General features: G+C 40.8%; 123 protein-coding genes, 1 tRNA gene, 1 other RNA gene and 1 pseudogene (1 of these 126 cut by a window edge). 92 read left to right on the forward strand and 34 right to left on the reverse strand.

Annotation, left to right across the window (positions count from 1 at the left end; genetic code table 11):
* Positions 1-245 precede the first annotated feature (245 nt).
* The 4 genes from M3191_RS10495 to M3191_RS10510 all read left to right on the forward strand — a co-directional run bounded on the left by M3191_RS10495 (position 246) and on the right by M3191_RS10510 (position 5706).
* Complete coding sequence (locus tag M3191_RS10495; protein ID WP_251700331.1) at positions 246-1919, forward strand: methylmalonyl-CoA mutase family protein; 1674 nt, start codon at positions 246-248, stop codon at positions 1917-1919.
* Positions 1916-4069, forward strand: coding sequence for a methylmalonyl-CoA mutase (scpA, locus tag M3191_RS10500; RefSeq protein ID WP_251700332.1), 2154 nt, complete (start codon positions 1916-1918; stop codon positions 4067-4069). Before M3191_RS10495 ends, scpA begins: the two co-directional genes overlap by 4 nt.
* A 32-nt stretch (positions 4070-4101) precedes the next feature.
* Positions 4102-5151 carry a methylmalonyl Co-A mutase-associated GTPase MeaB gene (meaB, locus tag M3191_RS10505; protein ID WP_251700521.1) on the forward strand — a complete coding sequence of 350 codons (1050 nt, stop codon included), beginning with the start codon at positions 4102-4104 and terminating at the stop codon, positions 5149-5151.
* A gap of 114 nt (positions 5152-5265) precedes the next feature.
* Complete coding sequence (locus M3191_RS10510) at positions 5266-5706, forward strand: BrxA/BrxB family bacilliredoxin (protein ID WP_251624480.1); 441 nt, start codon at positions 5266-5268, stop codon at positions 5704-5706.
* Between the two features lie 33 nt (positions 5707-5739).
* Here the strand turns inward: M3191_RS10510 and prli42 are convergent, their stop codons facing one another.
* Positions 5740-5835 (reverse strand): stressosome-associated protein Prli42, encoded by a 96-nt coding sequence (prli42, locus tag M3191_RS10515; protein WP_251700333.1) that lies wholly within the window; start codon positions 5833-5835, stop codon positions 5740-5742.
* Positions 5836-5948: 113 nt separating this feature from the next.
* On the opposite strand from prli42, the gene mce reads away from it, so the two are divergent.
* Genes mce through rnz form a run of 6 tightly spaced genes read left to right on the forward strand, consistent with a single transcriptional unit; the run spans position 5949 to position 11733 of the window.
* Positions 5949-6368: a methylmalonyl-CoA epimerase gene (gene mce, locus M3191_RS10520; RefSeq protein WP_251700334.1), complete on the forward strand. Its 420-nt coding sequence runs from the start codon at positions 5949-5951 to the stop codon at positions 6366-6368.
* The gene (locus M3191_RS10525; RefSeq protein ID WP_251700335.1) at positions 6355-7902 is read left to right on the forward strand and encodes an acyl-CoA carboxylase subunit beta; all 1548 of its coding nucleotides are present in this window, start codon (positions 6355-6357) and stop codon (positions 7900-7902) included. Before mce ends, M3191_RS10525 begins: the two co-directional genes overlap by 14 nt.
* Before the next feature lie 30 nt (positions 7903-7932).
* Entirely contained in the window at positions 7933-9060 is a 1128-nt protein-coding gene (locus M3191_RS10530) for a M20/M25/M40 family metallo-hydrolase (RefSeq protein ID WP_251700336.1), read from the forward strand.
* Between the two features lie 3 nt (positions 9061-9063).
* Positions 9064-9534, forward strand: a complete 471-nt coding sequence (locus M3191_RS10535) for a chemotaxis protein CheW (protein WP_251700337.1) — start codon at positions 9064-9066, stop codon at positions 9532-9534.
* 60 nt (positions 9535-9594) lie between these two features.
* Positions 9595-10785 carry a DNA polymerase IV gene (locus M3191_RS10540; protein WP_251700338.1) on the forward strand — a complete coding sequence of 397 codons (1191 nt, stop codon included), beginning with the start codon at positions 9595-9597 and terminating at the stop codon, positions 10783-10785.
* 9 nt (positions 10786-10794) lie between these two features.
* The gene (rnz, locus tag M3191_RS10545; protein ID WP_251700339.1) at positions 10795-11733 is read left to right on the forward strand and encodes a ribonuclease Z; all 939 of its coding nucleotides are present in this window, start codon (positions 10795-10797) and stop codon (positions 11731-11733) included.
* 43 nt (positions 11734-11776) lie between these two features.
* On the opposite strand, the gene namA is transcribed toward rnz, so the two are convergent.
* The 4 genes from namA to M3191_RS10565 all read right to left on the reverse strand — a co-directional run bounded on the left by namA (position 11777) and on the right by M3191_RS10565 (position 16220).
* Entirely contained in the window at positions 11777-12796 is a 1020-nt protein-coding gene (namA, locus tag M3191_RS10550; protein ID WP_285853309.1) for an NADPH dehydrogenase NamA, read from the reverse strand.
* A gap of 22 nt (positions 12797-12818) precedes the next feature.
* Positions 12819-13631 carry a pyrroline-5-carboxylate reductase gene (gene proC / locus M3191_RS10555; protein ID WP_251700340.1) on the reverse strand — a complete coding sequence of 271 codons (813 nt, stop codon included), beginning with the start codon at positions 13629-13631 and terminating at the stop codon, positions 12819-12821.
* 312 nt (positions 13632-13943) lie between these two features.
* The gene (locus M3191_RS10560) at positions 13944-15062 is read right to left on the reverse strand and encodes a hydrogenase maturation nickel metallochaperone HypA (RefSeq protein ID WP_251700341.1); all 1119 of its coding nucleotides are present in this window, start codon (positions 15060-15062) and stop codon (positions 13944-13946) included.
* A gap of 18 nt (positions 15063-15080) precedes the next feature.
* The gene (locus M3191_RS10565) at positions 15081-16220 is read right to left on the reverse strand and encodes an SPFH domain-containing protein (RefSeq protein WP_251700342.1); all 1140 of its coding nucleotides are present in this window, start codon (positions 16218-16220) and stop codon (positions 15081-15083) included.
* Positions 16221-16394: 174 nt separating this feature from the next.
* Here M3191_RS10565 and M3191_RS10570 point away from each other — a divergent pair, with 174 nt between their 5' ends.
* Together M3191_RS10570 and M3191_RS10575 are read left to right on the forward strand one after the other, a co-directional pair.
* Positions 16395-17339, forward strand: coding sequence for an MBL fold metallo-hydrolase (locus M3191_RS10570; RefSeq protein ID WP_251700343.1), 945 nt, complete (start codon positions 16395-16397; stop codon positions 17337-17339).
* Positions 17326-18084: an SDR family NAD(P)-dependent oxidoreductase gene (locus M3191_RS10575; protein WP_251700344.1), complete on the forward strand. Its 759-nt coding sequence runs from the start codon at positions 17326-17328 to the stop codon at positions 18082-18084. The genes M3191_RS10570 and M3191_RS10575 overlap by 14 nt, the downstream gene beginning before the upstream one ends.
* Positions 18085-18553: 469 nt before the next feature.
* On the opposite strand, the gene M3191_RS10580 is transcribed toward M3191_RS10575, so the two are convergent.
* Positions 18554-18832: an alpha/beta-type small acid-soluble spore protein gene (locus M3191_RS10580; protein ID WP_251700345.1), complete on the reverse strand. Its 279-nt coding sequence runs from the start codon at positions 18830-18832 to the stop codon at positions 18554-18556.
* A gap of 160 nt (positions 18833-18992) precedes the next feature.
* On the opposite strand from M3191_RS10580, the gene hprK reads away from it, so the two are divergent.
* Entirely contained in the window at positions 18993-19910 is a 918-nt protein-coding gene (gene hprK / locus M3191_RS10585) for an HPr(Ser) kinase/phosphatase (RefSeq protein ID WP_251700346.1), read from the forward strand.
* Positions 19911-19932: 22 nt separating this feature from the next.
* Positions 19933-20763 (forward strand): DUF2785 domain-containing protein, encoded by an 831-nt coding sequence (locus tag M3191_RS10590; RefSeq protein ID WP_251700347.1) that lies wholly within the window; start codon positions 19933-19935, stop codon positions 20761-20763.
* Positions 20764-20853: 90 nt separating this feature from the next.
* Here M3191_RS10590 and M3191_RS10595 read toward each other — a convergent pair whose 3' ends face one another.
* The gene (locus M3191_RS10595; protein WP_251700348.1) at positions 20854-21291 is read right to left on the reverse strand and encodes an OsmC family protein; all 438 of its coding nucleotides are present in this window, start codon (positions 21289-21291) and stop codon (positions 20854-20856) included.
* Between the two features lie 109 nt (positions 21292-21400).
* On the opposite strand from M3191_RS10595, the gene M3191_RS10600 reads away from it, so the two are divergent.
* On the forward strand, positions 21401-22192 hold the full coding sequence (locus M3191_RS10600) for a GNAT family N-acetyltransferase (protein WP_435368152.1): 792 nt from the start codon (positions 21401-21403) through the stop codon (positions 22190-22192).
* 34 nt (positions 22193-22226) lie between these two features.
* Here M3191_RS10600 and M3191_RS10605 read toward each other — a convergent pair whose 3' ends face one another.
* A complete protein-coding gene (locus M3191_RS10605; protein WP_251700350.1) occupies positions 22227-23441 on the reverse strand; it encodes an MFS transporter in 1215 nt (404 codons plus the stop codon).
* A gap of 216 nt (positions 23442-23657) precedes the next feature.
* Here M3191_RS10605 and M3191_RS10610 point away from each other — a divergent pair, with 216 nt between their 5' ends.
* Both M3191_RS10610 and M3191_RS10615 read left to right on the forward strand, forming a co-directional pair.
* Positions 23658-23846, forward strand: coding sequence for a hypothetical protein (locus M3191_RS10610; RefSeq protein ID WP_251700351.1), 189 nt, complete (start codon positions 23658-23660; stop codon positions 23844-23846).
* A gap of 102 nt (positions 23847-23948) precedes the next feature.
* A complete protein-coding gene (locus M3191_RS10615; protein WP_251694481.1) occupies positions 23949-24818 on the forward strand; it encodes a YitT family protein in 870 nt (289 codons plus the stop codon).
* Between the two features lie 35 nt (positions 24819-24853).
* On the opposite strand, the gene M3191_RS10620 is transcribed toward M3191_RS10615, so the two are convergent.
* The gene (locus M3191_RS10620) at positions 24854-25837 is read right to left on the reverse strand and encodes an LCP family protein (protein WP_353056521.1); all 984 of its coding nucleotides are present in this window, start codon (positions 25835-25837) and stop codon (positions 24854-24856) included.
* 304 nt (positions 25838-26141) lie between these two features.
* Here M3191_RS10620 and M3191_RS10625 point away from each other — a divergent pair, with 304 nt between their 5' ends.
* Both M3191_RS10625 and M3191_RS10630 read left to right on the forward strand, forming a co-directional pair.
* The gene (locus M3191_RS10625) at positions 26142-26750 is read left to right on the forward strand and encodes a protein kinase family protein (protein WP_251700353.1); all 609 of its coding nucleotides are present in this window, start codon (positions 26142-26144) and stop codon (positions 26748-26750) included.
* A 213-nt stretch (positions 26751-26963) separates the two neighbouring features.
* Positions 26964-27713 (forward strand): VanW family protein, encoded by a 750-nt coding sequence (locus tag M3191_RS10630; RefSeq protein WP_251700354.1) that lies wholly within the window; start codon positions 26964-26966, stop codon positions 27711-27713.
* 55 nt (positions 27714-27768) lie between these two features.
* Here M3191_RS10630 and M3191_RS10635 read toward each other — a convergent pair whose 3' ends face one another.
* The 3 genes from M3191_RS10635 to M3191_RS10645 form a co-directional block, all read right to left on the reverse strand.
* Complete coding sequence (locus tag M3191_RS10635; protein ID WP_251700355.1) at positions 27769-28059, reverse strand: DUF2653 family protein; 291 nt, start codon at positions 28057-28059, stop codon at positions 27769-27771.
* Positions 28047-28484: a hypothetical protein gene (locus tag M3191_RS10640; protein WP_251700356.1), complete on the reverse strand. Its 438-nt coding sequence runs from the start codon at positions 28482-28484 to the stop codon at positions 28047-28049. Before M3191_RS10640 ends, M3191_RS10635 begins: the two co-directional genes overlap by 13 nt.
* 136 nt (positions 28485-28620) lie before the next feature.
* A complete protein-coding gene (locus tag M3191_RS10645) occupies positions 28621-28776 on the reverse strand; it encodes a DUF1540 domain-containing protein (protein ID WP_251694486.1) in 156 nt (51 codons plus the stop codon).
* A 103-nt stretch (positions 28777-28879) separates the two neighbouring features.
* Between M3191_RS10645 and M3191_RS10650 the strand changes: the two genes are divergently transcribed.
* Positions 28880-30187, forward strand: a complete 1308-nt coding sequence (locus M3191_RS10650) for an alkaline phosphatase family protein (protein ID WP_251700357.1) — start codon at positions 28880-28882, stop codon at positions 30185-30187.
* A gap of 21 nt (positions 30188-30208) precedes the next feature.
* On the opposite strand, the gene M3191_RS10655 is transcribed toward M3191_RS10650, so the two are convergent.
* The gene (locus tag M3191_RS10655; RefSeq protein WP_251700358.1) at positions 30209-31039 is read right to left on the reverse strand and encodes a S1C family serine protease; all 831 of its coding nucleotides are present in this window, start codon (positions 31037-31039) and stop codon (positions 30209-30211) included.
* 127 nt (positions 31040-31166) lie between these two features.
* Between M3191_RS10655 and M3191_RS10660 the strand changes: the two genes are divergently transcribed.
* On the forward strand, positions 31167-31469 hold the full coding sequence (locus M3191_RS10660; RefSeq protein WP_251700359.1) for a YunC family protein: 303 nt from the start codon (positions 31167-31169) through the stop codon (positions 31467-31469).
* A 48-nt stretch (positions 31470-31517) separates the two neighbouring features.
* Here M3191_RS10660 and M3191_RS10665 read toward each other — a convergent pair whose 3' ends face one another.
* Positions 31518-31712 (reverse strand): hypothetical protein, encoded by a 195-nt coding sequence (locus M3191_RS10665; RefSeq protein ID WP_251700360.1) that lies wholly within the window; start codon positions 31710-31712, stop codon positions 31518-31520.
* A 151-nt stretch (positions 31713-31863) separates the two neighbouring features.
* A non-coding RNA gene (gene ssrS / locus M3191_RS10670) (6S RNA) lies at positions 31864-32057 on the reverse strand.
* Between the two features lie 137 nt (positions 32058-32194).
* Here ssrS and cax point away from each other — a divergent pair.
* The 3 genes from cax to M3191_RS10685 are packed head-to-tail and all read left to right on the forward strand — an operon-like array spanning position 32195 to position 34291.
* Entirely contained in the window at positions 32195-33247 is a 1053-nt protein-coding gene (cax, locus tag M3191_RS10675; RefSeq protein ID WP_251700361.1) for a calcium/proton exchanger, read from the forward strand.
* Positions 33248-33302: 55 nt separating this feature from the next.
* A complete protein-coding gene (locus tag M3191_RS10680; RefSeq protein WP_251700362.1) occupies positions 33303-33746 on the forward strand; it encodes a DUF948 domain-containing protein in 444 nt (147 codons plus the stop codon).
* Positions 33743-34291, forward strand: coding sequence for a DUF948 domain-containing protein (locus M3191_RS10685; protein WP_251700363.1), 549 nt, complete (start codon positions 33743-33745; stop codon positions 34289-34291). The genes M3191_RS10680 and M3191_RS10685 overlap by 4 nt, the downstream gene beginning before the upstream one ends.
* 367 nt (positions 34292-34658) lie before the next feature.
* On the opposite strand, the pseudogene M3191_RS10690 reads toward M3191_RS10685, so the two are convergent.
* Positions 34659-35375: pseudogene (locus tag M3191_RS10690) on the reverse strand (transposase); the annotation flags it as partial.
* A 39-nt stretch (positions 35376-35414) separates the two neighbouring features.
* Between M3191_RS10690 and M3191_RS10695 the strand changes: the two are divergent.
* Positions 35415-35576: a hypothetical protein gene (locus tag M3191_RS10695; RefSeq protein WP_251700364.1), complete on the forward strand. Its 162-nt coding sequence runs from the start codon at positions 35415-35417 to the stop codon at positions 35574-35576.
* Between the two features lie 83 nt (positions 35577-35659).
* Here the strand turns inward: M3191_RS10695 and M3191_RS10700 are convergent, their stop codons facing one another.
* The 3 genes from M3191_RS10700 to M3191_RS18695 are packed head-to-tail and all read right to left on the reverse strand — an operon-like array spanning position 35660 to position 37031.
* Positions 35660-36097 carry a DUF948 domain-containing protein gene (locus M3191_RS10700; RefSeq protein ID WP_251700365.1) on the reverse strand — a complete coding sequence of 146 codons (438 nt, stop codon included), beginning with the start codon at positions 36095-36097 and terminating at the stop codon, positions 35660-35662.
* Positions 36098-36124: 27 nt separating this feature from the next.
* A complete protein-coding gene (locus M3191_RS10705; protein WP_251700366.1) occupies positions 36125-36637 on the reverse strand; it encodes a DUF948 domain-containing protein in 513 nt (170 codons plus the stop codon).
* A gap of 49 nt (positions 36638-36686) precedes the next feature.
* Positions 36687-37031 carry a DUF3899 domain-containing protein gene (locus M3191_RS18695; RefSeq protein ID WP_353056522.1) on the reverse strand — a complete coding sequence of 115 codons (345 nt, stop codon included), beginning with the start codon at positions 37029-37031 and terminating at the stop codon, positions 36687-36689.
* A 258-nt stretch (positions 37032-37289) separates the two neighbouring features.
* Here M3191_RS18695 and M3191_RS10710 point away from each other — a divergent pair, with 258 nt between their 5' ends.
* From M3191_RS10710 to M3191_RS10730, 5 genes are all read left to right on the forward strand, one after another.
* A complete protein-coding gene (locus tag M3191_RS10710; protein WP_251700367.1) occupies positions 37290-39011 on the forward strand; it encodes a peptide ABC transporter substrate-binding protein in 1722 nt (573 codons plus the stop codon).
* 167 nt (positions 39012-39178) lie between these two features.
* On the forward strand, positions 39179-40111 hold the full coding sequence (gene opp3b, locus M3191_RS10715) for an oligopeptide ABC transporter permease (RefSeq protein WP_353056523.1): 933 nt from the start codon (positions 39179-39181) through the stop codon (positions 40109-40111).
* On the forward strand, positions 40111-41133 hold the full coding sequence (opp3C, locus tag M3191_RS10720; protein WP_251700368.1) for an oligopeptide ABC transporter permease: 1023 nt from the start codon (positions 40111-40113) through the stop codon (positions 41131-41133). Before opp3b ends, opp3C begins: the two co-directional genes overlap by 1 nt.
* A gap of 16 nt (positions 41134-41149) precedes the next feature.
* Positions 41150-42214, forward strand: coding sequence for an ABC transporter ATP-binding protein (locus tag M3191_RS10725; RefSeq protein WP_251700369.1), 1065 nt, complete (start codon positions 41150-41152; stop codon positions 42212-42214).
* Entirely contained in the window at positions 42214-43146 is a 933-nt protein-coding gene (locus tag M3191_RS10730; RefSeq protein ID WP_251700370.1) for an ABC transporter ATP-binding protein, read from the forward strand. Before M3191_RS10725 ends, M3191_RS10730 begins: the two co-directional genes overlap by 1 nt.
* A 64-nt stretch (positions 43147-43210) precedes the next feature.
* Here the strand turns inward: M3191_RS10730 and M3191_RS10735 are convergent, their stop codons facing one another.
* From M3191_RS10735 to M3191_RS10745, 3 genes are all read right to left on the reverse strand, one after another.
* The gene (locus tag M3191_RS10735) at positions 43211-44506 is read right to left on the reverse strand and encodes an L-lactate MFS transporter (RefSeq protein ID WP_251700371.1); all 1296 of its coding nucleotides are present in this window, start codon (positions 44504-44506) and stop codon (positions 43211-43213) included.
* A 209-nt stretch (positions 44507-44715) separates the two neighbouring features.
* Positions 44716-45504 (reverse strand): formate dehydrogenase accessory sulfurtransferase FdhD, encoded by a 789-nt coding sequence (fdhD, locus tag M3191_RS10740; protein ID WP_251700372.1) that lies wholly within the window; start codon positions 45502-45504, stop codon positions 44716-44718.
* Between the two features lie 13 nt (positions 45505-45517).
* Positions 45518-45865: a DUF2294 domain-containing protein gene (locus M3191_RS10745; RefSeq protein ID WP_251700373.1), complete on the reverse strand. Its 348-nt coding sequence runs from the start codon at positions 45863-45865 to the stop codon at positions 45518-45520.
* A 260-nt stretch (positions 45866-46125) separates the two neighbouring features.
* Between M3191_RS10745 and fdhF the strand changes: the two genes are divergently transcribed.
* The 3 genes from fdhF to M3191_RS10760 all read left to right on the forward strand — a co-directional run bounded on the left by fdhF (position 46126) and on the right by M3191_RS10760 (position 50281).
* Positions 46126-49062 carry a formate dehydrogenase subunit alpha gene (gene fdhF / locus M3191_RS10750; protein ID WP_251700374.1) on the forward strand — a complete coding sequence of 979 codons (2937 nt, stop codon included), beginning with the start codon at positions 46126-46128 and terminating at the stop codon, positions 49060-49062.
* A 5-nt stretch (positions 49063-49067) separates the two neighbouring features.
* Entirely contained in the window at positions 49068-49547 is a 480-nt protein-coding gene (locus M3191_RS10755) for a DUF1641 domain-containing protein (RefSeq protein ID WP_251700375.1), read from the forward strand.
* Between the two features lie 95 nt (positions 49548-49642).
* Positions 49643-50281, forward strand: coding sequence for a Yip1 family protein (locus M3191_RS10760; protein WP_251700376.1), 639 nt, complete (start codon positions 49643-49645; stop codon positions 50279-50281).
* Between the two features lie 49 nt (positions 50282-50330).
* Here M3191_RS10760 and M3191_RS10765 read toward each other — a convergent pair whose 3' ends face one another.
* Together M3191_RS10765 and M3191_RS10770 are read right to left on the reverse strand one after the other, a co-directional pair.
* Positions 50331-50510 carry a hypothetical protein gene (locus M3191_RS10765; RefSeq protein WP_251700377.1) on the reverse strand — a complete coding sequence of 60 codons (180 nt, stop codon included), beginning with the start codon at positions 50508-50510 and terminating at the stop codon, positions 50331-50333.
* A gap of 101 nt (positions 50511-50611) precedes the next feature.
* Positions 50612-51460, reverse strand: a complete 849-nt coding sequence (locus tag M3191_RS10770) for an MBL fold metallo-hydrolase (protein WP_251700378.1) — start codon at positions 51458-51460, stop codon at positions 50612-50614.
* Between the two features lie 149 nt (positions 51461-51609).
* On the opposite strand from M3191_RS10770, the gene M3191_RS10775 reads away from it, so the two are divergent.
* Positions 51610-51682: transfer RNA gene (locus M3191_RS10775), tRNA-Arg, on the forward strand.
* Between the two features lie 137 nt (positions 51683-51819).
* Here M3191_RS10775 and M3191_RS10780 read toward each other — a convergent pair.
* The 3 genes from M3191_RS10780 to M3191_RS10790 form a co-directional block, all read right to left on the reverse strand.
* Entirely contained in the window at positions 51820-52938 is a 1119-nt protein-coding gene (locus tag M3191_RS10780; protein WP_251700379.1) for a tyrosine-type recombinase/integrase, read from the reverse strand.
* Between the two features lie 21 nt (positions 52939-52959).
* Positions 52960-53460 (reverse strand): ImmA/IrrE family metallo-endopeptidase, encoded by a 501-nt coding sequence (locus tag M3191_RS10785; protein ID WP_251700380.1) that lies wholly within the window; start codon positions 53458-53460, stop codon positions 52960-52962.
* A gap of 112 nt (positions 53461-53572) precedes the next feature.
* Positions 53573-53932 (reverse strand): helix-turn-helix domain-containing protein, encoded by a 360-nt coding sequence (locus tag M3191_RS10790; protein WP_251700381.1) that lies wholly within the window; start codon positions 53930-53932, stop codon positions 53573-53575.
* 318 nt (positions 53933-54250) lie between these two features.
* On the opposite strand from M3191_RS10790, the gene M3191_RS10795 reads away from it, so the two are divergent.
* The 45 genes from M3191_RS10795 to M3191_RS11010 all read left to right on the forward strand — a co-directional run bounded on the left by M3191_RS10795 (position 54251) and on the right by M3191_RS11010 (position 94728).
* Positions 54251-54571 carry a DUF771 domain-containing protein gene (locus M3191_RS10795; protein ID WP_251700382.1) on the forward strand — a complete coding sequence of 107 codons (321 nt, stop codon included), beginning with the start codon at positions 54251-54253 and terminating at the stop codon, positions 54569-54571.
* A 48-nt stretch (positions 54572-54619) separates the two neighbouring features.
* A complete protein-coding gene (locus tag M3191_RS10800) occupies positions 54620-55549 on the forward strand; it encodes a transcription termination/antitermination NusG family protein (protein ID WP_251700383.1) in 930 nt (309 codons plus the stop codon).
* Entirely contained in the window at positions 55546-57759 is a 2214-nt protein-coding gene (recD2, locus tag M3191_RS10805; RefSeq protein WP_251700384.1) for an SF1B family DNA helicase RecD2, read from the forward strand. Before M3191_RS10800 ends, recD2 begins: the two co-directional genes overlap by 4 nt.
* A 4-nt stretch (positions 57760-57763) precedes the next feature.
* A complete protein-coding gene (locus tag M3191_RS10810) occupies positions 57764-58423 on the forward strand; it encodes a helix-turn-helix domain-containing protein (protein ID WP_251700385.1) in 660 nt (219 codons plus the stop codon).
* Between the two features lie 499 nt (positions 58424-58922).
* Positions 58923-59096, forward strand: a complete 174-nt coding sequence (locus M3191_RS10815; protein WP_251700386.1) for a DUF6366 family protein — start codon at positions 58923-58925, stop codon at positions 59094-59096.
* A gap of 117 nt (positions 59097-59213) precedes the next feature.
* The gene (locus M3191_RS10820) at positions 59214-59630 is read left to right on the forward strand and encodes a metal ABC transporter substrate-binding protein (RefSeq protein ID WP_251700387.1); all 417 of its coding nucleotides are present in this window, start codon (positions 59214-59216) and stop codon (positions 59628-59630) included.
* A 177-nt stretch (positions 59631-59807) separates the two neighbouring features.
* The gene (locus tag M3191_RS10825) at positions 59808-60287 is read left to right on the forward strand and encodes a hypothetical protein (RefSeq protein WP_251700388.1); all 480 of its coding nucleotides are present in this window, start codon (positions 59808-59810) and stop codon (positions 60285-60287) included.
* Positions 60288-60393: 106 nt separating this feature from the next.
* Positions 60394-60855, forward strand: coding sequence for a hypothetical protein (locus M3191_RS10830; protein ID WP_251700389.1), 462 nt, complete (start codon positions 60394-60396; stop codon positions 60853-60855).
* A gap of 369 nt (positions 60856-61224) precedes the next feature.
* On the forward strand, positions 61225-61857 hold the full coding sequence (locus tag M3191_RS10835; RefSeq protein ID WP_239431834.1) for a DJ-1/PfpI family protein: 633 nt from the start codon (positions 61225-61227) through the stop codon (positions 61855-61857).
* 311 nt (positions 61858-62168) lie between these two features.
* On the forward strand, positions 62169-63083 hold the full coding sequence (locus tag M3191_RS10840; protein WP_251700390.1) for an alpha/beta fold hydrolase: 915 nt from the start codon (positions 62169-62171) through the stop codon (positions 63081-63083).
* Positions 63084-63350: 267 nt separating this feature from the next.
* Positions 63351-63812, forward strand: coding sequence for a metal-dependent hydrolase (locus M3191_RS10845; protein WP_251700391.1), 462 nt, complete (start codon positions 63351-63353; stop codon positions 63810-63812).
* Positions 63813-63824: 12 nt separating this feature from the next.
* Positions 63825-64889, forward strand: a complete 1065-nt coding sequence (locus M3191_RS10850; RefSeq protein WP_251700392.1) for a ParM/StbA family protein — start codon at positions 63825-63827, stop codon at positions 64887-64889.
* 1 nt (position 64890) lies between these two features.
* The gene (locus M3191_RS10855; RefSeq protein WP_251700393.1) at positions 64891-65259 is read left to right on the forward strand and encodes a hypothetical protein; all 369 of its coding nucleotides are present in this window, start codon (positions 64891-64893) and stop codon (positions 65257-65259) included.
* 47 nt (positions 65260-65306) lie between these two features.
* Positions 65307-65672 (forward strand): hypothetical protein, encoded by a 366-nt coding sequence (locus tag M3191_RS10860; protein ID WP_251700394.1) that lies wholly within the window; start codon positions 65307-65309, stop codon positions 65670-65672.
* Positions 65669-65869, forward strand: a complete 201-nt coding sequence (locus M3191_RS10865) for a hypothetical protein (RefSeq protein WP_251700395.1) — start codon at positions 65669-65671, stop codon at positions 65867-65869. The genes M3191_RS10860 and M3191_RS10865 overlap by 4 nt, the downstream gene beginning before the upstream one ends.
* Positions 65787-66104 carry a DUF5348 domain-containing protein gene (locus M3191_RS18700; protein ID WP_353056524.1) on the forward strand — a complete coding sequence of 106 codons (318 nt, stop codon included), beginning with the start codon at positions 65787-65789 and terminating at the stop codon, positions 66102-66104. Before M3191_RS10865 ends, M3191_RS18700 begins: the two co-directional genes overlap by 83 nt.
* A gap of 28 nt (positions 66105-66132) precedes the next feature.
* A complete protein-coding gene (locus tag M3191_RS10870; protein WP_251700396.1) occupies positions 66133-66813 on the forward strand; it encodes a hypothetical protein in 681 nt (226 codons plus the stop codon).
* Between the two features lie 29 nt (positions 66814-66842).
* Positions 66843-67064 carry a hypothetical protein gene (locus M3191_RS10875; RefSeq protein WP_251700397.1) on the forward strand — a complete coding sequence of 74 codons (222 nt, stop codon included), beginning with the start codon at positions 66843-66845 and terminating at the stop codon, positions 67062-67064.
* Between the two features lie 39 nt (positions 67065-67103).
* Positions 67104-68249, forward strand: coding sequence for a conjugal transfer protein (locus M3191_RS10880; RefSeq protein ID WP_251700398.1), 1146 nt, complete (start codon positions 67104-67106; stop codon positions 68247-68249).
* A gap of 68 nt (positions 68250-68317) precedes the next feature.
* Complete coding sequence (locus tag M3191_RS10885) at positions 68318-68539, forward strand: hypothetical protein (protein WP_251695176.1); 222 nt, start codon at positions 68318-68320, stop codon at positions 68537-68539.
* A 101-nt stretch (positions 68540-68640) separates the two neighbouring features.
* Entirely contained in the window at positions 68641-69177 is a 537-nt protein-coding gene (locus M3191_RS10890; RefSeq protein ID WP_251700399.1) for a TcpE family conjugal transfer membrane protein, read from the forward strand.
* 90 nt (positions 69178-69267) lie between these two features.
* Positions 69268-71856, forward strand: coding sequence for an ATP-binding protein (locus M3191_RS10895; RefSeq protein ID WP_251700400.1), 2589 nt, complete (start codon positions 69268-69270; stop codon positions 71854-71856).
* Between the two features lie 32 nt (positions 71857-71888).
* Positions 71889-72422: a hypothetical protein gene (locus M3191_RS10900; protein ID WP_251700401.1), complete on the forward strand. Its 534-nt coding sequence runs from the start codon at positions 71889-71891 to the stop codon at positions 72420-72422.
* Between the two features lie 116 nt (positions 72423-72538).
* Entirely contained in the window at positions 72539-74992 is a 2454-nt protein-coding gene (locus tag M3191_RS10905) for a CD3337/EF1877 family mobilome membrane protein (RefSeq protein WP_435368153.1), read from the forward strand.
* Between the two features lie 47 nt (positions 74993-75039).
* Positions 75040-75765 (forward strand): hypothetical protein, encoded by a 726-nt coding sequence (locus M3191_RS10910; protein ID WP_251700403.1) that lies wholly within the window; start codon positions 75040-75042, stop codon positions 75763-75765.
* Between the two features lie 15 nt (positions 75766-75780).
* Complete coding sequence (locus M3191_RS10915) at positions 75781-76809, forward strand: peptidoglycan DD-metalloendopeptidase family protein (RefSeq protein ID WP_251700404.1); 1029 nt, start codon at positions 75781-75783, stop codon at positions 76807-76809.
* Between the two features lie 267 nt (positions 76810-77076).
* Entirely contained in the window at positions 77077-77778 is a 702-nt protein-coding gene (locus tag M3191_RS10920) for a hypothetical protein (RefSeq protein ID WP_251700405.1), read from the forward strand.
* Positions 77779-78048: 270 nt separating this feature from the next.
* Positions 78049-79116 (forward strand): replication-relaxation family protein, encoded by a 1068-nt coding sequence (locus M3191_RS10925; RefSeq protein ID WP_251700406.1) that lies wholly within the window; start codon positions 78049-78051, stop codon positions 79114-79116.
* A gap of 55 nt (positions 79117-79171) precedes the next feature.
* The gene (locus M3191_RS10930; RefSeq protein ID WP_251700407.1) at positions 79172-79378 is read left to right on the forward strand and encodes a hypothetical protein; all 207 of its coding nucleotides are present in this window, start codon (positions 79172-79174) and stop codon (positions 79376-79378) included.
* Between the two features lie 5 nt (positions 79379-79383).
* Complete coding sequence (locus M3191_RS10935) at positions 79384-79878, forward strand: hypothetical protein (RefSeq protein WP_251700408.1); 495 nt, start codon at positions 79384-79386, stop codon at positions 79876-79878.
* Between the two features lie 175 nt (positions 79879-80053).
* Positions 80054-80677, forward strand: coding sequence for a DJ-1/PfpI family protein (locus tag M3191_RS10940; protein WP_251700409.1), 624 nt, complete (start codon positions 80054-80056; stop codon positions 80675-80677).
* A gap of 162 nt (positions 80678-80839) precedes the next feature.
* Entirely contained in the window at positions 80840-81238 is a 399-nt protein-coding gene (merR, locus tag M3191_RS10945) for an Hg(II)-responsive transcriptional regulator (RefSeq protein WP_251700410.1), read from the forward strand.
* Between the two features lie 40 nt (positions 81239-81278).
* Positions 81279-82925: a mercury(II) reductase gene (merA, locus tag M3191_RS10950; RefSeq protein ID WP_251700411.1), complete on the forward strand. Its 1647-nt coding sequence runs from the start codon at positions 81279-81281 to the stop codon at positions 82923-82925.
* A gap of 49 nt (positions 82926-82974) precedes the next feature.
* Entirely contained in the window at positions 82975-83445 is a 471-nt protein-coding gene (locus M3191_RS10955; RefSeq protein WP_251700412.1) for an NUDIX domain-containing protein, read from the forward strand.
* Between the two features lie 422 nt (positions 83446-83867).
* The gene (locus tag M3191_RS10960; protein WP_251700413.1) at positions 83868-84512 is read left to right on the forward strand and encodes a YdhK family protein; all 645 of its coding nucleotides are present in this window, start codon (positions 83868-83870) and stop codon (positions 84510-84512) included.
* Positions 84513-84788: 276 nt separating this feature from the next.
* Positions 84789-85202, forward strand: coding sequence for a hypothetical protein (locus M3191_RS10965; RefSeq protein ID WP_251700414.1), 414 nt, complete (start codon positions 84789-84791; stop codon positions 85200-85202).
* A 21-nt stretch (positions 85203-85223) separates the two neighbouring features.
* Positions 85224-86894 carry a type IV secretory system conjugative DNA transfer family protein gene (locus M3191_RS10970; RefSeq protein ID WP_251700415.1) on the forward strand — a complete coding sequence of 557 codons (1671 nt, stop codon included), beginning with the start codon at positions 85224-85226 and terminating at the stop codon, positions 86892-86894.
* 55 nt (positions 86895-86949) lie between these two features.
* Entirely contained in the window at positions 86950-87771 is an 822-nt protein-coding gene (locus M3191_RS10975; RefSeq protein ID WP_251700416.1) for a S1 RNA-binding domain-containing protein, read from the forward strand.
* 65 nt (positions 87772-87836) lie between these two features.
* Positions 87837-88547: a hypothetical protein gene (locus tag M3191_RS10980; RefSeq protein WP_251700417.1), complete on the forward strand. Its 711-nt coding sequence runs from the start codon at positions 87837-87839 to the stop codon at positions 88545-88547.
* Positions 88548-88793: 246 nt separating this feature from the next.
* A complete protein-coding gene (locus M3191_RS10985; protein ID WP_251700418.1) occupies positions 88794-89297 on the forward strand; it encodes a hypothetical protein in 504 nt (167 codons plus the stop codon).
* An 806-nt stretch (positions 89298-90103) separates the two neighbouring features.
* Complete coding sequence (locus tag M3191_RS10990; RefSeq protein WP_251700419.1) at positions 90104-90760, forward strand: GIY-YIG nuclease family protein; 657 nt, start codon at positions 90104-90106, stop codon at positions 90758-90760.
* Between the two features lie 563 nt (positions 90761-91323).
* Positions 91324-92613 carry a RecT family recombinase gene (locus M3191_RS10995; protein ID WP_251700420.1) on the forward strand — a complete coding sequence of 430 codons (1290 nt, stop codon included), beginning with the start codon at positions 91324-91326 and terminating at the stop codon, positions 92611-92613.
* Positions 92614-92615: 2 nt separating this feature from the next.
* Entirely contained in the window at positions 92616-93383 is a 768-nt protein-coding gene (locus tag M3191_RS11000) for a hypothetical protein (RefSeq protein ID WP_251700421.1), read from the forward strand.
* A 72-nt stretch (positions 93384-93455) separates the two neighbouring features.
* Positions 93456-93950 (forward strand): single-stranded DNA-binding protein, encoded by a 495-nt coding sequence (locus M3191_RS11005; RefSeq protein ID WP_251700422.1) that lies wholly within the window; start codon positions 93456-93458, stop codon positions 93948-93950.
* A gap of 73 nt (positions 93951-94023) precedes the next feature.
* Complete coding sequence (locus M3191_RS11010) at positions 94024-94728, forward strand: PD-(D/E)XK nuclease family protein (RefSeq protein WP_251700423.1); 705 nt, start codon at positions 94024-94026, stop codon at positions 94726-94728.
* Between the two features lie 692 nt (positions 94729-95420).
* Here M3191_RS11010 and M3191_RS11015 read toward each other — a convergent pair.
* Both M3191_RS11015 and M3191_RS11020 read right to left on the reverse strand, forming a co-directional pair.
* Complete coding sequence (locus M3191_RS11015; RefSeq protein WP_251700424.1) at positions 95421-96050, reverse strand: hypothetical protein; 630 nt, start codon at positions 96048-96050, stop codon at positions 95421-95423.
* A gap of 1 nt (position 96051) precedes the next feature.
* Entirely contained in the window at positions 96052-96759 is a 708-nt protein-coding gene (locus M3191_RS11020) for a DUF3800 domain-containing protein (RefSeq protein WP_251700425.1), read from the reverse strand.
* Between the two features lie 373 nt (positions 96760-97132).
* Between M3191_RS11020 and M3191_RS11025 the strand changes: the two genes are divergently transcribed.
* On the forward strand, positions 97133-97477 hold the full coding sequence (locus tag M3191_RS11025; protein ID WP_251700426.1) for a YolD-like family protein: 345 nt from the start codon (positions 97133-97135) through the stop codon (positions 97475-97477).
* A 25-nt stretch (positions 97478-97502) separates the two neighbouring features.
* Here M3191_RS11025 and M3191_RS11030 read toward each other — a convergent pair whose 3' ends face one another.
* A complete protein-coding gene (locus M3191_RS11030) occupies positions 97503-98012 on the reverse strand; it encodes a hypothetical protein (protein ID WP_251700427.1) in 510 nt (169 codons plus the stop codon).
* A gap of 152 nt (positions 98013-98164) precedes the next feature.
* Between M3191_RS11030 and M3191_RS11035 the strand changes: the two genes are divergently transcribed.
* From M3191_RS11035 to radC, 5 genes are all read left to right on the forward strand, one after another.
* Positions 98165-99217 carry an MBL fold metallo-hydrolase gene (locus M3191_RS11035; protein WP_251700428.1) on the forward strand — a complete coding sequence of 351 codons (1053 nt, stop codon included), beginning with the start codon at positions 98165-98167 and terminating at the stop codon, positions 99215-99217.
* Positions 99214-99456: a DUF3006 domain-containing protein gene (locus tag M3191_RS11040; RefSeq protein ID WP_251700429.1), complete on the forward strand. Its 243-nt coding sequence runs from the start codon at positions 99214-99216 to the stop codon at positions 99454-99456. Before M3191_RS11035 ends, M3191_RS11040 begins: the two co-directional genes overlap by 4 nt.
* A 347-nt stretch (positions 99457-99803) precedes the next feature.
* Entirely contained in the window at positions 99804-100052 is a 249-nt protein-coding gene (locus M3191_RS11045; protein WP_251700430.1) for a hypothetical protein, read from the forward strand.
* A 14-nt stretch (positions 100053-100066) separates the two neighbouring features.
* Positions 100067-100429, forward strand: a complete 363-nt coding sequence (locus M3191_RS11050; RefSeq protein ID WP_251700431.1) for a hypothetical protein — start codon at positions 100067-100069, stop codon at positions 100427-100429.
* Positions 100430-100547: 118 nt separating this feature from the next.
* Positions 100548-101210 (forward strand): RadC family protein, encoded by a 663-nt coding sequence (gene radC, locus M3191_RS11055; RefSeq protein WP_251700432.1) that lies wholly within the window; start codon positions 100548-100550, stop codon positions 101208-101210.
* A gap of 91 nt (positions 101211-101301) precedes the next feature.
* Here the strand turns inward: radC and M3191_RS11060 are convergent, their stop codons facing one another.
* Positions 101302-103911: a DEAD/DEAH box helicase family protein gene (locus tag M3191_RS11060; RefSeq protein ID WP_251700433.1), complete on the reverse strand. Its 2610-nt coding sequence runs from the start codon at positions 103909-103911 to the stop codon at positions 101302-101304.
* Positions 103912-104273: 362 nt separating this feature from the next.
* Here M3191_RS11060 and M3191_RS11065 point away from each other — a divergent pair, with 362 nt between their 5' ends.
* The 5 genes from M3191_RS11065 to M3191_RS11085 all read left to right on the forward strand — a co-directional run bounded on the left by M3191_RS11065 (position 104274) and on the right by M3191_RS11085 (position 109628).
* The gene (locus tag M3191_RS11065) at positions 104274-105164 is read left to right on the forward strand and encodes a tyrosine-type recombinase/integrase (protein ID WP_251700434.1); all 891 of its coding nucleotides are present in this window, start codon (positions 104274-104276) and stop codon (positions 105162-105164) included.
* Positions 105165-105277: 113 nt separating this feature from the next.
* Positions 105278-106387 carry an SEC-C domain-containing protein gene (locus tag M3191_RS11070; RefSeq protein WP_251700435.1) on the forward strand — a complete coding sequence of 370 codons (1110 nt, stop codon included), beginning with the start codon at positions 105278-105280 and terminating at the stop codon, positions 106385-106387.
* Between the two features lie 729 nt (positions 106388-107116).
* Positions 107117-107338: a hypothetical protein gene (locus M3191_RS11075; RefSeq protein WP_251700436.1), complete on the forward strand. Its 222-nt coding sequence runs from the start codon at positions 107117-107119 to the stop codon at positions 107336-107338.
* A gap of 321 nt (positions 107339-107659) precedes the next feature.
* Positions 107660-108172: an RNA polymerase sigma factor gene (locus M3191_RS11080; protein ID WP_251700437.1), complete on the forward strand. Its 513-nt coding sequence runs from the start codon at positions 107660-107662 to the stop codon at positions 108170-108172.
* A gap of 1 nt (position 108173) precedes the next feature.
* Positions 108174-109628 (forward strand): hypothetical protein, encoded by a 1455-nt coding sequence (locus tag M3191_RS11085; protein WP_251700438.1) that lies wholly within the window; start codon positions 108174-108176, stop codon positions 109626-109628.
* 370 nt (positions 109629-109998) lie between these two features.
* On the opposite strand, the gene M3191_RS11090 is transcribed toward M3191_RS11085, so the two are convergent.
* Both M3191_RS11090 and M3191_RS11095 read right to left on the reverse strand, forming a co-directional pair.
* Positions 109999-111216 carry an MFS transporter gene (locus M3191_RS11090; RefSeq protein WP_251700439.1) on the reverse strand — a complete coding sequence of 406 codons (1218 nt, stop codon included), beginning with the start codon at positions 111214-111216 and terminating at the stop codon, positions 109999-110001.
* Positions 111213-112256, reverse strand: coding sequence for an ArsR/SmtB family transcription factor (locus M3191_RS11095; protein ID WP_251700440.1), 1044 nt, complete (start codon positions 112254-112256; stop codon positions 111213-111215). The genes M3191_RS11090 and M3191_RS11095 overlap by 4 nt, the downstream gene beginning before the upstream one ends.
* 569 nt (positions 112257-112825) lie before the next feature.
* Here M3191_RS11095 and M3191_RS11100 point away from each other — a divergent pair.
* Positions 112826-113377: a hypothetical protein gene (locus M3191_RS11100; protein ID WP_251700441.1), complete on the forward strand. Its 552-nt coding sequence runs from the start codon at positions 112826-112828 to the stop codon at positions 113375-113377.
* Positions 113378-113865: 488 nt separating this feature from the next.
* Here M3191_RS11100 and resA read toward each other — a convergent pair whose 3' ends face one another.
* Entirely contained in the window at positions 113866-114402 is a 537-nt protein-coding gene (gene resA / locus M3191_RS11105) for a thiol-disulfide oxidoreductase ResA (protein ID WP_251700442.1), read from the reverse strand.
* Between the two features lie 209 nt (positions 114403-114611).
* Here resA and M3191_RS11110 point away from each other — a divergent pair, with 209 nt between their 5' ends.
* Positions 114612-115343: the 5' portion of a sensor histidine kinase gene (locus M3191_RS11110; RefSeq protein ID WP_251700443.1), read on the forward strand. 630 nt of this gene lie beyond the right edge of the window; the window shows 732 of its 1362 coding nt (coding positions 1-732); it begins with the start codon at positions 114612-114614; its stop codon lies off the right edge, out of view.

The raw sequence follows: 115343 nt of genomic DNA on the forward strand, positions 1-115343 counted from the left end.
GTGCAAATCAACATTATTCATAATGAAATCTAAAGGGGGGGCGTGCAAATTATATTACCCCAACATTTGCCGTAGAAAATTTCATTTTTCATTTCTTCTACTACTCCAGTAACTCTTTTGCGCTTTCAAACAACTGGCTAGTCAGGTAAACTATAAGTAGTTGAAGAATATTCAGATGCACTTTACATAATTTAGGGATGGCCTGAAAGCCCACTACTATGCTCAATATGAGAGGAGCAACCTAGATGACAATTGACAATATGAAAAAAACGAACTTTGAAAAAGCGGATTTGAAACAGTGGAAAGAACTTGCTGTCGACTCCCTGAAAGGGAAACCGTATGAAAAATTGAAGACATCAACATTGGAGGGCATTGAGCTTGAACCTCTCTATGTTGAAAGACCTGCCATCGATAACTCATCAATCGTCCGATCCATGAAACGAAATGCCGGTTGGATCATTGCACAGCAAACGATTGCTTACAGCGGTGATGAATTCCTGGAACAATTGAACGAATCAATCGAAAAAGGGAATGAAGCTATCGTATATGATGGGACTCATCAGCTTAACTGGAATGATGATCAGCTAGTACAATTGTCTTCATTTATAGCTCAATATCCAGTATTTCTTTTCAATGTCTGTAATGATGACACGATTTTAAGGGCATTTGATTTTGTCCATCATGAAGTGCGCGAGAAAGTAACCGGAATTATTCAAGTGGACGATTGGATCATGCCTGTCGGTTATACAAATATCCGGACTGCAGGGGCAGACCTATGGAACGCTCACCATCAAGGCGCCGATGCGGTCACTGAGTTGGCAATCGCATTGGCTGAAGCTTCTCGAATCGCAGCAGGCTCGGAAAGCTTTCATTCTTTTGCAGACAACTTCTTCGTCCGTTTTGCGATTGACACTCATTTTTTCATGGAAATTGCCAAACTTCGTGCTTTTCGAGTGCTATGGAAAGCGTTCGCACAAGCTTATGATGTTGATGAACCACCATTCATACCGATATTTGCAGTAACATCTCTGCGTTCTTTTTCAAAGCTCGATCCGTATGTCAATCTTCTTCGGGGGGGCAATGAAACATTCGCCGCTGTTTTGGGCGGGGCTGATATGATTCAAGCGCATCCGCATAATATATTGACCGGGCCCAATGCCAGCTCCATCCGACATAGCCGAAATATGCAACTCGTTCTAAAAGAAGAAACACATGTAGCAAAAGTTTCTGATCCCGCTGGCGGTTCTTATTTTATTGAACAACTGACAGAAGAGCTCGTAGAAAAGTCATGGAAACTGTTTCTGGAAATCGAAAGTAAAGGCGGTATAGATAAATTCCTTGAAGGCGGCCAATTACAGGAAAACTTATTAAAACTTCAAAGAGAGACTGCCGTAGGTAAACGAGCACTTATCGGCACGAATGTGTACGCTGAGCTTACGAAGACAAATTTTGATGATTGGAGTGGCTTATATCCGGTAGCCCGTTTGGCAGAGCCGTTTGAAAAACTCCGTCAATCATTTAGTGACAATCAACCAAAAACAATACTACTGACCTTCGGCGAACTGAAAGACTTTAAGCCTCGAGCGGACTTCGTAACTAGTTTCTTGGCTTCCGGCGGAATAGAGAGCAGTTGGAGTCCTGCATTCAAAAGTATTGAACAGGCAATCCAATGGTTGGATAGCGAAAAACCCGAATATGTAATTGTCTGCGGTAATGATGAAATTGTATCAGCCGGAATGGAAAGTCTCCTTGAAAAGCTGCCAACGGAAATCATGCTGGATGCGGCGGGGAAAATCGACGAAAAAACATTGAACAAATGGAAGCAACTCGGACTCAACGGCTTGATTTTCAACGGCCAGAACAAGCTAGAGAAATTGCAGGACATACTGACTTCGTGGCAAGGAGGGACCCGGAAATGAAAAAACCTGACTTCGATAAAGTTGATATTAGCAAACTGAAAACAGCTGTAGATCCTAGTGCAGACGATACGCCTTTTCTTACGAACGAAGGTATTTCGATCAAGTCAAGCTACACAACTAAAGATGTGGAAGGCATTTCTCATTTGGATGACATGCCGGGCATCGCCCCGAATACGAGAGGGCCATACCCGACCATGTATGTCGCACGACCATGGACTGTGCGCCAATATGCCGGTTTCTCCACGGCCGAAGAGAGTAATGCATTTTATAGAAGGAACTTGGCGATGGGACAAAAAGGCTTATCGGTAGCTTTCGACTTGGCAACTCACCGTGGATATGATTCAGATCATCCCCGGGTGACAGGGGATGTCGGAAAAGCGGGAGTGGCAATCGATTCTGTAGAAGATATGAAAATCCTTTTTGACGGGATTCCGCTTGACCAGATGTCCGTCTCCATGACAATGAATGGTGCCGTTTTGCCGATCATGGCTTTTTACATCGTTGCGGCGGAGGAGCAGGGCGTATCTCCGGAAAAGCTTGCAGGTACAATTCAAAACGATATATTGAAAGAATATATGGTGAGGAACACTTACATCTTCCCTCCAGAAATGTCGATGCGTATTATCGCTGATATTTTTGAATACACTTCCAAAAACATGCCGAAATTCAACTCGATTTCGATATCGGGATACCATATGCAAGAGGCGGGGGCAACGGCGGATATCGAGCTTGCCTATACATTGGCGGATGGGCTTGAGTACGTTCGTACCGGTTTGAAAGCGGGAATAGACATCGATTCATTCGCACCGCGTCTATCTTTCTTTTGGGCGATCGGTATGAACTACTTCATGGAAATCGCGAAAATGCGGGCGGCACGGAAAATCTGGGCGCAGATGATGCAATCTTTCAATCCGTCCAATCCTAAATCCCTTGCATTGAGGACACATTCCCAGACGTCAGGGTGGAGTTTGACTGAGCAGGATCCTTTTAATAATGTCACTCGCACATTAGTGGAAGCGAATGCTGCGGCAATGGGACATACACAGTCCTTGCATACGAATGCACTCGACGAAGCGATAGCACTGCCAACAGATTTCTCTGCACGGATAGCACGAAACACTCAATTGTTCCTTCAAGAGGAAACGAATATGACGAAGACAATCGATCCTTGGGGCGGTTCCTATTATGTAGAAAGGCTGACCGCTGACTTGATGGAAAAAGCATGGGAGCTCATCGAGGAAATCGAAGACTTGGGCGGAATGGCAAAGGCGATTGAGACCGGTTTGCCAAAGATGAAAATCGAGGAAGCAGCTGCCAAACGTCAAGCGAAAATCGACTCCCGCACGGAAACGATTGTCGGTGTGAATAAATACCGGCTTGAAAAGGAAGAGGCTATCGATATATTGGAGATCGACAACTCCGTCGTACGACAAAAACAAATCGCTCGCATTCATCAGATGAAAGAATTGCGCGATGAAGCCAACGTCACCGCCTCCTTGGAAGCACTGACGGAGGCAGCGCGCGATGGAAACGGAAATCTACTGGCACTATCGGTGACTGCGGCTCGTGCAAGAGCGACAATCGGAGAAATATCCGATGCAATCGAGAAAGTGTCCGGTAGACACAAAGCGGTTATCCGATCTGTAAGCGGCGTCTATAGCTCGAATTTCTCAAATGTAGATGAAATCCACGAAGTGAAGGCGATGGCTGACGAGTTTTTGGAAAATGAAGGCCGGCGTCCACGCATCCTCATTGCGAAAATGGGACAGGACGGCCATGACCGCGGGGCGAAAGTGATAGCTTCGTCATTTGCCGACTTAGGGTTTGACGTCGATATCGGTCCTTTATTCCAAACTCCGGAAGAGACTGCATTGCAGGCGGCGGAAAATGACGTCCATGTGATTGGGGTCAGTTCGCTTGCTGCTGGGCATAAGACGCTAGTTCCAGAGCTGCGCAATGAGCTAGCGAAAATCGGAAGGGAAGACATCCTGATCGTTGTCGGGGGAGTCATTCCCGCACAAGACTATGATTTCCTGCGGGAAAACGGTGCAACGGCCATTTTCGGTCCGGGAACGGTCATACCTGTTGCGGCGCAAAAAGTGATTGAGGACATCTATCGTGCGCTCGGTTACGAGGAAGTGATGGATTGAGCAAGAAGGAACATTTCCAGAATGACAGTGCAATGCATGTAATGAACGGCATTGAGTCGCGGCATGATGGCATGGTGGCGCATAAGCGCAAACGATTTGTGAGAAAAGAAAAGAATATTGACATCAATGGATTGTATGAAGAAATCAGCAAAGGCTCAAGACTGCACTTATCAAAGGCGATCACCCTTCTGGAAAGCCAGGCGGAACCGGATCAGAAGGCAGGGCAGGAATTATTAAAGAGATTGCTGCCGAATACAGGAAACAGCATTCGGATCGGTGTCACTGGAGTGCCCGGTGCGGGAAAGAGTACATTTATAGAAACGTTTGGACTTCAATTGGCTGAAGCCGGACATAAGGTCGCTGTGCTTGCCATCGATCCGAGTTCGACAGTGACAGGCGGGAGCATTTTAGGCGATAAGACTAGAATGGAGGCACTCGCAAAACATCCGAACGCCTTCATCCGTCCTTCGCCGTCTTCCGGAACTCTCGGAGGCGTGCATAAAAAGACGCGTGAAACGATGCTGCTTTGCGAAGCTGCAGGATATGACATCATTCTCATTGAAACGGTCGGCGTCGGCCAAAGTGAAACCGTTGTTAGGGGAATGGTCGATTTCTTCATGTTGCTCGTTTTGACAGGTGCAGGTGATGAGCTTCAAGGCATGAAAAAAGGGATCATGGAATTAGCTGATTGTATGATCGTCCACAAAGCTGATGGAGATAACGTAAAACTCGCTAGTAAGACGGTAAGGGAGTACCGCCAACTTCTCCATTTCCTCCAGCCGGCAACCCTAGGATGGACGACGACTGCATTGCCTGTGTCATCGCTGGAACGCACCGGCTTTAAAACAGTGTGGGAAACAATTAAAACGTTCCAGGTCGAAATGAAGGCAAGCGGAGTCTGGAGAGAAAGAAGGCAGTCCCAGACGAAAGATTGGTTCCATTCAATGATAAGGGATCGATTGATCGATAGTTTCTTTTCGCAGCAAGGGAAAAAAGAGTTGGTTACCGAACTCGAAAAACAGCTGCTTACAGGTGAAATGACAGTTGCAAGTGCGGTTGATAAGATACTTCCCATGAAGTGACTTCAATGCAAGCATGTTCGGCAAGACATCCGACTATGTTTTTAAGTCCGGTTTTTTGCAAGTGTACCAGCCAACTGCTATGATGAAAATATATTTTGAAAGGGGCCGATCCGAATGACTATGGATTTCAACTTTTATATGGAAGATATTACGAAGCAAGCACGGTCTGAAATGGAAGCAAGCGGGTATGAGCAACTGACAACTCCCGAGGAAGTGGAAGCGGCATTCAAACGACCAGGAACGACGCTCGTCATGGTGAACTCCGTTTGTGGATGTGCAGGCGGAATTGCGCGACCTGCTGCAGCACATGCTGTTCATTACGATAAACGGCCGGATCACCTAGTTACTGTTTTTGCGGGTCAAGATAAGGAAGCGACTGCATATGCACGCATGATTTTCGGTGAAGACCATCTTCCTTCATCCCCATCTTTTGCTTTATTGAAAGACGGGAAGGTTGTTGCAGAAGTCGGACGCTATGAAATTGAAGGACATGATCCGATGTCCGTCGTTACAAACCTGCAAAGCCAATTTGAAGAGCATTGTGAGGAAATATAAAAAACAGTCCCTCGGGACTGTTTTTTTTTACACTTATAAAAGAACGCTCAAACCAATCAGGACACTTGAAGCGACCATAGCGGCAATCATTAAATAGACAACGACTTTTTGTACTTTTTTATTGCTCATCGGACAAATCTCCTCGCATTATAGATACTTCCATTTTAACAGATTCCCTAAAATTCTCAAGATGTAGCGGATTTAAATAGAAAACGTTACAATGGATTGAAGGAGGCGTTCAAATGAAAAAAGTGGATCATATCGGAATTGCCATTAACGATTTGAATAATGCGCTGCCATATTACATAGAAACATTAGGATTGAAATTGCTTGGAATTGAAGAAGTTGAAAGTCAAAAAGTGAAAGTTGCATTTATCGATGCTGGAAATTGTAAGATTGAGCTCCTTGAGCCAATCGGAGAAGATGGAGCGATTGCGAAATTCCTTGAGAAACGCGGGGAAGGCATCCATCATATTGCGTTCGGTGTTTCTGACATACGGATAAGAATGGAAGAGTTGAAGGAAAAAGGCGTGCAATTGCTGCAAGAGGAGCCCAAGCCCGGCGCAGGTGGTGCTGAAGTTGCCTTCCTGCATCCGAAATCATCTTTTGGGGTGCTGTATGAACTATGCGACAAAGGGGATAAGCCGAATGGACATTTATGATAAAATCAATGAATTATACGACAGGAAACGGGAGATCGAACTAGGCGGAGGAGATGAGCGGATCGCCAGGCAGCATGAAAAGGGGAAATTGACAGCCAGGGAACGGATCAATCTATTGCTGGACGAAGGTTCATTTGTCGAGTTGAATCCTTTTGTCATACATAGGACTCGTGATTTTGGCATGGACAAGCAGATTGGGCCAGGAGACGGCGTCGTGACAGGATACGGGAAGATTGACGGACGTCCGGTTTACCTTTTCTCACAAGACTTCACAGTTTTTGGCGGCGCTCTTGGAGAAATGCACGCCATGAAAATTGCGAACGTCATGGACTTGGCCGCGAAGAATGGCGCACCATTCATCGGTTTGAACGATTCAGGAGGCGCACGAATTCAGGAAGGTGTCGTTTCACTCGATGGCTACGGTGAAATCTTTTATCGCAATGCGATTTATTCCGGGGTCATCCCTCAAATTTCCGTCATTTTAGGGCCATGTGCGGGTGGGGCGGTCTATTCTCCTGCCATCACCGATTTCGTATTCATGACGGACGAAACGAGCCAAATGTTCATAACTGGCCCGAAAGTCATTGAAACGGTGACAGGTGAGAAGATTTCATCCGAAGATTTGGGTGGATCGAAAGTACATAATTCCATTAGCGGGAACGCCCATTTCCGCGGCAAAGATGAGAAGACGGTTTTGGAACAAGTGCGTCATCTCCTATCCTATCTTCCGCAAAACAATAATGAAAAGACTCCTATGCTCGAAACCGAGTCGGAAGAAAATTATCGAAACGATCTGGCGGATGTCGTCCCTTACGAAACGATTCGCCCTTACGATGTACGCAAAGTCATCGAACAAGTCGTTGATGAAAATTCGTTTCTCGAAGTGCAGGCGGAATTTGCAAAGAATGCGGTTGTCGGTTTCGCCAGGATGAGAGGCGAGTCGGTAGGGTTGATATGCAACCAGCCGAAAGTGATGGCAGGAGGGCTTGATATCAATTCGTCCGATAAGATTGCCCGATTCATACGCACATGTGATTCATTTAATATCCCGCTAATTACGTTTGAAGACGTCACCGGTTTCTTCCCGGGAGTAAAGCAGGAGCATGGTGGGATCATCCGCCATGGCGCGAAAATCCTTTATGCCTATTCGGAAGCGACAGTTCCGAAAATTACTGTCATCTTGCGGAAAGCGTTCGGGGGTGCCTATGTCGCATTGAACTCGAAGGCGATCGGCGCGGATGTTGTCTATGCATGGCCGAATGCGGAAATAGCCGTCATGGGTGCGGAAGGGGCAGCAAACATCATATTTGCACGTGAAATTGCAAATAGCGATGACCCGGATTCGACGAGGGCTGACAAAATCGAAGAGTATAGGGCGAAGTTTGCCAACCCGTACGTCGCTGCTTCCCACGGGATGGTAGATGATGTGATAGATCCAAGGGAGACACGCATCAAACTTTTGCAGGCGCTTGAAATGATGAGGAATAAGCAAGAGACGAGACCGAAGAAAAAGCACGGCAACATACCATTGTAAAGGAACGAAGACGAAGGAGAGAGATGCATAGTGAATGCACAACGGCTATTGGATGAGTTTTTTGAGCTAGTACAAATTGATTCCGAAACGAAGCATGAAGAAGGAATTGTAAATGTACTGAAGGAGAAAATGGAGAGTCTCGGTTTTACAGTTATTGAAGACGACACAAAAGAAGTCACTGGACATGGCGCGGGAAACTTGATCGCAACATTGAAGGGCACCGTCGAAAGTGCTGATCCGATCTACTTTACTTGCCATATGGATACGGTCGTTCCAGGCAAGGGGATCAAGCCTGAATTGCGTGAGGACGGATACATTTATTCGGATGGAACGACGATTTTAGGTGCGGATGATAAAGCTGGAATTGCCGCTTTATTTGAAATGGCAAGAGTGTTGAAAGAAGAAAATATACCGCACGGGGATATCCAATTCATCATAACGGCAGGCGAAGAAAGCGGACTAGTGGGAGCGAAGGCGATGGATCCATCGCTGTTTAAAGCCAAATATGGTTATGCTGTAGACAGTGATGGGAAAGTAGGCGGCATTGTAACTGCAGCCCCTTATCAGGCCAAACTATGGACGACGATACATGGCAAGACGGCCCACGCCGGAGTGGCTCCTGAGAAAGGCGTTTCAGCAATCAATATCGCTGCCAAGTCGATTGCAGCGATGACGCTTGGCCGTGTGGATTCGGAGACGACTGCAAATATCGGGCGTTTCGAAGGCGGACAGGCGACGAATATCGTTTGTGACGAAGTCAGGATTTTAGCGGAAGCCCGCTCCATCAATGAAGATAAGCTGGAAAAACAGACTGCCCATATGGTGGAAACATTTGAAAAGACGGCAGCTGCTATGGGCGGTAATGCTGTAACGGAAGTTAAGCTTATGTACCCTGGTTTCAGCTTCGATGAAGATGCGGAAGTTGTGCAAACGGCAATGGAAGCGATCCGTAATGTAGGAAGAGAACCTGAACTCATGACAAGCGGTGGCGGAAGCGACGGCAATGTATTCAATGGAGCAGGCGTGCCGACTGTGACATTATCGGTCGGCTATGAGGAAATCCATACAAAGAACGAGCGGATGCCAGTGGAAGAATTGAATAAACTCACTGAATTATTGATTGAAATTGTACGCGTTGCTTCGACTAAGGGGATATGAGTGATGAGCGATATGAAAGCGGTTATCATTCAATGCGGTCAAGAGGAATACGCTTTGCCCGTCGATACAGTCGTCTCGATTGAAAAACTGGAACGGACAAATCCGATCCCGCATCTGCCCGATTATATGCTCGGATTGATGAAAATCAGAGGTGAATTGGTTCCGATTTTGGATTTCCAACAGATTCTTTACGGAAATTCGGCAAAAAATGATCCGAATGCAAGGATTGTAGTCGTGCAAACCGAAAAGCTGTTTATTGGATTGCTCGTTCTTGACGCAAAAGAGATATTGGATATCCCTGAAAGTAAGTTGACTTCATCAGGTTTGATGGCCTATTCAAAAACGCCATATTTCAAGACAGTCGCAAATCTGGAAGATCGGTTGATCACCGTTGTCGATGCTGAAATTCTCTCACGTACATTGACGGGGATGGATCAAATCGGGCAATATATGCAAACAATAATAGAGAAATGATGTAGTACCGGATGGCTTCATCCATCCGGTTTTTTGAATGAAGCGATGGAGGTGAGGCAAATGACATCTGTCCCGAATACACAGGCGAAAGTCATTCTTCATCTTGATATGAACAGCTTTTTCGCTTCCGTCGAACAGGCGTATGATCCGAAATTGAAAGGGATACCGATGGCGGTTGCTGGAAATCCTAAAGAGCGACGCGGCATTCTGGTCACGTGCTCATACGAGGCGAGGGCGCTTGGCATTTACACGACGATGTCTGTCGGCGAGGCTAGACGGATTTGTCCGGATCTTGTCATCGTGCCGCCCGACTTTGAAAAATACCGGGTTGCCTCCAACGCTGTTTTTACGATTTTGAGATCATATACAGATCTAGTCGAGCCTGTTTCGATCGATGAAGCGTATATCGACATAACAGATATAGGTGGGTTGACAAATGCCGTGCAGATTGCAGAACATATGCAACGGCGAATCTTTCATGAATTGGATCTGCCTTGCTCCATCGGAATCGCTCCGAATAAGTTTTTGGCGAAGACTGCTTCAGATATGAAAAAACCGATGGGGATAACGATTTTACGGAAAAGGCAAGTGCCCGATGTCATCTGGCCGTTGCCTGTCATAGAAATGCATGGGGTCGGCCAAAGCACTGAAAAACGCTTGAATGAGCTCGGCATAATGACTATCGGTGATTTGGCGAAAGCAGACGAAACAATAATCAAAAGCAAATTGGGCAAAAACGGCAACAGACTGCGAAACCGGGCAAACGGGATTGATTACCGGCCAGTCGATCCGGATGCGGCGGAGGAAAGAAAAAGTGTCGGCAGCTCAACGACATTGCCGGTCGACGAAACGGAACTGTCTGTATGCCTTGAAATATTCAAGCGGTTATCTGTTAAAGTCGCACAGCGACTAGACAGGCTGCAACTAGCGGGCACGGTCGTCATGATCCAAATGAGGACATCAGACTGGCGAAACTTCACGAGAAGCCGTACAGTACTTAATCCGCTTTATAAAGCGGAAGATTTGTACAAGGAAGCCGCTGAACTGTTTCAACGGCATTGGGAAAGAGATCCGATTCGGCTTCTAGGTATTACGGTTTCAAATGTCATTCCGATGAACGAATTGAATGAGCAATTATCATTCGATAATTTCGAACTGTATGCCAAAGAAGCGAAACTGGATGATCTCGTCTCGGAACTCGAGAAGAAATTCGGTCCGAATTCCGTTAAACGGGGGCTAAGAGAAAGGTAGGCGATTAAATTGGAATTGTTTTTCTTAGGAACCGGAGCCGGCATGCCATCAAAGCAACGGAATACATCGTCTCTGATTCTTAACCTATCTGCAGAGCAAGCCGGCTATTGGATGTTTGATTGCGGAGAGGCTACTCAGCATCAATTGCTTAGAACTTCCATAAAACCACGGAAAATAAATAAGATTTTTATTACACATCTGCATGGCGATCATATTTTTGGGTTACCCGGTTTCCTTGGATCCCGTTCGTTTTTAGGCGGCGAAGAAGAATTGGTCATTTACGGACCTGTAGGAATTAGAGAATGGATCTTGACCTCTCTTCGTGTAACGAAAACACATTTGACGTACCCTTTGAAAATCGAAGAGATTGAAGAAGGCGTAATCTTTGAAGATGATCAATTCATAGTACGTACACAAGAACTCCAGCATGTTATCCAATGTTACGGTTTTAGAATCGAGCAGAAGCCGTTGCCTGGCAAGCTGCTTGTAGAGAAGGCATTCGAATCGGGAGTTCCAAAAGGACCTATGTTGAAAAGATTGAAAGATGGGGAAGACGTCGAGCTGGACGATGGGCGTATCGTTTATAGCGACGACGTGACGGGTGAACCGCAAAGTGGGTTTACAGTAGCTGTTCTCGGGGATACACAGTACTGTTCATCTGCTGTTGAATTGGCGAATGAAGCTGACATTCTCGTCCATGAAGCCACTTTCGACAACGAGACCGGAGACCTTGCAAAAGACTATGGACATTCAACGATAGGCGATGCTGCACGGACAGCTGAAGAGGCAAATGTGAAGGCGTTAATCGCAAATCATATTAGCGCACGCTTCATGCCAGCCGATATTGCCAATCTCCAAGAGCAAGGCAGCACAATTTTCCCGAACATCCATATTGCAGAAGACTTCAGCCATTTCGAGTGGGTAAATGAACAGTTGATTAAAAAGTAAAGCTGCCGCAGTCCTTGTTGACAAGCGGCAGCTTTTCTAGATTTCAAAAGTTCCATCCACGGTCATACTGTTTAGGCGGCTCGATTGCCACACCCAATTCCTTCGCGGCGGAATATGGCCAATACGGATTGCGGAGCAATTCACGAGCTAGCAGAACGACATTTGCGCGTTCATTCTTTAAAATCTCCTCAGCTTGCAGCCCCGTGGTAATCAAACCGACGGCACCTGTCGCAATACCGGTTTCTTTTCTGATCTGTTCGGAAAACGGCACTTGGTAGCCAGGGTATGCGTCGATCTTCGCAGGAACGACAGCACCAGAACTCACATCGATCAAATCGACATCTTGTGTTTTCATCCAATTTACCATTTCGATATATTGGGAAGTCGACATTCCGCCATCCGCGTAATCTTCTGCAGATATCCGTACGAATAAAGGTCCGTCCCAGACCGAACGAACAGAATCAATTATCTCGCGTAAAAAGCGATAACGTTTTTCGGAAGGTCCGCCATATTCGTCCGTTCTTTCATTTGCCAGCGGCGAAAGGAATTCATTGATTAAATAGCCATGGGCGGCGTGCAGTTCGATGACGTCAAATCCTGCTTTCTTTGCCCGGATTGCTGCATCCTTAAAAGCGTCAATCGTTTCACGGATTTCCGCAAGCGACATCTCGACGGGCGTTTTATATTGTTCATTGAAGCGAATGGCGCTTGGCGCATAAATATCGCCTTCCACTGTAGCCTTTCTGCCTGCATGGGCGATTTGGATGCCAGTCTTTGCTCCATGTTGTTTCATGAGGCGGACAATTTCGGAAAGTCCTTCCACATGGTCATCGCTCCAAATGCCAAGGTCGCGATCTGAAATCCTGCCTTCCGGCAATACAGCTGTCGCTTCCACGATTATGAGTCCAACTTGCCCGACAGCACGGGTGGCATAATGGATCTTATGCCAATCCTCGACTTTGCCATCAAAGTTATGGCATGAATACATGCACATCGGTGCCATGACAATCCGATTTTTAAATTCAACCCCGCGAATTGTATAAGGTGTAAATAATTTTGCCAATTCGATTACCTCCTCTTTCTTATCACTGAGACAGTGCGCCCAGTTCCCGCGAACGCCTTTCCGCACTTAGTAGGCAGTCATGAATCGTCTCTTTGAATAAACGAGCCTCAAGAGCCTTTAATCCGGCTTCCGTTGTTCCGCCCGGGCTTGTCACATTCTTCCGTAACTGTTCAGGCTCTTCGCCGGTTTGCCGTAACATCGCGGCAGCCCCTTCGAACGTCTGGATGATCAGCTCGCGTGCCACTTCATTGGAAAGCCCAATTGCAATTGCGGCTTCTTCCAATGCCTCCACCATATAATAAACATATGCCGGGCCGCTGCCGGATAAAGCCGTCACTATATGTAACTTATCCTCATCGACTTCTTTCACAACACCAATGGATGACAGCAGTTCTAAAATACGGTTTCGCATAGTTACATTCACTAAAGCATTCATTGAAACACCGCTTGCGGATTTTCCAATGGTGGCCGAAGTATTTGGCATGGAACGGGCGATAGGGCGAAAGCCTAGACCATTCTCAATTGTATTGATCGACACGCCGGCGATTACGGATAAAACAGCCGCATCATCATTGATGTAATCGGCAATATCATCCATCGCTAGTTTGATGTCTTTCGGCTTTGTCGCCAATACGATAAGTTCTGCATTCTGCAATGCAATTCGATCCTGACAAACGATAGAAACCCCATACGTTTTCTGCATGTGGGCAAGCCTCTCATCATCCGATTTATTCATTACATATATATCAGCAGGCAGCATGACTTCATTAGCAAGTATACCAGCAATGATTGCCTCCGCCATGGAGCCGGCTCCTACGAACACTAGCTTTCCCATCCTCATCCGTCCTTTCATGTGAATAAAAAAAGCGCTTCCGTCCCGATATAATCAGGACGAAAACGCATGTTTCCGCGGTACCACCTAAATTTGCCGGAGTCAATCCAACACAACTTACTAGCTTTCGTAACGTGAAAGGGACGGCCATGTTTCCATGGCAGCTCAGAAGCAGGTTCGGGGCAGGAGAGGGATAGCGGCTCTCAGTCGTTGGCCGGCTTTCCTGTTTCCTTCACTGCCACTACTTGTCTTCTTCAACGCTCTCGTATTGTGAATTACAGTGATTATTGCATGTTATCAAACAAAAGTCAACGATTACAATAGATCTTGAAATAGATAAACGGTGCCTGCGAGGAGGGCTATAAGTAGAACGATGAACATAACTTTCCACACACTGATCGGGGCTTTCCCGCTTACTTTTCCCGTCTGGCCATTCACAAGGAACCGGTATACATTATTGTTGAAAGTGAAGGAGGATATCCAAAGCGGCAGTAAAATATGTTTGAATGTTATGTCGTCATATGACGTATCCACCTGCACAATTCGCACTTCGTCGCCAGTTTCCTGACGTAATATGCCATTCCGTATCCTATGATCGATAATACTACGTGCTGAAAACCAGCCTTCTTTTAACGGAATCGAATAACGCTCTGCGAGGAAGCCCGATAAATATTCTGTTCTATAGTCCAGTAAGCCTTCAAGTTGAAAAGGCTCCACTTTATCAATCAAACCGGAGGCGACATTGCGTGACGCCTTCACTAATACATCATCGAAGAAATTAGTATAGGTCCCATATTCGGTCCGCCATCTGATTTTCCTGACCTGTTCTGTAACTTGCTCCATCTTACCGTCGCGATGGACCGTACGTGTCTCCATTACATAATAATATGTGCCGATCCTAACCGTATAAGCGGTGTTGGTATGAGAGTCAAACGTCCAATAAGGGATATAGGCTCCATTGATCTTTTTCAGCTCATAATCCTTTTTCAACCTGGAAGGAGCGAAATATCGTTTGGAGATCCATTTTTTGAATTTCTCAACAGCCTCATCCTTCGAGATTTGAAAGGGAAGCACCAATGCGGGTTTGATACCTGCATCATGATCCGTGACTGCAATATGAGAAGAACCGCAAAAGGTGCAGAAATCGGCAACTTTATCATTGTCCAAAAGAGTTTCCGCTCCGCAATTATCACATTGGAACACCCGTTTTTCATTGCTCCAACTATGGTCTGCCAGATCTAATGCATCCAAATAGTCATGTTCTGTCGTGTTTTCACGAGTGGCTTCAATTTCAACTTCAGTCCCGCAAAAAGGGCATTTCAAACCGCGGGAAACAGGGTCATATACGGTATTTCCTCCACAGGAATTACATTGATTCACTTCAGTTTCTTCAATCTTCCCATCTTCAACGAATTCATTCTCCACATTCGTCATCCCATCACCCCGTTACGATTAGCCATCAAGGCCCTCTCCGCAATCTCCACAAAACTTTGCAGCGGGACCATTAATTGCTCCGCATCCCGTACATTTCTTCTCTGTCACTTGTTTTGCGCCGCATTCTCCGCAGAATTTCGCTCCTTCTTTAATTTCCGTATGGCAATTGACGCAAGGAACTTTCTTTTCTTGAACCGAATTTCCGCATTCCGGGCAGAATTTTGCGGTCGTCTTAATTTGCGCCTGACAGTGCGGGCAAGCCTTTTTTTCCGGTTCTGCCGAAGATGCTGTCTGCTGATTCGCAGTGAAGGCTCCGGCCATTGCATTACCGATTGCAGCGCCAGCACCGATTCCGGCACCTGTTGCAGCCATGCCGCCGCCTTCATTTCGGGCTGCTTCACGGATAGCTTCTGCGGCCTGGTATTGCGTATACGTATTCATGTTCCCTAGGACGCCCATCGTTGTCCGCTTGTCCATTGCCTCCTCGACTTCTTTTGGCAGGGACAAGTTTTCAATATATAGGGAAGTGATGTCGAAGCCGAATTCGGCGAAGCGCTCTTTCATCTTCTCCCGTCCCTGGATGCTCAGTTCGTCGTAATACATGGCTAGGTCAAGCGCCGGAATTTGCGATTCGGCAAACAGGTCCGTCAATCCGGATAGAATCATCTTCTTCAAATGATTTTCAATGCTGCTCGTATCATATGAACTGTTTGTACCAAAAAGCTCCTTTAAAAAGCGCACAGCGTCGGATACTCTATATGAATAAATGCCGTAGCCGCGCAGGCGAATCATTCCAAAATCAGCGTCACGCATCATGATCGGATTGGAAGTTCCCCATTTTTGATTTATGAACTGCTTTGTATTCACAAAATAGACTTCAGCCTTGAAGGGAGAATTGAAACCGGTTTTCCAAGATTTAAGCTTCGTCAATACAGGCAAGTTTTGCGTATATAAGACATGATGTCCAGGAGTGAACACATCGGCGATTTCTCCCTCATTTACGAATACAGCGACTTGCGATTCGCGGACGATTAGACTCGCGCCCATTTTGATTTCATTGTTTTGTACCGGGAAGCGGTACACCATTGTATTAGTATTTTGGTCCGTCCATTCTATTACTTCGATGAATTGGCTTTTGAAAAAATTGAAGATTCCCATATCCGTCCCCCTCTAAAAAAGTTGTTGTCTTTATAGTATACTACGGATTCAGTGAGTAAAGGTTTCAAGAAAATGGGTTTATCTAGAGTGACGAGACTTTGGAAAAGAGGTACAATGGACTGAATTACCATTCATTACTACTAAATCTGATGGATCTTGAAGGAGTTTACCTATATGATACATAAAATCGAAATTCCGACGCCTTTTGCTGTCGGGGATGTAAATGCATTTGTCGTAAAAGGAGATGCTTTATCGCTTGTAGACGCGGGACCTAAAACTCCAGAAGCCTATGAAGCGTTAAAACGGGGCCTAAACGAAATCGGTTATACATTTAATGATATAGAGCAGGTTATTTTGACGCATCACCACCCCGATCATGCAGGTTGGATGGATGCTTTCGACAAGGCGGAGTTGATCGGTCATCCGTACAACGACCTCTGGCTTAAAAGGGATCAATCATTCATGGAATACCACGACCGTTTTTATTTGCAACGCCTGATAGAAGAGGGCGTTCCGGAAAGCTATTTCAATTGGGTGGAAAAGATGAAGCGGCCAATCCGTTTGATGGGGGACAGGACGTTGGACAGGATAATTGGGGAAGGCAACGAGTGGACAGGCCATCCTGGCTGGATTGTCATGGAAACGCTTGGACATGCTCAAAGTCATATTGTACTTTTTAATGAAAAGACGGGTGAGATGATTGGGGGCGATCTTGTTCTTGCAAAAGTATCGTCCAATCCTTTGATTGAACCTCCTGCAAACCGGGAAGCGGAACGGCCGAAATCACTATTACAATACAATGCCTCGTTGAAACGTCTTTTAGAATTGCCGATTGACGTCGTTTATGGCGGTCATGGAAATGAAGTGCGGAATATCCGTCCGCTGATCGAATCGCGTCTACTGAAACAGCACGAACGGGCAATGAAGGTGCACGCCATGCTGAATGAAGGAAGCAAGACGATCTTTGAACTGACACAGCAATTATTCCCCACTGTCTATGAAAGGGAACTGGGTCTGACATTATCTGAAACTATCGGGCAAACGGATTATTTATTATCAAAAGGATTTGTACGAGAAACGATAGGAGAAGGCGGTATTTTGTATTATGAACAAACGTAAGACAGTTTTAATAACTGGGGCAACGAGCGGTGTCGGGTATGCAACTGCAATGCGGCTATTGTCAAATACCGACCGATACACCGTTTTTGCAACTGGAAGGGCTCCGGACAAACTTTGGGAGTTGCAGAACGAAGGGGCAATTGCAATTCCTGCTGATATTACAAATAAAGAAGAGATGCAAAGCCTATTGGGACAGACCGGCCCATTGGACATCGTCATTTTTTCAGCTGGAGTAGGACATTTTGAAGCAGCGCATCTACTCTCTGACGAAGCGATCCGCTCAATGATGGATACTAATTTCATTGCTCCTGTTGAACTGACGAAGCGCGTCCTTCCTCAGATGATGGAACAACAGGAAGGGCATCTCATTTACATTGGTTCGCAAGCCGGAAAAGTAGCGACGCCAAAGGCTTCTGTATATGCAGCATCCAAGCATGCCTTGATCGGATATACAAACGCGCTGCGCATGGAAGTCGCGCCATTCGGCATCAATGTTTCTGTCATACATCCGGGTCCGATCGACACGCCATTCATAGATGGTGCAGACAGAACAGGAAACTATCGTTCATCGCTCGGCAAGCATCTTTTGAAAGTCGGCACTGTTGCAGATGCGGTCGTCCAAACCATCGCAAAACCCGTCCGCGAAATTAATTTGCCCGGAATTATGGGTATTACGAGCAAACTGTACGGAATTGCACCAGAAATGGTTGAAAAAGTGGGTCGCAAGTATTTCATGAAGAAATAAATAAGCTAGGAATGCGTAATCCTGCAAAATAAACGAATAAAAAGAGCATGATCCAAACTTCGGACCATGCTCTTCTTTCCGCACCGGAAAATTTGATTGTTTGTTCCCTTGCTTCAAACCGTTCTTCCTGACAAACCTAAACGCCCGTCAGTGCAGTCTGATCTTACTGATCCCTTACTTTAAAAAGTGTGGTCCTTTTCGTGACCGACCATAATGGGTATCAGCCTCAAGTTGCACTTCCACAAAAAACCTACCTCTTACCGTACTAAAGTGAGTGGCCGGAGCTATAACAAAATTCCCCGGACGAGTGTTCCACTTGCCAGTAAAGCAAATTTTCCGCCAAGGCTGTGCAAATCTCCGTGGAATCGACAATCAATCAATCTCCTCCACTTTCGTTCTGCCTTGTACTCTACAAATACCCGCAAACTTCATAAGTTAAACATCTTTTACGAAAATTTTTTTATTCACTTTACCTATTTTTATTTGCCATCTGTTCCTGTGCAAGCCGGATCATTTCTTTTACCATATTTCCGCCAATCGGTCCACCAATTTTCCCGGCTTGCTCGGATGTTAATTTGCCATTGTTTCCATCCGAAAAGGGGATACCTAATTCTTTGGCAATTTCATATTTAACTGAATCAGGATGTTCGGCATCGACCGAATACCCTTTTGATCTCATAACATCCACTTTTAGTTGATCCAATTGTTTGCGTGCCTCGGGAACTAAAATACGATTTTTGCGTCCCATCCACATCATCTCCATTCACAGGTAGTCTTTCCCGAAAGTGAAAAATGATAATGGATGAATTGAAATGCGGTTTCGGGAATGCATTAGCATTCCAACATGTTATACTAAACGAAATGAAACAAATAACCATACCGATTTGAAACTGGAGGTGAGCTTGGATATGAAAACTGTGACGGTCAAACATATCGTAAAGCGATTCTCATTGGAAGTTCTTGTTGGACACCATATGCTAGATAAAATCCTGAAAAAGACCAAAGTCAGAAGACCGGGCTTGGAATTCATGGATAAATTCGATTTTATTGCAACAGAGCATGTCCAAATTCTTGGAAAGAATGAAATCAATTATTTACATACGCTCACAGATAGTGAATGCAAGCATCGAATCGCTAATATTGTCCAATACGATCCGCCGTGCATCATCATTACCTCAAATCAGGCGGAGCCACTAGGATTACGGCAATATTGCACTGAGGAACATATACCTGTCTTGCGGACGCCTGACTCGACGAGCGAAATGAGTGCGAAACTGGATGCTTACGTCACGAAAGAAATGGCTCCTGAAATTGCGGTCCATGGGGTGTGCGTCAATGTAGCGGGGATCGGAATACTTCTCCGTGGCAAGTCTGGGGTAGGGAAGAGTGAAACGGCACATACATTGATTGGCAGGGGACATCGATTGATTGCAGACGATATCGTCGTGCTGAAAAAACTGAGTCCGCAAACGCTTCTGGGAACACATGACGAAAAGAACAAGGAATTCCTGGCGTTGCGAAGCATTGGCCTTCTCAATGTCGTCAGGCTTTATGGACGTGCAGCCTTTCAGGAAGAGAGCCGAATTGCGCTCGATATAGAATTGACCGAATGGAAGGATAATGCATTGAATAATGAACTTGAATTAGATACGAAATTCAAGACATATATGGACGTTCCGATTCCGCATATCCAAATCCAGTTGCAGCCTGGAAGAGATGTGGCGGGCTTGATTGAAGCCGCAGCGAATAACTGGTACTTACAACAGCAAGGGTATAGTGCCGCTGAAGAATTCAAGAAGAGGCTGGAATCCGAATTTGATGAATGAAGCCACGGAAAAGAGGTCTCTCATGAAACAGCAGATGAAAATAGTGTTGGAAATGGATGATATGCAGTGTCAAAACTATATGAAGATACATGGCGAGGAACTTTTTGAGGCAATGCTCACAAATCTTGGATCCCCGGATGGCGAGCTGCGCGATGAACTAATCTATAGATTGCTCGTGAAATTGCTTAACGGGCAACATTTGGACACGAATCAATTAACCGGTGCTCTTAAAATGTTAATCACAGACCAATATTTATTCGCATCAATTGGTGAAAAGGGCTCTGATGATGTGTTTATCCGCTCATTTTCAACGCTTTGGCTTACCGGATTATTTTGGTTGGATCAAGAACATCCTTTCATGGATTCTGAGCTAAGAAGTAAAGCGTTGGAGAAGTGTGCAACCTATCTATTACAAGAGCGAGATACTCGCGGATTTGTTGAAGGCAAAGGATGGGCGCATAGCATCGCCCATGGCGCGGATTTAGCCGCGATGATTGCAAGTCATCCTTTATTGGAAAAAAGACTGATTCCCATTATTCTAGAAGGCGTGACTTCTTGCTTTTGGAAAGGCAGCGTCTACACCGATGATGAGGATGAGCGTTTAGCTGCCATCTTTATGTCATTGGCAAAAAGTGATTATCCTGAAGAAATCTTAATTGAGTGGATGGAGCAAATTTTTGATAAATTGGATAGAAAAACACCAGAAAAAGGATACTCCAAATCTTTTTACCACGCGCGGACGAACATTCTGCAATTCATGAAAACATTGTATTTTGCTTTGAAAAAGTCCAAACGATATCCTAAGTTGCAAAGCACGGCTTCTTTTTTCATTCAGAAGTGGCAGAATGCATAAACATAACCTAAAAACCGATGGGGTAATCCATCGGTTTTTAGCTATTAATGTCTCTTGGCAGTTAAGACCAAGAGACTTTTTCTATTACTGCTATTTAATGCTTGGTTCCACTGTCACTACAACATTTCCTTGCAAAGCCCTGCTGATCATACAGGAAGTTTCCGCTTTTTCAACCAATCGCTCTACAATATTCCGCTTGTCAGCCATACCTTCAGCTAAAATAATTTCCGGCTTATGTATGATCTTTTTATATGTAACGACTCCATTTGAGAAGTCCACTACTCCGATTGATTCCATCTTCAGACTTTCCTTTTCCACTCCGCTTCTCTCCATCATCGCGGCTAGCGTGATGATATAGCATGTTGCGGCTGCACCAAGCAACATTTCATCCGGATTCGTTCCGATGCCAGGCCCATCCATTTCGGTTGGTATGGATACTTCCTTCTTCAAGTTCATCGTTTCGATTGTACCGACATCATTGCGTAAACCCGGCCAGTTCGCCTTGAGATGAAAATAATGTTCTGCCATATACAAAACCCCTTTCTACCGTATTAATTATATACCATGCTTGAGCGCTTTCCATCATGAAGGTTCGAATGGTAAAGTATGGGGAGTAGTACTACTAGATAAGATTGGTGTGATTCATTTGGACAAACAAGATTTGCTGTTGCTTTTTGACAAAGAGCTTCGTAGGGACTTACAATCCCCCGGTTACCAACGTGAAGAAAACGAATATCTCGTCCGACATGTCTCGATGCATGGAGATAGAGGATTCATTATCCATTCCAATCTCAATGAAGATAATGCAAGGAATGTAATTCAGGAAGAGATTAACCACTTTAATCGCCTTGGCGTAGGATTCGAATGGAAAGTGTATAGTTATGATAAGCCTGAGCATTTAAAGGGAATTCTCGAGGAAGAAAACTTCAGTATTGAACCTCGGGAATCTCTCATGGTTTTGGAAATTAAAGACTTGCAACCACATTCACATTGGGATGAGCAGACGTATATAAAGGAAATTGAAGATGAGAAGGGAATCCGGGAGATCATATCTCTAATAGATACCATTTGGGAAGAATCGCATGAAGAACTAGGGGACCGGTTATGGAGAGACAAGCAAAATGACCCTGAATCTCTCTTTCTGTATGGAATATACGATGAAAATCAACTGGTCAGTGCTGCATGGATGTATTTTGAAAAGAATTCTTCATTCGCAAGCCTATGGGGCGGCTCAACATTACCTAATTATCGGGGAAAAGGATATTATTCATCCTTATTATCAGTTCGAGCGAATAAAGCAACGGAAAAGGGATATCGATATCTTACTGTCGACGCAAGTCCTATGAGCAAGCCGATTTTAGAAAAACACGGCTTCCTTTGCCTTGCTTACTCTTATGGTTGCCAATCACCGGAACCTCCTCAAAGTTAAATCTTAGCGAGCCCAGAAAAAGGGCTCTTTGTCTTTAATATAAAGCTTTTGGTTTCCTTGTGAATTTAACATATACAACGTAAAACAACACAGCGCTCAAAAGACGCAACGCAGAATTAATATACATAGCCACTTCAACACCTAGTTGTTCCAGCAACCAAATGCCGATTTGTGGAGCTGCGAAGGCGACTATCGACAACAGAACATTATAGGTCGTTATACAATATGTCCTGACATGATCAGGGGACTGTTCCAATAACAAATTGAATAATAATAAGACAATGCCAGCCAGGAAAAATCCCGATGAAGTCTGGACCAGTGCAATATAGTACAAATTTGTCGAAAGTACCGTCAGAAACGGAGTCGTCGCCATCCCAATCGCAGCCCATACAAAAACTAATGTGTTCGACCTTTTTTCCGCCCAGTTCTTCCATAGAGGAAAGGAGAGGAACTGAGCCAACATGTTGCCGACAGCGAACATACTTACCCAGAAGATTGTCACTCCGACATATCGTACATGATATATATTGAAAATCCCCCAAGCCATTTGCCAGGCAAAATTAAAGAAGAGTGCCGCAATCAGGAATGCTACGTATTTCTTATACTTGAAAATAGACCAATCCATCGTTTTCTTTTTCGCTGTCAAACCATCTATCTTTGTTGGTTCTTCCTCATGTTTTAGCAATAAGAAGACTTCGAGTATCCCGAAACAAAAAGCTATCCCAAATAACAGTTGGTAGGCTGTCACACTCGAGGATGCATCTTTCATTAGAATCCCAATTAGAAGCGTGGAAATCAATCCGACAATCGTCAACAATCTATTCCGATCACTGAAAAATGCTCCACGCATTGATTCCTCGACAAGCCCGCTAATGAAAGTTTGCCAACCTATATTGGCAACTGTATTTGGCAAACTCATGAATGCAATAATGGCTAAAAAAACCCAAGAATGCATCGAAGGGGAAGGCAAGTATACAATACCGATGATTAGCAGAAACATAAGTCGTGCCATCAGGACGGACATAGCGACTAACTTTTTCTGTTGTTGTGCCCGATTCAATAGAATTGCAGCAGGAATCGTCATGATCAGTGCCATTAGTGGGGGCAACGAACTGATCAAGCCAACTTGGTAATTTGTCGCGCTAAGCATGGTTATTGCGAAAATCGGAAAAAAGTTGTTTGAAAAATTTAATGCGATGGTCGAAGCCATTCCATGGTAAATGCTGATTTTCTCATTGTATGTGCGCATAATCTCTCCACGTTTCTATTCATTTAGCAACCTGTTAATCTGAATTATATACTTCGCTACACGAAATACAAGACTCTTTTATAGCGGATCGGAAAATTCATATCAAATACAACTAAAGCATACTTATTATTGTGTTTCATTTTTAATTGATAAATCTTCTCATTTCAAGTAAAATGTATTTGAGAAAGATTCTCAAACGTGGAGAAGGTAGAGAGGATGAAGTTCATGCTTCGTATTATCATAATGGCGTTGTTTGCAGGTTCCATCACAAGCATTTCAGCAATATCCTTTTTTAAGGGATTTGACTTGGAAGGGGCATTGGTCGGACTTTCTTCCCTCGTCTTTTTATTTGGAATAACATCTTTTTTCTATAGCGAATACAAAAAACAGTTGATCAGATCATAGACACCAGTCTCGCTGGTGTTTTTTTAATGGTCATTCAAGGAATTTTTTTCGTAAATGAAGTATAATCAAATAGCTATTCTGATCTGTGATGAGGAGGTACTTATGTTTTTTATTGAATTTAAACGAATCCTAGTCGTCATATTCGGCTCTTTGCTAATGGCGGTTTCTTTGAATTTTTTCCTGATCAATGCAAACGTCTATGCAAGTGGATTCGCAGGGGCTGCTCAGCTTGTTTCAAGCATCCTGGTTGATCAAATCGATATTTCAATCAGCACCGGTATTCTACTATTTCTATTCAACATACCTGTAATTATTTTGGGATGGTTCAAGGTTGGCAGAGGATTTACGATTTATAGCATCGTCTCGGTTGTTTTTACTACAATATTCCTCGAAATTCTGCCGATTCTTTCACTTTCAAATGACATTATCCTGAATGCAGTTTTCGGGGGAGTGATTGCGGGCGTAGGCGTAGGCATCTCGCTGAAGCTAGGGGCGTCTACAGGTGGAATGGATATTGTTGCTATGGTGTTGTCACGTCTGCAGGACAAACCAATCGGAACATATTTTTTATTATTAAATGGAATTATCATTGTCCTTGCAGGCATATTGTATGAGCCGGAGAATGCATTATATACGATGGTTGCGCTGTATGTAACAACTTCTGTCATCGATATGATCCATACCCGTCATGAGAAAGTGACGGCAATGATTATCACCCATAATGCCGAAGAGCTTCAGCGGGCAATCCATCAGAAGATGGTTCGCGGGATTACAATTGTTCCGGCAAAAGGCGCTTATTCCAATGAAGATAAAAGCATGCTCTATTTGGTCATCACAAGGTATGAATTATATGATCTTGAGAAGATCATTAATGAAGTTGACCCGCAGGCTTTTACAAATATCGTTCAAACAGTTGGGATTTTCGGGTTTTTCAGGAGAGAAGACGAGCTGCCGAAAAGAAGAACAACATAAAACAAGGTATCCCTGAAAAATGGGATACCTTGTTTTTATTTTAAGCCACTTTCTTTTGTATCGACTATTTCGGTCGAGCCTTCCAGGAATTTAGTTAATTCCTCAATGTTTTTCTCGAAATCAATATCCAAGACTCGACCAGCCCTGACGTCAAGGTCCCGGTAGGAATTGTCCACCGGAATCCGAAGTGTATCGATTTTTTCGGATTTATTGTCTAATATGCCTTTACCTATTGAAAGCATTGTCATCTTATCAAGATTCGTATCAATATAGGCATCCGCTGCCCCTAATAACTTCGGTAAATTCATCAAGCTGTGTACACCTACAGCTTCTTCCTTCAATTTTGAGAGCACTTCCTGTTGTCGTGCTACTCGTCCGAAGTCATTTTGACTATCATGCCGGAAGCGGACATAGCCCAATAGCTGGTCCCCGTGCAGCCTTTGAACTCCCGGGTGCAGCGTCATATAAATTCCGTGTGACATGGTATATGGAATGTCTACTTCAATACCATCCGGTGCTATAATATCCGCAATTTTAGGGAACCCATTAAAGTCGACCATCGCGTAGTAATGAACATCCATGCCGAAGTTTTCTTTAATTGTCTGTCGGACGAGCTCCGGTCCGCCGAGGGTGTATGCAGAGTTCATTTTCTGCATGCCATAGCCAGGAATCTCGACATACGTATCACGCATGATCGAAATAAGTTTTACCTTCTCGGTTTTTTGATTGTAATTCGCTATCATTAGTGTATCGGATCGGCCTTCTTCATCTTTCCGTGCATCCGAGCCGAGCAACATAATATTGATTTCGCCGAATTGCGGTTCCGGTCCATCAAAAATGCCGAAGTCCTCATTCTGCTCTTTCAACGTCCCATCTTCAGATAGTGACAATCCTTTATTATATTGATCGAACCAGTAGTAGAGGCCTAGTCCTAGCAAGACGACAACAATACTGATTATAATACCGAGCTTTTTCTTTTTTTTCTTCTTTCGCATATCTATTCTCTTCAAATGGTTCACCGCCTAATTATAAAAATCTATAAAGAGATTGTTTAGCACGCGTATCATATCACCTAATAGCTTGATGGGCAAGGGGATATTTCCACTACATATAGACGTCCCATGACATAAAAAGTTTTCATTTCAAGCAAAATAGTCGTTCCAATTTCTTCTTGTCGACTTCTTTACCCTTGCTTGGCTGCTTGAATCCTTATTTTCACAATATTTATTTGCAAGATTTTACCGGTTATTAGGTGAGGTCTATTCTTTGATGGTATAACCGATAATTAGTTATACTTCTTTTAATTTAACTGGAGGTCGAATTTTGGATACATACGAAGGACTAGCTAGAACAGTACAAATAAATAATGAAAACTGCTTATTGAACTATGATGATTCATTAGAGCACGTAGGCACAGGAAGGAGTGCATTTGTATTTAGGATAAAGTCGACGATGAAAGCGATGAAAGTGTATTTCCCCGCTTTTTCCCATATAGCAAAGGAGGAGGCAGAAATTTATGGACAACTTCAAGATATTGTTTATTATCCTTCCGTCTATGCATCAGGTACGAATTTTATCGTAATAGATTACATTGAGGGCGATACACTTTTTGACTGTTTAGTTCAAGGGACAGTCGTTAAGTCTACACATATAGTAGAAATCGACCGAGCACTTTCATTGGCAACTGCCAGAGGTCTTAATCCTTCCGATATTCACTTGCGAAATATTTTCATCACTACTGAAAATAAAATAAAGATTATTGATGTTGCGCGTTTTAGACAAAAGAAAAACTGCAGACAATGGGGAAACCTGAAAAGGGCGTACAGACAGGTATATTGCAAGCGGCTTTTCCCCAAGAGAATTCCCGCTGCTCTCTTAAGTACGGTTGCTTGGTTATATAAAAAAGACTGGATACCTTCTTACCGGATATGAACATTATTCTGAATGCTAACGCCGGATTGCATTCAGAATAAAATCGGTGTCCTCTAAATATATTTTTCGTTTGAGCAGGATAAAAACAAATGTATGATGAATAAAGTAGAGAAGTGGCCACGAAAAGTACAAGGGGAGAAAAAAGTGAGATTCTCTGAGATTCATCCTATTATTTATTACGTAAGAATTGAGCAAAAGAGATTTTTTCGTTTCATGAAAAACGTTAAGAACAGAAAACGATTTGCAAAAAAGAGGAAAGCTGAAGGAGATTTCCACTATACATGTAAAAAACATCAATCGTTATTGCGTAGAAGGCTGGGAGATAGCGATCCGATCTTACAGGAAAATAAAATCGTGAATCTAACTATCGCGGCAAAAAGGATTGACGGAGTCATCATTCGACCAGGCGAAGTTTTTTCATTCTGGGGATTGGTCGGTAGGGCTACAAGGAAAAAAGGGTATATTGAAGGGATGCAGCTTTCGAGGGGAGAAGTGAAGACAGGTGTGGGTGGCGGCATTTGTCAGTTAGCAAACCTTCTCTATTGGATGGTGTTGCACACGCCGATAACCGTAGTGGAAAGGCATCATCATAGCTTTGATCCTTTTCCTGACGAAGGGAGGGTCCTTCCTTTTGGCAGTGGGGCGAGCGTATTTTACAATTATGTAGACTTGCGCTTCAAAAACACAACTGAATATACTTTTCAGATTCGTGTATGGGTGGATGAACGTCATTTAAAAGGCGCAGTTTATGCCAACAAAGAAATCGGGAAAAGTTATCATATTGAAGAAAGGGCACATCAATTTTACAAGAAAGACGGTAAGAATTTTAGACAGAATGAAATATGGAGACGGACTGTCGATAAACGGACAGGGGAATATATGCACGAAGAACTTTTAATAAAAAATGATTCAGAAGTGAAATATGAAGTGATAGAAAAACAGTTCGTTAATGTAAATGATTGATACGGGAGAAAAAGCCAGGGGGATAATCATCCTCCTGGCCGAAATACAGATCTTATCATTGAATTGTTGCAATAATACCTTCATCTCTGTCCAATAACAGATTGACACCCGCTGCATAAGGATCTCCGTTTAAAACTTCTTCAATCCAATAACGGATTGCCTGGATGATGTCGAATGAACCGAGGACTTGTTTTTGACCGTTATATTCCAGTTCTGCGAAAAAGCCTTCATCATCGTCGTAGACAAGCTCAACTTCGATTTCTTCCGGGGGGATTTTATGTTTTTGTGAATGATCAATGCATATTGCGTTCACAATATCCTGTTCGGACATCATTAATTCTGCCATGGATTAGCTTTCTCTCTTTTTGCTTTAAGGAGAGAGAAAACTCTCCGAATTAAGCTAAAAATGAAGATGATTGCCAACATATTGATCAGAAAACCTAATACTGAACCTAATATGCCCATATTGGCGAAAAGACTTCCAAATAGAAGACCTGCAATCCCACCGACAAATAACCCGCGCATAAGACCTCCGGAGAAGAACCCGCCTTTTGAAGATTGGCTTTTAGGAGATTTGGCAAAGGATGTATTGTCTTCCTGCTTCTTATCCACTTTCGGTTTTGATATGTTGTTCTGACTAGGGTTAAAGCTTTTCTTGCCTGATTTATATCTTTTCGCTTCAACAGTAGTAGCATGATCATTCAGTATAAAGCTACCGATTGGTGACATGACTATTGTCAAAGCAAGTAACGCAGATAGTAATTTTTTCAATCCATAAACCTCCATCAATATGTAAAATTCATCACTGTACAATTATAAGTAAAAAGTATATTGATGGCAAATAATCGGTTGTTTCGGTTTTAGGAAGAATGCAGATCATGTTTGATCATGCATTCTTCCCATTTACTTACTCCTCTGGTTTAAACGTTTTGCAATTAGTATCTTCACTATCGTCTGCCTGATCACCGATTTCACTGACGACGTATATGACTTCGGCGTGACAATTATTTCCTTCTCCCCAATATGTGCAGTTATTCACTTCACATAATATTTTCTGAGTCATCCTATCACCTCCGTATCCGTAGCCTTCCACCAAATCCACGAATAATGCTTACCTGTATTTGAGCATTGTAAGTGATAAAATGACATAAAGAGGAGGGGTTTTATTGAAGCGTCTAACTGATCATCTAATCGTCATCTCTTTCGACTGTTTATCCTCTTTTGATATGCCTTTACTGGAAACATTGCCGAACTTCCGGAAGCTTTTGTCAGGAGCAGCCATATGCAAACAAGTCAAAACGATATATCCATCTGTTACTTACTCATGCCATACATCGATAATTACCGGAAATTACCCGATTCAACATCGAATTACGACGAATACATTGCTGCAACCGGGTAAAATATCGCCGGATTGGTATTGGCAAAGAAGAAATATAAAAGGGACGACATTATTTGATGAGGCAAAGAAGGCGGGTATGAAAACGGCGGCTTTGCTGTGGCCGGTCACTGCTAGGGCTAACATTGACTTTCATATACCGGAAATCTTCGCTAACCGTCCTTGGCATTCCCAAGTTGCAGTGTCACTTGTCAACGGCAGTTTGCTTTATACGATCCACATGAATCAACTTTTCGGACATTTGCGTAAGGGAATTCAGCAACCGTGGCTCGATGATTTTGTGACGGCTGCTGCAGTACATACCATTAAGTCGAAAAAACCGGATCTATTACTAATCCATTTAGTAGATCTCGATTCACAAAGGCATACCCATGGTTATTCCTCAAAGGAGGCAGATGAGGCTATACGCCGACATGATGACAGATTGGGTAATATATTACAGGCATTAGAAGAGAGTGGAATCGCTGAAAAATCGACCATTATCGCTCTTGGTGATCATAGTTCCAGTGATGTATCGAAGGTAATCAAGTTAAATGTTTTGTTGAAAGATAGCGGGCTTATTCAAGTGAATGAAAAAAGACAAGTGAAAAGTTGGAGAGCGTTCTGTAAAAGTAATGATGGATCTGCGTACATTTATTTGAAACATCCTGAGGATAGACATGCCAAAGAGAAAATACAAGCACTTTTGCACTCCATGATGAGGAATCCGGATAACGGTATAGAGTTCGTTTTATCGGGAAAGGAAACAGGTGAGTCAGGAGCAGATAACGAAGCTGATTTCATGCTTGAAGCACGTGCAGGTTTTTATTTCACAGAAGAGCTCGATGGGGAAGCGTTTAGTGAAATTACAGAGGAAGATCTCGCAGTTGGTAGATATTCAAAGGCGGTACACGGGTATTCACCACTTAAGCCGGATTATGAGACTGTATTTATCGCTAAAGGGAGCGGGATAACTCCTGATGTTGAAATTCCAACTATGAGCTTGGTCGATGAAGGACCTACGTTTGCTAGAATTTTAGGACTGGATTTAGGAGAAACGGATGGAAGAGTTTTGCATGAAATTCTCGAAAGCTGAGAATACCCGGAAATGGTTGATTCATTCCCGGGTTTCTTCTTCGTCTGAGAGATTTTCATGTAGCAATGATACAGGAATAAACAAACCGACCTTGCCATGTTCCTTATGATCCATTGTAGCAAAAATGATACCGATGACTTTTCCGTCTTCATTTAATACAGGGCTCCCGCTATTTCCTCGATAGACAGGTGCTTTGATCATCATTACTTCATCTGACCAACCGGTAAGCTTTATCGGTGCCAAAATGGAACCTTCATTTGCAATCCCTTTGAAGCTTAGTGGATTTCCGATAAAGGTAAGTGGGTCATCTTTGGCCATTTTGCTGAAATGATCTATTTCGAGGAAGGGAAGATTGCTGCCGTGTACTTCAAGTATCGCCACATCAATAGATGGAAAGGTTTCTTTTACGGTAGCTTCATATCTTCCGTCATCAGGGAAAACAACCGATACCGATCGGTTTTCTTCCACGACATGATAGTTGGTGAGGATGGTTCCATCGCTTGAAACGGAGAAGCCAGTTCCTTTACCATCTTCAGTTACGACAACGACTACGGATTTTTTAAACTCTGCGATATCCTCACTTTTGGATAATGAAGCAGACGTCATTAGAAAATCAATTGCCGGAATCGAAAAGATCTGAAAAAGTCCTGCGAATGTGCTAAGAAAGAGCATAATTGATAGCAGCCAGATGAACGACTTCGGGATTTCTTTCTTTGGAATCGCATCATCCTGCTGTTGCATTAAGGCTTCCTGTTGTGCCTGCAAAACAAGTAGATGCATTTCTTCTTCGCTCAAATCTTCAGCGTATTGTTCGTCATTTTCCGTATGTTCATCATTCTTTTCAACTGTCATTTGGCGTCACTTCCCCTACTCACATGTTTGTACATTACTACTAGTATAGCAGTGAATCATGACGGGCATATAATGGCACAAACTAGTAAGGAACTCCATATGTATAGAGGTGAAAGGGGAGACCAGCTTGGTAACATTGACACCAATACTTATCGGAGGGTATCCGTTTACAGCAGTAACTGTCCGTTTGCCGAAGACAACCTTATTGACCGTGTCGAATGAAAAAGGATATATCATGTGCGGCGCATTGGATGTAGGCCTGCTGAACAATGTGTTGGCAGACCGAAAAATAATCGCCGGCAGGGCTGTCGGGGTAAAGACAATTGAACAATTACTGAAGGCGCCGCTTGAGTCGGTTACATTAGAAGCAGAAGCACTAGGTATTCACACTGGAATGACTGGAGAAGAAGCATTGTTGAAAATGCGCTAATGATAAAAAGTCCCGTATCGCGAATGCGATACGGGGCTTTTATTGTTTTTAGCGGTTGTCGTTACGGTTGTTGCGGTTGTTTCTGTCGTTGTTGTTGTTGTTGTTGTTTCTGTCGTTACGGTTGTTGTTGTTGTTTAAGAAATCATCGGCAAATTCTGTGTTTCTGTTGTTGTTGTTGTTGTTGTTGTTTCTGTCGTTGCGGTTGTTCTGGTTATTGTCTCGGTTTTGGCGATTTTCTGGCATGTGTAAGACATCTCCTTCAGATTTTTTGTTAAGTGAAATGAATTCACTTACATGATGTATGATGTCCCTTCAACATAAAAATATCCGTTTCCTTTTTTTTGTCTAAGTAAAAACCATCACCCAATATGGATGATGGTTGTCGTTAGATATAATAAAAGCCGCCTTTGCCGTATCGTTAATCATGAAAGTTTTAAACCACCACTCCTCAAAGTGGGTGTTCGCAAGGACGATCCTGTCCGTCCTGATTGATAATGAATCAGGCATACCATTCCAGTCCCGATATAAAACTCCCTTTTACAGCTTAAAGGTTAAAACTTAATGTGAATACGAACAATGCAGCTTATGTATTTATATTACACGTTAATTTGAAAAATATCAATGAAAATATATTCCAGTCATTTTTCCGTCGGAATGTTATCTGTTTGTTTCAGTCGGTTACAGGGAAAGATATGGAGGAATTCCATTGAAGGAGAGTGATTCCGGTGAATCGAATATTTACTCTGCTTGTGTTCATCGGTGTACCGCTAATCATTATTGGTTCGATTATGGACTGGCCGGATATTCCGATATTCATCATTAGTTGTGTTAGCATCATCGCGCTTGCAGGATTTATTGGGAGAGCTACAGAAAGCCTTGCGATTGTTAGCGGTCCGAGAGTCGGCGGATTATTAAACGCAACATTCGGCAATGCTGTCGAATTGATCATTTCCATTTTTACGTTGAAAGCAGGATTAATCGGGATCGTATTAGCTTCTTTAACCGGATCGGTTCTAGGGAATCTTTTACTCGTACTGGGCGTGTCGTTTTTTGCAGGAGGCATTAAATTCAAAACGCAAAAATTCGGTATCCACGACGCTAGGTACAATTCGGGATTACTGATCTTCGCGGTCATTGTAGCGTTTGTCATTCCTGAGATATTCACACAAACAATGGATCAGACGAATACAATTTCGTTAAGTATTGGCATTTCCATCATATTGATCACTTTATATCTTGCGGGCCTGTTTTTCAAGCTTGTCACTCACAGAGGCGTTTTTTCATCGGCAGATACAGAGAGGCAAGAAGAGGAGACTCCTGAATGGTCTAGAAAGAAATCCATTGTCATATTGCTGTTATCAACAATTGCCGTGGCTTATGTTTCTGAACAGCTCGTACATACATTCGAGACGCTTGGGGAGAAGTTCGGTTGGTCTGAGTTGTTTATCGGTGTTATTATCGTGGCGATTGTCGGGAATGCGGCAGAGCATTTTTCCGCCATTACAATGGCAATGAAGAACAGGATGGACGTAGCAGTGGAAATTGCGGTCGGCTCAACTTTACAAGTTGCAATGTTTGTTGCTCCGATACTTGTCTTAATATCTCTGATGATGCCCGAATCAATGCCACTCGTTTTTACTATACCTGAACTCGTCGCCATGGTCACTGCTACATTTCTTGTCATCAACCTCTCGAACGACGGCGAGTCCAACTGGTTTGAAGGCCTGACATTGCTAGCCGCTTATCTGATTATCGGCATAGGGTTTTATCTATTATAATAGAAGATGCTTACCAACGAACTAAAAGTGGTATAGACGGACAGGGAGGGATGACATGATGTTAGTTCAAATCGGCGTTTTTTTAATAGCAATTTCCTTTGCCATTTTTGCGATCGCTCTGTCGAAATTGCTTCTTCGCGCATCATCAGGCGTCAAGGCAATCCGGACTGCCACAGGAGAAATGGAGTCCAAATTGGACGGAACACTTCAAGCACTCGAGGGGACATTAGACGAAACGAATAGAACGATTTCGGATATGGACGGAAAATTGAATGCACTTAACAGTGTATTTCTATCTGTGGAGAAATTTGGTGGTGCGGCCAACATAGTAGGTGAGGAATTGAATGAATTGACCAAAACGTATGTTGAAAAAGCAGACATGAGTGGTGTAAAACCGTTTATCCGGACTATCCAAAGCGCAGAATTTGCAAAAAAATTACTGGAATCATGGAAGCGCGGACGGAGTTTATCTGAAACTAGGAAGGAGAGAGCATATTGAGTTTAACCGGGATTGGTGTTTTATTAATAGGAATAGCATTTCTTATACTATCCATGTACCTTGCCAGGGTGCTTAAAAATACGGCTTCCATTTTAGAAGGTGTTGGCCGCACCGTCGATCATTTGCCAAATCAGCTTGATGATGTCTTACATGAAACAGGAAAGATGATACAAAATTCCAATGATACGTTAGCGGATGTGAATGAAAAGCTAGGAACGTTGACACCACTCTTCCAGATCGTAGGAGATGTAGGGGAATCGACGAGAAAACTTGCATCATCCGCGAATGACTTTGCAGGATCTATCAAAAAGAAGACACAATCGGTTGATGAAGATACGCGCAATAAAAGGCTCGGTGGATTATACGGAACATCGGCACTTGTGTATTATGCCATTCGGAATGGCAAGGAGCGTAAAAAAGGATCTTTGAAACGTCCATCCTCATTATATGTATCCGGTGAACAACACGTATTTGATATCGACAGGATGAAAGAGGAAGCGAAAGAGGCTGCACGGGAAGGGAAGTATGTAAGCAGTGACAAGTAAAAGCGATGGAGGATCAACTATCCTCCATCGCTTCAGACTGTAGACAAAAGGGTTGAAAATCATAGATTTCCAACCCTTTTGCTTAAACATGTACATTATAACTGTCAGTAGACTGAAAAACGTTGATTTCCGTTCCGGGCGGACGCTTTCCGGGGGGCTTGCCCTCAGCCAAGCGAACAACGAAGGGTTCGCTTTGCCGTATTTCTGCGCTTTTTGCGGAAATTAAGGCATCTGTTCTACCATTCCTGCTCGTAACGCTACGCTTTTACTCGCAAACGCCGTTCTGCGTAACGGCGTTCGCTAATCCCCCAGGAGTCGTCGCCCTGCACTCCAATCAACTGGAAATCCATTTAAGACAGGGGTATCATTTGGCATCGGCAAAGACACGTTCAATCGTCTCTTTACGCTTCCCGTATATTTCTTTGATTTCATGATTGTGACGCAAGTCCTCAGCTACATCCAAGTAATCTTGCCAGATATGACGTTGAATCATCCTTTGGTGATTCCTACTCTCTGTGCATTGGCTGATCACTGAACACGCGGCACGAACAGAAGGAGTTGGCATACTGACGGTATCCTTCCTTCGTGGTTGTTCGATAGTTAGTACCTGTCCTTCCGGACGGAGATAGCATTCGAAATGCTCGTCATAGACATACTCATGTTTTCTGAAGAAGCCTTCCTTTGTCATTGGTCGTTTGTACGGAAGTGCAGGAAGGATCTGATTCTCTAAAAGGTAATTAGCAATAGCTGGCGTTTTGTAAGCTGCATCTGCGGTGACGACGTTCGCAAGTACAAATCCCTTTTCGTCCGTGGCAGCGTGGAAAGAATAAGCGAACTGCTTTGTCCGTTCATCTTTAACGTAATAACCATTTTCTGGATCTGTTGTCGACTCCTTAATCTCCTTGTACTCTTCCTTTTCAAACTTTTTCGTTGGGAATGAGTAAAGGTCTTCAACTAAAGGATAGACGAAGGAAAAATCAATGGCCGCATCCAGTTTACGCACCAGATGGTCTAGAGGAACCAACTGCTCTATGGTCTGCATTTCCAACTGTTCGCGTTCATTAATTTGATTCTTCGTCATCATTATCCATCACCTCATTCAGTTAATAGGAAACACTGTTGATTGGAGCGGAGAGCGGCGACTCCAGCGGGAACAGCGCGAGCTGAAGACCCTGGACTGAGCGCAGCGAGGGAAGCGGCTGAAGCCGTGCCCGCGGAAAGCGTCCGCTCGCAGCGGAAATCAACATTGTTAGCTTTATCTCTATTAAAAGAAAAAAGACCGTAGGCAAACACCGAAATTTTTGATGTTTGTCTACAGTCTGAAGCGATGGAGGATCAAATATCCTCCATCGCTTTTTAATCTTTATTCTATTTTAAAGAGCGTTTCTTGCTTTTGGTTTTCCAATGAGATAGAAAGAAGATGAACGAAAGTAATCCATAGATACCTTCATACTTTTCACGAGTAGTAAAATCGGAAGCTTTTTCCGTCTTCTCCTTCAATGCATTTGTTTTTTCAATGGCACCAAGGGTCAGTTTTCGTGTCGCCTTACCGGTGTCCCCGATAATAAGGAAGAGTGGGCTGACCTCTTTCACTTGTTCATTGACAGTAGCGATTGTCGCATTACCCAATTGCATCACTTCGGCTGTTTGTTTAGAAAGGTCATCTACCATTCGAGGCAGACGATCTGTCGTCTGTTTCAACCCGTCCAATGCATCGGACATTTTACGTAAAGGTTTGATTAGAAAACATGTGAGTGTCAAGAATGCAATGCCTATGAGTAAAACCCCAATACCGAGCCAGTCCATATTCATCACCTCCGTATGTACTCTTCATTATGTCCCTTCCACTTTTTGTGGTGAAGGGAGCTGCTTCATCTTTTGCTGGTCGTTAGAATCTTGCTTTTGTTTTTCGGATTTGAATTTGAAGTAAACCCTGGAAGCCCCTTCCGTCAATGCTGTCAACTTCTCCATCAATTCAAGATGTTTTGGATTTGGTGAAGCGATTTGCTGTGAAATTGACTGGAACGAACGTTTAAGATTTTCGGAAGATTTTTCGATGTGCTGGGCTGATTGTGCAACGCTTTCCATGTTTTGAACCTTGCTTTCCACATCAGCAGCAATTCTGTTGGTTCTTGCCATCAGTTGTTCGGATTTCGTTGTGATGCCACTAATCTTATTTTCCATCCTTGCAATTGTTTCGGATACTTCACTCATCGTCTTTTTTACATTCCGTAGAGCGACGATGAAGAAGATTGCAATCAGTAGTAAGGATACAGCCGCTATGATTGCACTACTATAGAGAAGGATCTCCATTCTACTATCAGCTCCATTCCAATGCTTTTGCATTTACCTATTCGGTACCACTCTTTCCAATCGAATAAACACCTTAGACGAATCAGAGTGAATAGAAGAATAATGCAACAAGCATACATAGAATGATTGGCAATCCGGAACGGAAGAAGAAAGACGGTTTCGTCGATATAACTTCAGAAGGAGGGCGCATGGCAACCAATTCACTTTGAATATGTTTAGGGGAAAGTACCTTTTTCATACTTGTAGAAAAGAAATCGAAAAATCCGGATTGTAACACTGAAACTAAGATTCCGATGAATAGTAACAAGGATCCAAAATAGAATGAAACATTAATATAATCAAGAATTGTTAATTTTTTATAAAATATTAACACAAGTACCAATATTAATAATTGGTTTACAATAATGTTCAAAACAATTTTCTTCATATTCTAACCTCTTTTTTATAGTTTATATTATTTATTATTTATGTATATTATATCATTTGACTAAAGAATGCAATTTAAGGAAAAGTCATTCATGACAAGGTTCAAAGGGCGTATAAGTAGAATAATTTGATTTAATACTCTTTTATAATTATGTTGTTTCAGAAAAAAACATAAAAAAAGACTTTGACTTAAGATGTTTTGAATGTATAATAAAAAGTGATAATTCTTCAGACAATTACAAAAGGGGAGGTCAAAGATTTGAAAACTAACAAATGGCTTTTGCTAGTCGCTTTATCACTAGTGTTCAGCTTAGTTCTTGCTGCTTGTGGAAACAAGGACAAGGATGAAGACAAAACTGCTGCGCCTGATAAAAAAGACGACAAAGCAACAGAACAACCAACAGAAGAAGCCGGCGAGCCGGATGCAGAACAAGTCGTGAGCTTGATTGAATCTGCAGCAATTCCATCTGTTGACTCCGCAATCGTGGAAGACGCAGTAGGATTCAATGTATTGAACAACGTAAATGAAGGGTTGTACCGTCTAAACCTTGAAAACATTGCAGAACCGGCAATGGCAGCAGAGGAAGCAGAAGTAAGTGAGGATGGTCTTACTTACACATTCAAACTTCGTGATGCAAACTGGTCTGACGGAACACCTGTAACTGCGCATGATTTCGTATTTGCATGGCAACGTGCAATCGATCCTGCAACCGGATCACCTTATGGTCCGTTCATGATGTCTGGAGTTATCAAAAATGCAACAGCAATCAGTGAAGAGAAAATGGAGAAGTCGGAACTTGGCGTAGTTGCCGAAGACGATAAAACATTGGTCGTAACATTGGAACGCCCAGTACCTTACTTCCTATCACTAATGTCATTCGGAACATTCTATCCTCAAAAAGAGGAATTCGTTACATCTAAAGGCGATGCATACGCAACGAACTCAGATAACCTGCTTTACAACGGTCCTTTCATTCTTACTGAATGGGATGGCACAGGAGATAGCTGGGTTTACAAAAAGAACGAACATTACTGGGATGCAGAGAACGTAAAACTTGAAACTATCAACGTAGACGTAGTTAAAGATTCTGCAACTGCAGTTAAACTTTACAACGATGGCAAGAAAGACCGTGCAGGAGTTTCAGGAGACTTGGCTCTACAATACGGAACTCATGAAGAAGCAGTTCACGAGTCGGACACTGCTGTGTTCTACTTCAAATTTAACCAAGAGCGCAATGGTGAAAAAACACCTCTTGCAAACGTGAATATCCGTAAAGCACTAGCAAAATCTTTTGAAAAAGAAGATTTGGCTGACGTTGTTCTTGCAAACGGATCAACTGCTGCAAACTTCCTAGTACCAAGAGACTTCGCATATGATGAAAGCGGAACAGACTTCCGTGACATCAGCGGAGATCACCTTGTATACAATGCGGAAGAAGCTAAAGAATACTGGGCAAAAGGCTTGGATGAGCTAGGTGTAACTGAATTGGAATTTGAAATCCTAGGCGGAGACACTGAACTATCCAAGAAGATGAACGAGTATTTCAAAGCACAACTGGAAGGCAACCTAGAAGGTTTGACAATCAAGTTGAAAGAAGTTCCTTTCGCAGTACGTTTGGAGCTTGATGGTAATCAAGACTATGATATCCAAGTTTCAGGATGGGGTCCTGACTTCCAAGACCCGATTTCATTCATGGATTTGTTCGTCACAGGCGGTACTAACAACTTAATGTCCTTCTCGAACAAAGAGTACGATGAGTTGATTGAAGCTACTAAAGATGAGCTTGCATTAGATCCTGCAGCACGTTACGAAGCATTTGCGAAGGCTGAAAAAATCCTTCTCGAAGACGAAGCTGCAATCGCACCAATCTACCAACGTGGTTTGATCCAACTTCAGAAGCCGTACTTCAAAGGACTTGGAATTCATCCTTTCGGAGCTGATCACAGCTACAAATGGGCTTATATCTCTGGTAAAGAGTAAGTAAGCATTGGCAGTTTAATTAGAAATGAGAGTATATGGCGGAAAATCCATATACTCTCTTTTTACTAACAGGAAATAAAGTGAAAGTTTGTAAGTGTTTTCATTTTGAAAAGAAATTGATTATTCAATTTGACATAAATCAAACTCACGTACTTTGGAGGTGCAACGTGGTTAAGTATATTGGAAAACGACTCGTTTACATGTTCCTTACGATGTTCCTGATCGCAACTGCAACGTTTTTCTTAATGCAAACGCTACCAGGTTCACCGATTGCTTCTTACAACAAGCTGAACGAAACTCAACGGGCAATTGTGGAAAAGAAATACGGAATCGATAAACCGAAGCCGGTGCAATACGCTATTTATATGAAAAACTTGGCCAAAGGGGATTTGGGAACATCTTTCGTATTTAAAGGGAAAAGTGTTAACGACCTATTGGCTACGAGAGTGAAACCTTCCTTCATATTGGGAGCACAGGCAATGGTGTTCGGAACACTCATAGGAATTCTGTTAGGAATGCTCGCCGCCTTGAAGCAGAATACGATATGGGATTACGGCAGCACATTTTTTGCGATATTAGGAGTATCGATACCGTCTTTCGTATTCGCTTCATTGCTGCAGTATTGGGTGGCTTCTCAATGGCATTTATTGCCGGTCGGTCTATGGAATGACGGCTGGAAGTCAAGCATACTTCCTTCCATCGCATTAGCAATGGGGCCGCTTGCACTGTCCGCACGTTTCATCCGTACTGAAATGATTGAAGTGTTGAGCTCCGATTATATTACGTTAGCAAAAGCGAAAGGTGCGAACGGTTTTGAAATCGCATTCAAACATGCATTCCGAAACGCGCTCATTCCTCTCGTTACAGTCTTAGGGCCGGTAGCAGCCGGTATTGTAACCGGTTCCTTAGTTGTGGAACAGATCTTTGCGATTCCGGGAATCGGAGAGCAGTTCGTATCTTCTATCATGACGAATGACTTTGCAACAATCATGGGTACGACACTATTCTTCTCTGCATTGTTGATTTTCATCATCTTCATTGTAGACCTTCTATACGGAATCATTGATCCGCGAATCCGGTTGTCTGGAGGTAAAGGGTAATGCGAAAAGAAGAACTTCAACAATTGCCGCCGGAAAAATTCGAGCGAATTACAATTGACAGCAGTAGGGCCGAAAGAATTACTAAACCAAGTTTAAGTTTTTGGCAGGATGCATGGCTTAGACTGCGGAAAAATAAAGCGGCAATCGTCAGCATGGTTGTCCTTATCTTACTTATCATTATGGCTTTGATAGGACCACATCTAAATGGTCATGATGGTGAGACACAAATATTACGACACGCTAACTTACCGCCAAAGATTCCTGGCGTAGAGAATTTGGGGATATTTGACGGTATGGGTCAATTAGGCGGCGAGAAAGTCAATTTGTATGAAATTAAAAAAGTGGATGAGTATTACTGGTTTGGAACTGATGGACTCGGTAGAGATTTATTCACCCGCGTATGGGAAGGAACCCAAATTTCTTTATTGATTGCATTCGTTGCTGCGGCAATCGATGTGGTCATCGGGGTACTTTATGGAGGAATATCAGGGTATTTCGGTGGCCGTGTCGACGATGTCATGCAGCGGATTGTTGAAATATTGATTGGTATCCCGACACTGATTATCGTAATCTTGATGCTATTAATAATGGAGCCAGGTTTAACCGCCATTATTATTGCAATATCCATTACGGGATGGATTGGCATGTCCCGTATCGTACGTGCGCAAACCTTGAAGTATAGAGGGCAAGAATTCGTACTCGCATCGCGTACATTAGGAGCGAGCGACAAGCGAATTATCGGGAAACATTTATTGCCGAATATTATGGGGATCATCATTATTAATACAATGTTCACGATCCCTACTGCTATATTCTTTGAAGCGTTCTTAAGCTTTATCGGGCTTGGGCTGCAGCCTCCTAACGCGTCATTAGGTACATTGATCAACGATGGCTACAAAGTGATGGAACATCAGCCGTATTTCCTATTGTTCCCAGCTGTGATCATCAGTGTCTTGATGATTGCTTTTAACTTGATCGGTGACGGACTGCGCGATGCGCTTGACCCGAAAATGAAAGATTGATTGGAGGAAAGCCAAGATGGGGAAAATATTGCAAGTAAAAGACTTGGAGCTTTCCTTCCACACGTTTGCCGGTGAAGTGAAAGCAATCCGAGGAGTCAGCTTTGATTTGAACAAAGGAGAGACATTGGCCATTGTCGGTGAGTCTGGATCCGGGAAATCGGTGACGACAAAATCGATAATGCGCTTATTGCCGGAATCGAGCTCTGAATTTAAAAGCGGGGAGATTCTTTTTAATGGTAATGATTTAACAAAACTTTCCGATAGGCAAATGCAGAAGATCAGAGGGAAAGAGATATCCATGATTTTTCAGGATCCAATGACATCCTTGAATCCGACGATGACGATCGGCAAGCAAGTGATGGAGCCAATTTTGAAGCACCAGAAAATAAGCAAGGCAAAAGCTAAAGAAGTCGGCATGGATTTATTGCGCATGGTAGGTATACCGAATCCAGAAGCCCGTTTTAAAATGTATCCCCACCAATTTTCCGGCGGACAAAGACAGCGGATCGTCATTGCGATTGCACTCGCTTGTAATCCGAAAATATTGATTGCGGATGAACCTACGACCGCACTAGATGTCACGATACAGGCACAAATCCTTGAACTGATGAAGGATATTCAGAATAAAGTCGATACATCAATCATTTTCATCACACATGATCTTGGTGTTGTTGCCAACGTAGCAGATCGGGTTGCTGTCATGTATGGCGGGCGGATCGTGGAAGTCGGTACTGTCGATGAAATCTTCTATAACCCGCAGCATCCATATACATGGGGGCTGCTCAGCTCGATGCCATCCATGGATTTGGCTGAGGAAAAGCTTTATGCGATTCCAGGTACTCCGCCTGACCTGTTGAATCCGCCTGTAGGAGATGCATTCGCACTCAGAAGTGAATATGCTTTGCAAATCGATATGGAGCAAGCACCACCGATGTTCAAAGTGAGCGACACGCATTATGCCGCGACTTGGCTGCTGCATCCGAATGCACCACATGTTGACCCACCTAAGACGATTATCGAACGGATGAAGACGTTCCGGGGAAGCAGATACTATGAGCAAGCGACTGGAGGTGATGCATGATGGCAGAGAAATTGCTTGAAGTGAAAAACTTGAAACAATATTTTAATGCCGGTAAGCCATCCGAAGTACGGGCAATCGACAATATCAGCTTTGATATTTATCGCGGAGAGACATTCGGCCTGGTCGGGGAATCGGGCTGCGGTAAATCGACAACTGGCAGGACAATCATTCGTCTTTACGATGCGACTGATGGAGAAGTCCTTTACGACGGGGTTAGTGTACATGCGAAAAAATCCAAATCCGAAGTGAAGGCATTGAACCGGAAGATGCAAATGATTTTCCAAGATCCATATGCATCATTGAACCCAAGAATGAAAGTCCTGGATATTATCGCTGAAGGACTGGATGTTCACGGATTGGCAAAAAATCCGAAAGAACGAAAGCAGAAGGTTGTAGAGTTGTTGGAAACAGTAGGCTTGAATAAAGAGCATGCCGATCGCTATCCTCATGAATTTTCGGGAGGTCAGCGTCAACGGATCGGTATTGCGCGTGCGCTAGCCGTCAATCCGGAGTTCATCATTGCCGATGAACCGATTTCTGCACTTGACGTTTCCATTCAAGCTCAAGTCGTCAACTTGCTGAAAGACTTGCAGAAAGAAAAGGGTTTGACGTATTTATTCATCGCGCATGACCTATCAATGGTGAAATATATTTCTGATCGGATTGGCGTCATGTATTTCGGGAAGCTTGTTGAAATGGCTCCTGCGGATGTATTATACAAAAATCCTTTACACCCTTACACAAAATCATTGCTTTCCGCAATCCCGCTTCCTGACCCGATCTATGAACGGTCACGGGTTAGACAACCGTACGATCCTAAACAACATAATTACGGAACCGATGAAAAAGTGGAGTTCCGTGAAGTAACGCCAGGTCATTTCGTACTTTGCTCAGAAAAAGAGTTTAAAGAAATGAATGTTCTAGCTAACTAATAAAGAGAAACCGCCATTCACATCAGATAGTACGATGTGAATGGCGGTTTTCTTATTTATAGTGTTAGATGCTCTTAGCGGTTTGCACGGAAATTGCCTTTTTCGGTGCATTCTGTGCAGCTCTCACTTTTTTGATATCCACTTGAATTAAGATGGAAATTACCAACGCAACTGCAAACAGTCCAGCGAAGAAGAGCAAACTGCTTTCATAACTTCCCGTCGTATCTTTCATCCATGCGGCAAACATAGGTCCGGCAATTCCTGCTGCCGCCCAGGCCGTTAATATATATCCATGAATGGCACCAAGTTGTTTTGTTCCGAAAATATCACCGATATATGCAGGTATGCATGAGAAACCTCCGCCGTAGCAAGTATAAATCACAGCGAGCATCACTTGGAACAGTATCGCGTTTGTTGTAAAAGGCAGAAGGGCAAATAAGACTACCTGAATAACAAAAAATACTGTGTACGTATGTCTTCGACCGATATAATCGGAAATGGATGCCCATCCTAACCGTCCGAATCCATTAAAGAGCCCGAGGACTCCAACGAGTGCTGCAGCTTGTATTGTAGTCATACCAATACTTTCTATGGCAAGAGGCTTGGCAGCAGATAAGATGGCAATTCCGCAAGTGACATTCAGGAAGAGCATCATCCATAAGTAATAAAATCGTTTTGTTTTGATAGCTTCGTTTGCTGTCAATTGTGCTAAGTCCACTTTCGCTTCGACTTTTCCGGATTCCAACTTTTTTATATAACCCGCTGGAGCCCAACCTTCCTCAGGTTTCTCAAGATAAAGTGAAGAGGCGACCATGATTAATAAATAAGATGCTCCCAGGATGTAAAAAGTGTTTTGAAGGCCAACAGAAGTGATGAGCGCTTCCATTATGGGACTGCTGATTGCAGCTGCAAAGCCGAACCCCATTATCGCCATTCCTGTTGCAAGACCACGCCGATCCGGGAACCATTTCACAAGTGTTGATACGGGGGCAATATATCCTACACCCAGTCCGATTCCGCCAAGTACCCCATAAAAGAAGTACAACAATGTAAGCGAGGATATGCTTACGGCAAATCCGGCACCCATAACACCTACTCCGAAGAATGTTGCCGCAAGAATCCCTGCTTTACGGGGACCGTGTTTTTCAACGAAGTGGCCAAGAAATGCAGCAGACAGGCCAAGAAATAAAATTGCAATACTAAACGTCAATTGCACTTGACTTGTCGACCATCCAAATTGATCGATCAGCGGGTTTGTAAAGTTGCTCCATGCATAGACGGAGCCGATCGAAATGTGAATCCCAACGGCGGATGCTGCAATCAACCATCTGTTCTTTGTTTTCTTCGGACCTACTTTCACTTTTCACATCTCCCTTTGATAATATAGTAATACGACATAGGAATCTTCCTCTCGTTTTTTATAGTAATTTCAAATATAAAATGAAAGCCTTTTCATTTTGTTTGAAAATTCGAAAAGAGAGATACATATTTTGTCATATTTCCGTCATGATATCATCATCTTTGGGGTTTGTCACTAAATATTAAATTTAGTCTAAAAATATTGGAAAGTTATATTTTGATTCTTTCTGGGTGCGTATATACATTGAATGATTGGCCTCTAATGAATCCGACTGCGGTTATTCCTAATTCTTCAGCAAGATTTACTGCTAGTTCTGTCGGAGCGGATTTAGAAAGAACGACTTCACAGCCAATTTTTGCGACTTTTAATAATATCTCTGAAGATATCCTACCGCTAAAGACAATCACCTTGTCTTTAACAGTAATTTTGTTTTTAAAACAATACCCATAAATTTTATCAAGCGCATTATGCCTTCCTATATCCATTCTAGTCAGCATGAAATCTTGCGAATCGCAAAGAGCAGCAATATGCACTCCGCCTGTTTGTTGAAACAGATCTGCTTTATTATTCATCTTTTCCATCAACGCAAAACAATCCTGAGGTGTTAAAACGACATTCCTTTGCAACATTCGTTTAGCTGTGAGTGCGTCATTGGCGAATACAAATCCTTGCCGGCTCATGCCGCAGCATGATGTAATATATCTTTTGTTCTGCAGTTGTTCGAAAAAAGGAAAAGTTCTGCTGGTCTGTATATGTACTATGCCTAAATCTTCCTCCAATCGGATTTCCTGGATGTCTGTGTAATCTATGATAATGCGTTCGGATGCTAGAAATCCGATGACCATATCCTCGATATATTCAGGCGTACAAACGATAGTCAATAGTTCTTTACCGTTCAATTTAACTGTAATAGGGTATTCGGTTGCGACTTCATCCGTCATTTGTTCGAATGCGCCGTTGGCAAATCGCAAAATGGACCGTTTTTGAATCCGATTCATACTGATTCTCCTTTCATTGATCAATGATCCTATCGAACAAGAATACAGAAACAGCAATGTCATCCTCCAATTTGATGTCTGAAAATAGATGGACGAATTTAGCGCCAACTACCTCTTCAAGTCCTTCTGGAGGTGAGACATCATATACTTCTTGTATCATTCTTGTCCTGGCCATATGGACCATCTCTTTGCCATCATTTGTACCTGCGATGAATTTTTCAGTAGGTGTCAAATTACCGTACAGTGTCGAGATTGCCATATTGTCGACAAATATTGTGGTAATCCTTTCTGGACCCTTGCCGAAGAGGTCTTTTCGCAGCTTTCTGATAATATCATTGAATTCATGGACTTTTTTTGACATTGATATAAGCTCCTTTTCAAAAAATACGAATTATCTTATAATTAACTTTAAAAGTATTGTATAATAATTGCTTATAATCTATAATACTAGTAAGAATGATATCGGGGTATGAAACTGCACCGGTATTATTATTCAATTACTTTACATTCGGATTGGTTATTTAGCAAGCTCTGCTACTGGACTATTCCACCATAGACAAGCACACCTAATGGCAGGTGTATTTGTCTATGGTGGTTTTTTATTTCAAAGGAGGCATATTTATGTCAATCAAGATTAATGGGAAGGCTTCGCCGTTCAGGGAAGGCATGACGATATTACAAGTGGTCAATGAACAACAGATCGAGCATCCTCAAATCTGCTATTTGCCTGAAGTGGACCCGATTGAAACGTGCGATACATGCATCGTTGAAGTAAATGGACGTCTTGTTCGTGCTTGTTCAACAAAAGCCCAACATGGGATGGATGTCCAATTGAACTCTGTACGCGCAAAGGAAGCGCAAACGGAAGCGATGGATCGGATCCTTGAAAACCACTTATTATATTGCACCGTCTGTGATAACAACAATGGCAATTGTAAAATCCATAACACGGTTGACATGATGGGGATTGAGGAGCAGAAGTATCCATACGAGCCTAAATGCACAAAAGACAGTGTAGATTTCACACATCCATTTTATCGCTATGATCCGAACCAATGCATAGCTTGCGGCCAATGTGTAGAAGCATGCCAAAACCTGCAAGTGAATGAAACACTCAGTATGGACTGGGAAAGAGATCGGCCGATTGTCCTCTGGGATGGCGGCGCGAAGATCAATGATTCTTCTTGTGTCGGCTGCGGCCATTGCGTCACTGTTTGCCCGTGTAATGCATTGATGGAGAAGTCAATGCTTGGGGAAGCCGGTTTCATGACTGGGATGAAAGAAGAGATTCTAACACCGATGATTGATCTCGTGAAAGACGTCGAGCCAGGATATAGCGGCATCATGGCCATTTCGGATGCAGAGGCGGCGATGCGTGATACAAGAACGAAGAAAACAAAAACAGTTTGCACTTTCTGCGGAGTAGGCTGTTCATTTGAAGTATGGACTAAGGATAGAAAAATCCTGAAGATCCAGCCTGTTTCGGAAGCGCCCGTCAATGCAATATCGACTTGTGTCAAAGGAAAGTTCGGCTGGGATTTCGTCAACAGCGAAGAACGATTGACCACTCCACTCATCCGGAAAGGGGATTCATTCGTCGAAGCTACATGGAAGGAAGCTTTGGATCTGGTGGCGAAACGTTTGGGATCCATCCATAAGGAATATGGCGAAGATAGTGTTGGTGTCATATCCTCTTCAAAAATCACCAATGAAGAGAACTATTTGATTCAAAAGCTTGCGAGGCAAGTGTTCAAGACAAATAACGTTGACAACTGTTCACGTTACTGTCAATCGCCGGCGACCGATGGGTTATTCAGGACAGTTGGAATGGGTGGCGACGCGGGAACGATCAAAGACATAGCAAAGGCGGGTCTTGTGATCATCGTTGGAGCGAACCCTGCTGAAGGACATCCGGTTCTAGCCACGCGTGTCAAGCGGGCTCATAAACTGCATGGTCAAAAATTGATCGTCGCAGATTTGCGCAAGCATGAAATGGCGGAGCGATCCGATATCTTCATCAGTCCGAAGCAGGGAACTGACCAAGTTTGGCTGATGGCGGTAACGAAATATATGATTGACAAGGGCTGGCATGATTCAGAATTCATACGTGAAAACGTACACCATTTTGATGAGTTCAAAGATGTATTGAAAACATATACGCTTGATTTTGCCGAACATGTAACTGGTGTGCCGAAAGAAATGCTGATCCGGACGGCTGAAATGATCCGCGATGCGGATGGTACATGTATTTTATGGGGGATGGGAGTTACTCAAAATACTGGCGGGTCGGACACTTCCGCTGCAATTTCCAATTTACTTCTTGCTACTGGGAATTATCGCAGGCCAGGCGCAGGTGCTTATCCGCTTCGCGGTCATAACAACGTACAAGGTGCTTGCGATATGGGTACTCTTCCAGGATGGCTGCCAGGCTATCAGCACGTAACGGATAATGCTGCACGTGAAAAATTCGAGCGCGCATACGGGGTTGAAATTGGCAATAAACCAGGCCTGGATAATATCCAAATGTTGCATGCGGTCGATGAAGGCATCATGAAGGCGATGTATATCGTCGGTGAAGATATGGCGCTCGTCGATTCCAATGCAAATCATGTACATGACGTCTTATCCAAACTCGATTTCCTTGTAGTCCAAGATATATTCTTCTCAAGGACTGCAAGATATGCAGATGTGATTCTTCCGGCGGTGCCTTCCTTGGAGAAGGATGGGACATTTACGAACACGGAAAGAAGGGTTCAGCGACTGTATAAAGCATTGCCGGAATTAGGTGATGCGAAGGCGGATTGGTGGATTGTCCAGGAAATTGCAACAAGGCTCGGCGCTGATTGGCAGTTTACACATCCAAGTGAAATCTTCGCTGAAATGGCCAGTCTTTCACCGTTGTTCAGCAAGGCGGATTACATCAATATGGAAAACTGGGACAGCTTTTTGTGGGGAAGTCTTGACGGTGAAAGTACTCCGTTACTATATGTCGATGGATTTAATTTCCCTGATGGAAAAGCAAGGTTTGCCTTGTCCGATTGGGTGGAACCGGTCAAATACGATGACGAATTCGACTTGCATATTAATAACGGCAGGATGCTTGAGCATTTCCATGAAGGGAACTTGACTAATAAATCTGCTGGAATTCAATCGAAAGTGCCTGAAATCTTCGTGGAAGTATCTCCAGAACTTGCAAAAGAGAGGGGAGTTCTCAGCGGCTCGTTAGTAAGGCTCGTGTCACCGCACGGAGCACTACGTCTTCCTGCTCTAGTGACCGAAAGGGTGAAGGGGAATGAATTATTCCTTCCGATGAACTCGGTTGAAAAAGAATCGGCGATAAACTTCCTGACGGGAACGGCGGTCGATCAAAGGACCAATACACCTGCTTTTAAACAAGCAAAAGTCCGGATGGAAGTTTTACGCACGGAAGGCGAAAATCCGTTGCCGGCAAGCAACCACCGAAATAAAAAACGGCATCCTCAAGATGGGGTTGAAGTTGAACGGAAATGGGCGAAACCTGGTTACGAGCATCTGACAGATCAAGTGGAGAAAGGGTGATCCTAATGGCAGCGCCGATTACTTCAATTAAAAGAATAGAACTTACTCCTGAGGAGCAGAAGCAACAGAAATTGTTAGAACTGCAATCCCTCATTTCGGAACAGCAACAATCATTGAACAAAATCATTCAAATAACCGCCGAATTGGACAACGCAGGTGTATTGGATGCCTTAACTGCAATGGTGAAAGCGAAAGATGAGATTGCGGGTATTGCTGTGACGCAAGCTTCACGGGAGCCGATAACGAATCTCATTAATAATGTAATGAATGCGACGGGGCTTTTGACAACGATTAACCCGGAAGTCACCGCGAACTTGAAGGATAGCATCGCAAAGGGGATTGAGGAAGCCGAGCTGTATAAAGGGAATGGTGATAAAGTATCCATTTTGCAGGTTATGACAGCACTTAACGATCCCCATATAAATCAAGCAGTGAAATACGGTCTGAATTTCCTGAAAGGGATGGGAAAAGGGTTAAATGAGTGAATTCCATTTCTCTATTATTCTTTGAAACGAAATCAATCCCCATACGTATGTATGTGTAGCGATTAGAAAAAGAGTAATAGAGAGTGGGGATAACTATGCAGAATACTGAAAATGAAGCTTCAGGTTTACAACTGAACCCGTGGACTTCCGTATGGCTTCACCCAAGAAAGACAGTTCAATATGTTATGGAGTATAAAACCGGAAGTTTTGTTCTTATGATTGCTGCACTTACGGGAATTATACACTTTCTCGATCAAGCAACTGGCAATGATTTATTTAAGAATTGGAATATTGCAGCCGTTCTATTAGTGGCATTGCTTGCTGGACCGGTCATAGGCGTGATTGGCCTTTATATCGCATCAGGTATCTACCATGCTTTTTCACTGATGCTGGGTGGATTGGGAACATTCGAGGAAACACGGAGGGCATTTACAGTTTCCAGCATCATTATTATCGTTGGGGGACTTATTTGGATACCTGACCTGCTTATTTTAGGGCAGGGCAATTTCTCAAGTGATTATGATTTCTCAATTGGACAGTTAGGTTGGTCAATGATTTCATTAATCGTCAACTTCACTGTAGGAATTTGGTCGTTGATTGTCCTAATAGCGGCAATCGCTGAAGTTCATCGATTTTCAGCATGGAAAGCTGCCTTGGCCGTCTTCCTGCCAATTATCATCCTTGTTGTCATCTTGCTCGTTATTATTGGATTGACGGCTCCAGCATTATTTTGAAAATGAAAAAAGACGTCTCTTTGTCATTTGCGACAGAGAGACGTCTTTTCTATTGGTTCGTCGTTGATTCGTCATCTTCTATTTGCTCTCGTTTCGACTTCCTATAAGCTTCTACCATTGCTTCTTTATAATCGCCCAAAGTGGCGAATTCATGGAATCGATCTGCATACTTCTTTTTATGCATTTCGATTTCGTTTCGTTTAGTAATTCGTCGTTCGACTCTGTCCAATACAGTGACCTCCTCACTCATCTTTTACTTAGTTTGCCTGTTATGTCTGTAAATATGACAAGGGACTAAGAATGGTGGAGTAGGGTCAATGACATCAAAGGTTATTTCGAATCGTCGACGTACTTCCCATGATCCGGTACTGCAATCGATTGAAAGTCTGACGCTAAACGATCTAAATTCTCATGCAACCATTGTCCTCGGACAGGGACACCGTGCCCCGTAATGGCAATTTCCGGTCGTAACGCAGTTAAAATTTCGACAGACTGTTCTGCTGTTTCCCAATCGGGAGTCAAATAGCGGGGCGGGCCTCCAATTTCCTTTTCTTGAGTAAACACTTTATAGAGCTCATCCTGTTTAACTGTAACGAAAGCATCTCCGACAATCATGGCATGATCTTCATTGCGGAATAAGGATATATGACCTTCAGAATGTCCTGGTGTATGGATCCACTTCCAATCAGGCATGAAAGGAACTGTATGGTCAATTGATAACTCATGTGCTTTTGAGCCGATGTCTATACCTTCATGAGGAAACATGAATGATAGCTTTGCAACCATTCCCCCTTCTACAGTCGTGTCAGGTTCGGGGTAATTCTTTTGGCCAGTAATATAAGGTAGCTCCAACTCATGCGCATACACAGGTACATCCCAAATTTCCAATAGATCAATCAAACCTCCGATATGATCGAAATGTGCATGAGTCAGGATGATTGCTTTAGGCGGATTATTTTTACCGAATCTCTTCTCCGCCTCTTCCTTTATCTTTTCAGCCGATTTCGGCATTCCGGCATCAATCAGAACCCAATCATTACCTTCACCAGCAAATCCGTAAAAGACAACGTTTACAATTTGAATCGTATAACAGTATAAATCAGGAGTCACTTCTACTCCTTGTCCACTCATCACCGATGTCATCGGTTGAAATCTCTCGGTAGAAGAACTTCTATCCATATGTTCAAACCTCCTCAGTTAAATAATCAATTTCTTTTATACCCTAATATGTGTATAAAAAACTTTGTCATACGATGAAATAGAATTTGAAAGACAAATGTATTGCCCTCAGCTGTTTTACTCTTTATAATAGAAAGGTATTATTATTTGTCTCAGTAGCTCAGGGGATAGAGCATCAGCCTCCTAAGCTGAGGGTCGCAGGTTCGATTCCTGCCTGGGACGTTTTCAGGTGAAAAGTGAACACGATAAGAAGTAATAGGAATGACCATAAACGTTGGTATCACAGCGTTTATGGTCATTATTTGTTTTTTGAGAATACGTTCAGAAACGATAGGAAATGAAATCATTTTACACAAATTTTACACATTCAACGTATTTGCCATGTCCTCATATAACTGTACTGTCCGATTAGCATCTTCTGTACGCAGCTCCTTAACAACATGGGCATAATGGCTGAGTGTGGTATCAATCGTTTTGTGACCTAATCGCTCAGAAACATAGTAAATGGAAACTTTGCGATATAGGAGAATGCTCGCATGTGTATGTCGCAATCCATGTAGTGTAATATTATTTATGCCCAAGTCATGCAGTACATTTTTGAGTAATTTATTTGCTGCTTCGTTGGTAAAAACTTTTCGTCTGGATAAGGGGCTATAAAACACAAGATCATGTTCATTGTTAGATGGTTTTGTTTCAAATAAGTTTTTGAATGTTAGCATCGTTTGTTTGTCCATCTGAATTTCCCTTTCAGATGAGGCGGTTTTTAATTCTTTGAAACCCCTGTCGGTTTTGTAATCCCATGCCTCTGTTACTTTAATTACGTTTCTCTTGAAATCAAAGTCACTTCGAGTTAAACCGACCATTTCTCCGAATCGCATTCCTGAAGTCAGTCCAAGAAGTATCAAATAATATCCAATACCTCTATGAAGGCGCTTGTAAACTTCGGACATCAGGAGTTGGCTCTCTTTATAGCTCAAATGCTTATCGGCTGGCCTGGATGTTTCATCATTGCCAGTAATGACTGCTTTACGAGTAAAATCTATCCTTATTAAATCTTCATCAATCGCATCCTTTACACAGGCTCTTATATGCATATTCAACTTTGCGGTAGTATCCCTTGCATGAGTAAGACCATATTCGTTCAGGAAGGCTTGATAAGAGCGTTTATTTATATGCTGTAAAGGTTGATCCTTGAAATACAAGAGAATTGTCTGATGGGTGTTTAAATAGCGTTTGAGTGTGATATGGTCAACTTCCTTCTTGTATAATTCCAACCACTCACGAAAATACTCGCTGAAAGGGACCAATGTGATTTGTGGAATGATTCCCCGTTGCAAATCGGATTCCACTTGATTTGCCACGATTTGTGCTTCTTTTTTAGTTTTGAAACCACCTTTTCTGATGGGCTTTGAGACCCCGTTATCCATTCTGCTAACAGTGAACTGCCAGGTTTTCCCACGCTTTTGAAATGACGCCATAGTAAACTCTCCTTCCTCTTGTTATGTGTTTAAAAGAATGGCCTCTCTACTTCTCAACCACTTATCTAATCTTGTATCAGCAAAATGAGGCTCAACATTGAATAGCCTAGAGATCAGACCGATTGCTTCGCATTTATGCTTAGGCATTGCCAATTCATTCAACATGAATGTCGGTATGCAGAAATGGTAAGCAAATTTCTCAGCCTGCCATTCTTGGTAGATTCGAAAAGATTCAACCATCGATTGCTGATGCCCTTCATGTATAAGAATGTGCCCTAGTTCATGACCAAAATCCTGCCAAATCTTTTGAGGGCTTTGATTTTCATTTAAAAAAATCCGATACTTTCCCCCTAAATTGTTTGCCTCGCTTGCCTCGTCAAAGTAATAAGTACTTATATCAAACTTCTCGGAAATCATAGCAATCAATTCATCGCAATTAAATGAAGCTAGATCAGTTACAGCTAATGAATGATAAATGGATGAAACCATATCTTCTAAGAGACTAAAATTTGCAATCCTCAAATTTACACATCTCCTTGCCAACAAAACGAATGTATGTTCGCTTTTGATTTATAATGATACCCTATCTAAAAATAAAAGATAGGGTAGGTTAATCATATTTTTAAAATGCGTTTCATTTGTCCTCGTTTTTAATAATTTCCCACATTTTCCGCAATTTCATTAAGTCTTCCTCATCAGATTTGGGTAATTCTAAATACCATCTTTTGAGATCTGGGTCTTTAATCGCATTCTCAAAATCCTCGTCTTCTCCAGTAGGGTAGGAATTATCTGAATGTCCGTAAAGATAATCAATAGAAACATTATAAAGTGTAGCAATTTCTTTTATCATATGTGGATCCGGACGTCTCGTTCCGTATTCCCAATTAGCATAGGTAGATAATGTTTTAATACCTAACTTTCTCGCCACATCCGTTTTTGTCCAATTTCTTTCTTTCCTCAGAGCAATTAATTTCTCGTGAAGGTTTTCAGCCACAATACATGCACCTTCTCATGATCATTTTCTCTATTCTATCATACCATGTGTGGTTTGAGTAACTTCCCAGCACTTAAAGAAGTCTCTAATAATTCATAACGGGTAACATTTTATTTGACTTACTCGTTACGAGTAAGTATAGTAATCTATAAAGTTACTCAAAACGTGTAGAAAATTGGTGTGTTTTAGTTGTTTTTATATTTTTCGAACTCGATACTACACAAATAGTGAAGGGTAATTTTTTTTAATTATAAGTTACTCGAAATGAGTAACTCTAAATTAATTAAACAGATTCTAATATCCAAGGAGGGAAGGCATGTGGAACAACAGTTATCAGTTAATCTTACAATTCCCATTCCGAACGACACGGTTTTAATCCGAAAGGTGGAACTTGAGGAACTGAGAAGTCGCGAGTTGATGGGTGTCTACTGGAGCATGAAGGATCTTGAAAAAAGGACAGGCAAGAAAAGTGAATGGCTTAAAGAGAATATCCTTTTCAGACCACTGTTTAGAAAAGAACTCGACAGTCAGAATGGTGGATTTGTGTATTATCCAAAAGGAAAAGGACAGACTTGGTCATTTCAAGCATCCAAGATGGCGATTTTCCTAGATAGAAATTTTCATCTCGTTTTTCGATAACATTTACGATCCTGTACTGATAAATAACTTTTGAAAGGATGAAGAGAGATGGCATACTTTGTAGTCCAAGTGCGTTCTGGCAAAGAGATTGAAGTGAAAGAAATGTTGAAAGCGGCTTTGCTGAGGACAGGAGATTCGATGGTAAAAGCAATATATGCAATGGAAACATTCACTGAAATCATTCGAAACGAACATGACGTGTGTGATCTATCCGCTTTAAAGACTGAAGACATTTCGGATCACTTATATGTGAAACGGATTCAAGCCGGTTTAAGTAATCTCCGCGCAGCTTGTGACAGTCTCAAAGTATATGAAGATGCCAACTCGCTTAGATTACTCAACAGTTATAAGGAAAACATCCGGGAACTATCAACTGAGTTGCGGGAAGCTCGTAAATGTACAAGGAAAATCAGTAGCGTTTTAAGTGGGTACATTTTAGTTGAATTGAATGTTAACTTTCATTATTTCCCAGATAATATTTGGCATCTAGTGAAATCGATTCCGAATGTAGCTGGGATTCCAAGCAAGTATAATATTCCGCAAGAAGAAGTGGATGCTTTCTTTACTCAAGTTGATGTTACTCCGGAAGTGGAAATACAGCTAGATGAACTATTATCAAATGAGGAAATCCATGTTATGAAAAAAGAAATGCTTCATGAAGCGAACAAGGCTGTGGGAACTGTAGAAGAAGGTGAGTTGCTTAAGAGTATTGATTCACTTGAAACTATGCTGATTGAATCTGTTAATGAGATGAAAGCGACAGTCGATTCATCTAGTCCAATTAAGAGCCTGGTAGAGCGTTGTAAAGCGTTGGTCCGTCGAAAACATCAATCAGTCATCATGCCGAGCACCTTGTTTCTGGGCCTTTACAATGAAATTGAAATACAGAACCTTATTCCAGCCACAAATGCAGATGATTTCCTCCATCGGTTAAAGGGGTGGATTTACCGGCATAGTAGCGAGGTGAACATAGAATGAACGTCTATATTGGGAAAGTCTCGAAAGTGCTGTATCGAAATGAAGAATTCTTAATCGCTATATTGAAGACAGGCGAAGAGGAAATCATTGTTAAGGGAAATATCTATGGGGTGTATAAAGGTGAGGAAATCCAAGTGCAAGGTACTTGGGAGATGCATCCGAAATTCGGTAAACAACTTACGGTCGCCTTTTGGGAAAGGCCAATCCCGCAAACGAAAGATCAGATTATCGCATTCCTTTCCTCTCCACTTGTTAAGGGGTGCGGAGCCAAACAAGCGGCACTCATTACTGAACAGTTAGGAGAAGAGACATTACCCATCATTTCTCAACAAGGCGAACAAAGTTTACAAGGAATCAAAGGAATAGGAAAGAAACGAGCCAATCAGATTGTTGAAAGTGTCAGGTCCACATTTGAAGTCCAAAGAATTCTTTCGGAGTTGCTTGTCTATGGGATAACTGTAAATATGGCTATGCGCTTATATAAGGAATATGAATCCAATACGATTGCCATCGTTACAGAAAATCCATATAAGCTAACAGAGTTGAATCTGATAGGTTTTCTAAAGGCCGATGAAATTGCTCGTAAGATGGGGATTTCCCCTTTGTCTGGATTTCGAATTGATGCTTGTGTGAATTACATCTTGAAGGAAACGTGTTTTAGTTCCGGGCATTGTTTCGTTTCGGAAGATGAGCTTTTGACAGAAGCGGAACGTGCCTTAAACCATAATGCACCAGATGCTGATAAAGTATCTGTGGATGAATTGACTCAAAGTATCTATCGTTTAGAAGAAAAACAGATTGTAATTGAAGAAGGTTGCGTTTATCCCAAATTTTTATTCACATATGAAGACAGATTAGCCCGGAAACTTTCAGAAATGAAGGGTTCTCGGGGTGGCGAAGCATTGCCTTCGCTCGAAAATCAGATAATGATGTATCAGAGGAAACATGGAATCATCTTGGCTGAAAAGCAACGAAAAGCAGTCAGGAGATTGTTCGAGGAACAGATTCTGATACTCACCGGTGGACCCGGAACTGGGAAAACAACCGTTATTCGTGCCATGTTGGATATGTATAAAGATATGTTTCCCGAAAGAATAGTCTGCTTGGCAGCCCCCACCGGTAAAGCGAGTCGTCAACTGTCAGAAGTGGCAGGATATGAAGCTTCTACAATTCATCGATTAATAGGATTCCAGCAAGGAGAGATTCCTCTTTACAATTGGGAAGACAAGCTGCCTTGCGATTTCTTGATCGTTGATGAGATGTCGATGGTTGATGTTCAGTTGGCCAGTTTGTTGTTAGATGCCCTTGAGCGCGATACGAAGATACTCTTTGTTGGTGACATTGACCAACTGCCTTCCGTCAGCCCAGGAAATGTTCTCAGCGATATGATTAGGGCTGGTCTCCCTACAGTCAGCCTGACAGAAGTATTTAGACAAGCCGAAGAAAGTCAGATTATCAGCAACGCCCATAGAGTCAATAAAGGGAAATCACTTCTTATCAATGATGATAAAGGTGATTTTTATTTTATCCATCAAGAAGACCCGAAGCGAATAACTAAAATGATTGTCAGAAGCGCACTTCGTTTTCAGGAGTTGGGTTATCCCTTGTCCGATATCTTGATATTAAGCCCGATGAAAAAAGGTCCCGTCGGTACGATCACATTGAATGAGCAGCTACGGGAAGCCTTAAATCCTCCTGATCAAACGAAAAATGAGTGGAGAATCGGCAAGAGGCTTTTCAGGCTTGGCGATAAAGTGATACAGATTAAGAACAATAAAACAAAAGGTGTTTTCAATGGAGATATCGGGGTTATCGTACAAATTTCAAAAGATGTAAATCAAGATAACGAAACCGTGGAATTGATGACTTGTGATTTTTCTGGATTGACCGTGACATACGAAAAGGCAGATACAAAAGAATTGGAGCTTGGCTATGCGATCACCATCCACAAGTCGCAAGGGGGTGAATCACCGATTGTCATCATCCCTGCTACGACCAGCCACTATGTCATGCTTGCTCGCAATCTGATGTATACAGGAATGACGAGAGCAAAGGAGAAGATTGTCCTAATCGGTACACAGAAGGCAATGAATATGGCTATCAACAATAACAAATTGGCTAATAGGAATAGCAGGTTGGCACAACGGATAAGAACATATATCAGTTACAATAATAGATTCGTAAATGAATCTAGCATAGATAGGCGGTGAATGTATGAATTTGAAGGAGCATCTAGAGTCAGCGGAAAAGAAAGCTAGATTGCGTGATAGTAAGTCAGTCGTTGATTTAGTGAGTGTAGCCAATGAGGAACGTAAAGCGAATGAGCAGGGGTATGGCCTCTACAAACTGGAACAGAAGAACAAGGCAACATTTGTACAGGGAATCAAAGATAACCTAGATGTGCTAGTCAGGAATGAACACCTGACGAATGCAGAGCTAGGTTTTTTATTTTCACTGTCTCCATTAGTTGAGTTTCATTCGAATGCAGTCACGGATCAAGAGACCGGACAATTTATGACTGTTTCGGATTTAGCAATCTATTTGAACAGAAGCAGAGAGAGCTGTAGCCGTGTATTAAGCAAGTTGATTGAAAAAGGGGTGATTTATGAATTTGTGGATGCTCAAGAGATCAAAGAGTTTAACCGCAATGTTTCACGAAGACCTCTGTTTATGAACCCTGAAATTATCTATGCTGGTGATCGAAACAAGGTGGATGCCACTTTATCCAAACTGATCATCACCTTTGATCGGTTGGAAAGGAAGAAAGTATTGCTGCCATGGAAATTATGGATTCACCAGAACGAGGAACACGGGAAACTGTATAAAAGGAAAACCTTTTTGGAGTTCAAAAAAAAACAAAAAGCAGGTAAATGACCTATTTGGGGTGTGACATATTTATCACTCCCCTTGACTTTTCGAATTAAAGGGGAATTTCTCGAAAGTGGGTGTGACAATTAAATCACACCCCTGTGACTTTTCTGTCACACCCTAAACCTGCAACAAACGTTGTCATAAAGGGCTTCTTGGCCTTTTTGCTAATGGCGCCCTTTCTCACTCTTATATATAGGGCTATATCTTAAGAAAAAAACTTATCAAATGCTGATTTATATCATCGAAGTAAAGGGAGTTGGAAAAAGGAAATATGACGTTCACCATAACGGGTTCGGTTGTTGGGTAGAACCCATGAATTAGCACATTAAATGAATACAAATAGAAGCGACCGTTTAAAAATTTGCGGTGTTGTATTTGGAGACTTATGGTAAAATAAATTTAAATGTTGTGAAGATTTTCACTCAAGGTAACGGTGCAGGTTAGATGAAGAAGTAAAGAGAGATTTCATGTTTTTAAAAAGCGTAAAAAAATGGGGGGTATAATGTCCGAGGAAGAAAGAGAAAGGTTAAAAGCTAAAGAACAACGAAAAAACCCTGGTGGTACTTTGAACGATGCGTGGGCTCAAGCCCACACAGGAGCACCCAGCAGCAGTGGGTGTTTAGGCATTTTAATTATTGTGGTAATCATTCTGCTGGTAGAAGCGTGCTCAAAATAATCTTATTGTAGTAACGGGTGCTTTACTTCAAGAAGGGGTAAAGCCTTTTTTCTTATTGAACTAACGCAGCAGTTTAGTGAAAGAAGAAGGTTTTCTAATTTTACGAGGGGGGAGAAAATGAGGAAGGATTTATTTGTCTTAGCAGTTATTTCGTTACTTTTGTTAGTTGGTTGTTCACAAGAAGAAACATCACCAAAGGCTGAAGATAATAATAGCAGTGAAATAGTGATGGATGTCTTTATACCGACCAGGGAAAGTATTTTAGAAAATGGCCGCTATCCAATAAATAATAATGGAGAAACTTATGGACCAAATATGGGAAACGCGACGATTACTCTCGGTGAACCTGATTTAATGTCAGCAAAAGGTGAGAACGGTACAATAGGTTATGTAAAAAGAGTAGATTTGGAAGGTCCACAGCCTAAAACTCCTGCCGAAGCAGTAAGACTTTCAAAAGTAGCTAAACCAAGAGAAATTCCTTTGTATGATGTTGATGGAGAGACTATTATTGGTAAGTTTATTGTAGGTCGATAGTAAAGAGAAAGTGTGTTATTGAAGTAACGGCTGCTTTACTTGCAGATCGTTGAGCTGCTTAGACGGCTCTTTTTTCTTATTCAACTAACGGTTCAGGTTAGTTAAATAGCATTTGCATTCGTCTAACCAAAAACTGTTTCAAAGAAGTGAATATTTATTCATACAGGGGGGATATCAATGCGTTCTATCCTTATCATTTTTTTAGTTTTTGGATTGTTACTAACGGGTTGTTCAAATGAAACAAGTATAACAGAAGTCGGAGTTTATACAGCAGAAGATATACCTCTTGAAGAAGGAGAAGGTAGAGTAACTATTGCGTTTGAGGAAACAATACTCGATGACGGTATGGTTGCTGATGGACTCATTGATGTAATTGTATTAGCAAAAGGATTAAAACCAAATGCAAACTATGAAATTTCACTTGGTGAAAATAATCATGGAGTCGTTTTTGGGCCTGAAGAAAATGTCGAGTTACGATTTGGAACTATGGTTGGGGAAACCTTATTTCAACCTAACGAGCAAGGAGAACTGTATGTTTCAATGAAGAATCCATTAAGAGTTATAAATGAAAATGAAGTGCGAGTTATTGTCTTAGAAAATGGAAAAGAAGTATTAAGAACTCAACCTTTTATAGTGTCGAAAGAAACTCCGCAATAAAGAAATAACAATAGCATTGTAACTATGGAAAATTATTATTGAACTAACGGAGCAGTTTAGTGGAAGAAGGATATGTAATTTAGCAAAAAATAACAGAGGGGTATATATGAGAAAGAATTCAATGGTCGTGTTTTTTTTATTGATTATACTAATTCTATCTGCATGTAATAATGTTGACGAAAAAGAACCAGTAGAAAGTGTAGATGTATCAACTGTTCAATCTGACGGTAAAGAATATCAGGCACAAATTCTAAAGGTCGATACAGATTTAGAAGTGAAAGATGGCTGGCACATGGTACCAAAAGGTGTCAATAGAATGACTATCTCCGTGGAAGCAGAAAATGTTGAAACAATACTCTTTTGGATATCCGAAACTGGAACAGGGACTTGGGCTGAAAGAACACTTATTGGCTACGACATAGATGGAAACGATGGCTGGTCGATTGAATGGGAATTTGGCGATAGGATATTCCACGACCATATTACTGTTCAGGCGTTGGGAAGCGATTTTGAAACACAAGCAAGGGAGACTTTGAATGTGCATTCTGTTGATCAGACGGATAAGTGATAATTTGTAAGATATTTTCTTGGTTTGTAAATTTACACTTAAACTAATGAGTGCATTAAATAAAGATCGTTGAGCTGCTTAACGGCTCATCTTTCTAATTCAACTAACGCAGCAGGTTAGTTGAATTAGAAGAAAAGGAAAATGGAGGGGATTAGGTTTTTAACAACCTTGATAAATACAAGTTCATTCAACGAACTGTTGGCTTTTTCTGACGAACCCGGACCATGCTATGAAGCTAAGTGTTATTAAAATAATAGGTTGGTACAGCTCATAAGATTTAGTTAGATACAGAATATTTTAATTCTTTATAGGACTATCTTTACATATACCCCGTGCATGTATATGATATGTGTAAAAGGGGGTTTTTTTATGAATCAAATTAATGTAGGAATACTGTTATTTGATGATGTGGATGCACTTGACTTTGCAGGTCCTTATGAAGTTTTCAACTTAACAACTTACAAAGATAGTGATGTAAACAAATTATTTATGAACAAATTAGAAATTCAAGAAAAACCTTTTAATGTCAGTACAGTTTCAGAAGACGGTAGTTCAATAAAAGTGCATAACGGTTTAATTGTTCAACCTGATTTCAGTTTTAATAATGCTCCCCCCTTTGATTTGGTTGTAGTCCCCGGAGGTCCATATAAAGCAATAAAAGCAGTAAGCAAAAATCAAAAAATAATTAATTGGATTGCAAATCAAGGAAAGGATAAATTGATTACCTCTGTGTGCACTGGTTCCATATTTTTGGCAGAAGCTGGACTGTTGGATGGTAAACAGGCAACAACAAATATAGCGGCTTTAGATTATCTGGAAAGGAATTATACAAAAGTAGAAGTTATTAGAGGAGTAAAATACGTTGATCAAGGGAATGTTGTAACGTCCGCTGGAATTTCAGCAGGTATTAATATGGCGCTATTTGTTGTGGGGAAATTATTAAATGAAGAAGCATCGATTAGAACGGCAAATACTATAGAATTTACACCTACAGAAGGATGATTTATTTTGGTGTAAGGACGCATTCGAATCGTTATGCGCATGAATACCTTGTCGATCTAACGGGGCCATTTAGCTGAACAAGTTAAGAAAATAAGTGAAGGATAGGAGAAAAATGAATGTTGCAGCGATGTCCATAATCTTCTCCGGTGCAATAATTGGCATTGTAAGTGCAATTTCAGGAATGCAAAAGAAAAATGATGGTAAAAAAGAATAAAGTGGTTTGGGCGCGATTGTTTAATAAGCGTCCTTTTTCTTATTAAACTAACGAAGCAGTTTAGTTCAATAAGAGCATCTATTATATAAGCAAGTGGGTGAGTAAAATTAGTGAATTTTTAACAATTAATAATAAGAGAATTGAGATCCTCCAAAAGGGGAAAAATGGTTCGCCGATAATTATCCTTACAGGGATGGGTTGCTCATTTGATGAGTGGTACTATGTGGTAGAGTCATTAAGTAAATCTAACAGAGTCGTAATGTTTCATAGGCCTGGACTTGGTGAGAGTGAAATTCGAAATGAAGTCCGTAGTACACAAGCGGTCGTAAACGAAATAAATGAGTTGATGCTTCTACTTGGAATATTTGAGCCTGTATTATTAGTTGGTCATTCATATGGTGGTTTATGCGCCCAGCATTTTGTAAAAGAGCATCCTAAAAAGGTTGCAGGATTAGTGTTGGTAGATTCAACTTCTGTTGAATTTAAGGTCTTAGACGAGTTGGATACACCAGTTTTGAATGAAGGTTCAACCGATGAAATATGGGTAGAAAAATGCGGTTTTTACTCTCTGATGAATCAGGATAAATTAAGAGAAATAATAAATCCTATTCTTACAAATAAACAAAAACAACTCCCAATTGATGTACAAAAACGTTTGATTAATTTCCAGATTAATCCTTCGTTATACAAAGCAATGCAATCTGAAATTAGTAACTGGAAGCAAGACGCAGAAACTATAAAAAACTTGGGGGAATTCCCTAATACACCTTTAATCGTAATTGGTCGAGATAGAGAACATAATATTAGGGTAGGAACTGAGGATGGTTTACCAGAGTCGGAGTTAAGGTTACTAGAAGATAAGTGGCAAGAACTAATTATGAACCAAGTTAAACTTTCTCGAAATAGTAAATTAATATTAGCACAAGAGGCAAGTCATTCAATACATCTTGATAGACCAGATATTATTATTGAATCAATAAGGTGGTTAACAAATAATTCCTTGTTTAACTAACGGGTGCTTAGTTGAAGAATCGGCGCTACCTTTACATGGCAGCTTTTTCTTATTGAGTAATGGAATATTTCAGCATTAGGCTGCCTAATCAGAAGACACAAAAAACAATCTAAAACATGGGCTGGAAAAATGATGGTGTAGCGATTTATTGTTCGCTCTCCCTCCAATTTTCCAGCCCATGTTTTCCTTTGTTTGATAAAAGGATAGGCGAGATTGGAGATTGAAAGGACATGGAGGCTGATGAATTAAAAAGTGAGGTGTTGTCAGGTGGAGTGGTCCACTCACGCTATTTCAGGAATTGTAGCAGGATATACGGTGACAGGGGGTGATTGGAAAGGGGCTGCGGTTGGAGCTGTTGCAGGAGTCATTCCAGATCTTGATGAACCGAAATCTAAGTTCGGGAAGCTGTTTTTCTTTGTATCCTATCCAATCCATTCATTGTTTGGTCATCGTACCTTTACCCATTCGCTTCTGTTTGTGTTCATTGTAGGCATACTGGTTCATCCATTTGCCGAGTGGTGGGTGACATATGCATGTATTGGTGGAATCCTTGCTCACATTATAGGAGACATGCTGACTGGAAAAGTGAAGCTGTTCTATCCCTCCAGTAAATCTGTGGGCATTTCAATACCGTCTTTGAGCTTTACATTAATTGATAGAATCACAAGGCTATCACTCATTATTTATGCATGCTGTGTCATTGCAGCAAAGTTGAATATGAAATTTTAGGAGGTCATAGGTTTGGAGAACGTAGCAGTCGATTTGGGCTATGGATTTGTTAAGGCGATGTCATCATCAGGGAAGCGTGTCATTTTCCCTTCGCTAGTCGGGAAAGGGTACGACAGGGGAATTACGAATATCCTCGGGGATACACCGAATGACATGGCAAACATGTATGTAACCATCGAGAATGAAGATTATTTCGTGGGAGAACTTGCCAATGAATCACGTTCGTTATCCCGTATCTTTGAACGTGAACGGTTCAATCATATTTACACACATATCCTTTTGAATACGGCCATACAGCTTGTCACGGGTGGCAGAGGAGGCTCAGTTAATCTTTCAACAGGTCTTCCGCTTGATTTCTATCAGGCGCAAGCCAAGAACTTTCAATCCTCCATCACTGGCATCCAGTCTATTATTGAGTGGAAGTCGGGCCCGTTAGTTGAAGGGGCGAAACAAGTGAACGTAGAACGCGCACTAGTATTTCCGCAAGGTGCTTCAGCCATCTTTTCAGCCCTGATCAATCATGAAGGGAAGTCTACTTATCCTCAATTCATGAACCAAGGGTCCCTGATCGGTTTAATTGATATCGGTTTTAGAACAACTGATTTTGTTGTAGTTGAAATTCAGGAGAACGGATCTTTTGTTCCAAAGGCTAAATTATCCGGTACTGTGGATGACGGTGTAAATAATTTGTATAGGGATATTCGACAATCCTTCAAGACGCAAACGGGTGGCGCGGATTTGAGTGAGCTTTATATCAATCGGATTTTAAAGGATGAACAATTGAAGTATAAAGGAAAGAGTATTGATTTCAGCCAAATCATTCAATCCAGTAAGAAGTCCATAGTCTCTAACATTGTAGATCGCTTGAAAAACGTATGGGCTGAAGAATCGGATCTATTCGATGCGATTTTCTTGGCCGGTGGGGGTGGCGAACTGTTCGAGCCTTTTATCCAGCCCCATTTTGATAACCGGTTGTTGAAGATAACGGAAAGCCAATTTGCAAACACAATCGGCTATTTGAGATTAGGTAAGTCTGTATTCGAGCAGCTGGATCGCCGGCATAAGTCAGTGATGTGATATGAATGCAAATTGGGAAAAGCGGTATAGCTTCCGTCTTCAAGAAGAGGATGAAGAAATCTATAACTTATTGGCACGCGTACCTGACAACAAGCGAAGCGAGACCATCAGGCAGATGCTACGTTTCGCGGTCCGGACACTATCGGAAAAACAAAAATCGAATGAGGAAAACAGGCGATTGTTAAAAGAAGTGCAGCTATTACGAGAAGACTTGATGAAGCAACATTTGGAGCTATTGACGAAAATCGAGGGCAGTCAGTCATTCGGGAATGTCCAGGCGGATGATACGAATGAAGATTCGACAATAACGGAACAAGCGATAGATGATAGCGCAAGTGCGATGCTGTCGTCTTTTGGCATTGAATTCTAACCATTAATGGAGGTGCGAAAACATTGAAGACTAAGGAAGAGCTACGTATGCGTAAGAAGAAAAAGTTCTTGAAAGTTTGTAAAACGTTGAGGGTTTGTGATTCCTGTCTGTTTAAAGAAATGGTGATGATGGGGGATCGATCGAATGACAAGGAGATGGTCGAAGCTCTCTGTGGTGGCTGTCCCAATTATATAGAAATGCGGAAAGTAGGTGACGAGCTTTGGAATACAGATACGTATCTTGAAGCTATCCTTGAGAAAAAACAGGACATAACCACCCAGGAAATATTAATGTTGCTTGACGAGGGAATTCCAAAGAAGAGAATTCGAGAAGCTCTGGGAATCCGTTCGGCGATGGAATTCAGAACTTTTATCTCGGGACTTGTTGAAAATGAAAGGAGACTATACCAATGAAGCTACTGGAAACAACTATCGAATCTTATGTAGAAGCTGAATATCAAATAAAACGTCTTTTAACAGATACGCGGGACCTTATGAAAAATATAAATGTGTTCAATTTGAATGCTGATGCTGTCCAAAAATATCACATATTGTACAAAGCGATGGAGGGACTTGAGGAGGCTTATTCTTCTATCGTCGTTTTTGAATAAGAAGGTTTTGATAGAAGGGCACTTGCTGAAGAATGACCGGGGTCGCTATGAACTATGTGGCAGAGAATTTACGAGTGGTTCCTTGATTGACGTTTGGCGCGAAGACCCGGTTATAAAAGATGGGGGCTATTACATTTCTTCTCGGATTGAGCATCGTGGAGGTGACTATTACTGCGTAGATATGCCTTATATAAAATTGGATGGATTGAAAGCTCGCTACATGGCTGCATCCTGAGGATTTCATTGTGAAAGGAGCGAGGAAGATGCAGATGAGTTTGGAACAAACCTATAAGGCGGTCATACTGAAAGAAATGTTGGAACAGGAATTAAAGGAACTTGAATCCGTTCAAAAAAACAAGGGTCGTAAAAAAATGATAAGCAGGGCAACCATGCGGAAGATCTTGAAACGATCGTTCATCTGGTTGCCTGTTTTTATGATCTTCGTGAATTATGTCCGTAATGGAATTGACCCTTTTATTTTCATCTATGCACCTGTGTTTCTGTTTTACACTTCTGTCTATACGAGTGTAATACTCTTGTTCTTATGGATTTACAATTCAGCCGTCAAGTACTTCCTTAGGAAGAAGAAGGTGAACCCAAAAGAGGTTGCATTTTATGAGCAAAATAAAAAAGTCGTCAAGGTAAACATCAAAACGGTTGAGCTTGCTTTGAAAAATCAATCTTCATTGATGCCGAAATATCATACCAAAGAGGTTTTGGAGCAATTGATTGCTTATAAGAGGGAGGGGAGAGTAAAAACCGATCAGGATGCTATCAAACTGTTTACAAAGGAGCATCCTTCACATGCTCAGCCCGTTTCTTCAAAATCAGGAAGAGTGTTTACGAAAATGAGTTTGCTCATTCGAACCTTCATAGGAACGGTTGCAGCTGCATCCCTTTTTGCAAGCGGTATTAACCACCAAAAATATCGCAAGGGATGGTGATGCGCGATTCTGTGAAAGGGGGTGAATGAATGTTTAAGCTGATTATCGGGACTATCCTTATGGTCTTCCTAATCGTTGTGATTGGAAGCCTATTGTTGGAGCAATTTCCGACGTTGATCCCTTTATGGGAAGAGCTGAAAATGCACGTTATCAATCTTTATGAGTCCTCATTAGTTAAATACGGGACGGTGACTACACTTGTATTGATTGTCGCGATTTTCATCGTCGTTGGAAGCTCGAAGAAGTTTTAACGAATGGAGAACGAGTAAAATGGAGGGAGGTAATCGATATTGAGGAAGAGATTAAATAAGTCGGGGACTTCAAAGGACAGTCTTTTGAAAACGGCAATTGAGATTTTCAAAAGAGCGAATGAAAATGAAAAACGAAAGAAAGAAATTAGAATACGAGAAAAGAAAAGCAGACCGAAAGGATACCGGGCTAAGAAGCTTGGGGCATTCACTTTCTGGTTGCTTTTTTCATTTATGCTGCTGATTGTATTCGTCAATATATTTTCTTCTAATGGGCTCTCAAATGCAGTCACTGAAGGAGAAGAAGAATTGAATAAAGCAACTTCAGCAGAAGGAATTGAGTTCGCAAAAAGTTTCCTTGTAACCTATTTCAATTGGAACGTAGATAACGAGAAAAGGAGTGATCGAATCGGTAGGCTAGGTCGTTATCTACCAGACACATTAAGCGAGGAGGCGGTAACAGGCGGTAGCAAATGGAACTCAACTCTTACCCGTGAAAGCATTGTGCTGAAGGATATAGATAATCTTGGAGAATCCAAAGCGCTGATTACATTTCAAGTGAAAGTGTTGTTTCAACGGACAGCAGTCAATGACCAGACGGAAGATAAAGCGAAAAATGCTCCCGAAAGGGTGAAGGCTGATAAGTATATTTCCGTCCCTGTTTTCTATGACGAGATAGAAAATCGTTTTATCGTTTATGACTTGCCAAGTTTCACCTTCGTGGAGCAGGAGAAGATTGATAGCACGATTGCTCTTGAAACGGACGGTCTAAAGTCAGTTACAGATGGCAGCACTCAAAACATCAAGGCATTCCTAGACACGTTCTTTGGAGCTTTTTCAACAGACTCCAAGGACAAGCTAACTTATATCGTGGAAGATCCGAAACACCAAAATGGACTTAACCAGACAATGAATTTTGTGAGATTAAAGAACACGGAAATATTCGAAGGGAAAAAAGCGGAAGAAAAAGTGGTCAGGACAGAAGTGATCCTTGCGGAACCAGATACGGGAATTGAATTCACTTCCTCTTATCTCTTAGTGTTGGCCGAAAAGGAAGGGCGATACACCATTTTACACATCAACAACAAGTCATACATCGATGAGTTGAAAAATAAGAAGCATGAAGAGGAAATCGAAGCGACTGAAGGTCGAGAGCTTCATAAGGAAGACGATCCGGAAGATGAATAACTAGAAGAATAGGTGAGGATGACGCAGACAATCGTCTGTGTTTTTTATTGTGGAGGGAGGTGAATTGAATGAGTTTGGAAGGATTGTTTACATGGATTTCAGAGGAGATCAAGTGGGCATTGTTCATCGTTCTGTTTATTGCCCTGATTGTAACAGCTTTTAAAAGAGCGTGGATCGCGATGATCGGTGTTGTTATCGGTCTTGCCTTCATTGGAATTTTCATCGTGAATCCTGATGTCTTGATTGGTATTTCCGAGTTTATTGCGGAGAAATTGAGTTTAGGAAAATAAAACTCGCAACAATTATTTATCGGCAAGGGGATTATCCTTCTTGCTTTTATAGATAGTGTACAGCATGGAGGTGAAAGCTCATTAAAAGGATTCCGCTGTATGTGCTGAACAATTTCATTCGTTTTGAACGGCAGCTTTATCAAATCTTTGGTTTGGAATTGGGAAGACCGCTGCGGTTGAAGGCAGTCATGTATTTCATTTCGATTGGGCTAATAGAAGCAGCCATTTACTTCACGCCTGGAATTGGTCGCTTAATCAATTGGGTACCGGTGGGAATTTTGATTCTTATTCCAATCGCACTAGCTTGGTTACTTGCTGACGTCGGGACGGAAGGGAGGTCACCAATCCACTTTTTCCGCTCATTCATTTCCTATCAAATAAGGAAGCTGAAGAACAATACATTTTACAGAGGACGAGAAGTGGAGAGAGAAAGGGATTATCAATTCCATAACTACTATACCTATGCCGAATCAAAACGGTCTGAAGAATTGTTAGACCTGCGAAGAGAAGTCGATGAGGAGCATGCAAAAGCTATGAAATATCTGGCCCGTATTTTAAACGAAGACCCTGAGTTAAATTTACATGAGAAACCAACCACTGGTGCAAATGGTGAAATAGAGGGCGATAAGATTGCATGAGGGAAATACACCAATGATGTAAAACGGGAAGAAGCTGTTCTATAAATGCAGCTTCTTTCTTTTTATTAAAAATCAAAGGAAGTGGTTAACATGAAAATCGAGTTTCCCGTAAAACACATAGAGAATAACTTAGTCTTTTCTCATGTTGGTACCGTTTGGGCTTACTATAAAATAGACGGTTTCAACTATGACTTTTTGGAAGATGACGAGAAGATTCTGCCCTTCCAACAACAAATGTCGTTCCTGACGAATGTAGGGCTTGACCTTCATTTTCTAGTCGTGCCTAACCCAACAAATATAAAAGGAATTTTGAACTCGACAATCGAGGAAATGAAATTGAAAGAATATCCCCTGAAAGAGAATGGGATTCAATTTATTGAGCAAGTCAAAAAAGCCCTTGAAAATGAACGGGAATTGAATGAATCAAGTGAATACCATCATTATATCGGTATTCAATTAGATCCTGAGAAAAACAGATACGTTTCCGGTAATGCAGGTATCAATGCATTGACCTCCATAAAGATGTTTTTCGAAGGTTTCAGTTCCCCTCTTTATCAGGCTGTAGGTTTGTATCCGGATGATATTCTTCAAACTCAGATCAATGCATACCAAAGCCAAGCGGTTTCTATTGAATCTACAGTTGCCAATTCATTTGGCTCACGTATCCAGAAAGTCACAACGGAAGAACTGGTCTTCATTATCGAAAAGACTTATAGTACACGAAACAATAACACGGATGTTCAGCCCCGCACTTCCTTTGAAATCGGGACTGCTGTTGAGGGGATTGACAAGCAAGGGAACAAACATAAAGCAATCCGAAATAATAAAAGAGATTTCTTCGACTTGCAGAATACGAATATCAGGGAAGTCGGACCGAAGACTTTGCAGTTAAGCCGAATCACAGACGACAATGAAATTGAAAACCTGTATTGCCAATACTTGACTATAGAATATATGGATGACGTACAACATCATCCCGGCAGTGAATGGCTGTATCGCATTCAATTACGCATGCCATTCCCTTTGACAATTTCCATACGTGCAGAAAACCAACCGAATGAAATCATCAAAAAGAAATTGACGAATGCAAAATTAGAATTCAGGGACCAACGAAAAGAGGCTGAAAAAGGTGGACAAGTCGTTGATATGAGCGTGGATGTTTCTCAAAGTGGAACCGTACAAATGGAAAACTATTTCAAACAAACTGGTTTCCCAGGTTTCGCTTGTTCTTTCGTATTCAAAGTATCTGCTGAAACCGAAGAGCAATTGAAGACTCGCGTCGGTTTATTAAGAAATGAATTATCTAAGTTCGGCTTGAAAATCGTGGCTCCGTACGGTGAACAGCTTCACTTTTTGTTGGAGTCAATTCCCGGTTCGAGAAAATACCATGATGATTATAAGATGGAAGTTGCCCCAGGGGTACTTGCTGGCATGATGTTCGGTGCCACGACGAATATCGGGGATAATCGCGGGTTTTATATCGGTCATACCTCACAGTTCTCCAAGCCGGTCTTTATCCAGCCCGATTTAGCTGCCAAGGCGTTCGATGGATTAGGAAACGTTGTGGATTCCATATCGGTACTCGTTGCAGGGATGACCGGAAGAGGTAAATCTTTCTTCATGAATCTGTTCATTTATCTAGCCACATTGACAGGTTCGAAAGGGTTGATAATTGATCCGAAGGGAGACAGGACTGGATGGGATAAGGGGCTGCCATTCATTCCGAAAGAATTCATTGAGGTTTGGACACTCGGCTCTGACCCTGATGATGCAGGTTCGCTCGATCCATTTAGGACGAGTACGAGCATCGAGGAGGCCAAAGACATTACCATGGACATCCTATCATATCTGTCGAACATCGATCTAAATGATGATGCCTACAATATCTTGAGTGAAGCAGTGGAGGAAGTAGCTAATATGCCTGACCCGTGTATAGGTCGCGTCTTGAGTTATCTCCATGACTTGTATGAGAATCGCCCGGAAAGCATGTCAAATAGCCGTTATGAGTCATTGGAAAGGTTAAGGGGTACATTAGAAACTTTGAAACGCAATCAGTTGTCCATGTTGCTATTTGGTGAGGTGGGTCAAAATTTTAAAGTGTTAGGTCACGATAAACCGATCCAGGTCTTGATGATTCAGAATTTGAGTCTTCCTTCATCCAGCGAAAAGAAGAATGCACGGACAATCCATAAGATCTCCGAAGCCATCATGATATCCATCACGGCTTGGACAAAGCAATACATGTTCAAAGGGGACAGGGGGACCCATAAATTTATCCTTCAGGATGAAGCGAGCGCGATTGAGCGAAGTGCTATAGGCTCTGAACTGATGGATTTCATTGTTCGTATGGGCCGTTTCTATAATACTACGCTTATGAAGGGATCTCAGAATGCTTCCGACCATGGGAACGATGTTGCAAATATGGGGATGAAATTCAGCTTCGGTTTACGTAAGACAAGTGAAGCAGAAGAGATGCTGGACTATCTTAATCTACCCAAAACAGATGCGAACATCGAAATATTGAAGTCATTGGATCGTGGTGAAGCATTATTCCAAGACATTTATGGACGGTCAGCCGTAGTGAAAATCAATCCTGTCTTTGTTGAATTGTTGGATGCTTTCGATTCCTCAACTTCATCCGAAGCGGAAAGGGAACGTGAAAAAGTGAGAGTTGTATGATAACATAAAAACCATTGAAAGGGAGTGATGAATTGTATAAAAAAAGTATGTGGAGTTTGCTGCTGCTCTTAGCCATGACTTTTCTTATGGCAGCGTGCTCCGCTGAAAACGAAGAAGGTACAAAAGCGAAGTCTGTTGATAATGCGGAGAAGTATGCGGATGTATTTGAAGTAACGGATGAGATAGCTCATGATTTTATGGTTGTAAAGACTGAACAGAATTACCCTGAGATACTGGGGTATTTGTCCTCTGATGGGGTTGAAGAATTAAAGGAAAAGAAATCGTACCTGTTGGACAGTCATGAGTATCCTAATCGTTTTGAGGAGTTAGAAGGAAATTATGAATTGAGAAGATATGATAATTTCTACAGTGAAGAAAAGAAAGAAGTTTATTATAGGTATCGTACGCCAGACGACAAAAATGTTCTAACTAACGGTTGGATTATAATTAAACCGAATGATGAAAGTGAATGGAAAGTTGAATCCTTTTATGGAGAACGGCCAGAAATTATCAATGATAGTAATGCGGAAACTGGAACGGTACTTCATGAATTACCAAAGGAATAAAGATTTAAATATGAAAGGAGGTAACAGGCTACGGTAACCCTTGCTATATGCATAGGGTTATTTTTTATTGCCTAAACCATATGCTATCTAAATCTAAAGTTATATTATGTAGCACTATGATGGTTATTCTGTTTTTCACTTTAGGTATAGCTAATACTGGAGCAACAGACGATGGAGAAGATCCTACCTCCAAAACAAATATCATGGATATTATTACGGATCAGTATGGTGAATTTAAAGATGACCAAAAATCTTATTATCATTTAGATGCCGTTTCGGATAAAGATGTGGAGTCCTCAGAGGAAGGGGAAAAGTTTTGGGCTGATACTTATGATAAACTATTCGGCTGGGCTGATGTTAAAGAAAATGTGGGAAATAAATTAAGTGAAATGGTCAATCTAGTCAATAACATTGTTTTTGACATTAATATATTTTTGACTTACACAATGTTGGTTATGTATGACCTAGCATATACAGCAGATTTTACTGAAAAAATCATTGTAGAGCTAGAATCCCTAATGTCAAATATCACAGGTATTTCAGGTGGGGCCTTCAATATCGGATTCGGACTCTTTGGGAATCTGGTAAAACTGATTGCTGTGTTGACAGGCATATATGCCTTGTACATTTTCATTGTAAAACGTGCGTTTTTTGAATCATTTACATCTGTCTTTCAAACAATAATTGCGCTTACCATCGCAATTTTTATGTTTGCTAACTACACCGCTCTATTAACAGGAGCAAATAAGATTACAACAGAACTAAGTGGTTTTGTTGTTAGTCTTCCCAGTCATTCAGGGGGACAAGAATCGAATGTAGAAGACCCAAGAACGAAAATGAAAGACAGTATTTGGGGTATGTTTGTTGATAGACCATATTTATATATGCAATATGGAACACATGATGTCGAATCATTAGGTAGAGGAGATAGAGATAGGGGTGTACAACGCGTAAAAAACATCCTAAAAGAGCCTGTTGGTGAAGAAAGATTAACTAAAGTCATTGAAGATGAAGCATCTAAAAATGGACATAGTAATCACATGATGAAATATTCAGCTGTGAACAGCCGTTTAGCATTCTCTTATTTTTACATGGTAATTAACGGTCTTGTGTCGCTTCCTATCTACTTATTATCACTTTGTTTAATACTATTTCAGTTTTGGTTCATGGTGATTGCTGCTCTTGCACCATTTGCTTTACTGATAGCAGCCATTCCGGGTCAGTTCAATGTAATGAAACGTTATTTCATTGAGCTAGGTATACCTTTGGCCTTGAAGATATTTGTTTCATTCGTTGCGTTGATTGTTTTTGTGATTTCAGACATCATTTATGCCGCGGATTTCAAATCACTCAGCGGAGGTTCCAATCCGTTTTATAGCTATGTAGGAGCAGCAACTTTCAATCTGTTGTTGTTTGCTACAATCTTCATACTAAGGAAGAGAATCAAGGACATCTTCTCATCAGGTTCTAATACTATTCGAGAACTCCGTGAGAGTTCGGGAACGTTTAACGCTCCATTTAAAAAGGGCATGCAGAATGTCGCAACTGTGGGTGGAGCTGTCGCAGGGGCTGTTACTGGCGGTCCTGCCGGTGCTATGACAGGAGCAGCAATTGGCGGTTCGGTTGGTAGAGTCGTGACTGGTGAAGGTAGCGTTAGTGATGTTGCAGGTTCAGCTATGAAGGCTCAGCATCTGGCCCATCTAAGCAAGATGTCAAAGTCAGAAAAAGCTAATAAGCTAACCGGTTTTGATAGAAGTAAGCTTGAAAACTTCCTGAATGATAAAGACTTTACTCCTGAGATGAAGAAAGAAACGATGGAGGCATTCGAAAAGGCAGGCATTAATCAGCTTTCAGATGATGAACTTGCTGAGCAATTTAAGAAGATCAGTAGTCGAGGAGATATGGAAGGAAATTTTGCGGAAACATTCGCAAAGGGTATCTCGGATAACAGAAATAGCAAAGCGGTCGAGCTGGAGAAAAATGTACTGTTCCCCAATCGAGAACAAAGACTGGAACAAACAAAATCTGTTCTGTCCGATACAGGAATGTCTTCGAAAATGGTAGACTTAACTATGCAGTCTCTAGAAAAGCATGGTCTGCATGATGTGAGTTCTGACGAATTGCATTCGCAGTACCATAAGTTAAAAGGATTTAGTGATCTTTCTGGAGGCTTTGCAGAAACATTTGCGAAAGGTATTTCAGATGAAAGAAGTTCGATCCAATTGCAAAAAGAGAAACAGGATGTATACGGTGAAGTGGAATATGAACTGCATATGAACAGAACAATGATAACCAATGAACTTTCAAACAGAGGGCTCCCGTCAGAAATGATTGACAGGACGTTGGATAGTTTAAAATCACATGGAATAGATAACCTCAGTCAAACGGAGATGAAGAGACATTTTGATTTAGTTGTAGAAAAAGCAGGGCAAGGAGAATGGAAAAATGGGTTTGCCGATACGTTTGCCGCAAATATCCAAAACGAGAGAAAGGCTGTTGAATTGGAGAAAGAACGTAAAGCCCTACTGAAGAGTAATAACCTTAAATCACTTGGTGATTTCCCAAAATAATCCCGACTTTTACGAGCGAGAAATGTCACTGAAGGAGTTGGAAGCACGTGAATGAACGAACAAAACGAATACTCATGATTAGCGTGATAGGTCTCTCTGTCACGCTTTTATTATTGGGGTTTATTGTAGGAGTAGTTGATAAGTCGAAGGAGAAGAAAGATGAAAAGAATGCAGTTGAAGATTTAGCGTCAAAAGAAAATTGTGGGATGTGGCAATACACCTCGAAGGAAGGTGAATCGGAAAATCAAATCGTCAGTAATAAAGAAATGAAATCTGAAGAAGTGAATGAAAACACAGAAGACAATTTCACAAAAAACTATTTGACAGTACCCGATGAAGTCACTAAAAAACCAACACAAATCGATATGTTTCCTGAAAAGTATTTAGATGAAACGAAGATGCTGGCCGAAGACTTTTTAACCAAATTCCACACGTTTAATAGGAAGAAACCAACCGAACATTTAAATTCTGTTGAGGGGGTTTTGATACAAAGCCATATTGATTACCTGAGAGATGCCAAGGCTGAAAAAATTGAAGGGATGAAGGATGTTGAAGGTATCATTTCCCGAAAAGTTCTATCCGTAGAAATAAAAGAACCTGTCGCGCCTACTTTGATTGCAATTTCATGGGATGGTGTCGTTGTAAGCGAAGTGTTGGATAGCGATGGCAATGTAAGAAAGGACACCGATATTTACAGCATGATGTTTGAAAAGGACAGCAACGGAAAATTCCAGATCACAGATTTCTATTTGAACTATGACCAAAAGAGATAGGGGGAATCGAGTGACATGAAAAAGTTGCTATGGCTGGTTCCTATCTTAGCCAGCCCAGGTTTGCTTCTTCTGTTATCCATTCTCGCCCTTTTCCTCTTCTTAGGCGTGTTTATAGTTTTTACTGAAGAAGATGATGAAAGATGGAACTTTGCAGGAGGTGCGGTATGTCGACCGGACGGAGAAATCAGTGAGGAAATATTCTTCTCCCAGTTCAACAATGCTGGAAAATTTACCGACAAAGGAACGGTTTTTATTGAGGTTGCTGAAAAATACGGTATAGACCCGGTATTGATGGCTGCTATCGCTTTTCATGAGACCGGTTCAGGAACATCTGCTGCTGTCATGCTGAAGAACAATCCGGGTGGTTTGATGGACCCTGCAACCGGCAGTCGTTTTTTATATTCCTTCTCAACGATTGAAGAGGGCATAGAAGCCATGGGGAAGACATTGCACAATCGAATTATCCAGGATGGATTGATTACGATTGCCGATTTAGGAAGCTCCTATGCGCCCATTGGGGCTGATAATGACCCCACTGGTCTTAACAACCACTGGGTGCCAGCAGTTACAAAATTCGTTGCTCAATTTGGTGGTCTGACAATGAACTGCAAGGTTCATGTTGTTGGTGACTGGATGATTCCGTTATTGACGGGGTTAAAGATAAACAGCCCTTTCGGTTATCGGATACACCCTGTTTACGGTGATGAACGATTCCATACAGGTGTAGACCTTGCCTGTAAGAATGGCGATCCGATACTTGCAGCACAGAGTGGAAATGTCATTTTTGCATCCGGAAATGGATGGTCAAACGGCTATGGCCTTCATGTAATAATCAATCACGGGGAAATTACCACGCTGTATGCACATTTGGATACAGTTGCAGTTGAGATAAATAAAACTGTTTCCCAAGGTGATGTGATCGGTACTTGCGGTTCAACAGGAACATCAACTGGCAATCACCTCCACTTTGAAATCATTCGCGCTGGTGTGAAGGAAGATCCGCTGCCTTATTTGTCGGAATACAAGCCTGTCGATGATGAATAACCATTTGTCCGACGTTAATATAGTCTTTAATCGTTGATTTCAAAGCATTTCTATCTGTTAACGTCCGACGTTGAACAAATTGAACGTCTGACGTAAAAAGACCGCTTGATGCTTGGTGCTATAAGGTTTCTTCTTCCTAACGTCCGACGTTGGGTTATTTGTGTTTCATAAACTTCGATAACGTCCGACGTTAGATATCCAAAATGTAGTCATAGCAAGGGTTCATGATATGAAATAACGTCCCCGATGTAGAAAGGAGTGAAATGGATGGAGGAAGAAAAGACGTTGCTGCTTGAGCAGTTGAAGAATATAGAGAGAATGAAGGTCTACTTAATGTCCCGGATCAATGCGATAGGTGGTAACAGGAATGCAATAAGACGGACAACGGTTTATCCGATGGCAAAAGTAAAGCCGCTGCTAATCGATGGGTACCCCGTTTTTCAATTCTCCTATGAAGGAGCCCTTCCTTTATATAAAGAGGATGACCGAGATTACCTTGCAATGATTAGGCACTATTATTTCAGAGCAACGATCGATGCTTATGACTTTTCGAAGATTGATTTCCAATTCGATAAATCTGTCATCATCATTGCTCAGCACTATGAAAATAAACTCATCCGCGATTTAGATAATCGCAACAGAAAGCTAATTCAGGATGCAATCCGGCACACGGGTTTAATTGGGGATGACAGCTGGTGGCGAGTATGGAATGTTGATATTGGATTTTTAGATCCACGGGGCAATCATGTACATGTGTATGTGGTATCACAAGACAATTTTGCAGAATTCATTGAGCTACTTAAAAAGAGAAATTTTCACTTGGCCCATATTCCTGACCCATCAATTAAGGAAGGGATATTGAAGAAATACGAATCTGATATCAAGGAAAAAGACGATGAAAATGAGCGGAAACCAGAGGATATTATGGAGGAATTATCGGATTTTGTAGCACCTCATTTTTGGGGCTGACCGTTTGAGTGGTTCAGTTATATTGGACCCAATGAAATAGCAACATTTTCGGGTGCAATATAGGGATTCCTATCAAAATGCAATGTTGTACCCGATTTAAGCATTATATTGTACCCGTTGCTTCCAATCTGAATTTATGGAGTATGTGGATTTACAGGAAATCAGTCGAATTGGACAAATTCAAGTGGTTTAGTTGAGGCAATTCGTAACCCCGTGTAGAAGTGACCGAAAATAAACAGCCCCTACGAATTAACGAAAGGAGAGGATTCAATGGCGCGAACCAACAAAAAACAGGTGGTGAAGATACTCCAACCTTTGGATATTGCGATACTGACTGGCCTCTACGAATACCGTGCATTGAGTACGGAGCAGATCATGCGACGTTACGAACTGTCACGGTGGTACACGTACAAGAAACTGCGCATCTTGCGGAATTCCAGATTGATCAGCACGCATCCAATCAGCGGCTATCTGGTGAATCAGAACAGACAAGGCTCGTATCACCGTATCAGTGAAACGGGCATTTCCTGCTTGCGAGAGCAGGGGGTGCCTGTTGAACGGCGAGCAGACCAATTACGCATAAACGTCCGTCACTTACCGTTCCTTCTGTCCACCAATGACGTCATGATCGATTTGGAAGCGTATGGATGGAAAATGGAAGACAGCAGGAGCGTGAAGGCGAAATTCGAACTGAACCGCGGCGCGAATGTACAAGGGATGTTGAAGAGTCCAAGAGGAACAGACTACCTCTTCTATATGTTCCTCCATGGCGTAGGAATGAAGAATCTCATGAAGGTATCCAATGAACTGATGGACGTCAGCAATCCAAACTATATTCTGTTCGCCAAAAGCGCAGCAAGCTATAAGACAATCGTTGAACACCTTTCAACCAATACGTCTGTAATCGTCCAATGCCAAAGCCTGAAAGTTTTCCCGTACACGTTCGCCAAATACTATTTGCGCCATTTTGACGATGAACAAAACGTCATGAGGTTTCTGGAAGACTTTAAAGTGCACGACTTGTCCTTTAAAACGGATTTCAAAGATACTCGGAGGAAAATATACGATGGATTGGAGCGGATCGTCCGACACGAAGGTGAGGAAAAGTATCTTGTGAATCTTCTCGACACCGATTTGGTCAAAATCTACAATGTCCGTCAATACCGCAAAGAAATGTACGAATTGGACGGTCGTAAAGTTCTCTTGATTACTACTTCCATGACGAGGCCCATGCACGAACAATTACTAGGCGAAATCCACCATGTCGATTACCTTGAAATCGATTCAAGGAAGCTAATCGATTATCTCAAGGCAATCCAACCCGTTCCTTCTATATAAAGTGTCCTTTGAAATGCGTTCTGTAATTACACTAACTTATGAAAGGGGAAGTTACATGGAAACCAATAATCAAGTCATTCCCGAACTGCTAGAAATGACAAAGCTCACTGTACACGAAACGTTCCTCAATAATGAAATAGCCGTACATCTTGGCAAAAAGGAGCAAAAGCGAATGTACCGAACCATGCGTGAACTGCTGACAGATGAACTCGTTTTCGTGTTGAATCTTGAAGTGACGAATGCCCGAAGCAGAAAGGGTTGATCGTATTGCAAGTATTCATTGCGATGATTAGTTTTCTAACGGCAGCATTGGGCGTTACAGCTATGTACAATGCTGTCTACATCCCGACAGCAAAGTTGATTCTCATTTCAGGGCTGACAGTCACGGCCATCTATTTCATTGTTAGGCGACTTCAACAACAGAAATATAAAAAACTGGATAGGTTAATGTCGTTCACAATGTCCCTGTTAGCATCCATGTTTCTTTCAAGCCTTGTTCATGCAGCGTGGGATATGGAACAGTTCCTTTCCCGGTTAACGATGATGAAAATGACTTTGGTGTTGCTCGTGATAGTTGCTGTTTACTTGAACGTTGTCATCATACGAGCTGAAATATCGTACAAGAAAAAACGTGGCAATCAACGAATCGAGGAACAACCGAACAAAAGCTACTTTGAAAAACGTAAGGAGGAAAGGGAGAGGATACAGCGAGGGGAAGTTAGAATAGTGCTTGGTGCATCCACGGATAATGAAGATAATTGATCAAAATATATTAAATTGCAGTATAAGTATTCGGAAGGGGTGTTGGAATATTTTGAAACAAGGGCTATAATTCTACTTATAGAACTAACTGGACAGTTTAGCGAAAGAAGTAGGTGATTGATTAGGTATTTAAGGTTATGCACAAGAAAAGTGTTTTGATAGGGGAGATATACAAATGAGAAAGAGAAAAGTGGGAATTTTACTATATGATTTTGTAGATTTATTAGATTTTGCTGGTCCAGCTGAAGTGTTATCATTAACCGCTAATAATAAAGCCGAGCAAGCATTTACCCTTTACAAAAAGCATTTGTTACCTACAAGACCGTTTGAAGTAATAACTATTACAGATACAGGAAACGAAATAAAAACTCATTCAGGGATAAAAGTACAACCTGATTTTAGCATTGATAATAGTCCAGAATTAGATATTCTAATAATTCCAGGCGGACCATTAAGGGCGGTACAATCTGTGGTTAAAAACCAAAAGGTAATAGATTGGATTATTAAACATAATAGCATTGAATATATATGCTCGGTCTGTACTGGAGCATATATTTTGGGCGAAACTGGTTTGTTAGATGGAAAGAAGGCAACGACTCATCATTTAGCAATGAAGGTATTACAAGAAAAATACCCTGATATTCGAGTAGCATCAAACAGCAAAGTTGTACACGATAGTAACCTCATAACTTCTGGTGGAGTTTCTTCAGGAATTAACATGGCACTTTATCTCGTTGAACAAATTATGGGAAAAACTACTTCCGAAAGAACAGCTAAAACTATTGAATTTGTACAATAAATAATTTTACTAACGGGTGTTTTACTTGAAGATCATCGAGCCGCTTTAACGGTTCTTTTTTCTTGTTCTACTTAAGGAGGTTAGTTGAAGAAGATAAATTTATTATTATACTTGACCGCGTACCTTAGTACGCGGTTTATAATGTTTATAGGGGTGAGTTATATGAGTTACAGAATTAGTGTATTTGCAGAAAAATGCGATGTAAATAAAGAGACGATTAGATATTACGAACAAAGAGCATTATTAAAAGAGCCTTCACGAACGAATGAAGGTTATAGGATATATTCAGATGATGATGTTAAGCGTGTAAAATTTATCAAAAGAACACAAGACCTTGGCTTTTCATTGAATGAAATCTATAAATTGCTTGGAGTTGTTGATAATGATGAAGTTCGTTGCAAAAATATATTTGAATTTGTATCAAAAAAGGAAATAGAAATTCAGGAACAAATTGCAGATTTAAAGCGTATTGAGTCAATGTTAAGGGACTTAAAAAGTCGATGTCCAGATCAAAAAGCATTACATCAATGTCCAATTATCGAAACGATAATCTTTGATTGAATATCACCCTTGATTTTATAAATATAAGGAGGAATAAATAGTGAAAAAATATCGGGTTAAAATCATTGGAATGACTTGCACGGGCTGTGAAGAGCATGTTGCTGTTGCTCTTGAAAACATAGGTGCAAAAGAGATTGAAGTGGATTTTCGTCGCGAGGAAGCTGTATTTGAACTTCCGAATGATGTGGAGGTGGAAATAGCGAAAAAGGCAATTTCTGATACCGAATACCAGCCTGGAGAGACAGAAGAAGTACAACAGCAAGAAACGGTGCAACTTGGAGATAAAGGTGATTATGATTATGACTACATTATCATTGGTTCTGGTGGAGCATCCTTTTCATCTGCCATTGAAGCCGCGAAATACGGAGCGAACGTGGCAATCATAGAACGTGGCACAGTGGGTGGAACATGCGTGAATATCGGATGTGTTCCTTCAAAGACGCTGTTAAGAGCTGGAGAAATTAATCATATAGCAAAAAACAATCCGTTTGTGGGATTGCACACGTCAGCAGGCAATGTCGATTTGACTCCATTAATTAAGCAGAAAAACGATTTGGTGACGGATCTTCGAAATTCGAAATATGTTGATTTAATTGATGACTATGGCTTTAAATTAATAAAAGGTGAAGCGAAATTTGTGGATGAAAAAACTGTCGAAGTGAATGGCATACAGTTATCAGCCAAACGATTTTTAATAGCGACAGGTGCTTCACCAGCTGTACCAAAGATTCCTGGAATAGAAGAGGTAGATTATTTAACAAGTACATCATTACTTGAATTAAAACAGGTTCCAAAACGTCTTACAGTCATTGGTTCAGGTTATATCGGTATGGAATTGGGACAACTATTCCATCATTTGGGTTCAGAAGTAACGTTGATGCAAAGAAGTCCACGACTGTTAAAGGAATACGATCCTGAAGTTTCAGAAGCAATCACGCAAGCATTAACAGAACAAGGGATTAATTTAGTAACAGGGGCAACTTTTGATCGTGTTGAACAAGATGGCGAGATAAAAAAGGTTTATGTAACGGTAAATGGCAGGACAAAAGTCGTTGAATCAGACCAGTTACTTGTTGCGACGGGAAGAAAACCAAATACGACGACTTTGAATTTAGAGGTAGCTGGTGTTGAAGTAGGCTCGCGTGGTGAAATTATGATCGATGAGTATTCACAAACAACGAATTCAAGCATCTATGCAGCAGGAGATGTGACACTTGGTCCTCAATTTGTATATGTGGCAGCTTATCAAGGTGGAATTGCAGCAGGAAATGCCATCGGAGGACTGAATAAAAAGCTGAATTTAGAAGTGGTTCCAGGGGTTACGTTTACAGCTCCAGCGATTGCAACCGTTGGTTTAACGGAGCAACAAGCAAAAGAGAAAGGCTATGAAGTGAAAACATCCGTCTTGCCTTTAGATGCTGTTCCGAGAGCTTTGGTTAATCGAGAAACAACAGGTGTTTTTAAATTAGTGGCAGACGCAAAAACAATGAAGATAATAGGGGCTCATGTGGTAGCAGAAAATGCAGGAGAAGTAATTTATGCAGCGACACTGGCTGTCAAATTCGGTTTAACCGTGGAGGACCTCCGAGAAACCATGGCCCCATATTTAACTATGGCAGAAGGATTAAAATTAGCTGCCCTTACGTTTGATAAAGATGTATCAAAACTATCTTGTTGTGCAGGTTAAACCTTCATTTATGTGGTGTTATATGAATCAAATGTCTTAGGAGGATTTTATGGATTATTGTGAAAAGATGAGAGAGATGATTGGGAATTCCCCATTAATCATCGTACGACCAAGTGTAGCGATAATCAATCAATCTGGAGATATTTTATTGTATCGATACATAGGTGGAACATGGGGTATTCCTGGTGGAATTTTGCAGTTAAATGAGTCCATTGAGGAGTGTATTAAACGAACTGTACAAGTAGATGTTGGTATCACGTTAAATACATTGCAGTTATTTGGTGTCTATTCTGGCAAAGAATTAATTAATCGTGTCGAGGAAAGCGGCGATCAGTATCAGACTGTTGCAATTGGTTATTTATGCGCAGACTTTGAAGGAGAACTAACTCCTGATGAGAATCAAGCAATTGAAGCTCAATTTTTTAACTTAGACCAATTACCTTCAGAAACCGATCCTTTTATTAAGAACAAATTACTTCAGCTAAAAGGGCAACTTGAAATAAAGAATACTTCTTGTTGAATAGTTAAACAAGGCTAAGGTTTTAAAACAACCCTTTAGATGATAAAAAAATACATGTTGCAAACCTATACAAAACACATTTCATTTAACCATTAAATGAAATGTGTTATTTTTTATTGCCTATTTATAGAAGGAGGAAATCACAAAGTGCTTTTCAAAACTAAAGTCTGTAGAAATAAGTTGCACATTTACCCGGAAGTCGAAGCCCGTGTAGCAAAACAAAGCCCAGCTGAATTAAAAGAGCTGGGTTTTCTTGTACTTCAAACTTCTCTCCAGCTAATGTGTGTTAAATAATAAAGAATAAATCCGTTGGATTTTGACAAATTTCAAACATTTTCTTGTATTAGATTCACAATCTAGAGTAGAGGGTATAATAAATGCAGGCAGTTGACATAAAATTTACTAAATGGAGGTTGCATAACATGTTTAAAAAGAAATTACTGATAGGAATTGTAGCTTTATTGCTGACGGTTATATTGGCAGCTTGTGGCGGTGGCAATGGAGAAAATACGTCTGATAGTAACGCTGGATCAGAAAATGACACAACCGAAAACGCAGAAAATGAAGTAACACAGTCTGAAGAGAAATCAGATACCTCTGAAGAAATGGAAGGAATGGATCATTCTGGTATGAACCATTCAAGTTCAGGTGAAGTTCCAGAGGATTTAGCAGATGCTGAAAATCCAACATATCCAGTTGGAAGCGAAGCAGTAATGCATGCGAACCATATGGGAGGCATGGATGGAGCTGTTGCAACTATTGATGGTGCTTATGATACAACTGTATATGCTGTAACCTATACGCCTACTACTGGTGGAGAAAAAGTTGAAAATCACAAGTGGGTTATTCATGAAGAAATTGAAAATGCCGAGGAACAGCCATATGAGCAAGGGGATGAAGTTGTCCTTGAAGCAGATCATATGGAGGGCATGGAAGGAGCTACAGCTACCATTGATTCGGCAGAAGATACAACTGTCTATATGGTAAGCTATACAGATACAAAAACTGGGGAAGAAGTCGAATATCATAAATGGGTGACTGAAGATGAACTATCATCAGTTGAATAGAATATTGCTAAAATCAAATCCCTCACTTTATAGTGAGGGATATTTTAAACAAAACTTCCCCATTGTGCTTTAATCCATATAGAAATAAAAGTACACTTTGGGCATTTCAAAATGGATAGAAAGCAAATCAGTATTAAACTAAAGCTTGAAGTATAGGTTTCAAACAACGTTGTTGCTATTCTGAAGACCAAATAAAACAAAAATAACACGTTCCATTCAGCCATTGAATGAAACGTGTTATTTTTATTGTTTTTTACCGAAGGAGGAAATCACAAAGTGCTTTTCAAAACTAAAGTCTGTAGTAAAAAGCTGCACATCTACCCTGAAGTCGAAGCTCATGTAGCAAAACAAAGCCCAGCTGAATTAAACGAGCTGGGTTTTTTAGTCCTTGAAACGTCCAACCTGCTGTTAAAAACGTTGAAAACGAAAAACTACAGCAAGAAGATAGGGTTTTGGATTCAACGTATTTCTTACAACGTTCACAGACTACCTGAATTGTTGTGGGAGGAGAGTGACCAATCAAATCATTTGAAGATTAAACAACAGAGTAAAGAGGATCTAGAATTACTAAGACACAGGATTTCAAGAACACTCCACACCCTTTTCAGTTTTAAAGAGTCAAAACGCATGCCTTTCAAAATGGATTCGATTTATGAATACTTCGGCAAGTGGGATTGGAAAAAGAAATGACATTGAGAGGAGGTGAGTCAAATGGGAATGCCCATCGTGTGGCAAGGAAGTGATTGCTTCACACATATGCTTGCAGTTGGTCCAACCCGTTGTGGCAAGACAGCGACAATATTGAAACCGATGATTTATCAATTGCTACTTCAAAAGAAGAGAGGCATCCCTTTGGGGATATCTGTTGTTGAACCAAAAGGTGATGTGGCGGAAATGGTAAATGAAATGTGTTTAGAAATGGATATCCCTTGTATCCATGTGGACCCGAACAAAACTGATTCTGCCAGTTTCAATCCGATGGAAGGAGAAATGGATACTGTTGCCGAGGCGACAGTCGTTGTATTGAAGGGGTTATTCGGCAAGCAGGATGCATTCTTTGCAACTGTTCAGGAATTGTCTGCACGGAACGTCACCAAACTGCTGAAAGAACTGCATGGGGACGATATGGATATTATCGATGTGATGAATACCTTGCGTGACCAGCACGTCCTACAGCAAAAAGTGGCGGAACTGAAGCACAGGGACGGAATGACCGATCTCGTGCATTTCTTCGAATCAGAATTGCTTGGCAGCATGCGGGAGAAGTACCACCAGTTCGTCATAGGATTACGTGCGCAACTTGAAAACATCGTCAGTAACGAAGCCTTGCGAACCATCATGACAGGAAGGAGTGATGTGAACATTGATGAACATTTGGAAACAGGCGGTGTGCTTGCGGTCAATACTGCACTCGGCAAGCTTCGTAAAGCCGGCGATGCTTTCGGTCAATTCATGATTATGCACCTGCAAAACGGTACGTTCAGGAGACCGGGAACGGAGGATACGCGCATCCCCCATTTTTTAATCGTGGATGAATACAGCCGGTACATTAATCCGGATGTTGAGATTTTCTTATCACTCGCTGCCGAATATCGGGTAGCGGGTATTTTTGCGACTCAATCCCTTGGCCAACTGGAAATCGAGTCGGGAAATCTTGGTCCGAAGGCAATGAAACAAGCGATTCTTACATCATGTAGAAACAAAATCTGTTTTGGAGGCATCTCTGCACAAGATGCAAAGGAATTCGCGGAGGAGTTCGGCAAGGACAAGGTCATTATGAGGCAGAGCACATACAAGAACCGTGTATTGCTGCCACGCCTGTTTCCAGATTCCTATCGTGATACGGAAGATGAGGAATATAGGTTCGACCCTACGGACTTGATGGACGGTATCCCAAGATTCAACTTTGTCCATAAGCTTCTGCAGGACGGGACCCCTCAGAAACCAGCACTAGCTAAAGGTCAATTTGTGCCTCGTAATTGGAAGGAGTTGAGGGAGTGGGAAGATCCGAAGTCGTTTAAGAAGGTGAACCTGAATAGTTTGCATAACCTTTTCCAGTGGCACAAGAAAAATAACAAAGGACAAGCGTCTGAATCTAAACTTGCGAAACAAGTGGTGGCTGAGTCGGAAGTGGAACGAATTATCCAGCCGAAACTTGATACGCAACATTCTTTAAAGGTAACTCCTGATAATAAACTTTCCCGTACTCCTGTATCTGAGGAGATAAAACAGGATACCGGAATAGAGAACGTTGAATTAACAAAAGAAGTATCGAACAAGAGCACTGTTCAATCATCTGCAGTCAAGACTGTAATTCCACCGAAAATAAATGAGAAAGAAGCGAGCAATGTCGTGAGGTCCAATGACGGATTCTGGGATTAAATAAAACGTGTTTAATATCTAAACAAATTATACCTATGAAATGGAGAGAATTTAAATGGCTGAAAACAACATGCAAGTTCTAATTGAGGGTTTTGACCCGTCAAAAGTGGAAGCGGTAAATAATTTTGATAAGGATTGGAAAGAGGTCTATGGAGCACACCAGAACAATTCCATCATTCAAGCCCCTATCGTCGGTATTGAGAAACTACTTGATAAGCCGTGTGCCGTGGTGAGTGTAGGAAATATTCGTGGATACATTCCTATGGAATTTACAGGAGCATCCAATCTTCGTCACCTTCGTGCCATGACAGGTCAGTCCGTCGCGTTCAAGGTCCTTAATTACGATAGGGAAGCTGAGGTTTTCACAGGCTCCAGAACTGCAGCATTAGACCACATGGCAGCAATCACATTAAGGAAAATAGAAGTAGGGAACGAAATCATTGCCGTGGTACGCAGTGTCAGCCCCTCACTTGTCCGTGCGGATATCGGAGGAATTGAAGTGAAGATTCCCCTCGAAGAGATCAGGTACGGGTGGATTGACGATTTAACAGAAGAGGTCAAGCAAGGTGACCACATGAAAGTGAAAGTGTTGGAAATTAACAAAGAAGAGAAGACCGTGACTGTCAGTGCAAAGGCATTACAGGATAATCCATGGCTCCGTTCCATTGGTCGATATACTTCGGGCAACGAATATGTCGGTACAGTCTCTGGTGTCCGCGAATACGGTGTGTTCATTAATCTGGAGGCGGGTGTTGATTCACTGGCCCGTCACTTAAAGTTCCAAAACGTTAAAAAGGGTGATCGTGTACTTGTCCGTGTATTGGAAACTGATGCACAGAAAGAACAGATCCGTGCTCGTATTACGCGGGTGCTATAAATAGCAACGGGGTACGTCAAATCGACGTGCCCCTAATTCAATATAAATAAGAGGAGGAAATTCACATGGAAATCAGTCCATATTCTTTATCACACAATTGGTCATTACATTGGACACGAATACCATCCAATATTAAACGATCGCCTTTTGTGAATGGAGAATCACCGAAGGAACGCAAGGCATTAGAAGCACTAGCAGCTGTTGGATTAATCGGTGGAACCCAACTTACCCGGATGTTTTCTTTGGATAAGAAGCGCCTCAAACGAATGGTAGCCGAGAAGAAAATCGTTCGTCATGAGATCCATCGAAACAAGCAGGTCATACCGATTTACACATTAGGAATTAACGGGGCAGTCGTTGCGGGGCTGGATGATTGTTATGAAAGTAATTATTGGGTCGAATACAAAACAGAAGATGTTTTGAAGCGTCTTCTGTTCTTTCAATTGTATAAACATTTTCCGGAATCAAAAGTTCAGCCAACAAAGGAACCATTCAGTGGTGTCATACAGTTTCAAGGTAAACGAATATATGTGTATGTAGTACGAGGTGAGGTTAACGAATTACTCATGTATTTAAAGTGGAGTGGGAAACATTTCGACGAGCGACTTATCGTTATTACTGAATCAATTAGACATCTACAGCCACTAAAGCCAATTGTCGATACCCTTAAAATGAGGGTTACTGTTGACGTGGATTTACTGAAAGATATTGAAGAACTTCAAGATCTTTTTTATTTTGTAGATGATAATGGTCAGTTTGTTAACGAAAGAATGTAGGGTGGAGAATTATGGTGATTTTAATACTCTTGATTAACGTGGCACAAATTATTACTCTGTTTTTGGAATAAACAGGATACTCGTTATGGTTGTGTGTTAAAATTAACGATAAAGAATAGTTCATTATTTATTTCGAAAACGGGCCAGATATTGAACAATACCTAGATATCTTAGTTTATAAAAAATAAATTGCTTATTGTACTAAGGTGGCAGTTTAGTTCCATTAGAACTTTTAGGGGGAGCATTGTGAAAAAACGTTATTTATTAGCGTTTATGCTTGTGTTATTAATAACAGGATGTAATTCAAATGTAACTAACATTAGTAATACGTCTTCAGAAATGCCAAATGACTTTGATTTTATAATTATGTTTGGTGTTGGAAAGAAGAATGTAATTAATACCTATGAAAATAAGGTAACTAAGGATTTAATTGCTGATGGAACAGTAACAACTAATTTATCATTTTCAAAAGAGGAATTGGCTTTGATTTATCAAAAAATGAAAGAAATAGATATAGCTGATGCAAAAGACTTAATTCCAGAAACTAATTGTATGAAAGAACCTTTTGGTCAAGACGAGATAAAAGTTACTATTAATGGTGAAACATTTACCCATAGTTTTTCAGAGGAATATTGTGAACCTACTCAAGACGCAAAACAACTTATAGAATTAAAAGACTTTGTATGGTCGATTGTTGAAAGTGAAGAAGAATATAAGAAACTTCCAGACCCAAAAGGTGGATATGAATAAATATCTTATTGTGAACGGGTAGCTTTACGTGAAGATCGGAGCTGCTTAACGTTTTTTTCTTGTTCAACTAACGAGGCAGTTTAGTTTAAGAAGGAGTTCTGAAGACTATTGGTGAAATAACCAATAAGTATATTTAAGAGGAGATTATTTTGATTGGGGTGAGTCACATGATTATTAGAAAGTTTGTTTCCGCGATAATGGTTTGTATATTGGTTATGTTGAGTTCTTCCCTCGCAGGAGAGACCGCTTTTGCCTTCTTTTTAGGCATGTACCTAATGCCAATACTTTTGTTTTACGGAGTACCATCGTCTATCCTTTCTGATTTTGTTACAAAAAAACTAAACGGATTCTTTCGAGCAAGTATTGCGTTATTCATACACTTATTCCTAGCCACTTTCTTTGTTTTGATTCCCATTTTATTTTCAGAACGGGATAGGAATTTGTTGCTTACTGACATCGGGAGTCTGTTTGATAACTTTTTTTTTCATCATCTCTCTTCTTTCTTCTTTTTTGTTCTATTGTTTGGATGAGTTTCTTCGGTCTAAATTAGCTAAATATTTGCATCAGAAGATACTGTTGTCTAAAAGAGCTCAAGCTCTTTGTAAAAAGATTGGAGATATGAGAATTTAGGGAAGTTGTATTACCTTATTCAACTAACGGGTGCTTTACTTGAAGATCTGAGCTGCTTGGACGGTTCTTTTTTCTTGTTCAACTATTGACCGTTAATCAAATAATTGTAATGGTCTTAGCCTATCCCCATAGTTTAAACACTTCGGAAATGGAGACACTGGCTAAGAGGTGAGAAGATGACTCGAAGACGACGGAAAAATTCTACTTCGGAACAAATGCTTTTCATTGCATTCGCTCTATTCTTTGCAGTCTCAATCCTTTGGCAACTCTTCACGCAAAATCCATCCTTTTTCGTTGGCGTATCCGTTATACTTATCTTGATTGTATTGAGCATTTTCAAATGGCATCATAAGCGAATTGAAAAAAGATGGCAGGAGCTGTTATCTTACAACAGTGAAACCCAAAAGAAATGGGTTCAGAAGATGATTGATTCCCTCAATCGGGTCCTCGATTTTGAAAAGTTCGGGATTACTAGCAAGGAGAAAATAGCGAAGAGGCAGGTAAAACTTATTTTCTATGAGTTGTACAACGAACGAGAGCCAGGCTATGTCTATGTAATTCAAGAAGAGGGGAACGGATTCATCAAGATTGGGAAAGCGAAAGACCCGATGAAACGAATTCCTAATGGTTTAGGCGCGAAGAATCCTTACAGGTTGAAGGTGGTGCACCTGATTCCCACAAATTTCGACCGTCAAGTGGAGGGCTGGCTGCATCGACATTTTGAAAAGAAGCGAATGAACGGTGAATGGTTTCGCTTGTCAGCGGAGGAGCTCTCTTGGATTAAAGAAGGAGACTACCCACTCGAGCTCTTAGAACTTATCAATGGTAATTAGTACTAATAGACGATACATAGGAACCCGCTAGGGTTCTTTTTTTCTTCAGTGGATAAAACCGATGTATTATAGGGGACAGCTCGGGGAATATACATAGATTTGGATACCCGTTTCATATAGTATCCTATATAGTGTAGCGCTCGTAGGATTTGCTATCGTTTTTTCAACTGGATATAATGTACACATATATCATTGATCTTCACGTCACCACTTTCTCGGTGAAAGTCGTTAAACCTTACTTTGTTTAAGGAGATGCGACATAAACTTTTTTGTCTTAGAGTTTTTATATCTATTGAAAACTCGGGCAGACGTCTTGCGTCAAAAAATAGCTATATGCCAATAGATATTCGCGCATTAATTGCGTGCTATATATTAAAAAGCCGATTGATTCCATTTTGGAAGAGATCGGTTTTTTGTTTTAAAAAATCAGAAGGGGTGTTGCGTAAAAAACATAAAAACAAATTGCTTTCGTTTTGTTACGTTGGTTTCTTAAAAGTCGATTGATCCCTTACGGGTGATATCGGCTTTTTTTATTTCTAAAACTATAAAAGGAGATGGTTGGAATGGAAAAAGTGTTGTCGTTTACAAATAAGCAGAAATCATTGATTTGGAGCAGGTTTGTTCAGCCAACGAATGGGACGCAAGAAGAGGCGAACCACTTCATTGAAGTGTGTGAGACCTTTGGATTGAATCCATTGCTAGGCGATATTGTGTTCCAGCGCTATGAAACTAAAAACGGTCCTGTGACTAGCTTCATTACTACGAGGGATGGCCTGCTACGTGTTGCAACCACCCAAGATGGGTATGTCGGACCGCCCGTTGCCAATGTCGTCCGGGAAGGGGATAAGTTTGAGTTCATTCCATCTGAAGGCAGCGTGCGCCACGAGTTCGGTCAGAAGCGTGGTCAGATACTTGGTGCTTATGCAGTCATGCATCATAAGCGATTCAGACCGGTGGCTGTGTTTGTCGACTTCCAGGAATACTTTCAAGCGAACTCAGGGGAGTTGAATAATCGGTACGGCAATAAAAATGTGTGGGACAAGATGCCTTCCGCGATGATCCAGAAGATTGCCGAGGTCTTTGTGCTTCGTCGACAATTCCCATTAGGTGGCTTGTACACCCGTGAAGAAATGTCACTTGAAGAGGATGATAACGGAAATGGCGGAAACATGGATGTACCTATGAATTCTTCTTCAGCCCCTAAAAAGCAGAACGAGAGTCAAGCGGATCAGCAGGCTGCCGAAGCAACAGCTCAGCAATCGAATGACCAAAATGTTGAGGGGATATTCATCCTCCAAAGTTTCGAAAAAGGGGTAAGTCCGCAAAATGTTCAATTTGCAAAATTGAATGTCATGGATAAAGAGAGCAAAGAAGTGAGTCTGGTTCTCGTCAAAGGGAAACAGGAAATGATCGAATCACTCAGCCAAGTACCGATGGGCGAAGAGTTATCCATGGTCATCAAAAAAGAGAGTGGTTTCAATTTCCTTGTAGAGTTCACTTCTACCCAGAAGAACGAGAAACCTGCACAGTCTGAATCTGTAATGCAATCAAATCAAAAAGATATTGCTCAAGAACCTGTTATTCAGGAAAAAGAAACAGCTTCAGAACAACTTGACGCATTCATCATGGAAAAGTATGAGCTAGGTACGACACCAGCCGGCATTTCCTTCGCAAAGATGTATGTGAAGAACGTCGGTAGTAATGCTCAAACAATGGTTTTCGCGCAAGGCGAAGAGGCTGTTCAGCAAACGAAACATCTTTCTGTCGGCGAGAAGTTCACCATGAAGACCCGTACAGAAAACGGATTTACGTTTTTCGAGAAGTTGGGGGATGCAGATAAGGGGGTGGCTTAATAATGCTACCTGAAATCTTGAAAATTGCAGAGGGGTATGGCGTTACCTTCAATCCACGTACGTATGGAAAAAAGGAAACGCTATGCAAATGCATATTTTGCGAAGAGGATTCCAAACCGAGCAAGGGACATAAATTCTATTTGTCATTGAACACACAGGACCAACTCTATAAATGTTGGTTCTGCGGTGCTTCAGGTGGTGTCTTGGACTTTGAAATGAAGCTATCCGGTCTTCCTTATGACGATATACGGAAGAAGTATTTTGGAACAAGGAAGAAATCACTCCATCCGGCTGAACGGTTGAATGTGCGACAGCTTCGAACAATTGGCTGGGCTGAATATAAACGGAAGAATCGGGCTGAATTCAAAAAGAAGAGGGAAGCGGTTTTGCGCGACTGGAAGAGATATGAATACGAACAGCTGGTAAAGCACTTCGCCATGTTCATTGTTGTCGCACATATCGAAAATCAGGAGGAACGGCAGGATGAATTGCTTCAATTTATCATGAAGTCGTGTAGAGAAACCCAGATTCATCTGCTATTCAACCGAGTATTGGCTGAATATGTGAAAGAAGATGCTGAACGGGTGGATTGGGCGATAGAAGGTGCTGAAATAGGTAGGTCAGCATGGAGAGTCTCATTGTCCACCTATGACTTTGCAATGGAGAAAGTCGTGCTGAACGTGTCATTTCTCTATTACATGTTGAAAATGAAAAAACTGCATTCTAAAAGAAATTCGGTGACAAACGATAAAGTGTCGCTAGCCAATTAAAATATCCGTCACCCTTTACGGAGGAGAAATAGGGTCATGGCTGATACGCAGCCATGAGAAAAGGAGAACAATATGAATAACGTGAGTTTGGTAGGTCGTCTGACAAAAGATCCTGAAATCAAATATACACAGAGTGGTGTAGCCGTGTGCAACTTCACGCTTGCAGTGAACCGTCCGTTTAAAAATGCCAATGGAGAAAACGAAGCGGATTTCATCATGGTCCAGGTCTGGAGGAAGGCCGCTGAAAATGCAGCAAACTTTCTTAAGAAGGGAAGTCAAGCTGCGGTGAACGGTCGTATCAATACTCGCCATTATGAAAACGACAAAGGAGATCGAGTGTATGTTACAGAGGTTGTCGCTGACTTTGTACAATTCCTTGATCCGAAACCCCAGGGACAGGGAAATCAGCAGGGACAACAGAACTACCAGCAGCCACAAGGGCAGGGGGGCTTCCAACAGCAACCGAATCCCTATGCTGGTAACACAAACTCTCATGGTCAGCATTCCAATCAATATGGAGCAGTCGGAGGTTCGTTTGAAGTAAAGGACGAGGATCTGCCGTTCTGATAGATAATGGTGTAAAGGGGATTGGTCAGCCAGTCCTCTTTTCCTTTTTCAAATAAAGAAAGGAGATAGCAGCATGATATTCTCTTTTTCACGTTTGAGCCTGTATGAATCTTGTCCGTATCGGTTTTATAAGAAATACATTCAGGGATATGAGGAACCGATTACTTACCCCCTAGCGTTGGGGAAGGGGGTTCATAAAGCCATTGAGGATAAAATAAATGGGGTTAGTCATTCAGAAGCAGTATTAAATGGAATAATCGAAGCTGATTTTCACCCAGAAATTACTTTGGAGGAGATGTCCGATTTAGTAAGCCACGCTCCAATTAAAAAAAACATAGGTGCAACAGAGGTACATTTTAAACTTCCTTTATCGGAGGAGGAGTCAGCCCCTATGATTCAGGGGTATATTGATGTGGTCACAGCAGATGGCAGTAAAATAGTTGACTGGAAAACAAACAGGAGAAGATACGATATACTGGATAATAACCAAATTGGTCTCTATGCTTGGGCTATCGGTCAAATGAAGAATCGATCAACGGTTGAAGGGAACTTGTACTTCCTAAGGTTTAGAAAAGAAAGTAAACATGTTTTCAAACAAGCTGATATGGAAAAGTCTCGACAATGGGCTTTGGGAGTGGCAAACGCAATCACTTCTAAATGTGAAATTCTAGATTTGATACCTGAAGAAGCAGGTAATTTATTTCTTGCTACTCCATCTAGTAATTGTCGTCATTGCCCATTTGCTATTGAGTGTTTTCGTAAGTTTAGGAGAAATTAAATGGAAACATAAACGATTACAACAGTCTAATGTGAATCGATATAATTTGGATTAGGTAAGTATTACAATTTATATAGTAAGAGATATCGGTGCTTACAACTGGGGTCCATTCTTAAAGCAGTTTTTGATGATTTAGCGAAGTGAGGATATACTAATCCCGAATACGATGACTGTGAAAGCGCCTTGTCCGTTGTGGATGAGTGCGCTTTTTTATTTGTCCATAAAGAAGGTCTTACTTACATTCTTGTCTAACCAGGTCGATAGGAGTGGATGTTTTGTGGAATACAGAAATGAGAAATGTCCATTATTTGCTATGTAATGTTCAATTCAGTCAGTCGGATGTAGGGGTAATGGAGACAGGGTGAAAGGTCGAAGATGTATGGAATGCTTAGAGTCAGCACTAGAGTTCAAGCGGATTCAGTTTGGTAAATCGGTCAAGGGCTTGGTTCAATGCAAGAAATGTAGCAAAGAGAATGAAGTGGAGATACATATGGAGTTTTTTTGAATAATGTAGAGAAATAAATAGCACCCTGTAAATTATCAGACGGGGTGCTATTTTAATCTTTTATGAAGTTTTTTTCATCAAAATGCAATTTATTGTTTACAAATGCATATAATGTGTTAAATTAAGAGTAGCTCATCTACCGAGTAGTAGAAGGAGAATGCTGTGGCCATATGATGGCTGCGGCTTTTTAATTTGTTTGAAGTGTGCGAATATAACTTTCATACTTTTGGCTATATTGTTTTTTAGATCTATTAAGGAAAACTGGAAAGGCGGAATCGAAAATATAGTTTGTTAGAACTCCCCTTCTCTTCCTATGTGCCAAGATAATCAAATAATCAATTATTCCCTCTCGAAAACGGATATAAGTTTTCTCCACAAATTTATTATGCTTGTTCTTCTTTTTTTCCACCCAGACATCTACACGTGGATCCTTTTTATTGGCAAGATCAATAATTTCAGGAATCCAATGTATTCTAGCCATTCGATACAAACACTCATTTCTCTGTAATGGTACAAATAAAATATGCGCTTTAGCAAATTCACATTGGTTGGAACAACTAATGCTAGCCACGTCGTTATTACATGGTAAAATTGTGTGTTCTCTTTTTTCTTCCAAAGAGACAATGTGCATTAATTTTTCGGGGTAAGGATAGGTTATCCCATTTACCGTCTTTGATACTTCAAAATAGATAGTTTTGCCCTCAAATTCTGGCCGATAGGCTTGATGTATAAAAATAGAATTAAAGATACCATAGGTATAAGATAAGTTTTTCTCAAGGGAATTCTCTTGCATTGATAGTGGTGCTGAAAGAACCATCTTATCTGACCCCCTCTGGTGTCCATACAAATAAATTAAATTTCTTTTCGCTTCTATAAGAAGAATAGTCCAAGTTTATTTCGTATTTTGTTTTTAAGTAGTTTATAAGTTTGTTTTTAGCAGTAGGCTTGTTTTCGTTATATAAGCCACGATGATAGTAGGACAATGCACCAATGATCAAATCACAGACCTGCAATATTTCGGATTGATGTGATTGAATTTGTTGAACATCTTTTAATACCGAACCATTAAAATCATACATATTATTGCAAAGTACCTCGTAAAGCTTTTTAACTCGATTTCCTCCCCGCGTGTCTTTTATGTCAATGAATATTTTATATTCATTTCCCCATTCTAATAGCGGGTCTATTAGTCTGAAATACATTTTATAATACCATAAATCATAGTCGCCTTCTGAATACCTAGAGTGGTCAAGTTCTTTTTTGTTTTGTGCAATAAGACCTCGAAAATAAATTTCATTTGCAAAAAACCAATCAACAAGTTCAAAATAAAACTCTATTTTAGAATTTGATACCTTTGTCCATTTCACTTCGTTCCAAGTACTCATATTATGTTTAGCTTTTATTTTACGAATCTCATTAAAATATGAACTTTTTAGTGTCTCATTGACCTGAATACTTCCAAGTACCATTATGTCGCTATTATCGTTCTCTAAATGACAACTTTCGTCACAATATATATTTATCAAAGATGTCACCTCTATATATTTTCTGTAGTTTCGATATATAGGTAACATTGTACCAAATTTTGTCGTAATAAGTAACGACTAGTACAACTTTTGAATAAATAATTTGACCTAGGAACTGTCATTCTCTATAATTAGTTAAAAGGGGAACAGGTGTGCGTAAAACATTAGAGGAATCGGTAAGATATGGCGAAGTATTGGATTTGATGTACATGGCGGCTGATGGAACAATCAGTAAGCGACGAATCAAGGTCCTGCAGGTGGGCTAAGTGTCATTTAGGGTATACTGTTACCTACGAAAATCCAAACGGACTTTCACGATCGAGAATGTTTTAGCACTTGTTCCCGTTTCTCATAAAGAAAGGATGGTCGTTTAATGAAGGTAGATGGAGATATTAAAGACCGTGGCCGAATCAAATGGACAGCAATGATGCTGCCAGAACATCTAGCTGATCTGAGAGACTGGCATGCAGAGGATGGACTTACCGAACGTCCCGAATTGACGGAGTGGGATTTGGCAGCCATCCAGGAAGAAATTGAAATAGCATATAAACGAAAATGCGAAACGTTAATAAAAACATGGCGAGACAACCGCATTATTGAAAACCAGGGCACTATCGAAACAATTGATCTACATAAAAAAGCCATCCTGTTGGTAGAACATTTTGGAGAGATACGTATACAAATTGAAGAAATTATATCCGTTCAAGCTATAGATTGATTAAGGAAGAATTTAATATTCTCCCTTAATCTACAAACCGGAATGTGTATACAATTTGATTATTTTTCTTCTTGATACGGGTTTTGAAACGGAAAAACGTATGGGTCTTCCCGAAAGTGATATACCTTATATGTGTCCCTTTCTCTTTACCAGTCATAACAGCCCCAAATATTAATTCATCCAAAAAAACCGTTCCGTTGTACTTAATATCCTTAATTCGGTTATAAGTCTTTTCAATTCCCTCTATGTAAGTAGTGTCATTGTAAGTAAGTTGTCGACCATCTTCCAGAGCTAGTCTAATACCTTCCGATAATCGTATGTCTTTGGAGAACTCAATTTTAATCGTTTCTGTTTCAAGCTTTTTCTCCTCTTCATACACCATTATTTCCTTCAGTAGGAATAACGAAATATTACCATTATCTACTCTCATTCGTACTGGCGGAAAATTTTCATCTTTCTTTGACCGCTCTTCAACCCATTGTATCGGTAGCCCCCACCTAGTTGCCAAATCAGATATTGCCAACAATGTATCCATTATTTCTCCTCCCTAAAATTAGTCCTAATGAATTAATTTTACCATTACGTGCTTTTATTGCAATCTTTCTTATTGAATAATCTGAAAATCATATAGACATAGCAATCTACCCGGACTATGATAATAGGTAAATAGAATGGGGAGGTAAGGATTTGAAAAAGTTACTTTCAATATTAATGGTCCTTATACTGGCAGTCAGTCTATTACCAATATCCACTGACGCAGCAACAAAAGAATTAAAAGTGCATTTTATAGACGTAGGCCAGGGGGATGCAATATTAATCCAATCGCCAGATGGCAAAAACATGCTAGTTGACGGTGGACCTAAATCAGCAAGTAAGACCGTGGTTGATTTTTTAAAAGCGAAAGGTGTTAAGAAATTAGATTACGTGGTAGCGACACATCCGGATGCTGATCATATCGGTGGATTAATCGCGGTATTAAATGCATTTCCAGTAACTAATTTTGTTAACAGTGGAGCGGAGCATACTACCCAAACGTATTTCGAGCTGTTGACGTTGGTTGATGATAAAAATATCAATTACATCGAGCCTGAAATAGCGGAAATCTTAATTGGGGACTTCACTTCCGATTTTTATCTACAAGTTTTATATGTAGATTCATCGGCAAAAGATATGAATGATGCATCGATTGTTATTAAAACGGGTTATAAAAAAGTTGATTTCTTTTTAATGGCAGATGCAGACACAGAAATCGAAAACTTTCTTATGAATTATTTTGATGATATCTCTGTCGACGTTTTAAAAGTGGGGCACCACGGTTCAAAAACAAGTAGTTCTGCTGCGTTTATCAATAATATAAAGCCAAGCGTGGGCATTCTGTCGTATGGGAAAAATAACAGTTATGGTCATCCACACGCTACTATCGAAGCCCGACTAAAGAAAGTCGGCGCCAAGACTTATAAGACAGCAGTTGATTGCGATATCACCGTTACAACAGATGGAGTAAAGAATTCAGTGTCCAATAGTTGCGGTAAAACGGAAGCCAACCCAGCGCCAGCCCCAACACCAACGCCTGAACCAAAACCTGAAGCAAAACCAGCCCCAGCACCTTCTTCTGGAGGGCCCTATAAAAACTGCACTGAAATGCGTAAGGATCATCCAAAAGGAGTGCAGGTTGGACATCCGGCATACGAGAAAAAGCATGACCGTGATGGCGACGGATGGGCGTGTGAACCGCGATGACAAAAAAATATACGCTTGATCGCATCGATGACGGTTTTTATGTATTTTTAAAGCGTGATGATGAAAGCGAACAATTGATAATTCCGTTAGAGGAAGTCAAGGTAAATCTTAATGAAGGGGATATTGTTGAGATTGAAACGAATGAAACCGGATATCGATTCGAGGTTTTAAAAGAAGAGACATCTGATATGAAGGGAAAGGTAAGTAATCTTTTGGAAAAACTAAAGAACAAGAAATGATAAGGGAGGGGGGGAATGCCTTCCTCTTTTCAGAAGATTTGCGACCTCAAAAATGCTTTGCTAAAATGTGTATAACCATTTAGTTTTTAAGTCATCGTTTAGATGAACGTCGTTATACCTTTTAGATATTTTAAAGAGGAGTGCGACAAAAATTATTTTGCCTTTGTATTCTCTGTTGAAGAGAAAAGATAGGCGGATGTAACAAGTACATCACAAAATAGCTTAATGCATAATCATATGGATATTTACGCTTAATTGCGTGATATATATTAAAAGTCGATTGATTCCTTCGGGAAACGATCGGCTTTTTTTGTTTTAACAAAATCATTGGAAAAGGAGAGGTTTAAATGGTTGGAAAACAATTAGAACGTCTTGTTTCTAACGCTAAACAGGGAGGTGCAGAAAAATCATTCGTCTGCTATGTGGATGAAAAGAAGGAGAAAAAATTTCTCGTATTTAAATTCGGTGGAATTTACCTACTTGATAGCAGAGGAGAAATTGAAAGGCTGAAATCGCTAACCGACATTGAAGACATTTTTCTGTCCATTGAAAAAGGCGATGTTAAAGTGATTGGCAGCGGAAATATCGGAATCTAAAGGAGGTTATTTAAATGGTACTTGCAAAGCAAGAGGTCATTGAAAACATGGAAGAGGCAGTTAAGCTAGGTAGGGAGATTGAACGTGTCGAATCGGCGCTAAAAGCTATGAAAGGTCAGTTGAAAGCGTTCGTAGACAATAATGGTCCGGTAGATACTGGTGATGTGATTTGGGATTACACTATATCGGCATCATGGCAGTTCGATGAGAAGGGTATGAAGGAGTTAGCTCAGAATATGGTGCTTGAAGGTGTGAATCCGTGGAAAATGCTGAACATAACGGCTTCTAATCTTAAAAAGATGGGCTGGGATGATGCAGTGATTGCAAAAATGGGCGAAAAAAAGGAGACAAGAAGATTCTCGTCTCGAAAAAAGTAATTCATAAAAACCTTGTAGAGTGATTATACCATAAAAAGCCTTCCACCGGGCAAGGAAAGAGTGGCACACGAAAGCTTGTGCCGCTCGGCACTTGCTTTGTGTGAGAAAGGACTACAAAATGTCTATTAATAAATATATTACCTCTGCTCGTGAAGCTGTATCCACATATACTGCAGTTGGTTCTGAAAGTGTTATCGAATTGCAGGATATATTGGCTGTTTTAATTGGTCCATCTGCTAAACCGGAATTCACTGGGCGACTGGCTGCGCGAGGCATTCGAGAGTTGGTGGATATGACAGTAACCGAATTAAAACAGGAAGGCATGACGCACAATGAAGCTCTCAGAGTTCATTCTGGCATGTTGATTGCCCGCAAGATGCGTTCGGCAGGAAAAGCAGACACGCGATATGTTATCCGTTCACCAGAGGATGCAGCAGCCTACATGATGGCTGAGATGACGAATTTGACACAGGAACATTTCGTGGTAATTTTTTTGAATGTGAAGAATGAAGTGCTTCATAAGAAGACCATCTTTATCGGTTCACTAAATTCGTCGATAGTACACCCTAGGGAGGTTTACAAGGAAGCGGTGAAACATAGTGCTGCCTCAATAATTTGCTTTCACAACCATCCCAGTGGGAGGCCAAACCCTTCCCCTGAAGACATTCAGGTTACAAAGAGATTGGCTGAGGCTGGTAGTGTGATGGGGGTGGAACTAATGGATCATGTGATTATTGGGGATCACCGTTTTATTAGTTTAAAAGAGAAAGGTTATTTTTAAAAACGAAATGAAAAAAGACGTTCCGGCCACTAAAAGGAACGTCTTTTTAAATTCAAATGATAGACAGGGAAAATGGAGAATATCAACAAATCTATATTTGAGGGGGTAAATCTTCTAACTTGGTTTTATAAATTAATTCAACAAAATGTTTAGGGGTAGTCTGATAATCATTCAAAATCTTTTCCGCTTCTAAACGCCAGAGTAAGTCACCTTTATTATTAAAGCTTCTTCTGACTTGACGAATAGACTCAATTGCTTTCACCGCCCAAGAAACAAATTGACTTCTTTCAATATAGAATATATTTTTTGTGAAAGGCTTAGAAGAGTTTTCTATAGTAGTTGAATTTGATATAAAAAGGGTGACGATATTTGAGTTTTTATTCAAAGTTTCTACATTATCACGAATCCAATCTTCGTGTCCTTTTGCTTGTTTGATATGTCTACTTGGAATTGACTTAGTATTATCCTCATAGATTTTATCCTCTGTTACAATACAAAAATTATCGTTAACAATCCACCAAGGATCGGGGGCGGTGTCTGAATCAGAATTACCTGAGGAATAACCCAAGAATGCCCCTAACCTTTCATGGCCTTGTTCGAATTTCAAACCATTATCACTATTTAATAGTGTTACTATATCAGCAGCTTCTTTTTCGAACTTATGAGGATTTCTAACTCCCTCTTTTGAAAACCTTTCTTCTAGCCGTTCGAAAATATCGCTAAATCCCTCTTCTAAAGAATGTTTTCCAGTTATTTCTTTTTGATCAACCAATTTATTAAACCAATTTATTGTGTTAGTGCTTTTTGATGCTTTGTTATAATACTCCTTGGAAATCTGATAATGACTTTCGATACCGGCCTCAAAAAGACGATAAGTGACAAAACCTGCGACATAGTTCCAATACCCTTTATATCCTTTTAATTCTGGGCCATTTAAATGCATTAAAACTTTTTCGATTTGGTTTAAAGCACTTTGATAATCCTCTTTCCATAAATCATATTGAAAAAGAACTTCAAATACTGCTGAATTTTTTAAGTTAAAAAACATTTTATTCTCGTTTTTTCTTTTTTCCTCGTCAATAAATTGGTCCCTGGAACTTATTATTGCCTCCTCAGCAGTATCCCACTCTTCACCTCTCTGATAAAAGAAATTTAACAGCTCAGTTAGTTCAGATATTTCATTTCTGCTTTCTGATTGGTTATAACCGAATTCGAGTTCGGCTTTAAGCTCAGCTGGAAATTCATCTAGCTTTTTAGGCGAAATTAATGCGTTCTCTAAATCTGTTCCAAAAATAACTACTGCTGCGTAATCGACTTCAGATCTAGTACACCTCCCAATGGCTTGTACAATCCTAGTCTTTATTCTTTCATTAAACAATACTGAAGAAGACATTCTTGTAGTAATGAACTGCTCTTGTAAGTGAGTGGAGCTAGGCAAGCTACTTAAAAATAATAAATGACATTTGTCACCATCAAAATCAATGCCATCGTAACGATTGGCCATTATAGCTATCCCGTCGTCCGATTTGATGAAATCATCATATGAATTCTCTAAGTCCTTACTTAAAAACACTTCCGTTGTGGTCATTTCCTCTATTTTTTCCTTTACATATTTTGCAGTTCTATCATCATGTACTAAAAAAAGTGCTCTTTGTTGTAGTTTTTTTATTTCCAAAAGTATTTCTAAGGATTGTTCTTCTTTGAACGAGGCATTAGGAAAGATGAAAAAACGTCTACCAATACTGTGTACCCCCCATTCGTCTACTATTGGCAATCGATGTATATTGTGGACACCAGTAATTCTTTCTAGCTCGCCACTTTCCCCAAGTGTGGCTGACATATATAATCTTTGTTTAGCGTTAGCAAAGGGTTTATGAGTAAGGGTAGGGGGTATGAAGGGGCGAATCAGAATTTCATTTTTACTTAAAAACATATTACATGCGTGTAGATGATCCCTTATGTTTTGCCAAGGAAACCTAAGATTATTACTTGAAACATAGGATTCAATTAAGGGTGATAAATCCTTAATTTTATTAAAGAACTTTAGATTCGGCAACTTATCAATCCAGTCATGTTCATTAGCTGAATCATTAGTCAGACGATTGTATTGAGAAACTTCTAAAGTATCTTTTAGGCTTTCTACCAATGAAGAAAATAATCCTAGGTGTTCCGATCTTGAAATTTTCAAGCTCCAATTATTTGCAATATAGCTTTCAGAACTATGTGCATCATCAAAGATAATAATATCTGCATCGTCAAAAAAAGAGTTGGTATTAAATAAGCTGCTATAATTTGTTACAGCAATTGTTTCAGCCCTCATATAGCTTGAGATCGATTGTTGACTGTATGATTTTTTACTTCCTGTAAAACCAATTGCTTTTATGCCATATAAATTGTTTGCTTTGTCTACGACTTGATTAACTAATTGCTTTGTAGGACATAAATAAACTATTTTTTCATTGTTTTTTCTTCTTCTAAATTCGCCGATTAATAAACCTATTAATGTTTTACCACTACCGGTAGGCAATTCAAATGCAACGTCTTTTTTTTGATAAGCACTACTCATATATAGATCAATCATTTTAGATTGATAATCCAATGTACCATTGATTTTCTTTCTTTTATAATCTCGGTACATCTCTTGTGGAGACTCAAACAAAGATTTTTCTTTTTGCTTTACCCTAAACACCATAATCATCATTCCTTTACTTTTTGATACTTTCGAAACTTTTGATCTATTATATAATACAATACTCATAAGTGGTTTGACTTGCAAGAAAGTACTTAAGGAGCATAAGTATTTTATTTAATAGTTGTTATGAAAATGGTGCCGTAAGAACGGCAAAAGTAATGGGTAAGTAACCGATCCATCGTCTTATTTTTGAAGGTGTCAAAATCTAGGGGTCAAAGGTTAAAAAAAATGAAGCATCTTTTACATAAGGTAATAATTTATAATCAGAGAGAATCAAAAAGAGGTTACGAGATTACTTCGTTATCGTAACCGGTTTGCTACAATGAAGACATGCAACTTGGTAAGTTGAAATATGTGAAGGGGGTTATAAATTGGAATTAAAAAGGAACATCGTTTATGCAAAGGATTTTGAAAACAAGAAACTGGATTTTGAATTGGAACAAAAACTCGAAGAAATTGAAAAACGCATCCCTGCCTCCTACGCAAGCGATATTCGCTCCTTTTGTAACTTCTGTTCGGAAACAGACAGAGAGGAAAATATTCAGACTTTCCTCCACTATTTGCATCATGCCATCGAATCTGAAAGGGTAAAAAAAACGACATGGGAAAAACGGGTTGTCGCCATCCGGAAGTATTTGACTGTGACCTTTGGAATCACGTTCGAGGAAGAAGACCGTAAGAAGATCAGTTTGCTCCGAAAGCTATACAGTGGGGATGATAAAATGGACCTCTTGCATGTGAAGGGCAAGTCTCCACTCAATAAAGATTTTCTTTTGGCGAGAATCAGACAGCTAGACACAAGAGCCAAAGCAATTTGTCTAGTCAATCTAACGACAGCGAACCGTCCGAGTGAAATGGTTCGATTGAAAGTCGAACACTTTGACTTTGATGCTCCGATGGTAAGCGTTCCCTTGAAGAAACAAGGCATATGGCATAATAAACGGTTGAATCTTGAGACGGTGCAAGCTGTAAAAGATTACATCAAGGAATATGATTTAAAGATAAGCGATTATTTTGTCGGGAGTGTGAACCAGAAGGGGATCTATGCGAGCAGTCTTATCTCTGAAACTGCTTATCGGAAACGAATGAAGAAATGGACAGGATATGCGCCGTACAATTTCCGCAAGACGCAGGTACTCTCCATGCACTCGGCAGGAGCTGATCTTGGGACAATTGCAAAACAGACCGGACACCGTTCGTTGGAGACGCTGGACAAGCACTATCTCGAAGTATCGGATTCCACAGTGGACAAATACCTCTAAAAATCGCCTATAATAATAGGAATAAACTTAAATCAATATTAGAGTTATTTTTGAAGTAATAAAAAAGGATTTTTACCTTTAATGACGAACTTTGTCAATGAGAGGTGAGCAAATTGGAATTACAAATAGACCCGTATGAACCATGTCCATGTGGTTCAGATAAGAAGTATAAGTTTTGTTGTTATCAAAAAGCGAGAGAAGAAATGCATAAAAATCGCGAAGAATTAAGTCACTCAGATGACCGTCTTAACCACATGGCACAGCAAAGGTGGGGAGAAGCTGATTTTGAGGTTTGTTTCGGTTTTGATAAAGAGAAATGTAAACCATTAATAAAAGGCGCCCATTCAATTCAAAATAATAGGGTTTTAAACCGAATAAGTAAAGACGGTCATCTCTACCATATAGGAAGTAAGCTGACAAAAAGCGGTCCATATCCCATTTTGAAAAAAATTAGTAGGAATAAAGCCAGTAAATTTTTTGGTTTTTGTGATTATCATGACACTGAAATTTTTAAACCTATTGAACTTAAAGACTACTCACAAGAACCAATAGAAAATTACTTATTCGCATTCAGGTCTCTTACTCTTGAATACCACCGAAAAATTCGTGTGCTCAATCAATTACGTGATAACTTCAAAAGTTTTCCAAGCGCTACACTAGACCCGATGTCAGTAAACTTTTATAGAACTGCTTTACTGGATTTTGAAGACTATTCCAAGGACTATAATTCTTTTAAGAAAGATTATTTGGAAAGGAATTTCAACGGTTTGAGAACTGTATATAGAAAATTAGACTTTGAAATTGGGTTTGCTACAAGTTCTGCGTTTACTGTGCAATATGATTATAAGGGAAAGCAAATAAATGATATATATTTCGATAAGAGTGTCGATAAAATGCCTTCGATATATGTAAATGTATATCCAATTGAAAGTGGAACTAACATTATTATCTCGTATCTAGTAGAAGATGAAAGTGTTTATAAAGATTATTTTGATCAATTAGAGTCATTGACTAATGAAGAGCTTGTGAGTCATTTGAATTTCTTAATTATAGAATATACAGAAAATGTATTTTTTAGTCCCGAGCTAGTAGAGGCGATGACTGAAAAGGAGGAGGATTCTTTATTAAGAAGCTTTGCTTCGTCTTTAGATATTTTAGAAAAGTTTAAATTAGAGTTAGAACAAAACTATTTTAAATTCAACTTATTTCATAATAGCATCTGAAAAGATGCTTTTTTTATGACTAAAAATACTGAGTGTGGATAGTCATATAATGCGCGATTAGGAGCTTCTGCATTTTGAGTTTTTTCTAAAGTTAACAATACCGTTCAGAAAGGCGCAAATAACCGAGTGAACGTTCGAAAAGTGTTTTTATATATATACGGACTGATTTTAATAATGCATTTCATATCAAACACAGTGTTCGTTTATGTGTACAATTACGAACTTTACTTGTTTTTAAGCCTGTATTTATTTTTAGCTTTTTTCAAACTCTTGTACACTGAAGGGTGGATCAATGAATACTTTCCTGGAGATTGGTGTTCTCGGGCGTCTGAAGAAGCCATGTCGAACTTGTGTGAAAACACGTGATGATATGTTGTGTAATGTAAATTCTTCGGGGGTGATACAAAATTAGAGGATTTTCACCTTTCTTTGCGAATATTGTCAATGAGGAGGTGTATAAAATGTATCAAATAGTACACAAAGAAACAGTTTAGATGTTGTAATGGAGCTAGTGAATCTGCATGTTCAAAATGAATATAGGCAAGGGAACGCGCTGGATTCAGACGAACTTGAAAAGCTGTTTTTAAAGTATTACAAGTTATACAGCAACCGGAATTCTTATTAATAATTTTTGTTGTATTGGTTGGTAAGCATCTCTCCGGAGGTGCTTTTTCTATTTAAAGGATTTTCACCCTTCTTGGCGAATAGTGTCATGAAGGGGGTGAGAATATGGAACTTTATAAAGAAGCGAGACTAGAAGGTGAATCCGAAGGTTTTGACGGCGAGACCATCTTCGAATGGACTAATGGTCAAAAGTGGAAACAAGTAGAATATTATTATAAATATAAATACAAATATAGACCGACAGTAAAAATATATAAAGATGGTATGAGGTATTATCTTGAATTAGAGGGTATAGGTAGAAAAGTAAGGGTTGAAAGGATAGATTAACAGTTTTAAGCACCCACTGAGGTGCTTTTTCAATGCTTAAAATTCAGGGGGGAGGATTGTTATGTGAATTGCCGAATTGGGAAAAGGTACAACGAGAAAGTGAAACAACAAAGGTAACCTTCTAAAAACATAATCGGGTCGTATGGGTTGCCATTAGCAACTCTTTTTTCTTGTTGAACTAATGGCTAGGTTGGTTAAGAATGGTTTTAGTAGCAAAATAGTTACCCCCCAACGTTTTAAAGTGCTTATAAAAATAATATTTGAATATTTGAAACAAATTGGAATGAAACACGACTTGTTTAGTAAGGGGTGATGAAAGGGATGAATGGGTTTGATATAGAGGATTTATATAGAGAATTTCATTTAGATATTTACCATTTCTCTTTATACTTTTCCAGTAACAAACAGGATGCAGAAGATATTACACAAGAAACCTTTTTGAAAGCAATTCGAAATAGCCACATGCTGAGGGATCGCACTCGTGCGAAGTATTGGTTACTTTCTATAGCGCGTCACACGGCAATCGATCATTTGCGAAAAAAGAAGCTGAAATCTACATTACCAGCACTACTAGAAAAAATCACAAACGAAAAAAACGAGGATTCCTTGGATGAACATCTACTTATCAAGGAACGATGGCAGGAGATTCAAAGTGCATTACTTACTATAAAACCTCATTATCGGAGTTTGCTTATTTTACGGGGGCTTCAGGAAATGACAATTAAAGAGTCGGCTGAAATATTGAATTGTACAGAGTTAAAGGTGCGAGTAGACTTTTATCGTGCTGTAAAGGTATTGAAAAAGGAACTACATATATTGGAAGGAGTGAAGTAAGGTGAAAAAGACCGAAAATCTAACTCAAGAGGCTAAACAGCTACTTCGACCAATTAAAGATCGGCCGGATTTAGAACCGAGTCAAGAGTTTGTTAACGAATTAAACAATAAACTCAGGATGGATGGTAAAAGGAGAAAAACTAGAGTGAAGTTAGTTCCACTGTTAGCAGCTACAGCTATCATTGTTATACTTCCTTTTCTCATTTTAACTTCCCAATCCGAAGAAAAAGAGACACACGCATATGCTATAGAAGAATCCTCTCGCATTGAATTAGTGGACACCATCAAGTACGGGAATGGGGAAGGGGAAATCGGTTCATATGCCCATGGCATGAACCCGGTAAGTAGCTTTGATATGAAGAATGGAAACATATATATCTTAGATGAAATGAAGTCGCAGGTCGTGATTAAGAGTGGTGAAGCTACCAGTTCATTTTCCGTTCAAAACGATCAAAATATTATTGGTGATTTGAATGATATATTGGTAACAAAGGATGAAGAAATATATGTATTAAACTCTGTGGAAAAAGTTGTGCATCAATACCAATCCAATGGAGAGTTAACAAAGACCTATGATTTATCGCAATTAGAATTATTTTTCCCAGACTCATTAGTTGAATTAGAAAACAATGAGATTATCGTAAGTCAAAACCAAGAAAAATTTGTAGACCTAAAAACAGTCAGTTTCATAGAGGACGAGGTGCTGCCATTTCAATTTAAACAAGTGAATCGAAAGGAAAGTATACTAGTACTCAGTGATGAAAGTGAACAAACTGAACTACCCTTATTCTCGGATTTCACACTTGCCAACGTGGCTTTAAAAGACGTATTGGACGAACAAATTATTTATATGCAGACGGTTGCTCCACCTGTAATGACTCCCCTTTCAGAAACTCATTTATTTGTGCTTAATAAGAAGGGTGATAAGCTTGGGGGAGTACGCATACCAGATGAAAACTTTATTGAAAAACCTCAAGAGGTAGAGAATTATATTGCAACAGATCAAAATGAAATCTATCTTCTTATTCCTGAAAGCGAGCATGTTGCATTATATAAAGTGACGTTAGGGAAAGAATATGAAAGCTTTATTGAGAAACAGATGGAAGAAGTTAATATTGGGTTTGATACTGAATCGTTTGGGAGGCCTTTTCCAGAATTAGAGGAGGAAATCAGGAAGCTTTTTATAAATGGCGATATTCAATACGGGAATGAAGAATCATTGAATGGTGTCGCAATCGATGAGAATGGAACAGTAGTTATCGATTTTAAAGACTTCTTGGCTGGAAGTCCAGCAAGTGCTGAAGCACAATCATTATCGAAAGCACTTCATTCAGCAACCTTTGAAAAATTTCCGGAAATACAGCAAATCTACTTTCAGTTTGACGGGAGCTTTAGCGCATGGGCTCATTGGTTAGAAAGCACCGAAGAACCTTGGAAAAGACAAGACTCAAATTAACTATAAAATATCTTATCAAAGCTCTTAATATGGCAATCTTGTTCCATTTAAGTTCATCATCCTTATTTGGGTGCATTTATGTAACCAAACATATGCACCCATAATGTAAGGGATTATCCTTTACTTCGACTGCCAATCCACAAGTGAACTTCACCTAATTACTCACCTAATGGAGGAAAATAATAAGAAAAGATTGATAGTAAAGCTTGTTATGGAGTATCTCTCATTGCTCTTGGTAATCCGGCTTATTTGTAAAGTGAAAATCCCGAACAGTAACTTGATCTGTGATTGAGCTACTGTTCGGGATTTTTATATTTTTTTTTAGTTACAACACTTACTTTCTTATGAACAGGATGATGATCCATATGCTCTAATATTTATCGTTTATCCGAGACCAACGCTTTCTTGGTTGGAGGGAATCGATTAAGTAATACACCCCAGGTAAGATAATGATGGAACCGATTCCGAAATAAACATGACGAATATTTAATGTTAAGAAAGGCAAGGAGGCGAACAGAATTCCTAATGGCATGGAGACACGCATGAACAACAAACGGACTGCACTTAACTGTGCCAGTCGATCCCTTGGAGCTTCACGCTGGAAAATGGCTGCACTTTGGGCGTTGAAAAGAGGGAACAGGATACCACCCATCAGTTCACATAACCACGCAAAAGGGACTGAGTGGACAAAGTACAGCAGCACAAAGGAAAAGCCACCCCCAATCAAACCAAAGTACATCGTTCGGGGGCTTTTCGGTAGCTTGGTCAGAAGAAGCATTCCCATCACATAACCGATAGGAAAGGCCCCCTTAAATATGCCATACTCCCACGTCTCTCCTCTTAATTCTCCCTGAATGAAGGGAATACTCAAGACCAGCGTTGCCCCTACCGCAAATTGGACGGTAGAAGATAGGATTGTTAACTGCAGGAGTTGAGGATAACTAAAGAAATTCCTGTATCCCTCTTTCATTTCGGACCACCAGAACTTTTTTGTCCAAGTTGCCACCATTTGTGTGCTGATTTGCGGAATTCGGGACAGTGCCAGGAAACTGATGAAGAACAGGATTGCCGAAATGCCATAGATCCAATGCATCGGTAGTTGCAACAACAAGAGCGAAGTGACACCTGGAGCAAGAAAACTCATTAGCCGAAGGGTTCCGTCCAACAATCCGTTGGCATCGGCCAATTCATCCTCCGTACAGACTTCTGGAAGTAAGGCAAACGAAAGGCTGGCGAAAATTGGCTGAAGAAGCCCTAAGATGCATTGCAGAATAACCAAGCCAATGATGGAACCTTTCTCCGTTCCAATCCCTAAACCAGCTAATGGTAGTAGGTAGGCACCGGCTCGGATCAGTTGGATATTTTTGAGCACTTTTTCTTTTATGACATGATTAAGTAAGGGCGAACTGATACCTTGTAGCACCAATGAAGGAATAAAATAGACGAGCCAAAGGATGCCCATCCACTCCCGTGAACCTGTCAATTCATATAACAGCAACCCATTGATAATAGCTCCAGCAACACCACCGAATTCGGAAACAATCTCACCTATCCATAAGGATCTGAAGGACTTGGAATACTTCTTCATAATCCGGTTCCGAGGTATCGTGTCAATTGTCTGGTGAAATCTTCAAGCTTTCCAGAGTTGATGGAATAGACCCCTTTCTCCACGCGAATGAATTTGGCGGCTTTCAATAATGCCAGTTGATGGTGTAGCGTTGTTTTTGATATGTTGAATTGTCCACTCAACTCTTGCAAGGACAAAGGACTTTTCTGAAGTTGAAACAGCAGTTTTAGTCGTAGTTCGTCCCCTAATGCCTTATGGCCACGAATCAGTTCATTTGAAGGAACTCCAGGTTCTAGCAGATACTCTTCTTTGACAGGATAAAAGAAGAGCTTGGTATCAGAAGTACGAATTGTAAGCACCCAAGGACGATAGGAAACCTGCGGGATAAGTTTGACCGACCAAATGGATGGCTCAGGTAGGTATTCGACACCACCCGACACACGTTCGATTTCAGCTACCGGATTATTCATATCCAATTGACGATACTGTTTCTCTTCAAAAGCAAGTGCCTGTAGCCATTTCTCCCATTCCACTTTTTTCCGCATCCAACTTTCCCACTCTATTATTACACTAGTGATCAAGTCACATAACTCAGATTGGGATAAATGGTGAAGCTGTCGAATATATCCGCCTAAATAGTCATGTCCATCAAAGAGACTAGCGTATTCTTCCCATACTGGTGTTTGTTCTGGCTTGCAGGCTGCTTCTATTCTTAGTGGCTCAGACTGTCGATCATGGTAAGGAAGGAGCCATTCATAAAAAGAATCCGTTGAAGCCGTGGTAAGCAAATTCGAATATTCTTGAACGGAAACGGCAGCAAATTGATTTTGCAGCAGAATCATACCATACCAAAGATTAGTTTCTTCAATGATTTTTAAAAGCTTGACTAGTGAAGAGGGCATCACGTTTTCGTCGGCCTTCCATTCTTCATCCATCTCAAACGTGTGCCGCAGCTGCTCATGTGTATAGCCTGCAATCCCTAAAATCAATTCCCAGACTGGCGACTGTTCCACTTTCAGAGTTATGGTTTCTACAGGGGGTGCTGAATTAATTATTTTCAAAGGGGTTCCTCCTAGAGTTCCTATTTTAAGTTATTCTATATTAATAGAAATAACAATTCAATAAATATCGAATTTTTTCTGTTAAGAAGTAAAGAAGGCATCTGAGGGGAAATATCGGTACGAGGTTGCCACGAAATCATCCAACGGCTCAACAATGAGGATGCTTATTATAAACTAATAATTTTTCGCTAAATTCTGTAGCCAACTATATGCATGTACCGGATTGCTTCGTTAGTACGCCCGGCATGGATGTAGTCTATGGGGTGCGTCCCGAACACTTCGACCATGGTTCAGCAATTCATTCGATTAGATAAATACAAAATTAAAGACAGGATGGAAAAATATTCCGTGATTTACGCATATACGAAGTTTGCATATACGAGGGTGGAGAAATAAAGAGGGGATGCGTTCGTACGGCCCATAGAGTATAATAGCCCCGATTGAGCGCGTCACCGCGTGCGGAAACACGCAATGATGTCGTCTTGTGTTATATACGTTCTTCGGGCGTGATACATAAAGAGGAATTTACACCTTTCTTGGCGAATAGTGTCACAAAGGGGGATGATGTCATGAAAGATGAGCAATTCGCTATAGAAGTCATACTTAAGTTTTTGCGTGATGAAAACCGAAGAACGTTATTGGTAAAAGGGTATGATAATGATGCAAAGTTAAGAGTTGTCCTTTCTTGTTTGAACAAAGTATTTGATAAAGGCATAATACGAACAAGTTCTATGGGGGATATCTCTGATTTCATCAATGTAGCTTTCAATAAAAAACTATTACCGTATAAGGTAAAGTCAACCACGAATTATAAAATAGGAAGAATGACAATTAATTTTAGTGGTTACGCAAATCATACAAAATCCAATCCTAGAGGTAATGAAGGAACTTTCACTTTGTATTATCCAATTCAAACAGTACTGGATGATCGTGGTAGATATGCAAAGCTATTGAATGAATTGGATGAAACTGACTCAGGAAAAATAATACTTGTTACTACAAACGAATGGAGTATAAAAGAATGGGATATCGAGAGTCACATGGATGAAGTGTTCTTTTATAGTGTGGAAAACGATAACCCGGAGATCATGAAAAACTTAAGGAGAAATGGAGCGATATAATAATTGCTAAGCACTTGTCTATTGGGATGGGTGCTTTTTCTATGCCTAAAGTCAAAGGTGGCGGCGGTGATGTGAAGTGCCAAATTGTGATGAGATTTAGAGCGATTGGGAAACAACCGAGATAACCTTTAAATTGCTTGCTGAAAAGCACTGCGTCAAAGAAGGAACATTGATGAGTCGTCGTATTCCTGAGAAGTGTTCGACGAATGCAGCCGATGCAACTACAGTGTGCAGTTTTGAAAAAATATAAGTGGAGAGGGCTTATGCCTTCTCCACTTCATTTACTACTTCTTATTTTTCAGTTTTTCGAGCAAACTATTAACTTTTATCTTTCATTATCTCAGGGTTATTTTCCAAAGCTTCAATCACAAAATCAGTTTCTGATTTACTTATACAAACGATATCGCCCTTAGAAAGTTTTACAGATATCCTAACGCTATCAGACGTTTTATGTACAAATTAGGACTTGTCTTTAGAATATGGTTTAGTCAACCTGGCTTGATCTCTTCCATATATCCTTTAATATCACTTTCTGACATTTCCCCTGTAATAATTCTAACAATCTTACCTTCCGGATTGATAAGCAAAGTAGTAGGTAACGGTTTAACATTATATGCTTGCATAACGCTTTTCGTCTTATCGATTAAAGTAGGGAAGGTCATCCCATATTGTTCAGCAAATGTACGAACTTTAAAATCCGATTCAGCGATATTGACTGCTAATATTTGTACTCCTTGGTCTTTATACACTTCATATTGTCGACCCATAGCAGGCATTTCCTTTTTACATGGAGCACACCAAGTTCCCCAAAAGTTTAAAAAGACCCCTTGGCCTCTATACTCAGATAGCTTATGTTCAATTCCATCTAAATCAACAAGCGCAAAGTCCGGGGCATAATCCCCTACCTTTAACACATCAAATTTCTCTTTTGCGAAATTTGAGTAGATAGTAAAGACAATGGCTGCGGCCAGAAGTGTCAATGTAATTACCCTGAAAATAAAACGATTCCTTTTTTTGTTACTCAATGATGAATGCTCCTTTCAATGTCTACAAAATAGGGATTGTTTGCTGGAATTTCTATACGATGACTACTATACTAAAGAACTTTGAAGAAAGTGTGCAGACACAAAGAAGTCATGAATTCGCACAAACTCATTAATTCTACCTTCTTCTGCATATCTTTTTCACAATTGTTTTCTATACTAATTTCATGAGGAGAGGAGAATTAACAAGGATGAATAAGATATCCAAAAAACTTGCCGCTTATTTCATTATTTCTTTCCTTGTCCTTGAATCGGTGCTAATGATGTATTTGCACCAAAATATCGTTCATACAAGAGTGGATGAAGAATATTCACGCCTGTTGGCAAGTGGTTCGAACCACCGAAATGTCTTAATCGACTATTATTCGGATGAGACGATCACGCATATCGTATTGATGGAAATAGAAGGGGATAGAGGAGTTGTCATAACCGGAAAGAGCGGTGAAATAATCCGAAGTTCGGATACAAAATTGGAAAATCTCCTGCCTTCATTATCATTTTTACAAGACTCCGCGAACCAGAATGATCGAATCATTAAACAGGATTGGAAAGACTCACCTTATATCATTAGCGCTCATCCATATAAGATTAATGAGAATAACTCGGGATATGTTTTCATGTTTCAAAGTAGCGAACCAATCGAACGGTTAGTGCAGAAATTGAATTTCCATTTCGGTTTGGCAGGGGGAGCAATTATCGTCATCCTGTTTGTCATATACACGATTTTATCCAAATTTCTTACTCGGCCTTTGATTCGTATGAAAGAAGCAACCGAGAAATTAAGCGAAGGGAAATTCGATGTAAGCCTTCCTGTAGGAGGCAATGACGAGCTTGGTGAATTATCGATTGCGATTCGGAAACTGGCCAACGATTTGGAGAAAATGAAAAAGGAACGAAATGAATTTCTTGCATCCATTTCACAC

The sequence above is a fragment of the Sporosarcina luteola genome, from assembly GCF_023715535.1.
GTDB classification, from domain to species: Bacteria; Bacillota; Bacilli; order Bacillales_A; family Planococcaceae; genus Sporosarcina; species Sporosarcina luteola_B.

Excerpts from the sequence above, each read along its gene's own strand:
- M3191_RS10495 (WP_251700331.1), top strand. The coding sequence starts at position 246 with ATGACAATTGACAATATGAAAAAAACGAACTTTGAAAAAGCGGATTTG.
- scpA (WP_251700332.1), top strand. The coding sequence starts at position 1,916 with ATGAAAAAACCTGACTTCGATAAAGTTGATATTAGCAAACTGAAAACA.
- meaB (WP_251700521.1), top strand. The coding sequence starts at position 4,102 with ATGCATGTAATGAACGGCATTGAGTCGCGGCATGATGGCATGGTGGCG.
- M3191_RS10510 (WP_251624480.1), top strand. The coding sequence starts at position 5,266 with ATGACTATGGATTTCAACTTTTATATGGAAGATATTACGAAGCAAGCA.
- prli42 (WP_251700333.1), bottom strand. The coding sequence starts at position 5,835 with ATGAGCAATAAAAAAGTACAAAAAGTCGTTGTCTATTTAATGATTGCC.
- mce (WP_251700334.1), top strand. The coding sequence starts at position 5,949 with ATGAAAAAAGTGGATCATATCGGAATTGCCATTAACGATTTGAATAAT.
- M3191_RS10525 (WP_251700335.1), top strand. The coding sequence starts at position 6,355 with ATGGACATTTATGATAAAATCAATGAATTATACGACAGGAAACGGGAG.
- M3191_RS10535 (WP_251700337.1), top strand. The coding sequence starts at position 9,064 with ATGAGCGATATGAAAGCGGTTATCATTCAATGCGGTCAAGAGGAATAC.
- M3191_RS10540 (WP_251700338.1), top strand. The coding sequence starts at position 9,595 with ATGACATCTGTCCCGAATACACAGGCGAAAGTCATTCTTCATCTTGAT.
- proC (WP_251700340.1), bottom strand. The coding sequence starts at position 13,631 with ATGGGAAAGCTAGTGTTCGTAGGAGCCGGCTCCATGGCGGAGGCAATC.
- M3191_RS10560 (WP_251700341.1), bottom strand. The coding sequence starts at position 15,062 with ATGACGAATGTGGAGAATGAATTCGTTGAAGATGGGAAGATTGAAGAA.
- M3191_RS10565 (WP_251700342.1), bottom strand. The coding sequence starts at position 16,220 with ATGGGAATCTTCAATTTTTTCAAAAGCCAATTCATCGAAGTAATAGAA.
- M3191_RS10570 (WP_251700343.1), top strand. The coding sequence starts at position 16,395 with ATGATACATAAAATCGAAATTCCGACGCCTTTTGCTGTCGGGGATGTA.
- M3191_RS10575 (WP_251700344.1), top strand. The coding sequence starts at position 17,326 with ATGAACAAACGTAAGACAGTTTTAATAACTGGGGCAACGAGCGGTGTC.
- M3191_RS10580 (WP_251700345.1), bottom strand. The coding sequence starts at position 18,832 with ATGGGACGCAAAAATCGTATTTTAGTTCCCGAGGCACGCAAACAATTG.
- hprK (WP_251700346.1), top strand. The coding sequence starts at position 18,993 with ATGAAAACTGTGACGGTCAAACATATCGTAAAGCGATTCTCATTGGAA.
- M3191_RS10590 (WP_251700347.1), top strand. The coding sequence starts at position 19,933 with ATGAAACAGCAGATGAAAATAGTGTTGGAAATGGATGATATGCAGTGT.
- M3191_RS10595 (WP_251700348.1), bottom strand. The coding sequence starts at position 21,291 with ATGGCAGAACATTATTTTCATCTCAAGGCGAACTGGCCGGGTTTACGC.
- M3191_RS10605 (WP_251700350.1), bottom strand. The coding sequence starts at position 23,441 with ATGCGCACATACAATGAGAAAATCAGCATTTACCATGGAATGGCTTCG.
- M3191_RS10610 (WP_251700351.1), top strand. The coding sequence starts at position 23,658 with ATGAAGTTCATGCTTCGTATTATCATAATGGCGTTGTTTGCAGGTTCC.
- M3191_RS10615 (WP_251694481.1), top strand. The coding sequence starts at position 23,949 with ATGTTTTTTATTGAATTTAAACGAATCCTAGTCGTCATATTCGGCTCT.
- M3191_RS10630 (WP_251700354.1), top strand. The coding sequence starts at position 26,964 with ATGAAAAACGTTAAGAACAGAAAACGATTTGCAAAAAAGAGGAAAGCT.
- M3191_RS10635 (WP_251700355.1), bottom strand. The coding sequence starts at position 28,059 with ATGGCAGAATTAATGATGTCCGAACAGGATATTGTGAACGCAATATGC.
- M3191_RS10645 (WP_251694486.1), bottom strand. The coding sequence starts at position 28,776 with ATGACTCAGAAAATATTATGTGAAGTGAATAACTGCACATATTGGGGA.
- M3191_RS10655 (WP_251700358.1), bottom strand. The coding sequence starts at position 31,039 with ATGACAGTTGAAAAGAATGATGAACATACGGAAAATGACGAACAATAC.
- M3191_RS10665 (WP_251700360.1), bottom strand. The coding sequence starts at position 31,712 with ATGCCAGAAAATCGCCAAAACCGAGACAATAACCAGAACAACCGCAAC.
- M3191_RS10680 (WP_251700362.1), top strand. The coding sequence starts at position 33,303 with ATGATGTTAGTTCAAATCGGCGTTTTTTTAATAGCAATTTCCTTTGCC.
- M3191_RS10700 (WP_251700365.1), bottom strand. The coding sequence starts at position 36,097 with ATGGACTGGCTCGGTATTGGGGTTTTACTCATAGGCATTGCATTCTTG.
- M3191_RS10705 (WP_251700366.1), bottom strand. The coding sequence starts at position 36,637 with ATGCAAAAGCATTGGAATGGAGCTGATAGTAGAATGGAGATCCTTCTC.
- M3191_RS18695 (WP_353056522.1), bottom strand. The coding sequence starts at position 37,031 with ATGAAGAAAATTGTTTTGAACATTATTGTAAACCAATTATTAATATTG.
- opp3C (WP_251700368.1), top strand. The coding sequence starts at position 40,111 with ATGCGAAAAGAAGAACTTCAACAATTGCCGCCGGAAAAATTCGAGCGA.
- M3191_RS10725 (WP_251700369.1), top strand. The coding sequence starts at position 41,150 with ATGGGGAAAATATTGCAAGTAAAAGACTTGGAGCTTTCCTTCCACACG.
- M3191_RS10730 (WP_251700370.1), top strand. The coding sequence starts at position 42,214 with ATGGCAGAGAAATTGCTTGAAGTGAAAAACTTGAAACAATATTTTAAT.
- fdhD (WP_251700372.1), bottom strand. The coding sequence starts at position 45,504 with ATGAATCGGATTCAAAAACGGTCCATTTTGCGATTTGCCAACGGCGCA.
- M3191_RS10745 (WP_251700373.1), bottom strand. The coding sequence starts at position 45,865 with ATGTCAAAAAAAGTCCATGAATTCAATGATATTATCAGAAAGCTGCGA.
- fdhF (WP_251700374.1), top strand. The coding sequence starts at position 46,126 with ATGTCAATCAAGATTAATGGGAAGGCTTCGCCGTTCAGGGAAGGCATG.
- M3191_RS10755 (WP_251700375.1), top strand. The coding sequence starts at position 49,068 with ATGGCAGCGCCGATTACTTCAATTAAAAGAATAGAACTTACTCCTGAG.
- M3191_RS10760 (WP_251700376.1), top strand. The coding sequence starts at position 49,643 with ATGCAGAATACTGAAAATGAAGCTTCAGGTTTACAACTGAACCCGTGG.
- M3191_RS10770 (WP_251700378.1), bottom strand. The coding sequence starts at position 51,460 with ATGGATAGAAGTTCTTCTACCGAGAGATTTCAACCGATGACATCGGTG.
- M3191_RS10780 (WP_251700379.1), bottom strand. The coding sequence starts at position 52,938 with ATGGCGTCATTTCAAAAGCGTGGGAAAACCTGGCAGTTCACTGTTAGC.
- M3191_RS10800 (WP_251700383.1), top strand. The coding sequence starts at position 54,620 with ATGGCATACTTTGTAGTCCAAGTGCGTTCTGGCAAAGAGATTGAAGTG.
- recD2 (WP_251700384.1), top strand. The coding sequence starts at position 55,546 with ATGAACGTCTATATTGGGAAAGTCTCGAAAGTGCTGTATCGAAATGAA.
- M3191_RS10810 (WP_251700385.1), top strand. The coding sequence starts at position 57,764 with ATGAATTTGAAGGAGCATCTAGAGTCAGCGGAAAAGAAAGCTAGATTG.
- M3191_RS10815 (WP_251700386.1), top strand. The coding sequence starts at position 58,923 with ATGTCCGAGGAAGAAAGAGAAAGGTTAAAAGCTAAAGAACAACGAAAA.
- M3191_RS10820 (WP_251700387.1), top strand. The coding sequence starts at position 59,214 with ATGAGGAAGGATTTATTTGTCTTAGCAGTTATTTCGTTACTTTTGTTA.
- M3191_RS10825 (WP_251700388.1), top strand. The coding sequence starts at position 59,808 with ATGCGTTCTATCCTTATCATTTTTTTAGTTTTTGGATTGTTACTAACG.
- M3191_RS10830 (WP_251700389.1), top strand. The coding sequence starts at position 60,394 with ATGAGAAAGAATTCAATGGTCGTGTTTTTTTTATTGATTATACTAATT.
- M3191_RS10835 (WP_239431834.1), top strand. The coding sequence starts at position 61,225 with ATGAATCAAATTAATGTAGGAATACTGTTATTTGATGATGTGGATGCA.
- M3191_RS10855 (WP_251700393.1), top strand. The coding sequence starts at position 64,891 with ATGAATGCAAATTGGGAAAAGCGGTATAGCTTCCGTCTTCAAGAAGAG.
- M3191_RS10860 (WP_251700394.1), top strand. The coding sequence starts at position 65,307 with ATGCGTAAGAAGAAAAAGTTCTTGAAAGTTTGTAAAACGTTGAGGGTT.
- M3191_RS10865 (WP_251700395.1), top strand. The coding sequence starts at position 65,669 with ATGAAGCTACTGGAAACAACTATCGAATCTTATGTAGAAGCTGAATAT.
- M3191_RS18700 (WP_353056524.1), top strand. The coding sequence starts at position 65,787 with ATGCTGTCCAAAAATATCACATATTGTACAAAGCGATGGAGGGACTTG.
- M3191_RS10870 (WP_251700396.1), top strand. The coding sequence starts at position 66,133 with ATGCAGATGAGTTTGGAACAAACCTATAAGGCGGTCATACTGAAAGAA.
- M3191_RS10875 (WP_251700397.1), top strand. The coding sequence starts at position 66,843 with ATGTTTAAGCTGATTATCGGGACTATCCTTATGGTCTTCCTAATCGTT.
- M3191_RS10885 (WP_251695176.1), top strand. The coding sequence starts at position 68,318 with ATGAGTTTGGAAGGATTGTTTACATGGATTTCAGAGGAGATCAAGTGG.
- M3191_RS10895 (WP_251700400.1), top strand. The coding sequence starts at position 69,268 with ATGAAAATCGAGTTTCCCGTAAAACACATAGAGAATAACTTAGTCTTT.
- M3191_RS10905 (WP_435368153.1), top strand. The coding sequence starts at position 72,539 with ATGATGGTTATTCTGTTTTTCACTTTAGGTATAGCTAATACTGGAGCA.
- M3191_RS10915 (WP_251700404.1), top strand. The coding sequence starts at position 75,781 with ATGAAAAAGTTGCTATGGCTGGTTCCTATCTTAGCCAGCCCAGGTTTG.
- M3191_RS10920 (WP_251700405.1), top strand. The coding sequence starts at position 77,077 with ATGGAGGAAGAAAAGACGTTGCTGCTTGAGCAGTTGAAGAATATAGAG.
- M3191_RS10925 (WP_251700406.1), top strand. The coding sequence starts at position 78,049 with ATGGCGCGAACCAACAAAAAACAGGTGGTGAAGATACTCCAACCTTTG.
- M3191_RS10930 (WP_251700407.1), top strand. The coding sequence starts at position 79,172 with ATGGAAACCAATAATCAAGTCATTCCCGAACTGCTAGAAATGACAAAG.
- M3191_RS10940 (WP_251700409.1), top strand. The coding sequence starts at position 80,054 with ATGAGAAAGAGAAAAGTGGGAATTTTACTATATGATTTTGTAGATTTA.
- merR (WP_251700410.1), top strand. The coding sequence starts at position 80,840 with ATGAGTTACAGAATTAGTGTATTTGCAGAAAAATGCGATGTAAATAAA.
- M3191_RS10955 (WP_251700412.1), top strand. The coding sequence starts at position 82,975 with ATGGATTATTGTGAAAAGATGAGAGAGATGATTGGGAATTCCCCATTA.
- M3191_RS10960 (WP_251700413.1), top strand. The coding sequence starts at position 83,868 with ATGTTTAAAAAGAAATTACTGATAGGAATTGTAGCTTTATTGCTGACG.
- M3191_RS10970 (WP_251700415.1), top strand. The coding sequence starts at position 85,224 with ATGGGAATGCCCATCGTGTGGCAAGGAAGTGATTGCTTCACACATATG.
- M3191_RS10975 (WP_251700416.1), top strand. The coding sequence starts at position 86,950 with ATGGCTGAAAACAACATGCAAGTTCTAATTGAGGGTTTTGACCCGTCA.
- M3191_RS10980 (WP_251700417.1), top strand. The coding sequence starts at position 87,837 with ATGGAAATCAGTCCATATTCTTTATCACACAATTGGTCATTACATTGG.
- M3191_RS10990 (WP_251700419.1), top strand. The coding sequence starts at position 90,104 with ATGACTCGAAGACGACGGAAAAATTCTACTTCGGAACAAATGCTTTTC.
- M3191_RS10995 (WP_251700420.1), top strand. The coding sequence starts at position 91,324 with ATGGAAAAAGTGTTGTCGTTTACAAATAAGCAGAAATCATTGATTTGG.
- M3191_RS11000 (WP_251700421.1), top strand. The coding sequence starts at position 92,616 with ATGCTACCTGAAATCTTGAAAATTGCAGAGGGGTATGGCGTTACCTTC.
- M3191_RS11005 (WP_251700422.1), top strand. The coding sequence starts at position 93,456 with ATGAATAACGTGAGTTTGGTAGGTCGTCTGACAAAAGATCCTGAAATC.
- M3191_RS11010 (WP_251700423.1), top strand. The coding sequence starts at position 94,024 with ATGATATTCTCTTTTTCACGTTTGAGCCTGTATGAATCTTGTCCGTAT.
- M3191_RS11015 (WP_251700424.1), bottom strand. The coding sequence starts at position 96,050 with ATGGTTCTTTCAGCACCACTATCAATGCAAGAGAATTCCCTTGAGAAA.
- M3191_RS11025 (WP_251700426.1), top strand. The coding sequence starts at position 97,133 with ATGAAGGTAGATGGAGATATTAAAGACCGTGGCCGAATCAAATGGACA.
- M3191_RS11030 (WP_251700427.1), bottom strand. The coding sequence starts at position 98,012 with ATGGATACATTGTTGGCAATATCTGATTTGGCAACTAGGTGGGGGCTA.
- M3191_RS11040 (WP_251700429.1), top strand. The coding sequence starts at position 99,214 with ATGACAAAAAAATATACGCTTGATCGCATCGATGACGGTTTTTATGTA.
- M3191_RS11045 (WP_251700430.1), top strand. The coding sequence starts at position 99,804 with ATGGTTGGAAAACAATTAGAACGTCTTGTTTCTAACGCTAAACAGGGA.
- M3191_RS11050 (WP_251700431.1), top strand. The coding sequence starts at position 100,067 with ATGGTACTTGCAAAGCAAGAGGTCATTGAAAACATGGAAGAGGCAGTT.
- radC (WP_251700432.1), top strand. The coding sequence starts at position 100,548 with ATGTCTATTAATAAATATATTACCTCTGCTCGTGAAGCTGTATCCACA.
- M3191_RS11060 (WP_251700433.1), bottom strand. The coding sequence starts at position 103,911 with ATGATGATTATGGTGTTTAGGGTAAAGCAAAAAGAAAAATCTTTGTTT.
- M3191_RS11075 (WP_251700436.1), top strand. The coding sequence starts at position 107,117 with ATGGAACTTTATAAAGAAGCGAGACTAGAAGGTGAATCCGAAGGTTTT.
- M3191_RS11080 (WP_251700437.1), top strand. The coding sequence starts at position 107,660 with ATGAATGGGTTTGATATAGAGGATTTATATAGAGAATTTCATTTAGAT.
- M3191_RS11090 (WP_251700439.1), bottom strand. The coding sequence starts at position 111,216 with ATGAAGAAGTATTCCAAGTCCTTCAGATCCTTATGGATAGGTGAGATT.
- M3191_RS11100 (WP_251700441.1), top strand. The coding sequence starts at position 112,826 with ATGAAAGATGAGCAATTCGCTATAGAAGTCATACTTAAGTTTTTGCGT.